Raw genomic sequence first — 110,428 nt, 5'->3', positions numbered from 1 at the left:
CGATGACGACGCCAAGTGTCTGAGCAGCAGGTGCAGAGTGCATGCCGATGAGCCCTCCACTCGCGAGGTGCGCGACCGTCACGCGGAAGTCGCCCGACCCTCCGCCGAGAGGAGACATCAGGGCACCGCGGCTGCCGAAGCTTGTCAACTCATGCTGGTCGAGCTCAAAGACGTTCATGCGGAATCACCTTCCTGCGGTTGGGCTCCCAACAATAAGTGCCGCTGGACTGCATCGCTCGACACGTGCACGACCGCAGACCGAAAGCCTGAGAGGATCGCACAGTGAGCGCCACCGTGACGATCCCGAGAGGGACCACCGTCATCGTCGACGGCAGCCACCACGATCTCGTCCCCGGCACCTGCCCCGTCCACGCCACCAACGCGGCCGGACAGCCGGTCCCGGCCGGCGATCGCCCGCACTTCCTCGAGGTCGATCTGCCGACCGCCGCCACGACCGGCATCGGCGTGATCCTCGTCCGCATCCCCGCGTACGAAGACGTGTTCCCTGTGCAGACCGTCGGCGGCACCGTGCGGTTCGCGATCAACAGCTCCGGGGCGCACTGACAGCGCGCGCCACGAGGCGCAGCGACCCACTACCCTCGCACCATGCCTCACGATCGTCCGCGCGCCTGGATCTTCGACGTCGACGGCACTCTTGCGCTCATCGGCGACCGCTCGCCGTACGACATGCGCAAGGTCTCGATCGACACCCCGAATCCTCCGGTCGTGCTCGCGGCCCAGGCCTTCGCCGCACACCCCGATGTCGACGAACTCATCGTCGTCTCCGGCCGCGACGAAACAGCACGGCGTGCGACCGAGGCGTGGCTGACCTTCAACGAGGTCCCCTTCGATCGACTGCTGCTGCGTCGCACGGGAGACACGCGACCGGATCACATCGTCAAGGCCGAGATCTACGACTCCCGCATCGCGCCTCGCTTCACCGTCATCGGAGTGGTCGACGACCGCCGCAGCGTGGTGAAGATGTGGCGATCTCGCGGACTGGTGTGCTTCCAGGTCGCCGAGGGCAACTTCTAATCTCATGGAGTACGAGTCGGTCGTCCCACAGCCGCCGCTCGACGGCCTGATCGACGACCTCTACTTCCTTGAGGGTGCACCGCCGTACCCTCGGCTGACGCTGCCGCCAATGCCGGGTTCGTTCCTCATCATCAACCTCGGTGACCCGTTCCATATCCGCGCGGGCGGCGAGATCGCGGCATCCGCGTTCACCGACGGCTGCGTCGTCAGTCCACCCACCCGCGCGCTGGAGTTCGGCTACCCGACCTGGACCCGTTCTATCGGCGTGCACTTCCAGGCCTGCGGGCTGGCGCCGTTCGTGCCGATGCCTGTGTCCGAGTTGTGCGACCGGCCGGCGACGTTGGCGCAGGTGTGGGGCCGGGGTACTGTCGAGCGGCTGCAGGAGGAGCTCGTCGCGGCGAGCGAGCCGGTCGCGATGTTGGCGATCCTCGAGAACGAACTCGTCCGACGGATGCACGAAGTCCCGGGTCTGGACATGGTGCGCCGTGCGAGCAGTGCCATCGTGGAGACCGGGGGAACCGTGGCCATCGGCGAACTGGCCTCGGATGCCGGTGTCAGCAGCACCCATCTCACGCAGAGATTCAGAGAGATCGTCGGCATCGCACCGAAGCGGTTCGCGCGCACGCGACGTCTTGCCGCCACTCTGCTCGCGATCGATTTCGCCGAACCGATCGACTGGGCGGATGTCGCCACCCGCGCCGGCTACTTCGACCAGGCGCATTTCGGCCACGAGTTCCGAGCCTTCACCGGACTCACCCCGACGCGGTATGTCGAAGTCCGACGGCGGTTCCTGCGCGAGCATCCGGATCATGCGCTCGACAACTGGTCTTTCCCGACCGATTGAATTCCTACAAGATTCGCCACGCGCGACGCGCTTAGCTTGAAGGCACCGCAGAGCAGAGGAGCACCCCATGGGCAAAGTCGTGATGTACGCATCGGTGTCGGTCGACGGATTCATCGCCGACGAGAGCGACCAGCCAGGGCCGCTGTTCGACTGGCTCGTCAACGGTGATGTACCGCTCGACGACAGCGGCATCCTGAAGGTGTCGCAGACGTCGTTCGACCATGTCCGTCCGTATTGGGACTCGATCGGGGCGACCATCGCGGGCCGTCACGTCTTCGATATGACCGATGGATGGGATGGCGTGCCCCCCGGCGGGGTGGACCATGTGGTCGTGGTGTCGCACCGGCCGGCACCCGAGGGCTGGGACACCGAGGCGCCGTTCCATTTCGTCGACGGCGTCGAGGCAGCAGTGGCGTTGGCGAGGGAACTGGCGGGGGACCGCGTCATCGAGGTCGCGGCCGGCGACGTCGGTGGGCAGGCGCTGGCCGCCGGACTCATCGACGAGGTTCGGATGGATGTCGTGCCGGTGGTGTTCGGGTCAGGCAAGCGATTCTTCGGAGCGGTCGAGGGGCAGCAGATGCTGGAGGATCCGGCCGAGGTGCTTCCGGGTGAGCGGGTGCTGCATCTGCGGTATCCGGTGAAGCGGTAGTCGGAAACGCGTTTCGTCGCCTCGCTGCACTCGTCGCTCAACGACCGGACGTCGCTCAACGAGCGGGCGCCGCTCAACGGCCGGGCGCCCGCATCGCTGCCCACTCCCGCAGCTGCGCGTCGATGATCTCGCGCATCCGCTCCCCGGAGAATGGATCGCCGTGACCCGGGTAGACGGTCTGGATCGGTAAGGCCCGCAACCGCTCGAGGCTGTTCGCGTACGCGCCGCGATCCGAGCCGTGCAGGTCGTCGAGCAGCACGTCGTCGTAGATGACGTCACCGCTGAACAGGGCACCGGTCTTCGCTTCGTAGAGCGCCAGCGAACCGGATGTGTGACCTGGCAGATGCAGAGCGGTCAGGATCCGGTCGCCGAGGTCGATGGTCTCGCCGTCGAGCAGGTCGCCGGTCGCCGGCGTGGGTCGCAAGCGGTGCACGAGCGGGTCGAAGTCCGGATGCGGACGAGCGGTCAGCAGCACCTCGGGCATGGCCTCGTCGCCGAGCGAGAGCCCGAGCTGGCTCGCGAGAAGCGGCCCGACGACCGTGTCGCCCACCGGGGAATCCGTTCTCTCGGCCGGATGCGCCAGGATCACGTCGAACTCGTGCGCGGATCCCATGTGGTCGAGGTGCGCGTGCGTGACGACGAGCACAGGATCACCCGCGAAGAGCTCCGGCACCTCTTCGCGCAGCGCGGCGACACCCAACCCGGTATCGACGACGAGATTCCTCGTCTCACCGCGGATCAACCAGATGTTCGCCCGCAGGAACTCGTGGACGTGCGGCTCATCGACCCGCACGATGCCGTCCGCGCACTCCCGCTTCCGGAACCACGGCCGGATGACCGCCAGCGACGAGGTCATGCGGCGACCTCCGCACTGCGTGGTTCTGCATCCGTCCTCGGCGACGCGAGGCTCGCACGGATGCGACGTCCTGCGAGAAGCGCATAGAGCCCACCCGCGACGAGCGAGCCCACGATCGGAGACAGGTCGGCGCCCCCGAGAGCGGCAGCGAGCGGGCCCATGTAGAACGTCGTGCTGACGAAGAGCGCGGTCGCCACGGCCCCCACGACCAGTGCGGTCAGTCCGGCGAGATTCCAACCGCGGCGGAACCAGTTCGATCCTCCGGGGCTCTCGTCCTCGAGCGAACGCCCGTCATACCGGTTGCGCCGGATGATGATGTCGACGACGTAGATCGCCATCGAGGGAGCGAGGATCACAAGGCTGACCTCGAGGAGGCCGCTGAGCGAGTCGAGGAAGTTCGAGACGAATAGCGCGTACAGGGTGATCCCCACCGCGATGACAGCGTCGAAGATCACCGTGACCGATCGGCGCCAGCGCACCCCGGCGGCCAGCAGCGCCAGGCCCGTGCTGTACGCGGTCAGAGAATTGTTGGCGACCGAGCCGACGATGACGATCACGAGGAAGATCGGGTAGAACCACGAGGGCAGGATGCTGGCCATCCCGGTCGTCGGATCGGACATGTCCACGACGGTCCCCGCCAGAACACCCAGGATGCCGATGGCGACGGCGGGCAGGAAACCTCCGAAGCCGGTCCAGAACGCGACGTGCGACGGGTTCGAGTCAGGCGGAAGGTAACGCGCGTAGTCCGCACCCACCTGCCACGACAACGGCGCCGATGCGATGAGCGTGAACCCGGCGAGAGCCACCGCCCACAACGGTGCGCCCTCGAGGGATCCGCCCGCCGGCTCGTAGCTGAAGTCGGCCCGGAGCAGGACGAAGAATGCCATGAGCGCGATGCCGATCAGGAGCACCCAGGTAATCCAGCGGCTGAACCGCAGGATCGTCGCGTGGCCGTAGACGCTGATGGTGAACGTGAGCAATGCGAGCCCGAGCACGAGTGCGCCCTGCACCCAGATCGGAGCCTGAGGCGCGAACCAGAGCACGAGCGCGAACCCGACCGTGGCCCCGACCGACAGGTTGATCGCCTCGTACAGCACGCCGACGAACCAGCCGCAGACCAGATTGAGCACGCGGTTTCCGCGGACCCCGAAGAACGCGCGACCGATCACCTCGCTGGGCACTCCGCTGCGCGGGCCGGTGATGGCGAGGAAGCCCACGCCGACGAAGAACAGGTTGCCCGCGATGACCACCGCGATCGCCTGCCAGACGTTCAACCCGAACAGCACCAGAAGTCCGCCGAGCACGAAGTACAGGTAGGTGACGTTGGACCCCGCCCAGACCGTGAACAGATCGCGAGGCGATCCGTGCCGCTCGACGAGCGGGATGGAGTTCGTGCCGTTCTGCTCGACGCGGCCCGGCGCTGCGCTCTGGGGTTCCAGGTCCATGCTGATCTCCTCGCTTTATTGGCCTCCATGCCAACAAGATGAGGACGACAGTACGCCCTGTTGGCCACTTGGTCAACAGTTAGGACTCTGCGGGGTCGAGTGCGCCCGACGGGAGTCCCAGCTCCCGCTCGGCGGTGCGCAGTACGAAGTCGAGCACGTCTTCGTAGTCGAGGTCTGATCCGGCGATGCCGGCGCGTACGGCAGCACTCGCCGAGAAACCGTCGACGAGGGCGAGGATGCGCATGGCCGAGTGAGGTCCGGCATCCGGGAAGATCCCCGCAGCCTTGCCCTGCGTGATGATCGCCCCGAGCTCGGCGATGTCGTGCTCCATCGCCCGCACCACGACCCGCTGCAGGGCCGGTCGTCGCGCGCTCTCGCGCCACGCGTCCAACCAGAGCAGCGCGATGGGGTCGTGATCATGCGAACCGAGCAGCGTCAGCATCGCGCGCAGCCGCTCGAGCGGCGAGTCGGGCAGCAGTGCGTTGGTCTGCTCGCGTTCGTTCGCGGCGGCATACTCGAAGGTCGCCGCCAGAAGCTCATCGACCGATCCGAAGTAATGGCTGACCAGGCCCTGGGCCACTCCGACCTCTGCGGCGACGCGGCGCGCGGTGATCGACGTCAGGCCTCCCTCGAGCGCAAGTTTCAACGAAGCCGCGAGGAGCTCGTCGCGTCGATCCGCTCTCGAGCGCCGAGTGAACGCGCCGCCGCGTGGTTCTCCAGCCATATCGAGAGGCTACCCGGCACTGCAGGCGTTTCGTCTCCTCGCTGCGCTCGTCGCTCAACGACCGGGGCTGCTCATCGACCGGAAGCCGCGATCCCCCGCAGCAGCACCGCCACCGTCGCCTCGACCCGCGCCTCGTCCAACGGCCGCCCGAGCAGTGCGGCATAGCTCGCCATGGCCACGAACTGGTCCGCGATGGCGGCGGCATCGGCATCCGCCCGCACGTCGCCGGCGGACACCGCCAGCGCCACTCGCGCCGCCACCCATTCGCGAATCGGCGCGGCCAGCTTCTCGTTCAGAGCGAGCCCCAGCTCGGGGTCGGACGCCGTGACCACGATCAGCGCCCGCGCGATCGCGACGCCGTCGGCATCCGCAAGCGAGGTGCTCATCGCCGAGAACCAGGCCCGCAAGTCGGCCGCGAGGTCGGCGGTGAACGGCACCGCGACGTCCGCCGCCGGCAACCCGCCCTCGAGCAGGGCCTCGCCGAGGATCGCGGATTTCGACGGCCACCACCGGTAGATGGTCTGCTTCGAGACGCCCGCGGCATCCGCCAGCCCCTCGATGGTCACGGCCTCGTACCCGTGGTCGGATAGCGCGGCGCGCATCGCGTCGAGCACCGACTGACGGGCTTTCTCACTGCGAGGACGAGGCACCATCCGAGCGTACTCAGGCGTACACTGAATCATAAGTAGACGCACCGTTGCGAAACCCGAACAAGGAGAACGAGCATGGCCCTCACCGCACACTCCACCATCGGCGAATGGCTCGACGACCCGACCGGCGGGCCGATCATCCGCAGCCTCTTCGAGAAGACGGGTGCCGACCCCTCGCTGCTCACTCCCGTGCTCGGCCTGCCGCTGCAGCAACTCGTCGCGATGAGCCAGGGCGCCATGCCGCAGTCCGTCGTCGACGACCTCGTGCGCGCGGCCAACGGCGGCGAGATCCCCGCGGACGACGACTCCGCCGGCTGGACCGAGAAGTCCACCTCCGGACGCTTCGCCGGCAAGACCGTGATCGTCACCGGCGCCGCATCGGGCATCGGAAAGGCCACCGCCTCCCGCATCGCCCGCGAAGGCGGACGCGTGATCGCCAGCGACATCGCCGCCGAGAAGCTCGACGCCCTGAAGGCGGAGCTGCCGGATGCCGACATCATCACGGTCCCCGGCGACCTCACCAAGCAGGAGGCGATCGACGCCGTGCTCGCCGCCGCGGGCGACCGCATCGACGCCCTCGCCAACGTCGCCGGTATCAACGACGACTTCTCCCCCGCCGCCGAGACGACGGATGCCGTGTGGGACCGCGTCATCGCGATCAACCTCACCGCGCCGTTCAAGCTGATGCGGGCGGTGCTCCCTCTGATGGAAGCCGCCGGTCGCGGTGCGATCCTCAACGTCTCGAGCGAGGCGGGCCTGCGCGGCAACGCCTCGGGCAACGCCTACACGGCGAGCAAGCACGGCATCATCGGCGTCACGAAGTCCGCGGCGTTCATGTACGGGCCGAAGGGCATCCGCGTGAACTCGGTCGCTCCGGGAGGCGTGGCCACCGGCATCCCGATGCCGCCGAACATGTCGGAGTACGGCTCGGGACGTCTGGGCCCGTTCCAGCAGGCGATCCCGTCCGTCGCGACGGCCGAGCACCTCGCCGCGTCGATCACGTTCCTGCTCTCGGACGACGCCGTGAACATCAACGGCGCCGTGCTCGCGAGCGACGGGGGATGGTCGGTTCAGTAGGCAGCCCTGCCGCGATGCTGGACCAGAAACGCTTCTCTTCCGACCCGGGGGGGGTGCGTTTCTGATCCAGCGCGACGCCGGCCCGTCAGGCAGGCCGACGGGTGAGCGTGATCTTGACGGATGCCTCAGCACTCGCCTCTGCGATGAAGAGCAGCTGGCCCTTCGCGCTCAGGGTGAGACCGACCTCGATCTGCGACACGCCCCACCCGGCGGAGTCGTCGTCGATCCCGTCACCGATCTCGGTGAGCTTCTGGATCGTCTCCTGCCAGTTCGCCTTGATCGCGTCGACGCTCGCATCGACGACACGACCACCCTGGCGGAGCGGGCCGGACAGCGTGTACCGGTCGATGTCTTCCCGGAACTCCACTGACGTATCCGGCAGCTCCGGCGCGAGGATCTGAACGGTCCAGTCGTCTTTCGCTTCGCTCATCGTCCACTCCTCGTTCGAGAACGTCATCAACCGCACGTCGACGCCCGGCTTGGGATCAAGCTATCCGTTCGAGCGCGCCGGATGAAGCGCAGGACACAAGGCGACGCCGGTTCTCAGCGACGCGCCCTGCGGACGGCATCCCCCATCGCCGAAACCGCCTCCTCCAACACCGGATGCGGCGTCGCGAACACGATGCGCACGAAGTCGGCATACTCGCGACCCAGCAGCCGTCCTTCGGTCAGCACGACCCCGGCCTGCTCGCGGAAGAACTCCGCCGGCGGACCGGGGATTCCGAGATCGGCCGTACCGATCCAGCCGATGTATGTCGCCTCGGGAATGCGGTACTCGGCGCCGGGGAGATGCTGCTGCACCAGACCGGCCAGTGCTTGCCGAGAACCATCCAGATATGCGATCACCTCATCCAGCCACGGCTTCCCCTCGCGATATGCCGCCGTCGAGGCGACCACCCCGAGCGTCGACGCACCGTGCTGCACGGCGAACCCGAACCGCTTGTACAGCTCCTGATCCGCATCGTTCGAGGTGATCAGCTGGGCGGTCTTGAGCCCCGCGATGTTCCAGGCCTTCGACGCGCTCGTCCCCGTGACGGTGTGCGCGGCGGTCGCCTCCGAGATCGACGCATACGGAACGAACGGTCGGCCGTCGAACCGCAACGGCGCATGGATCTCATCGGCGAAGACCCGGCCGCCGTGACGCTCCACGACCTCGGCGATCGCCTCGAGCTCCTCGCGACCGGCGATCGTGCCGGTCGGGTTCTGTGGGTTGCAGAGCACCAGCGTCCGCGCCCCCGCAGCGAAGGCGTCGTCGATCGCCTGCAGGTCGTGCTGCCAGCGCCCGTCGACCTCGACACCCGGAACCTCGATCACCGGATGCCCGATCCCCGGCAGATATGTCAGGAACGGCATGTACGCCGGAGTCGGCACGATCACGGGCGATCCCTCGGGCACGTACTCCCGAACCGCGACCCCGAGAGCAGCCATGACATCCGACACCGGATGCACCCGCTCCGGGTCGACGAACCACCCGTACTCGTGCTGCATCCAGTCCGCGGTCGCCACACCGAGATCGGCGGCGACCGGCGGCGACAGGTACCCGAGGTTCTCATCGACCACGGCCCGCTGCAGCGCCTCGGCGATCGGGGGCGCGAAGCCGAAGTCCATCTCCGCGACCCATGCTCCGATATGACCCGGATGCAGACTCCACTTACGACTGTGCGGACGATCGAGATGCACGCGCGAGCGGGCGTCGAACGGGTGCGGAGTGTGCGGCTCGGTCACAGCGGATGCCGATCAGGCGCAGCGGCCGCAACAGGAACGGCGGGCGGAACAGACGGTCACGGGAACTCCTTCGTGGGGGAGCCTCCAATCTAGAACGCCTCGCTGTACGCGCATATCGCGTGTCCGTCCGTGACGGCGTCGCACCGGCATCCGCCCTGGCCAGCGTCGTCCTCGCTGCCTAGGCTGGTCGGCATGGTTCGGATCGCCCCGGTACTCGTCGCTGATGACGCAGCCCTCTCTGCACTTAACCGGCTGCTCCCGCAGCTGTCGACAACGGCGACGCCTCTGACCATCGACGACCTGGCAGACATCATCGCGACGGACACCGCCCTGCTCCTCGCTCATGTCGACGACGTCGCGGTCGGCACCCTCTCGCTGATCTTCTATCGGACACCATCCGGTGTGCGCGCACGGATCGAGGATGTCGTCGTGGACGAAGCGACACGTGGTCACGGCGTCGGCAGAGAGCTCACTCGTGCGGCGATCGACCTTGCTCGTTCTCGCGGTGCCCGCAGCGTCGATCTGACATCGCGGCCGTCTCGGGTCGCCGCGAACGAGCTCTATCGGTCGGAAGGGTTCGAGCTGCGCGACTCGGCCTCCTACCGCTTCGCGTTCTAGAACCCCTGTCCACCCGATCGCCCCCTGCCTAGACTCGTCCGCATGCTCGCCATCGTCTCGATCGTCATCCGCGTGAACGACCTCGACGCGCAGACCCGGTTCTGGAAGGCCGCGCTCGACTACATCGAGCGCGACGCTCCCGAAGACGACTGGGTCGTGCTGAAGCCGCTCGGCGCCGATGCTCCCTGCATCGCGCTCGACGCGCAGCACTCCGACCGGGTGCTGCCGCCGCGCATCCACCTCGACATCTACGCCGAGGATCAGACCGCCGAGGTCGAGCGGCTCGCCGGACTCGGCGCGCGAGAGGTGCACTGGGACGGCCGGCCGGCCGACGCCGACTACGTGATCATGGAAGACCCCGAAGGCAACCGCTTCTGCATCGTCGACCGCCCGCACTGGCCGGGCTGGAAGCGCCACCCCGACCTCTGAGCCCTACAGTGGCCCGAGAACCCTGCCGGGATCGGCAGCCAACTCCAGCGTCTCGAGCACGGTCAGCAGCTGCCGCTCCTCGAAACGGAAGTGGCTCTCCATGATCGCCACGATGCCCTCGAGGTGCCGAGACAGCTCGTCGGGCGAGGCCGCGGCATCCACCGCCTCCTGCAATCCGCCGATCAGGTGCCCGATCATCGAGTGATCCTGCTCGAGCTTGCGCAGCGTCTCTCGCAGCTCCGGATGCTCCGCGGCGATCACCGGGAACAGCTCGCGGTCCTCGCCCTCGTGATGCCGCGTCAGCGCCGTGCAGAACCCATGGCAGAACAGCAGCAGATCACGAGTCGCCGATCCGCCCGGTGGTTCGCCCGACGCCAGCGCTTCCTGCGTGATCGACAGTGCTGTTCGCAGACGCCCGTGGACGCTCCGCAGTTCGTTGCTCCAGGCGACGAGCCTGGTCTTCTCGCCCTCAGTCACGTGAGGGCGAAGGGGTCGACGTGTTCATCGTCGTGCTCCTTCGGATCCCACGCCTCCATGTCTGACACAGCCTGCCACCGACACGCGACGCTCCCGAGAATTTAGCACGACGGAGAGCGGGTGCGGCCGTCGGCCCGGCGACCGCGCCCGGGGCAGGCGTTTCGTCTCGCTGGCGCTCGCTCAACGACCGGGGTGTGAGCATTACATATACTTATTAACCTCGCAATCCGTCTGAATTCCCGGGCTCCCCATGATCCACGTCCCCATTTATAGATATAAATAGACTTATTCCGGATTCCGTCCTACACTCGGTCACGTCGCCCAACGCAGGGCGGCGGAATTCCGACCGAGGAGCATCGTGGCTCAGACCCATTCGGCCTTCATCCGCTCTGTCGTGGAGCGCGTCCGCGAGCGCACCGACGAGGCCACCACCGCCATGTTCGAGCGCTGCTTCGAGAACACGCTCGGCACCACGCTCCGCGAGATGCCCGACGGCACGCTCTTCATGCTCACCGGTGACATCCCCGCGATGTGGCTGCGCGACTCGACCGCCCAGCTCGGCCCCTACCTGCACTTCGCGGTCGAGGACCAGACGATCTCCGACATGATCGCCGCGGTCTCTCGCCGGCAGATCGAGTACGTGCTGCTCGATCCCTATGCAAACGCCTTCAACGCCGAGGCGAACGGTGCCGGACACCAGGGCGACCTCACCGAGCAGTCGCCGTGGGTGTGGGAGCGAAAGTACGAGGTCGACTCGCTCTGCTACCCCGTGCAGCTCGCCCACGACCTCTGGACGCTGACCGGACGCACCGACCACCTCGGCGACTCCTTCGCCCGCGCCGCCCGCGCGATCATCGCCCTGTGGCGCACCGAGCAGCACCACGAGGAGCAGTCGACATATCGGTTCCAGCGTCTCGACGGCCCGACGACCGACACCCTGGTCCGAGATGGACTCGGCGGCGAGACCGCGCCGACCGGACTCACCTGGTCGGCCTTCCGCCCGAGCGACGACGCCTGCGAGTTCGGCTACAACGTCCCCGGCAACATGTTCGCGGCGGTCGAGCTGCAGCACATCGAGACGATCGCCCGCGAGGTGCTCGGCGATGACGACCTCGCGGCGAGCGCCCGCGAACTCCGCGACGACATCGCGCACGCGGTCGAGACCCACGCGGTCGTCTCCTCCCCCGCGGGCGACGACGTCTACGCCTACGAGGTCGACGGGCGCGGCGGCATCCTGCTCCTCGACGACGCGAACGTGCCCAGCCTGCTCTCGCTGCCGATGTTCGGCTGGTGCGGCGCCGATGACCCGCTCTACCTCGCCACCCGCGAGTTCATCCTCAGCACCGCGAATCCCACCTTCATCGCCGGCGCACTCCCGTCGGGGACCGACTCCAGCGGCCTTGGCAGCCCGCACACACCCGCCGGCCACGTCTGGCCCATCGGGCTGTGCATCGAGGCCCTCACCACCGAGGACCCCGCCGAGAAGGACCGCATCCGCCGTCTTCTGCTGGAGACGGATGCCGGAACCGGCTTGATGCACGAGTCGTTCCTCGTGACGGATCCCACCACCTTCACCCGCGAATGGTTCTCGTGGGCGAACGCGATGTTCTGCGAGCTCGTGCTCGACATCACCGGACTGCGAACGCTCACCCGCGTGCCCCTCACGGAAGCGCGCAGCGCATGAGCGTCCCGACGCTCGAGCGTCCGGCATCCGACATCGAACCGACCGCCGCCGCCGGAAAGCCGCCCCGCGCCCGGAAGTCGCGCAACCCGTCCGCGCGTCAGATGACCTGGAACGCCTGGCTGTTCCTGCTCGTGCCCGGCGTGCTGTTCGTCGTCTTCATGGCCCTGCCGATCGTCATGGCGCTCGTGATCAGCTTCACCGACTACGCGATCGTCGGAGACTTCGAGTGGCTCGGACTCGACAACTACTTCCAGATCGCGGTCGACCCGTTCTTCTGGATCGCGCTGCGCAACACCGCGTACTACACGATCCTCTACGTACCCGCCGGACTCATCGTCGCCCTCGGCTCCGCCCTGCTGCTGAATCGCCGTCACCGCGCGGTTCGGCTGTTCCGGACGCTCTTCTACATCCCCGTCGTCGCCTCGACCGTCGCGACGGCCACCATCTGGTTCTGGATGCTGAACCCGCAGAACGGCCTTCTCAACGTCGTGCTCGGGTGGTTCGGCATCGACGGACCCGCGTGGCTGTACGAGTCGCAGTGGGCGATGATCGCCATCGTCATGATGAGCGTCTGGGCCGGCTTCGGCGCCAACATGATCATCTTCCTCGGCGGACTCCAGGGCGTGCCGAACGACCTCTACGAAGCCGCCCGCCTCGATGGAGCGAACGCGTGGCAGCAGTTCCGCTACGTGACCCTGCCGTCGCTCACCCGCACGACGTTCCTCGTGTCGACGCTGCTCATCATCGGCGCGTTCCAGGTGTTCGACCAGGCCTACGTGCTGACCAAGGGCGGCCCGGGCAACTCGACCGTCACGATGGTCTACTACATCTACAACAAGGGCTTCGGCGCCCTCGAGATGGGCTACGCGTCGGCGCTGTCGTTCGTGCTGTTCCTCATCATCCTCGTGTTCTCCCTGCTCAATGCGCGGCTCACGAACAGGAGGAACGTCTGATGACGATTGCCCTGCCCACCCAGCGGAAGAAGACGACGAAGCAGAAGGTCGGCACCGCCGGCTGGTACATCGGCGTGGTGCTGATCAGCATCATCACGGTCGCCCCGCTCGTCTGGACCATCTCGACCTCGCTCAAGCCGGCGAGCGAGATCCTGTCGGGTGCACTCAACCTCATCCCGGCGAACCCGACGATCGAGAACTACCTGCGGGTGTTCGAGGAAGTGCCGTTCGGACGCTACTTCGTGAACTCCCTCGTGCTCGGCATCGGCGGCGCGGCGACGAACATCTTCTTCGGGGCCCTCGGCGGCTACGCCCTCGCGAAGCTGCGGTTCAAGGGTCGGGCGGCGGTGTTCGCGGTGTTCCTGTCGTCGCTCATGATCCCCGGCATCATCACGATGATCCCGTCGTTCCTCATCCTGCGCGGCATCCCGTTCGCGGGCGGCAACGACGTCTTCGGACAGGGCGGGCTCGGCCTGATCAACACCTACTGGGCCGTCATCATCCCGGGAGCCGCCGGAGCGTTCGCCGTCTTCTTCATGAAGCAGTTCTTCGAGACGCTGCCCGACGAGCTCGGCGAGGCCGCCCGCATCGACGGCGCGAGCGAGTTCCGCATCTTCGCGATCATCTACTTCCCGCTCGCGAAGGCCGGACTCGCCGTACTCGGCATCATCAGCTTCCAGGCCGGATGGAACAACTTCCTCTGGCCGCTGATCGTGCTCAACAGCCAGGACATGATGACCGTCCAGGTCGGGCTCGCCTCGTTCGTCAACAACTACGAGACCGCGTTCGGACCGCTCATGGCCGGCACCGTGATCGCGAGCCTGCCCGTCCTGCTCGTCTTCCTCTTCGCCCAGCGCTACATCATCGAGGGCGTCGCGCACGTCGGCTCGAAATGACTTTTCCCCTTTCACCCACCACCAAGGAGAGTTCGATGAAGAAACACCTGCGAGTACTGAGCGTCGTCGCCACCGCGGCGCTCGCCGTGACCGTGGCCGGATGCGCCTCCGGCGATTCCGGCGGCGGCGACGGAGACGGACCCGAGCCCGTCGTCATGTGGGGCTCGTGGTCGGGCGACCAGGTCGACCAGCTCGAGGAGCAGGCCGCCCGCTTCAACGAGTCGCAGGACGAGTACGAGGTCTCGTACGTGCCGCAGGAGCTCGTCGAGGAGAAGCTGCTCACCGCTCTCGCCGGCGGACAGGTTCCCGATGTCGTGCTGTGGGACAGGTACCAGACGTCGCTCTACGCTCCGAAGGGCGCCCTCGCTCCGATCGACGAATTCGTCGAGAAGGATGACATCGACACGAGCATGTTCTACGAGCCCGCGCTCGGTGAGATGACGGTCGACGACACGCTCTACGGCCTGCCGCTGCTGGTCGACAACCGCTCGCTGCTCTACAACAAGACCCTGCTGGCGGATGCCGGAGTCGAGGCGCCCACGAACTGGGACGAGCTCAAGACCGCCGCCGAGGCCCTCGCGGTCTCCGATGGCGGCAAGCTCAGCCAGGCGGGAATCGACCTCAGCGACCCGGGACTCTTCAACATGTATCTCGCCCAGGCGGGCGGGCAGCTGCTCAACGACGACCAGACCAAGACGGCGTACAACAGCCCCGAGGGCATCGAGGTCCTCGAGTTCTGGAAGAGCCTGCTCGACGCCGACGTCTACGAGCAGGGCTTCGGCGACACCGGAGACTCCTTCGCCGAGAGCAAGACGGCCATGAAGCTCGACGGTCCGTGGGCGCTCTCGACGCTCGACAAGGTCGACGGCCTCGAGTACGGCGTCGTGCCGCCGCCCGCCGGACCGAACGGCGACACCGGCGCCTACATGGGCGGCTTCGGGCTCGTCATCCCCGAGGGCGCGAAGAACGCCGAGGGTGCGTGGGAGTTCATGAAGTGGTGGACGACCGAGGCCGAGAACGGCGTCGCGTTCGGCGAGATCGCCGGATGGATCCCCGCGAACATCGAGGCCGCGAACGACCCGTACTTCACCGAGAACGAGCACTACTCCGCCTTCATCGAGACGATGAACTACGCGCAGGCCCGGCCGAACGTGAAGGGCTACTCCGACGTCGACGGCAAGGCGCTCGTTCCCGCACTCGAGCGGTTCCTGTCGGGCGAGATCTCGGCCGAGCAGGCGCTCAAGGAAGCCCAGGAGCAGGGCGACCAGATCCTCGAGCAGAACCGCTGACGCGGCATCCGCTCTTCAGGTCGCGAAAACGGCCGCCTGCCCCGGTTCCGGTCGCGAAATCGGCCGCATCTCAGGCCCGGATGCAGCCGTTTTCGCGACCGGAACGACTCGAACGTCGCCGTCGGCGACAGAAAAAGGAATCATGACCAGCACGACCGCTGAGACCTGGTCGGCCCACGCCGACATCGCCCAGCAGAGCCTCGACCACTTCTTCCGGGTGGGCGGCTCCCAGTACCTGGCGAACAGCCACCCGCACGACCGCGGCAACACCGAGGTGTTCAACTACTGGTGGCTCGCCCACGTGATCGACGCCCGCACCGACGCGTGGGAGCGCTCCGGCGACCCGGCGTGGCGTTCGCTCGCGATCGTCGCCCGCGACAACATCGTCGAGCGCAACGGCGGTCAGCTCTTCAACGACTACTTCGACGACATGCTGTGGTTCGCCCTGGCCCTCGAGCGCGTGCATGAGGCCACCGGAGAGCAGCAGTACCTCGACGAGGCCATCGCGATCTGGGACCACGTCATCGCCGAGGGGTGGAACGACACCCTCGGTTGGAGTCTCGCCTGGCGCAAGCAGCAGCTCGCCTACAAGAACACCCCGGCGAACGGTCCGCTCGTGATCCTCGGGGTGCGGCTGAGCCGGCACGACGACTCGCGCGACTACCTCGGGTGCGCGCGCACGGCCTTCGACTGGCTCACGGCGAACCTCGTCGGCGCGGACGGCTTCGTCGAGGACGGCGTGAACCGCGAGGGCGACGGCGCGGTCGACACCCAGTGGCGGTTCACGTACAACCAGGGCCTGTACGTGGGCGCGGCGGTCGAGCTGTTCGGCGCGACCGGTGACCGGTCGTACCTGGAGCGGGCGGTGCAGACGGCGGTGGCCGCGGTGCGTTCGCTGAGCGACGGCACCGTCTTCCCCGACGAGGGCGACGGCGGCGACGAGGGCCTCTTCAAGGGCGTGTACTACCGGTATCTCGGGGAACTGCTCGCGGTTCTCGCCGCGGAGGACTCGTTCGCGGACGAGCGTGCCGAGCTGGAGGCTTTCCTTCGGGCCGGGACGGATGCCCTGTGGGCGAACGGCCTCGTCGGCGGACGGCTGCGCCCGGGGAACGACTGGTCGAAGGGTCCGGTCGAGTGGATCCCGTACTCGACCATGGTCAGCGCGATCTTCGCGGTCGAGCAGCGGGCGCGGCTGGAAGCGCGGGATGCTGAGGCGGGGGATGCTGCGGCAGGGGATGCCGGGGCCGAGACGGTGGTGCCGGAGGGGGTGCCCGCGGCGGGGTGAGGGCCGTGCACAAGGATCCGCCCGTGGGCTTCGGCCTGCGGGCGGATCTCTGTGTCTGCGGTATCCGGGGTGGTGACGTTTTTCGGAGGACAGGACTTTTCTCGGAGGAATCCCCGTGAAACCCTCCGAGAAACGTCACAGTCTCAGGGATTCGTCGGGTTCTAGCCCCGCGGCACCGCCGACGAGGCGCCCACCACGAGCTCGACCGGCAGGACGACCTTCTCGATCGCGTGCGACGCGTCGATCTGACGGCGCACCGACTCGATCGCCTTGACGCCCAGCTCGTGCTGCGCCTGGCGGATGTGGGTGTACCGGAACATGCGGGTGTCGAAGAACGCGTCGGGGTGGTCGAAGCAGACGATCGAGATGTCGGTCGGCACGTCGAGCCCGAGCCGGTCGCACGCCTCGCGCAGCATCAGGGCGATGTTGTACTCCGCGGCGACGTAGCCGGTGATGTCGGGATGCTGCTCCACGAACTCGACGAGCCGGGCGATGTCGTCTTCGGCGGTCTCGGAGCTGCCGGGCACGGTGGAGCCGATGGTCCGCAGCTCGGCCCGGTTCTCGAGCGGAAGATGGTTCATGGCGTGGGCGTGGATGTAGCCGCTGCGCCGGTCGTCGCTCGATGACACGTGGCTGGTCGAGCTCACGAACCCGATCGTCTGGTGTCCGAGCTCCAGCAGGTGCTCGGTGGCGGCGCGACCGCCGGCGGCGTTGTCGGAGCAGACGGCCGACACCGGGATGCCGTCGAAGATGCGGTCGAGGATCACGACGGGGAACTTCTTCGCGACGAGCTCGAGCGCCGCAGGCGGGATGTACTCCGACGAGCTCGGCAGCAGGATGAGGCCGTCGACACCGGCATCCACCAGCGCCCGGATGCAGGCGTCCTCTTCGTCGAGGTCGCCACCGGAGCGCTTGATCGCGACATGCGTGCCGGCACCCGTCGCCGCGAGGATGCCCTCGATGATCTTGTTGCCGAACGTGTCGTCGAAGCTGGTCAGCACGCAGCCGATGAGGGTGGAGTCCCGGTGGGGCTCTGCGGTCACGCGCACCGTGGCCGTGGTCGGCGTGGCGCTCGTGACGACCGTGCCGATACGCGGCCGGCGCATGATCATCCCGTCGGTGCGCAGCAGCTCCAGCGCACGCTTGACGGTGATCGGGCTGACCTCGAACTGCTTCGACAGCTCGGCCTCCGACGGCAGCTTCTCGCCGACGGCGTACGTCCCCTGCGTGATCGACTCGCGCAACGATTCATAGACCCGCTTGTAGAGCACGCTGTCCCCTCGCCGTGAATAGTTATATTTAATCTACAGGGGCAGGCTTACAGCGACAAAGCCCCGAGCACAGCACGTCCGGAATCTCCGGTTTCGTGGCGGGAATCCGGCTGCGCGATCGAGCGTCGAAGCGGATGATCGTAGGAGAGGAAACCCTACGAAGGAGCGACATGCGCGCCATCACCGTCCAGGACAGAGAAGCAGGGGTCGGCGGACTCCGACTCGCCGAGCGCCCGTACCCGCACGCGGCCGAGAACGACGTCGTCGTGCGTGTGCACGCGGCCGGCTTCACACCCGGCGAACTCGACTGGCCCGCGACCTGGACAGATCGCGCCGGACGCGATCGCACCCCCAGCATCCCCGGCCACGAGGTCTCCGGCGTGGTCGTCGACCTCGGGTACGGCACGACGGGTCTCACGATCGGCCAGCGGGTGTTCGGCCTGACCGACTGGGCCCGCGACGGATCGCTCGCCGAGTTCGTCGCCGTCGAGGCGCGCAACCTCGCTCCGCTCCCCGCCGACATCACCTCGACGCGGCCAGCCTGCCCATCTCGGGCCTGACGGCCTGGCAGGGCCTGGTCGAGCACGGCGGAGTCCGCGCGGGCCAGACGGTCATGATCCACGGCGCGGCGGGCGGGGTCGGCGCTTTCGCGGTGCAGATCGCGAGGGATGCCGGTGCCGTCGTGATCGGGACCGGTCGGTCGCACCACCGCGACGACGTGCTCCGTCTCGGCGCGCACCGGTTCGTCGACCTCGAGTCCGAGTGGCGCGGCGACGAGAACCAGGCGGACCTGGTGTTCGACGTCCTCGGCGGCCAGGTGCTGACCGATTCGGTGGCGCTCGTCCGCCCCGGCGGCACCCTCGTGACGATCGCCGAGCCGCTCGCCGAAGCACCGTCCGGCGTGCGCGCCGTGTTCTTCGTCGTCGAGCCCGACCGGTATCAGCTGGCGGAGCTCGCCCGCCTCGTGCGCGACGGCCGTCTCACCCCGCAGATCGGCGGCGTCGTGTCACTGGAGGATGCCGCCACGGCCTTCACCCGCCGCGGGAACGGCAAGGGCAGGATGATCGTCGGAGTCGCGGAGGACGCGTAATTCCGAGTCAGAACCCGTGACGATTCGCGGAGACGATGACGAATCACGGACACATTCGTGGAAAAGTCTCCGCGATTCGTCACGACCTCCGTGATTCGTCACCGCGAACCGGGCGGTCTATCCGACGTCGTGCCCCTGCATCCGTCCCACCGCGACGCGCACCATCGCCGCGTTCGTCGAGGCCGGCATCCCGTCGGGCAGGGTCAGCACATCCTCGAGGCCGATCCGGGTGTCATGCCCGAGTTCGACGGCGAGGTCGAACGCGGGCCAGGCCGAACCCTCCTCGCCGTGCAGCAGGATCGGCATGCCCGGCTCCTCGAGCAGCACGTGCGCGATGAGGCCCTCGGCGTGGTCGCGCACGACCTCCGCCGCCTCGTCGGGCAGCTCGACCAGCACGCGCAGGCAGTCGCCCCGCACCGGGGAAACCCGCCAGACCTCGAGGCCGCCGGGATCCCAGATCCCCGCCTCGACGCCGATGCCCCGGCCCTGCAGCAGGGCGGCGACCGCGTCGGCTCCCGCCTCGTGCCAGTTCACCGAGGCGAAGTCCGGAAGCTCCGTCCACCCCGCGATCGCCGCGAGACGCTGTTCGACATCGGGCTCGGCCCAGGCCCCGGTCGTCACGCCGACCGGCACGTCGGGGCATGCGGCTCGCACCGCACGCAGCCATCGCGCGACGTCATCGCCGTCGAGGCTGTCCTTGCCCGCGGCATCCTTCGGGTGGACGTGGATCGCCTGCGCTCCGGCGGCGACAGACCTCGCCGCGTCCTCCGCGACGACGGCCGGATCGGCGACCAGCCACGGATGCTCCGCGATGTCCCTGGCGCCGTTGACGCACACCTGCAGCAGCACGTTCGTCACGCGCTTCGTCAGCTGCCGGAACCCGACTCCGCGCGTCGGCTTCCCGCCTCGAGCACGTCGCCGGCCGGAAGCTCCTGGTGCCCGCCGAACTGCAGCCGCATGGCCGACAGCACCTGGTTCGCGAAGTGGTCCTCACCGCGCGACGCGAAGCGTTCGAAGAGGGATGCCGCGAGCACGGGCACCGGAACGCCGACATCGACCGCGGCCTTCACCGTCCAGCGTCCCTCGCCCGAGTCGGAGACGCGGCCGGCCAGGCCGTCGAGTTTCGGGTTCTCGTTCAGGGCCGCGGCCGTGAGGTCGAGGAGCCACGACGAGACCACGGAGCCGCGGCGCCACAGCTCGGTGACCTTCGCGGTGTCGATCGGGAACTGGTAGAACTCCGGCTCTTCGAGCGGCGCGATCTCGGCGGAATGCTCAGCCTCGCGGATCCCGGCGTCCGCATTGTCGAGCAGGTTGAGGCCCTCGGCGAGCGCGGCCATGATGCCGTACTCGATGCCGTTGTGGACCATCTTGACGAAGTGACCGGCACCCGAGGGACCGCAGTGCAGGAAGCCCAGCTCCTCCGGCGCGAAATCCCCGGTGCGGCCCGGGGTCCGCTCGATCTCGCCGGCACCGGGAGCGATGGTGCGGAAGATCGGCTCGAGGCGCTGCACCGCGGCATCCGGTCCACCCACCATGAGGCAGTACCCGCGCTCGAGGCCGAAGACGCCGCCGCTCGTGCCCACATCGAGGTAGTCGATGCCCTTCTCGCGGAACACCGCTGCGCGGCGCACGTCGTCGCGGTAGTTCGAGTTGCCGCCGTCGATGAGCGCGTCGCCGGATTCGAGAGCCGCGGCGACCTCGTCGGCGACCTGTCCGGTGAGCGATGCGGGCACCATCATCCAGACGGCGCGCGGCACCTCGAGCTTCGACACCAGATCCAGGATGCTGTCCGCGCCCACGGCGCCCTCGGCGACCAGTGCCTGCACGGCATCCGCGTTCACGTCATAGACCACGCACTCGTGACCTGCGCGCATCAACCGGCGAACGATGTTCGCACCCATTCGTCCGAGTCCGACCATCGCCAGTTGCATTGCATTCCCTCCGGAAGTGTTCGCGACGATGCGCGTGATGCGCGCACCTGGGGCCGATGCTACGCCTCCGAGGTGTCTCGTTCCTCACTGGTACAGGTCGCGAGGGTGCGGTTCTTCGCCCGGCGCATCCGCGGACGGCCCCTCCTCCGATCGCACGGTGTGCTGCACCTGCCGTGCGACGGCAGCCCCGCGCCCGACCTTCACGGCTTCCGCCTCGCTCTCGAAGCCGTCGCCGAGCGTGTGCGATTCGCCTTCGATGCGGTTGAACCAGATGCCGTCGCGGTGGAATGTCTCGATGTCGCCTGCAGCCATGCGGGTGATCCCTTCCTGTCTGCGCCCCTTTCTAGGCGAGGCGGACGAGGAGGGAGGAGGCCCTTGACACGTCATGGCGGCGGCGGCGGGCGCCGGCGGCGACGTGACGCTCGAACCGTCCACACCTCCAGTATTCTGCGGGGCGCTGGTAACGTTCCCTTGGATCGCACGCAGGACCAGGCAGGCGGGACTGCGGCAGCACAGGGCGGAGGGCAGGGCATGGGCGAACGCACACGCCGCCCCACCGTCAAAGAGGTCGCACTGCGCGCCGGCGTCAGCCCCATGACCGTGTCGCGCACGCTCTCGGGCGGCCTCAACGTCAAGCCCGACGTGCAGCAGCGCGTGCTCGACGCCGTGGCCGAGCTCGGCTACCACCGCAACGAGAACGCGCGCAGCATCCGTCCGGGTCACAGCAGCGGACTCATCGGCGTCGCGATCACCAACATCGCCAACCCGTACTACAGCACCTTCGCGCTCGGCGTCGAGGAGGAGGCCGCGCTCACCGGCCGCCGCATCCTGCTCGGCAACACGTCGGAAGACGTCACGCGCGAAGCCGACCTCGTCGGCGACTTCCTCGGCCGGCGGGTCGACGGGCTGATCGTGGTGCCGGCCGGCTCGGCATCCGCTCATCTCGCGAGTTCGCAGAGCCAGGGCGTTCCCGTCGTTCTCGCCTCGCGCCGCATCGACGGACTCGAGGCCGACAGCGTGGTGCTCGACGACATCGACGGCGCCTTCCGCGGCACGACCGCCTTGATCGACCGCGGCCACACCCGCATCGGCTACCTCGGCAACACGCTCTCGATCTTCACCGGCGCCCGTCGTCACGCGGGGTACGTGCGGGCGCTCGAGGGGCGCGGCCTGACCGAGGACCCGCGCCTCGTCTCGGCGAACCAGCAGACCGTCGACCAGGCCCGCGAGGCCACGCGTGCCCTGCTGCGCGTCAAGAACCCGCCCACCGCGATCTTCTGCGCCAACAACCGCAACGCGATCGGCGCGCTCAAGGAGATCAGCCACCAGATCGGCACCGGGCTGCGCGCGGCCGCGGAGTTCCCCGAGCTGATGAGCTTCGACGACTTCGAGCTCGCCGAGCTCTCCCCCGTGCCCATCAGCGTGATCGACCACGACCCGCGCGAGCTCGGACGCACGGCCGCGCGGCTGCTGCTCGATCGGCTCGACGGCGGCGAGCGCGACGCCCCGGTGCGCGAGATCGAGCTGCCGGTCGCGTTGCGCGGCGTGCGCTGAGGCTCCAGCGCCGCTCAGCCGCCTGGTCGGCCCGTGCGGCGTGCGCCTCGGAAGGACTTGTGCACCTGCAGAGGATGGCGTCGCAGCATCCGTCCTCTGGAAGCGCGCATCCCCTCGCGAAGCGCCCGGAACCCGCGACGGGACTCGCCCCGAGAAGGGTGTTGACACTCGCGCGACCTCATTGATAACGTTACCAACATTCAACGAGGAGGACACCGATGGAGCTGTGCATCGATTTCGGGGGCACCGAGATCAAGCTCGCCGTCATCGACGATGCGCGCGTCCTCGCCTCGGGCAGGATCCCGGTTGAGGGCGGCGCGGCCGATCTGGCCGCCGCTGCCGTCGAAGCCCGTCGGCTTCTCGCCGAGACCGCCAGAGGAGCGGATGCCGTCGGCATCGCGGTCCCCGGAGTCGTCGATCCCGCCACCGGACGGATGCTGCACGCCAACGCCAAGTACGACTTCCTGCGCGACTTCGACCTGAACGGCTGGTCGCTCCGAGAGTTCGAACTCTCGGCCGTCGTCGAGAACGACGCCCGCGCCGCCCTCGTCGGCGAGACCTCGACCGGAAGCGCCGCCGGGGAGCGCGACGCCGTGCTCGTCACCCTCGGCACCGGCATCGGCACGGCCGCCTTGATCAACGGCATCCCGCTGCGCGGACGCACCGGGCACGCCGGCATCCTCGGCGGACACGTGACCATCGACATCGACGGGCCGGTGTGCCCGTGCGGGAACATCGGATGCGGCGAGGCCCTCGCGAGCAGCCGCACCCTCCGCGAAGCGGGCGACGTGAAGATGAGCGACATCTTCGCGAGCGACGCGCACGCCGACGTCCGGGACGGCTTCCTGCACGTGTGGGGCGCCGTCGTCACCACCCTCGTGCACTCCTACGATCCGGCGGTCGTGATCCTCTCGGGCGGCATCCTGCGCGCGGGAGCCGCGGTCCGCGAGCCGATCGAGACCTACGTCGGCGCGCACCTGTGGCCGTCGATGACGGCACCGCGCTTCGTCGTCCCGCCCGAGCCCGAGCTCGCCGTCGCCCGCGGCCTGAGCGTCCTGGCCCGCACGACTCCGTCCCCCGCCACTCACTCCCAGGAGGATCAGTGACCACCCCGATCAGCGACATGCACGAAGGGCACACCACCCGAGGTCGCTACGACACGCAGCCCACGATCGCCCTGCCCGAGGGCGAACGGATCCTCCGCGGCGCCGAGGGCTGGCTCGAGGCCGCCGAGGTCGCCGAGGTGCGCGCTCGCGCCACGGGCACCGCACCGGTGCTGATCGTCGACACGTATCCGGGCGTCGACATCCCCGCTCTCACCGCGAAGGTGCGCGCCGCCCTGCCGGACTGGACCGTCGTCGACGTCGAGACGGCCGCCCGCCCGGAGGCCGAGGTCGAGCAGCTGATCGCCCCGAACCTCACCGACGATCGCGTCTTCGGCGTGATGAGCCACTTCGCCCTCGCCGACTTCTACGACGCCGAGAGGCTCGAGGCTCTCGCCCGCGACATCACCACCGAGCCGACCGTCGTGATCGGCTGGGGCGCCGCCCTGCTCGAGCCGCTGCTCGACGGGCCCGCGGCATCCGTCCTGGTCGACATGGCGCGCTGGGAGATCCAGCTGCGCCAGCGCAAGGGCGCCACCAACTGGCGTGCCGCGAACCCCGGCGAAGACAACCTCCGCAAGTACAAGCGGGGCTTCTTCGTCGAGTGGCGTGTCGCCGACCGCCACAAGCGCGGCCTCTTCGACACCCTCGACTTCGTGCTCGACGGCAACGCCATCGCGCCCGCCGAACCGCACGCCGACTCTCCGGATGCCGGCATGATCTCGGGCACCGCGTTCCGCCAGACGCTGAAGGATGCCGCGACCCGGCCCCTGAGGGTCGTGCCGTTCTTCGACCCCGGCGTGTGGGGCGGCCAGTGGATGAAGAATCTCATCGGCCTCGACCCGTCGAAGGACAACTACGCCTGGTGCTTCGACTGCGTGCCCGAGGAGAACTCGCTCCTGCTCGAGGGCGACGGCGGGGTCATCGAGATCCCGGCGCTCGACCTCGTGTTCAGCCGCCCGGTCGACCTGCTCGGCGCGAAGACCTTCGCGCGGTTCGGGGCCGAGTTCCCGATCCGCTTCGACTTCCTCGACACGATGGATGGCGGCAACCTCAGCCTGCAGGTGCACCCGCTGACCGACTACATCCAGAACACGTTCGGCATGCATTACACCCAGGACGAGAGCTACTACATGCTCGACGTCGGCGATGACGCGGTCGTGTACCTCGGCACCAAGGAGGGCATCGACCGCTCCGAGATGCTGCAGGATCTGGCGACGGCGCAGGACGGCGAGCATCCGTTCCCCGCCGAGAAGTACGTGAACGCGTTCCCCGCGAAGAAGCACGACCACTTCGCGATCCCCGCCGGCACCGTGCACTGCTCGGGCGCGAACTCGATGGTGCTGGAGATCTCGGCGACGCCGTTCATCTTCACCTTCAAGCTCTGGGACTGGGGCCGCGTCGGCCTCGACGGCATCCCGCGTCCGGTGCACCTCGACCACGGCACGCGCAACATCCAGTGGGACCGCGACACCGCCTGGGTCACCGACAACCTCGTCGGCCAGGTCGAGACCATCGCCACCCACGACGACGTGACCGAGGAGAGCACCGGGCTGCACGAGCTCGAGTTCATCGAGGTGCGCCGCCACTGGTTCGCGCAGGGCGCCGACCACGACACCGATGGCACGGTCAACGTGCTCAACCTGGTCGAGGGCGACGAGGTGCGCGTGATCAGCCCGACCGGCGCTTTCGACCCGTTCATCGTCCACTACGCCGAGACGTTCATCGTGCCGGCCGCCGTGGGCGCATACCGGATCGAGCGCACCGAGTACTCGCGCAGCGCCCGCTTCGCGACCGTCAAGGCGTACGTGCGCGGCTCGCGCACGAGCGACAACTGAACAGCACACAGCAACCGAACGAACGAAGGAGTTCTGCATGAACGCGCGAAGCAAGATCGCCGCCAGCGTGGCCGGCCTGATCATCGGCGGGCTCGCTCTCGCCGGCTGCTCGGGAGGGGGAGGGGATGCCGGTTCCGGCGAGGTCACCGGCACCCTCGACTTCTACACCGACAAAGCGGCGTGGAAGCCTGACTTCGAGTCGCTCAACGACACGAGCGGCGAGGCGGCCGACATCACGCTGAAGACGACCGGCTATTCGGACGCCAACCAGTACGACGCCTTCATCAAGCAGTCGTTCCGCACGGCCAAGTCTCCCGGCCTCTTCACCTGGCACACCGGCGAATCGCTCAAGGAGCTCGTCGACGAGGGCCTGGTCGCCGAGACCACCGACATCTGGAAGAAGGCCGTCGACGAGGGCTGGGTGAGCGAGGACCTGCGCGACAGCTACACGTACGACGACAAGCAGTACTGCGTGCCGATGAACATCGCCTACTGGATCATGTTCTACAACAAGGCCGCCTTCGCCGACAACGGCGTCGAGGTCCCGACCACCTGGGATGAGCTGAACACCGCGGCCGAGACGCTCAAGGGCGCCGGAGTCACGCCGTACTACCAGACCAGCGTGCTGTTCACCTTCCAGTGGTTCGAGCACCTGGTCGCCTCGACCGACCCCGACCTCTACGAGGGCCTCACCACCGGCGAGGTGAAGTACACCGACCCCGAGATCGTCGACATCATGAACGTCTGGCGCGACGAGCACGAGGACGGCTGGTTCAGCGACGCGGGCAGCACGACCGACCCCGCGGTCGGCCTGAAGCAGGGCGACTACGCGATGATCAACTTCGGCACGTTCTTCGCGGGCAACCTCGCGGGCGCCGGGATGACCACCGACGACTACGGCATGTTCGCGATCCCCGCGGTGAACAGCGACCTCGAGACCACCCCGGTGGCCGTCGAATCGGGTCCGCTCTGCACCGCCGAGAACTCGAAGCAGCGCGACCTCGGTCTCGCCTACGCCGAGTGGTGGATGTCGCCCGACGCGCAGACCGCCTGGAACGATGCGCACGGCGACGTCGCGTTCAACCCGAAGGCCACGGTGTCCGACCCGGCACTGGCCGAGATCGGCGAGCAGATCGCGGGCGACGGATACTCGCTCTACGACCGGTTCTTCGAGGCCATGCCGACCGAGATCGTGACCACCGCGATCGAGCAGTTCGGTGCCTTCAACGCCAACCCCGGCGACCCGATGCCGTACCTCGAGAAGATCCAGGCCACGGCTGACAAGTACTGGGCAGAGCAGGAGTAGTCACGCCGATGGCGCACCAGAAGACGCCGTACCAGTGGTCCGCCCGGGGCTTCATCGCCCCGGGCGTGTTCCTGGTCGCGATCCTGCTCTACCTGCCGCTGCTGTGGACGGTGTTCCTCAGCTTCACGGAATACAACGGTCTGGGAAGCCCCGATTGGATCGGCCTCGACAACTACGTCGAGATGTTCACCGACGGCGACTTCGTCGGGTCCGCGCTGAACACCGTGCTGTGGGTCGTCGGCACGCTGATCATCCCGGTGGGCATCGGTCTCACGATCGCGCTCCTGACCTGGAACCTCCGCGGCGGCATCTGGCTGCGCCTTCCCTTCCTCATCCCCTACGCCCTGTCCGGCATCGGCGTGGGCGTGGTGTGGTCGTTCATCCTGTCGTCCGGCGGTGCGCTCGACCAGGCGCTCGCGGTGTTCGGCGTCGTCGATCCGCCGCGGTGGCTGCTGGATGCTCCGCTCAACACGATCGTCATGATCATCGCCTCGTCGTGGCAGGGCGTCGGCGTGAACGCGCTGCTGTTCACGATCGGCCTGCAGGCGATCCCGAAGGAGCCGCTCGAGGCCGCGCGCATCGACGGCGCCGGCGGCATCCGCCTCTTCACCAGCATCCTGTGGCCGATGCTGCGTCCGCTCACCGCGGTCGTCGTCGGCCTCTCGATCGTCGCGAGCCTGAAGACCTTCGACATCGTCTGGGGCATGACGAAGGGCGGCCCCGGCACCGTCTCGGAGACCCTCGCGCTGACCATGTACAAGGAGACCTTCGTGAACAGCGACTACGGTCTCGGTTCGGCGATCGCGGTGTTCCTCACCGTCATCACCCTCGTCGCCTCGGTCCTGTATCTGCGCCAGCAGCTCTCGCCGAAGAAGGAGATGTGAGCATGTCGAAAGCCATCAGGACGGCCGTCCTCGTCGTCCTCGGCCTCATCTGGCTGCTGCCCGCGTACCTCCTCGTCGTCAACGCGATGAAGGACCCGACGACGTTCACGTCGAAGGAGTCGTGGATCCCCACCGACTTCCACCTGTTCGAGAACTTCGCCGACGCCTTCACGCTGTCGGGCCTCGGCAACAGCATCCTCAGCACCCTGATCTACTCGATCGTCTCGCCGATCATCGCCGTGCTCGTGGGCGCGGCCGCCGGCTTCGCGATCGTCGCCCTGCGGCTGAAGCGCGGGTTCCTGTGGTTCGTCGTCATCTTCGGCGGCACGGTGTTCCCCCTGCAGATGGTGCTGCTGCCGCTGTTCGACGCCTACTCGCGCATCGGACTGTTCGACACCCGTGTCGGCATGGTGATCATCTACACCGTGATCTCGATCCCCTTCTCGGCGTTCGTGATGCGCAACTTCTTCACCGGGGTCGCGCACAACGTGTTCGAGGCGGCGGTGCTCGACGGCGCGACCACCTGGCGCATCTTCACGCGCCTGTACCTGCCGATGGCGTCGAGCGCGCTGGTCGCGATCTTCATCCTGCAGGCCACGTTCGTGTGGAACGACCTGCTGCTCGGCCTCACGCTCAGCCAGTCCGACGACATCCGCCCGATCATCACGACGCTGTCGGGCACGCAGAGCACCTACGGCGGCGCGCAGATGTCGGTCGTGCTCGCGGCGGCCGTGCTCGTCTCGCTGCCCACCGTGATCCTGTTCCTCTGCACCCAGCGGTTCTTCGCCAAGGGCCTCGCGCTCGGACAGTACTGACTCTCTCGCTCTGGAAGGCATCATGCATCCCCTCATCCCCACCGTCGATGACCTCGCCGCCGATGCGGTGACCCACCACTACGACGACATGATCGCGCCCACCGGCCTCACCAACATGTTCGGGACCGTGCGGGTCGACCACGACCTGACCGCGGTGAGCGCCGTGCAGTTCCCGCCGGTGTCGCAGGGGCTCACCCAGACCGCGGTGCTGTTCGTCGACGGGAGGCTGTTCGCGTCGTACGGCGTGCCCGTCACCCACGAATGGCGTGCCGACCGGGTGGTGCGTCGCGCGACCGTGGGCGACCTGGAGATCGAGAGCACCACGGTGTGCGTGCCGGGGAAGACCGCGGTGGCGATCGACATCGCCGTCCGCAACACCGGGACGTCGGATCGGGACGTGCGGCTCTCGCTGTCGGCAGCGGCGCGTGTCACACGCTCGAAGGAGTCCTGGCTCGACGCCGAGTCGCCGTCGGAGAGCGACACCGCGACCGTCGACGGCGAGCGCCTCGTGTTCTCGTCGGCGGATGCCGGGGCGTGGAGCGTGCAGGGGATGATCGGCGGCTCGGCGGTGCTGAGCGGAGTGGCATCGCTTCCCGAGGAGTTCGAGACCGGGATCGGCGGGAACGGCCGCGGCGGTGAACTGAGCGTCACGCTGGCAGTGCCGGCCGGTGGGACCGCACGGACCGCGTATGTGCAGGCCGTCGGGATCTCCTCCGACGACGCGACGCGCACCTACGACCTCGTGACCGGCGACGTGTCGGGTGCCGTCGCTGCGGCGGAGGAGTTCTGGAACCGTCAGCTGCGTGCCGCCTTCGACCCCGACGACGGCGAGTTCTCCGGGTCGCTGCCTGTCCTCGAGACGGCATCCGCGCCGTTGCGTCGCCTGTACTGGTGGGCGGTGCTCGGCGTGATCTGGTTCCGTCGCGACTTCGCCGGGAACGTGCTCGGCCGGTCCTACGACACCCTCATGCCGAACTACTGGGGCACGACCACGTTCATCTGGGACTACAGCCTCAGCTCGGTCAGCCACGCCCTGCTCGACCCGGCCGAGATGCGCAACCAGGTACGGCACTGGATCTCCCTCGACATCCACTCGCACTTCGGCACGTCGTCGCTCACCGGCGGCCCGGTCGGCCGCTGGTACTCGGTCAACGACTACGCGATGACGCGGCTCGTGCACGACTATGTGCGCTTCACCGGAGACACCGCGTTCCTCGACGAGATCGTCGGCGATCACACTGTCGCCGAATCGGTGCGGCAGTGGGCGCTGGCCTGGAAGAAGTTAAGCCGAGGCACCACCCTCGCGGACTACGGCGAGATCGACAACCTGCTCGAGTGCGTGAGCTCCTACACGCACGAGGTGGCGAGCCTGAACGCCGCGAACGTGTGGAGCATGCGCACGGTCGCATCGCTCGCCGAACTGCAGGGCGACGCGGATGCGGGCGCGGCACTGCGCGCCGAGGCCGATGCGCTGCTCCCCGCGGTCATCGAGCGCTACCTTCCCGGCCAGGGGATCTTCGCGGCGGGGCAGCCCGACGGCACGCTGCTGCCGGTGCGGCACTGCTACGACTTCAGCGTCGTCGGCACGACGATCGCCGACGACCTCGCCCCCGGCATCCGCGCCGAGATGGTCGACTTCTTCCAACGCGAACTGCAGACCGAGAACTGGATGCGGGCGCTCTCGCCGTGGGATCCCGACGCCAGCTACAGTCCGCGTCCCGACCACCAGTGGAACGGCGCCTACCCCGCCTGGCCCGCGGATGCCGGGCGGGCGCTGGCCGCCCTCGGCGCCCCGGAGGTGCTCACGAACTGGATCGAGGGCCTCTCCCGCACCGCCAATCAGGGCCCGATGGGGCAGGCGCACTTCGTCGAGGAGGCCGTGCCCGGTATCAACGGCGGCGCGCGCAAGGCCCCGCCGCAGCTGCCGTACATCATCGACTGGTCGTGCTCGTCGTCTGGTGCCTGGGTCGAGCTCGTGATCGAGGCGCTGTTCGGTGTCCACGTCGCGGCCGACGGTGAGATCCGCGCGGCCGGCTGCGTCGCGGCGATCGACCCCCACGCCCGCCTGCGCGGCCTGCGCGTCGGCGAGGGGATGTACGACATCGACGCATCCGGAAGGGTCTCCCCGACCCCCGGCCACTGAAGACGAGACGCCCGACACACGAACACGAAGGAGTGATCGACATGAGAAGAAGGACAATCACCGCAGGGCTGGGCGCCGCCGGAGTGGCTGCCGCCCTCCTCGCTGCCGCGCCGGCGACAGCATCCGTCCCCATGGGCGGCGGACACGGCGGCGGGCACGGCCCCGGACAATGCTCGCTCGTCGACAAGACGCTCACGGCGACGGCATCCGTCGATCAGGGCCTGACCGACACGTTCACCACCTACGGCAACACGGGCGGCGCGTGGACGGGCGGCGACAGCACCTACTCGCTGCCGCTCGGCACGGGGAAGACCGGTTGGTTCTTCTCGGACACGTTCCTCGGCACGGTCAACCCCGACGGATCGCGTCCGACCGACTCGCCGTTCGTGAACAACTCCGTGGTCGTGCAGGATCGCCGCGGTGGACTGACGACGATCACCGGCGGCACGCCCGAGGCTCCGGCCGGCATCATCCCGCCCGAGGCCGACGGCTCCTGGTACTGGATCGGCGACCCGACGCCCGCGAAGCACGGCGACGTGCAGGTGCCGCTGCTGCAGTTCGAGCGCACCGGCACGGGCAGCTTCGACTTCCAGTGGGTGGCGAACCGCCTCGCCACTCTCGACGGCGACACCCTCCAGCTCGAGTCCATCACCGATTCGCCCTCGGCGACCGGCATCAACTGGGGCTCGTGGACGCTCGAGGAAGGCCGCACGACCTACATCTACGGCGTCGCCGACCCGGGCGGCGTGCGCTCCGGATATGTCGCGAAGGCCGAGGGACGCGACGGGATCGCCGGTGCCTGGACGTTCTGGAACGGCTCCGGATGGTCGGCGGCGGAAGCGGATGCCGTGCCCGTCGTGCCGTACGTCGCGAACGAGTTCAGCGTCTCCGAATTCAAGGACGGCTATCTGCTGGTGACGCAGGACACCTCGGAGTTGTTCAGCACCCGCATCGTCGCGCGCACCTCGTGCTCGCCGACGGGTCCGTTCACCGACCCGGTCGAGCTGTACCGCACACCTGAGACGGGTGCCGCGGGCTCGTACGGCGATGCGGATGTCTTCACGTACAACGCCCACGAGCACCCGAATCTGCGTCAGGGCAACCGGATCGTGCTGTCGTACAACGTGAACACCTTCGACAACGTCGGCGATGTCTACGACGACGCGTCGATCTACCGTCCGCGGTTCATCGACGTGCAGCTGACGGTGGGGCGGTGACCGACGACCGCGCACGGTTGCACGGCCTGCTGGCCTCCGGCGCGCCCGTCACGTGGGTGCTGACGGGCGACTCGATCACGCACGGACTCATCCACACCCGCGGCGCCCGGAACCACGTCGACCACCTGCACGAGCTGATCCGCGGCGACCTGGGGCGCGTGCAAGACGCCGTGATCAACACGGCCGTCACGGGCTGGCGGGCCGATCTGATCCTGGGCGACTTCGAGCGTCGGGTGGGCGCCTGGCGGCCGGACGTCGTCACTCTCATGATCGGCACGAACGACTGCACGACCGAGTGGCTCGACCCTCCGATCGAGGTGGCGGCGTTCGCCGCGTCGATCGCGGACTTCGTGCGGCGCGTGCGAGCAGTCGGGGCGATCCCCGTGCTGCAGACCCCGCCGACCGTCGACCTGCTGCACGCGCCGGATCGAGCCCGGATCGGCGAGTTCGCGCAGGCGATCCGCGAGGTGGCCGAGCGGGAGGACGTGATCCTGGTCGATCAGCACGCGCGCTTCGAGGAGTTCTCGGTCGGGACCGGACCGGGGAACGAGCGGATGCCGTGGGGCCTGCTCGATGATGCCTTTCACCCGAGTGCCGCAGGTCACGCGCTGCTGGCACTCGGCCTGGCCGAGGGGCTGGGTCTCGACGCCCCCGGGTCCCGGGTGCTCACGGCTTTGGCCGCGCAGGTCGCGGTGGCGCGGCATCCGTCCTGGCCCCCGGCGTGATCACTCCATCACTCCCGTGAACCACCACCCCGCATGATCTACTCGGCGGGTGTGGCGCCGAGCTGCCGCCACATGCGCTCCAGCACATCGAGCTGGACCGGCGTGTAGACGTCGACGAGCACATCGATGACGGCCGCGGCCGATCGGCGCTGTCCGGGTGATGACATCGATTCGGGGTGCTCGAGTTCGACGTCGAGCATCGACGCCTGCTCGGCGAAGTGCGCGGCGATCCGCTCGCGGGTCGCCTCACTCGCATCGTCCGTGAGCGTGTCGAACTCGTGCGCGACCGCGTCGCGCGCCGACGCCTCCATGATCTGCTGCCAGTACTCCGCACTCTCCTCGCCGTAGAGCTGGGCGAGCACGGCGTACAGCGCACGATCCTGCGGAGAGATCTTGGCCGCGTTCGCCGCCGCTGACAGCCGCGGCGGCATGTCGGCCGGCACCAGCAGGCGTCGGAATTCGGCAAGCTCAGCCCGAGCCTTCTCGAGTCTCGCGATCGCCGCCCGGAGTTCGCCATCGGCCATGTCGAGTGCCGCTTCGTTCTCTTCCGGGGGCCCGTCGTTGATCGCGGCGATCTGTTTGAGCGCGAGGCCCAGCGCGCTGAGCCGACGGATCTGTACGAGCCGGACGAGGTGTTGGGTGCGGTAGACCTTGTACCCGTTGGCCAGCCGCTCCGGCTCGTCGAGCAGACCCTGCTCGTGATAGTGGCGCACCGCGCGCAGGCTCGTGCCACCGAGTTCCGCGAGTTCTCGCGTGCTCCAGGCCATGATCGCCGTCCCCTCCCGATGCAGCCGATTTGAGTATGCCGCGGCGGCACAGTGTCTGCTGGTCGCACACACTCTATGACGCATCGTTGCCGCTGGCGCGAGCCGGAAGGAAGACATGACCACCCCTCATTCACCGCGCAGGATTCCGTGGAACCGGGTCTGGCCCCCGGCCGCCCTGTTCGCCCTCATCCTGACGAACACGTGGAGCCTCTCGCAGACCGGACCCGTGGGCTTCGTCTTCGGCCTCGGACCCGCGGTTGTCCTCGGCATCCTCACCGGGGGCACCTTCCTGTGGCTCGACCGCTGGGAACGCGAACGACCCCCCTTGTTGTTCTCCGCCTTCGTCTGGGGCGCATCCTTCGCCGGACTCGGAGCGATCGTCCTCCAGGCGACGTTCGAGAATGTGGCGACCGCTCTCGCCGGACCGGCCTTCCAGAAGTGGGCCAGCGCGCTCATCGTGACGCCGATCACCGAAGAGGTGCTGAAGGGGCTGTTCCTGATCTGGCTGTTCCGCGTGCACCGCCACCGCATCCGCGGATTGCTGAACGGCATCGTGTTCGGAGGACTCGCCGGCGCGGGCTTCGCGTTCTCCGAGAACATCTACTACTTCGGAGAGGCCTTCGTGAAGTTCATGGCTGCTCCGACCGACCCCGAGGTGATGATCAACTTCATCGGCACCTTCGCCGTCCGCGGCTTCATGGCCCCGTTCCTGCATCCGTTCTGGGTCGCGCTCTTCGGACTCACCCTCGCACTCGCCACCCGTCGACCGCCCGGCGTCGCCCGCGTGCTCGTGGGCTCGTCTGGGCTCGTCGTCGCACTCGTCCTGCACGGTGTCTACGACTGGGCCGCCATCGTCGGAAGCACCTCCGACGGATTCGCGGTCTTCAAGTTCTTCGGTGTCGCGATCCTGCCGCTGATGATCGCGATGACCGTACTCGCGATCGTGCTGCGTCGCCGGGAAGGCCGGGCGATCGAACGCCGACTGCCGATGCTCGCCGACGAAGGACGGATCGCCCACGAAGAGGTATCGAGCCTGGACAGTCTGCGCCGACGTCGCCGATGGCGCGCCGATCTTCGTCGCTCTCGAGGCAGGGCGGCCGCGAAACTGCTCGGCCGCTACCAGGCCGAGGTCAGCGCTCTCGCGCTGATGCAGGAGCGGAACGATGATCCGAGCGACGTGGAGTCCCAGCGCAGCGAGCTCGAGATCGTCCGGCAGCGGATGCTGATCGCCGCAGAACGAGGAGTGTGACATGGCCACGTCGACACAGCCTCCCCGCCGCGGATCGATGGCCGCGATCCCCGCCGGCCTCGAGTACCAGCAGGTGCTCGCGGCGACGCGTCCGGCCTGGTGGCGCGGCGTCCTTGCCATCGTCCTGATCCTCATCGGCCTCTTCGGCATCGGGATCGTCCTGCAGACGATCGGGGCGATCGCGAACGATGCGCTCGGACTCCTGAAAGCCGGCGAGGTCGGCTTCACCCCCATCTCGCACCTGTCCGGGCTGGTAGGGGTCGCGCTCCTCATCCCGTGGAGCATGCTCGTGCAGCGCTGGGTCTTCGGAGTCTCGATGCGTTCGCTCTTCTCGGTCGTCGGCCGACTCCGCATGGATGTGCTCGGCCGCGCCCTGGTGATCCTCGCCCCGATCTACGCCGTGCTCCTCGTCTTCGTCACGCTCGACCGCGCGACGGGCACATGGTCGCGGGTCGACCTGCTGCTGATGGTCGCGATCACCATCGTGGTCGCGCCGCTGCAATCGGCCGCCGAGGAGTTCGGCTTCCGCGGCGTAGTCTTCCGCGCCGCGGCGACCTGGGGTCGAGGCCCGGTGATGCGTTTGATCATCGGAATCGTGGTGTCAGCCATCGCCTTCGCCGCGGTGCACGGCGCGGGGGATGTCTGGTTGATCCAGTACTACCTCGCGCTCGGGGTGAGCTGGGCCGTGATCACGTGGCGTACCGGCGGTCTCGAGGTCTCGATCGTCGCGCACGCCGTGAACAACACGATCGCGTTCATTTATCTCATCGTTCTGCACGATGACTTCGGTGCGAGCTTCGACCGATCGGCCGGCTCCACCGGCCCGGTCATGCTCCTGCCGACGGTCGTGACGCTGGCCGTGGGGGCCGTGGTGTGGATCGTCACTCGACGCCGTGGGCCTGCCCTGACGCCGGCAGCGGCGGTTGAAGGGCGACAGCCCTGATGATCGTCATCCGCCGTCCGTGGGAGATCATCAGGGCGAACGTCCGCACCTACGCGGCGGTGAACGTCGTGATCTACGGGTCGCTCTTCCTGGCGTTCGTCCTGGGGGCGGCCTTCCCCCGCCTTGCCGACGCGGGTCTCGGCGCGATGACGGCGTTCGCCTCGACGAGTCCGCTGGGCGGCCAGGTCGAAAGCGCTCCGGAGAGCAGCATCCCGGTGTTGGCGGGCGTCATCCTGATCTCGACGCTCGTGTTCGGTGCGCTGGGCATGGCGACCATCCCGTCGCTGCTGATCCCCTGCGCGGGTGTCATCGTGCACATCGCTTTCGCCTTCCTGCTCGGCCTGACCTACGCACCACAGGATGCCGACGGATGGGTGGTGTTCGGGGCCCATCTCCCGACCCTCCTGCTCGAGCTGCAGGGCTACATCCTCGTGCTGCTCGGGTCCGTGCTGCTCGCCCGGTACTGGCTTCACCCCCGCGCGCACGGCCTCGCGACCCGGCGGGCGGGATACATCCGCGGCCTCGTCGAGAGCGCATGGCTGTACGTGCCGGCTCTCGTCGTGCTGGTCGCGGGAGCGGTCTACGAGGCCATCGAGTTCCTGGTGATCCTGGCCTGATCGCGGCTGGGGCGTGCACGACTCCGCAAGAACATGCGCCGGAGGGTCCGAAACACCCTGATTCGGGCCGGATACGCAGTGCTTCTGCGGAGTTGTGCACGCCTTCGTCTGCTGCCCTTCGGTGCCCGGCGTGATCACTCCCGCGGGGCGGGCGCCTTCAGGAAGCTCGTGGCCCACGCCACGACGATCGCGATGACCGCGATGCCCATGCCGGTGAAGACCGCGAATCCAGGGCCGCTCCGGTCGAGCGCGAGACCCCCGGCGAACGATCCGAAGGCGATGCCGACGTTCACGGCGGATGCCGGCAGCGACGCGGCGAGCGGAGCCCCGGGACCGGCGAGGCTGACGACCCGGTGTTGGATCGACGGAGCCGTGCCCATGCCCAGCATCCCGATCCCGAGCACGGCGAGACCGGCGATCCAGGCATTCCCACCGAACGCGAGCAGGACGCTGAGCGAGAGCAGCACGCCGATCGCGCCGATGATCAGCATGCGCGAGGCGTTGGCGTCGGCGAAGCGCCCGCCGAGCGCGGAGCCGACCGTCGTCGAGACGCCGTAGACGAGCAGGTAGACGGTGACGAGCGGTCCGCTCAGGCCGGTCACCTCGTCGAGGAACGGCACCAGATAGGTGATGGCGGCGAGCATGCCCGCGAAGGTGAGGAAGCTCACGCTCAGCACCGCCAGCACTCGCGGGGCGAAGGCATGTCGCGCCTGGCCGAGGGCGCCGCTGCCGGCGTCGGTGGGCACCGACGGCAACACGAAGACGAGCAGCACCAGCACGATCGCCGCGACGATGACCACCGCGACGAATGATCCGCGCCAGCCGACGGCCTGACCGAGCAGCGTCCCCAGCGGAAGGCCGAGCGCGCTCGAGGTCGCGAAGCCGGAGATCACGACCGACATCGCACGCCCGGTGCGCTCGGGCGGCACGATCGACGTCGCCGTGACCATGGCCGCGGCGATGAACAGTCCCTGCGCGGCGCCGATGACGACGCGGGCCACGAGGAACACGGGGTAGTCGGCGACGAGCGCGGGCAGCAGGTTCGCGACCAGGAAGACGGATGCCGTGGCCAGCAGCACGTGCCGACGGTCCAAGCGCGTGGTCGCGAAGGTGAGCAGCGGCCCGCCGATCGCGAGGCCGAGCGCGTTCGCCGTCACGAGCGCGCCGGCCGCTGCGATCGACACGGACAGGTCGTCGGCGATGAGGTCGATCATCCCGACGACGAGCATCTCGGCGCAGCCCATCACGAAGGCTCCGGCGAACAGCACCGCCAGCACGGCGGTGGGGCGGACGCGGGTGCGGGTCATGGTGGTCATGGTCTCTCCTCCGTTATGTGCAACTCCAGAGTTGCACAAGGCAGAGGGTTATGCAACCCACAGATTGCACTAGCATACTCCGATGGCAGTCGTGGCGGGTGATCCGGCCACGGACTCACCACAACTGCCACGGGAGCGCCGCGCTCAGGCGGCCTGCACGTCGACGACCCAGGTCACGCCGAAGCGGTCGGTCAGCATGCCGAAGCCGGCGGACCAGGCCGAGGCCGCGAGCGGCTCGACGATCTCGGCACCCTCCGCGAGGCCGGTCCAGTATCCGGTGAGCTCGTCCAGCGACTCCGCCTGCAGCGACTGGAAGAACGTGCGATCCGTGATCGTCGTGCCGTTCTCGCGTCGGGTCGTGCCGGCGGTGGCGGCGGCATCTGACTCGTCCGTTCCGGGGATGTCGTACGCCATCAGACGGATGCCGGCGGGACTCGCGATCTGCCCGAAGACGACCTTGTCGGCGCCCGGGACGCCGGCGGGCATGCCGAAGTCGCCGTAGGTGGCGAGCGTGACCTCGCCGCCGAAGACGGACTGGTAGAAGGCGAGCGCCTGCCGAGCGGTGCCGCGGAAGTTGAGGTGCGTGGTCGTGGTGGTCATGCTGTTCTCCCTGATTCCTGACGGCTGGAAGCGCCGCCGGAATCAACGATCACAGGGGTAGAGGTCAGATTCGGTCCTCTACTTCCATCCGCGGAGGAACGCGATCACTTTCTCGTCGGGCATCTCGCAGGCGCGCAGGTGGTCGGCGGCCGTGGTGCGGTACACATTCGCGCTGACGAGGTCGGTGCCGCCCAACTCTTCGGCAGTGATCGTGATGACTCGCCCGCCGATGCGCGTGGTGCGAGACAGCCCGTACGGTCGTCCGTCATAGGTCACGCGCGTCCACCCTTCGGGCACGCGCTCGACCAGGGTCGACAGGCTCTCCGTCGGGGTTGTCCGGTCCATGATGTCCTCGGCGTTGACTAGGCTCGACCCCGGATCGGGTCCGGGAGGCTCACATGACAGCATCGTGCATCTCGCCTCGAATGGACCCGCCTGCCGGAGGGCGAGCATGACCGTGCCGTTCGAACTCTCCGATTCTCCGCGCGACGTCGAAGCGCTCCGCGACCGGGTGCGGCAGACGCGCTGGGCGCCCGATTGGCCGGTGGAAGACTGGCAGGCGGGCACGAGTGCGTCGGAGTTGCAACGCCTGGCCGCCTACTGGGCCGACGGTTTCGATTGGGAGGCGAGCGGGCGCAGCATCCGTGCTCTGCCCTGGGCGAGCGCCACGATCGACGGAACGCCCCTCAGCTATCTCCGCTTCGACGCCGAGCAGCCGGGCGGTCTGCCGATCGTTCTCACGAACGGCTGGCCCAGCTCCGCGCTCGAACTCGTCGACCTCGCCCGGCGCCTCGTCGCGACACCGCCCGACGGAGGCATCCCGGTGGTCGCGACCGTCATCGTCCCCGCACTTCCCGGATTCCCGTTCTCGCCGCAGCGGCCCACCGTGCAGGAGCACACGCACGAGCTGTGGCACCGCCTGATGACGGACGAGCTGGGATTCGCGCGCTACGCCGCGCACGGAGGCGACCTCGGCGCCGGCATCACCTCACGGCTCGCGGAAGCGCATCCCGAAGCGGTCGTCGGCGTGCACCTCCTCGCCGTCGCCGCACCGCAGGAGTTCGACGAGAAGACCGTCACCGCCGAGGAGCGGGCCTACCTCGACGACGTCGCATCCTGGACGGCGACGGAGGGGGCGTATCAGCACCAGCAGCAGACCCGGCCACTCACCCTCTCGCCCGCCCTCTCCGACTCTCCGGTCGGACTCCTGTCGTGGATCCTCGAGAAGCATCGCGCGTGGAGCGACTGCGGAGGTGACGTGTCGCGGAGGTTCTCCGACGGCTACCTCCTCACCCTCGCCTCGCTGTACTGGTTCACGAACTCGATATCCACGTCCTTCCGCCCGTACTGGGAGTACGCGACGGGACTGACCCCGCGGGTGAGCCGCGTCGAGGTGCCGACAGCGGTTGCGGTCTTCCCCGCCGACCTGACCCACCCCCCGCGGAGTTGGGCGGAACGCACGTACAACGTGGTGCGCTACTCGGTCATGCCGCGCGGCGGGCATTTCGCTGCGCACGAGGAGACGGAGCTGCTCGCCGCCGACATCGAGGCCTTCCTCCGCTCGCTCGCATAGAGGCCAGTTCCCGTCCTCTTCTCCGGGCACAATGGGGTCATGACCGGAAGCTCCGCCCGCATGCTCGCGCTGCTGTCGCTGCTGCAGACGCAGCGCGACTGGCCCGGCCAGGTGCTCGCCGAGCGACTGGAGGTGAGCCCGCGCACGGTGCGCCGCGACGTCGACCGCCTGCGCGAGCTCGGGTACCGGATCGGCGCGATCAAGGGACCGGATGGCGGCTACCGGCTCGCCGCGGGGTCGGAGCTTCCGCCGCTGCTGTTCGACGACGACCAGGCCGTCGCGATCGCGGTCGCGCTGCAGAGCGTGCCGTCGAGCGGCGTCGACCTCGAGGAAGCCGCGAGCCGCGCCCTCGCCACCGTGCGGCAGGTGATGCCGTCGCGGCTGCGGCACCGCGTGGACGGCATCCGCTTCTCGGGCACGGAGAACGCGACCAGGGTCGATCCGGCCGTGCTCGAGGCGGTGAGCGCTGCGGTACGGGAGAAGCGGATGCTGCGCTTCGACTACGGATCCGCCTCCGATCGGCCGGCCCGACGGACCGAGCCGCACGCGATCGTGGCGCGCGAGGGGAAGTGGTACTTGATCGCCTGGGATGTGGAGGCCGAGGACTGGCGCATCTTCCGGCTCGACCGACTGAGTCCCCGCATCCCGACCGGGCCGACGTTCACGCCGCGCGAGCTGCCGGCGAAGGATGCTGCCACCTATCTGGCCGCGCGATCGAAGGGCTCGGTGTCGGAGGACCGCTGGCCGTGCGTGGGAGAGGTGATCATCCGGATGCCGGCGCGCGAGGTCGCGCCCTTCATCGGCGACGGCGCGCTCGAGGAGATCGACGAGGACTCGTGCCGCATCACGGTGGGAGCCTGGTCGTGGGTCGGGGTGATCGCCTCGGTCGCGCGGTTCGATGCGCCGTTCGAGGTGGTGGGGCCGGAGGAGCTGCGGGCGGCAGCGGGGGTGTTGGCGGGGCGCTTCGCCGCGGCATCCGGCGCTCCCGTCGCAGAAGCGGCGGGTTGATCGCCGTCGCACCCGCCACAGCTGCCACGGGAACGACGTCCCGCCACCGCCGGTAGACTGAAAGGGCCCCGCCGGCCCCTTTCTTTGGAGTGCGCGTGACCACCGCCCCTGCACCTGTCCACAAGCACGTCCCCGACTCCGTCGACAACGCGATCGCGACGCCGGAGAAGGAGCAGCCGTACGGCGCCCTCGGCCTGAAGGACGACGAGTACGCGCGCATCAAGGAGATCCTCGGCCGCCGCCCCACCTCGGGCGAGCTGGCCATGTACTCCGTCATGTGGTCGGAGCACTGCTCCTACAAGTCGTCGAAGAACTACCTGCGCCGCTTCAGCCAGAAGGTCTCCGACGAGATGAAGGAACGCCTGATGGTCGGCATGGGCCAGAACGCGGGCGTCATCGACGTCGGCGAGGGCTGGGCCGTCACCTTCAAGGCCGAGTCGCACAACCACCCGTCGTTCATCGAGCCGTTCCAGGGCGCGGCCACCGGCGTCGGCGGCATCGTCCGCGACATCATCTCGATGGGCGCCCGCCCGGTCGCGGTCATGGACGCCCTGCGCTTCGGCGCGATCGACCACCCCGACACCGCCCGCGTCGTGCACGGCGTGACGAGCGGCATCAGCTTCTACGGAAACTGCCTGGGGCTTCCGAACATCGGCGGCGAGACCGTGTTCGACGCCGTCTACCAGGCGAACCCGCTGGTCAACGCGCTCGCGGTGGGCGTGCTGCGCCACGAAGACCTCAAGCTCGCGAATGCGACCGGCGTCGGCAACAAGGTCGTGCTCTTCGGTGCCCGCACCGGTGGCGACGGCATCGGCGGCGCGAGCATCCTGGCATCCGATTCCTTCGATTCCACCGGCCCGACCAAGCGCCCCGCGGTGCAGGTCGGCGACCCCTTCGCCGAGAAGGTGCTCATCGAGTGCTGCCTCGAGCTGTACCGCGGCGAGCTCGTCGAGGCGATCCAGGACCTCGGTGCCGCGGGCATCTCCTGCGCGACCAGCGAGCTCGCGGCCAACGGCAACAGCGGCATGAAGGTCTCGCTCGACAACGTGCTGCTGCGCGACCCCACGCTCACGGCCGAGGAGATCCTCATGTCGGAGTCGCAGGAGCGCATGATGGCCATCGTCGCGCCCGAGAAGCTCGACGCCTTCATGGACGTCGTGAACAAGTGGGAGGTCGAGACCTCCGTGCTCGGCGAGGTCACCGGCGACGGACGCCTCATCATCGACTGGCAGGGTGAGCGCATCGTCGACGTCGACCCCTCGACCGTCGCGGTCGACGGCCCGGTCTACGACCGCCCGGTCGCGTACCCGACGTGGATCGACGCACTCCAGGCGGATGCTGCGGAGAACCTGCCCCGCTCTTCGGAGCCCGACGTTCTGCGCGAGCAGTTCCTCGATCTGGTCGCATCGCCGAACCTGGCCGACACGAGCTGGATCACGAACCAGTACGACTACTACGTGCTCGGCAACACCGCACTGAGCTTCCCCGACGACGCCGGCATGATCCGCGTCGACGAGGAGTCCGGTCTCGGCTTCGCGATCTCGACCGATGCCAACGGCCGCTACAGCCAGCTCGACCCGTACGCCGGTGCGCAGATCGCCCTGGCCGAGGCGTACCGCAACGTCGCCGTCACGGGCGCCGTGCCGACCGCGATCACCGACTGCCTGAACTTCGGCTCGCCAGAGAACCCCGAGGTCATGTGGCAGTTCGGGCAGACGGTCGACGGCCTGGCCGACGGATGCTACGAACTGGGCACCCCGGTCACCGGCGGCAACGTCTCGTTCTACAACCAGACCGGCGACGTGCCGATCCACCCGACCCCCCTCGTGGGCGTGCTCGGCATCATCGACGACGTCTCGCGCCGCATCCCGTCGGGGTGGCAGGACATCGGTCAGAACATCTACCTGCTCGGCACCACCTCGACCGAGCTCTCGGGTTCGGCGTGGGCCGAGGTCGTGCACCAGCACCTCGGCGGACGCCCCCCTGTCGTGGACCTGGCAGGCGAGAAGCGCCTTGCCGGCCTGCTCTCGGCCGCCCGCGACGAGTGGCTGATCTCCTCGGCGCACGACCTCTCCGAGGGCGGCCTCGGCCAGGCCCTCGCCGAGGGCGTCTCCCGCTTCGGCGTCGGCGCCCGCGTGTGGCTGAACGAGATCATCGAACGCGACGGCGTCGACGCGGCATCCGCTCTGTTCTCGGAGTCGACCGGTCGCGTCATCGTGACCGTGCCGCGCGAGGACGACGTGAAGTTCCGCGGCCTGTGCGAGGGCCGCAACTATCCGGTCATCCGCATCGGCGTGACCGACAGCGAGCCGCAGCTCGAGGTGCAGGACGTCTTCACGGTGTCGGTCGCCGAGCTGCGCGAGCGCTCGAACGCCACGTTGCCGTCATACTTCGGACCCACCGTCACGGAGCCCGCGACTCCCGGTCGTTGAGCGACACTTCGACTCGCCAGGCTCGCTCAGTGCGGGTCTCCACGAGAGGAAACGCATGAGTGACCTGAGCAAGCCCGACGACGACTACGGCGACCTGGGCGAGCCCCGCAACCGCCGCATCCGGATCATCGCGTGGACGGTCATCATCGCGCTGATCCTCGGCGGCGGCGGCGCGACCCTGTTCACCCTCCTCCCCGGCTGAGGGTTCGCGCGGGGACGACACGAATCTCGCAGAACGACAGAGACTTCGCAGGAATCAGCTGAATTCCTGCGAAGTCTCTGTCGTTCTGCGGGGTTTTCTCACGCGCGACCCCTCCTCCACAGCACGCGCAAGAACAGACTTCCCCACAGCCCCTGAAAAACACCCCTCGAATGTGAGTACCCCCGCGCAGGATGCGATCACCACGAACAAAGGGGACGGCATGACCGACGCGAAACTCGATCTGATCGCCAAGCTGCTGGCGAAGGCCGAGAGCACCACACCGGAGGAGGCCGAGGCTCTCACCGAGCACGCCGAGCGCCTGATGGTGAAGTACGGCATCGAACAGGCGCGCATCGATGAGCGCCGCGGGCGCCTGGGGCAGGAGCGTGAGGAGATCGTCCAGGAACGCATCGTCTTCACGGGCACGTACGCTCGCGACTTGCGAGAGCTCGGCGCCAGCATCGCCCTGGCGCTCGACACGGTGTGCCCGCTGCACGCCGAAGGGGCGGGTTCCCTTCTGTACTTCGTCGGCCACGCGTCCGACGTGCAGCAGGCCCGCACGCTCACCGCGAGCCTCGAAGTCCAGGCGATGGTGGCGATGCGCGCGTGGTGGGCGCTCCATCGCGACGCCTACGGCCCGTTCACCGAGGGCGACCGGCGCCGTGCGCGCAGTGGCTTCATCCGCGGTTTCGCCGCCGGTGCCGCCGGTCGTATCCGCGACAGCCGACAGACGATCGTCGACGAGGCCGGCACCGGCACGGCGCTCGTGCTCGCTTCCCGCCGCGAGCGGGTGGAGGACGCGGTCGACCGGATGACGACGCGACGCGGGCGCGCCCGTCGCGGGGCGGATGCCGGGGCGTTCATGCACGGCCATCGCTCGGGCAGTCAGGCGCAGACCGGCTCTCGCGCCGCGGCCGTGGGCGGGGCTCCCCGGTGAACCGGGCCGGCGGAGCCGCGCGCAGAAGAGGAACCCCGGCCGTCGAGGGAACATGGCGACGCGACGCGCCCCATCCCAGCCTGAGGCGTCTCGCGGCCACACTTCTCGCTCGACGACCGGGGGTGGGATGGAGCGACCCTCCCCAGCGTCGCCGGCACGACGGTAACCCGCGCGTGGCGAATCCTCCATGGGGAGAACTGCCCACCTCCGCGAACATCCTCGGTTCTCTAGGCGAAGAGGAACCGGACGAGCTGCTCCAGCGATCCCGTCTCACCGGATCTCCGGCCGAGGGACTGCACGATGATGGCGCCCAGGATGGCGGCGCCGATCTGGTCGACCGGTGCATCCGCGGGCAGCTGACCGTCGCGGATGCCGGCGCGAAGGCGCTCGGACAGATGCTCTTCGACGCCGAGGCTCTCGGTGAGGTGCGTCCCGACACCGGCGTCCTCGGTGGCAGCGGAGACCAGAGAGCGCAGAAGCGCGCCGCCCTCCGGCGCATCGACCAACGACATGACCGTGCGCAGCCAGGCAGCGACATCGGCGACCAGATCGCCGGTGTCGGGCACCACGAGGTCCACGGGGATGAGGCGGCCCTCGGCGAGGCACTCGCCGATCAGCGCACCCCGAGAAGGCCACCAGCGGTAGATGGTCTGCTTGCCGACGCCGGCCTCTTTCGCGATGCCCTCGATCGTCAGGCGGTCGTATCCCTGGTTGTGGAACAGGCGTGCGGTCGCGTCGAGGATCGCCTCGCGGGCAGCGGTGCTGCGAACGGGTCCGCTCCGATGCTCGTTCACCCTCTCAGGATAGCCACAGTTCTCTAGACGAGACGTACCGTATGATCACTTCGACCGAGGGAGAACACATTGGCTTCGCTGCTGTACCGTCTGGGTTCGTTGGCCGCGCGCAGGGCCTGGACCGTGATCGTCTCGTGGATCCTGATCCTCGGGCTCGGCGTCGGCGCATTCTTCACTCTCGGCGGCACCCTGAGCAACAGCTTCGACATCCCCGGGACCGCGTCCGGAGCCGTGACCGACGAGCTCGCCGAGAAGCTTCCTGACACCGCCGGCGGCACGGGAACCGTGGTGTACCGCACCGAAGACGGCTCGGCTTTCACCGATGAGCAGAAGAAGGCCATCTCCGAACTCGCCGTCAGCGCCGAAGACCTCGACGGCGTGGCATCCGTGATCGACCCGTTCGACGCCCAGCAGCAGCAGGCCGATCAGGCGCAGGAACTCGCCGACGGCGAAGCGAAGATCACCGACGGTCGCACGCAGCTCGACGCCGGCCAGACGCAGCTCGACGAAGGGCGGGCACAGCTCGACGCGGGACTCGCCCAGCTCACCGCGGCTCGCACCCAGGCCGAGCAGGGCGGAGCCGGTGCCGAGCAGCTCGCCGCACTCGATGCACAGCTCGCCGCGCTGAACGCGCAGCTGGCCGAGCTCGAGGCGCAGCAGGCGACGATCGACTCCTCCCGGCTCGAGCTCGACGACAACAGCCGGCAGGTCGAACTCGGCTCCACGCTCCTCGACCTGGCCGACGGCATCGGGGTCGTCTCGGACGACGGCTCGACCGCGATCGTCAACGTCTCGTTCGTCGACCCGCGACTCGAGCTCTCCGAAGAGGTCAAGCAGGGTGCGATCGACCACTTCGCGTCCGAGCCCATCGACGGCCTCGAGGTCGACTTCGGCACCGACATCGCCCAGGGCGTGCCCGAGATCTTCGGCATCGGAGAGGCCGTCGGTCTCGCCTTCGCCGCGATCGTCCTCATCGTCATGCTCGGCTCGCTGATCGCGGCAGCCCTGCCGATCGTCACGGCGATCGTCGGCGTGGGGGTGGGCGTCACGGCATCCCTCGCATTCTCCGGCGTCGTCGACATGGCCTCGGTCACGCCCGTGCTCGGAGTGATGCTCGGGCTCGCCGTCGGCATCGACTACTCGCTGTTCATCGTCAACCGCCATCGAAAGCAGCTGCTCGCCGGGGTGCCGGTGCGGGAGTCGATCGGCCTGGCCACGGGCACCTCCGGCACGGCCGTCGTGTTCGCCGGAACCACGGTCATCGTCGCGCTGTTCGCCCTCAACGTGACCGGTGTGCCGTTCCTCGGCCTGATGGGAACCGTCGGCGCGGTCTGCGTCGCGGTCGCCGTCCTCGTGGCGATCACCCTCGCCCCTGCGATCCTCGGGCTCGTCGGCACACGTCTGCTGCGGCGCAAGACCCGCGCGACCATCGGTGCGGAGCACGCCGCCGGCAAGCCCGTGAAGCGGATGTCGACGCTCCGCGCCGTCGTCACGGCGCTCGTCAGCGTCGCCGCCCTCCTGATCATCGCGGTCCCCTCGATGTCGATGCGCCTCGGGCTGCCCGACGGTTCGAGCGAGCCGAGCGACTCCACCAGCTACCGCGCGTTCCAGTCCGTCGACGAGCAGTTCGGCGAGGGTGCGAACGGTCCGCTCCTCGTGACCGCGACCCTCGACGAGGCCATCAGCGACGACGACCTGCTGTCGACGCAGGCCACCGTCGCGCAGGCGATCGCCGATCAGGACGACGTCGTGGCGGTCGCGCCGATCGCGGCATCCGACGACAACACGCTCCTCGCATTCCAGGTGCTCCCCGCGGAAGGACCCAACAGCGCATCCACCGAGCGGCTCGTGCAGGACCTCCGCTCGATGCCCGCGATCGGCGACGGGATCGTGGTGGGCGTCGCCGGCCAGGCGGCGACCAACATCGACATCTCCGAGGCCCTGGCCGGGGTCCTGCCCCTCTACCTGACCGTCGTGGTCGGCCTGTCGCTGCTGATCATGATCGTCGTGTTCCGCTCGCTGCTGGTGCCGCTGATCGCCACCGGAGGGTTCGTCCTCTCCCTGTTCGCGACGTACGGCCTGATCGTCGCGGTGTTCCAGTTCGGCTGGGGCGCCGACCTCATCGGGCTGCACAGTACCGGGCCCATCCTGAGCTTCCTGCCGGTGATCCTCGTCGGCATCCTGTTCGGGCTGGCGATGGACTATCAGCTGTTCCTCGCGTCCGGGATGCGCGAGGCGTACGTGCACGGCGCCTCGGCGAGGGATGCCGTCGCGCAGGGCTTCCGCGCCGGGCGCTCGGTCGTCATCGCCGCCGCGCTCATCATGGTCTCGGTCTTCGGCGGGTTCATCTTCTCGGAGTCGACGATCATCCGCTCGATCGGCTTCGGGCTGGCGTTCGGCGTACTGCTCGACGCGTTCGTGGTGCGGATGCTGCTGATGCCGGCGCTCATGCACCTGCTCGGACGCTCGGCCTGGTGGCTGCCCCGCTGGCTCGACCGCCTCCTGCCGAACGTCGACATGGAGGGTGCTGCGCTCGAGCGCGATCACCCGGGCATGCAGGCCGTCGCGATCCCGACCGGCGACACCCCTGCCGGCCACACGCCGGCCGGCCACGTCCCGTCCGGCCACGCGCCTGGCGACGAGGCGCCGTCGGCTTCGGATGCCGCACCCGGAGACCGCCCGCTGCTGCGCCGAGACCTCAAGCACTGAGGCAGGCGGGCTCCGGCGCAGGCCTGTCGGCGCCCCTGCCTAGAGTGGGCGAATGACCACCGACCTGCGCTCCCTCTTGGAAGAGCTGCGCACGCAGGCGACGGCACGCGTCGCATCCACCTCTGCGGCGCTGGCAGAGCTCACGCACGACCGCGAGGGCTCGAACGACGACGACGAGCACGACCCCGAAGGCGTCACCCTGTCGTCGGAGTGGTCGCGGCTGACCGGTCTCGCCGATGCCGCGGCATCCGAACTCGGGCAGGTCGACGACGCATTGGTGCGAATGGATGCCGGCACCTACGGCGTCTGCGCGAACTGCGGTCGACCCATCCCCTCGGAGCGCCTCGAGGTGCGTCCGTTCGCCGTGCACTGCGTCGCCTGCGCGGAGAAGCTCGGACGCTGACGCTCGGTCGTGGATGGCCTGTCGATAAACGCGGGCGGCGTACCCTGGTGGCGAGAATCGGAGGCATCATGACCATCCAACCGCGAGACGTCCGCCGCGACGAAGACATCGAGGGGTATCTGCTCGGCTCTCCGGTGAGCATCATGCGCGAGTACATCACGACCCCCGGCAGAGGGCCTCGACTGCACCGGCATCCGTACGCCGAGACCTTCGTGATCCATCACGGCCGGGCGCTGTTCACCGTCGGCGACGAGCAGGTCATCGGCGTCGGGGGTCAGATCCTCGTCGTGCCCTCACTCGTCTCGCACCGCTTCGAGGTGCTCGACGGCGGCACGTACGAAGCCACGCACGTGCACGCGAGCGACCGCTTCATCACCGAGTGGCTCGAGGAGGATCGGCCTCACCCGACGTCGGGTTAGGCGAGTAGCATCCCCTCCATGACCATCAGACTGGAGAACGTCGGCATCGCCGTCCGTGACCTCGAAGCGACCATCTCGTTCTTCTCCGACCTCGGTCTCACCGTTCTCGGACGCGACGAGGTCAGCGGTGAGTGGGCCGACACGGCGGTCGGGCTCGATGGCAACCACGCGAAGATCGCCGTGCTGCAGACGCCCGACGGACAGGGGCAGATCGAGCTCTTCGAGTACATCCATCCCGACGCGATCGAGACCGAGCCGACGCTGCCGAACGAGATCGGCATGCACCGCATCGCCTTCGCGGTCGACGACATCGACGAGTCTCTCGCGATCGCCGCGCGGCACGGTTGCCATCCGCTCCGCGGTGTCGCGAACTATCAGGACGTCTACAAGCTCACGTACCTCCGCGGGCCCAGCGGCATCCTCGTGATGTTCGCGCAAGACCTCACGAAGAGCTGACACCGCCGAGCCTGAGCCGCGGTCGGGCTTCCTGAGCCGCGGCCGGAACTTCGCAGAACAGCACGAACTTCGCAGACGTACCCCGGAATTCCTGCGAAGTTCGCGTCGTTCTGCGAAGTTCGCGCGGGACTCTCCTCGACTCCCGCGCGCGATCACACCCCCGAGACGGCCTCCGCGATCGCGGCACCGAGCTCGACCGTCGTGGCCGTGCCGCCGAGGTCGGGGGTGAAGGGCGCAGCATCCGCTCCCCGCGCGAGCACCGACTCGATCGCGGCGAGCACGGCGGCACCGGCATCCGCGTGCCCGAGGTGGTCGAGCATCATGGCGCCGCACCAGATCTGTCCGATCGGGTTCGCGATGCCGCGGCCGGCGATGTCGGGCGCCGAGCCGTGCACGGGCTCGAACAGACTCGGGAAGTCGCCCTCCGGGTTGATGTTGGCGCTCGGGGCGATGCCGATCGTGCCGGTGCAGGCGGGACCGAGATCGGACAGGATGTCGCCGAACAGGTTGCTCGCCACGACCACGTCGAACCAGTCGGGGTGCAGCACGAAGTTCGCGGTGAGGATGTCGATGTGGAACTGGTCGCGCCGCACGTCGGGGTAGTCGGCACCGACCGCGGCGACGCGCTCGTCCCAGTAGGGCATCGAGATCGAGATGCCGTTGCTCTTGGTCGCCGAGGTGAGGTGCTTCGCCTCGCGGCGCTGGGCCAGGTCGTAGGCGTACCGCAGCACCCGGTCGACGCCGGTGCGGGTCATCACGGTCTCCTGCAGCACGAACTCGCGGTCGGTGCCCTCGAACATGCGGCCGCCGATCGAGGAGTACTCTCCCTCGGTGTTCTCGCGCACGACCCAGAAGTCGATGTCTCCCGGTGACCGTCCGGCGAGCGGCGACACCACACCGGGCATGAGCCTGACCGGCCGCAGGTTCACGTACTGGTCGAACGCGCGCCGGAACTGGATCAGGCTCCCCCACAGGCTCACGTGATCCGGTACGACCTCGGGCCAGCCGACCGCACCGAAGTAGATCGCGTCGAACCCGCGCAGCGTCTCGAACCAGTCGTCGGGCAGCATCTGCCCGTGCTCTTGCCAGTACTTCGCGCTGGCGAAATCGAACTCGGTGAATTCGAGGGCGATGTCGAAACGGGATGCCGCGGCCTTCAGCACACGGAGCCCCTCGGGCATGACCTCGGTGCCGATGCCGTCGCCGGCGATCACGGCGATGCGGTGGGTGGTTGTCATGGGGTTCCTTCCGGTTGCGGGTCGTTCCGGTCGCAGTTTCTGCCGGCGCACGATGCTCCGGTCGCAGTTCGTGCCGGTTGTCTCGCGTTCGAGCGGCAGGAAGTGCGACCGGAACGCGGGTGGCGGACGCGGCGCGGCGAGCTAGAGCACGTCGAGCTCGTCGGGGTGGTGGCAGGCGACGCGGTGGGTGCCGCCGTGGTCGATCAGGGCGGGAACCTCCTCGGCGCACACCTCGGTGGCCTTCCAGCAGCGGGTGCGGAAACGGCATCCGCTCGGCGGCGAGACGGGACTCGGCACGTCGCCGGTCAGCACGATCCGCTCCCGCGCCCGCTCGGCACGCGGGTCGGGCACCGGGATCGCCGACAGCAGCGCCTGCGTGTACGGATGCCGAGGCCGCTCGTACAGTTCGTCGACGGGGCCTTCCTCCACGAGCTTGCCGAGGTACATGACCCCGACGCGGTCGCTGAGGTGCCGCACCACCGAGAGGTCGTGCGCGATGAACAGATACGTGAGACCGAGGTCGCGCTGCAGGTCGTCGAGCAGGTTCAGCACTCCGGCCTGCACGCTCACGTCGAGGGCACTGACCGGCTCGTCGAGCACGATCACCTCGGGCTCCACGGCGAGCGCCCGCGCGATACCGAGTCGCTGCCGCTGTCCGCCGGAGAACTCGTGCGGGAACCGATCGGCGTGTGCGGGGTTCAGCCCGACCTGCGTCAACAGCTCCTCGACCCTGCGCTCGTGCTGACCCCGGTGCAGCCCGTGGATCACGAGCGGTTCGGTGAGGGTCGCCCGCACGGACTTGCGCGGGTTGAGCGAGGCGTACGGATCCTGGAACACAAACTGCACGCGACGCCGCAGCGACCGCAGCCGCGAGCCCTCGATACTCGTGACGTCGTCGTCGCCGAGCCGGATCGAGCCGCCGTCGCTGGACTGCAGGCGGGCGACGCTGCGCCCGAGAGACGACTTGCCGCAGCCGCTCTCCCCGACGAGGCCGAACGTGTGGCCGCCCTCGATCGAGAGGCTGACATCGGAGACCGCCTGCACCACATCGCGCGTGCGGCCGAACAGGCCACCGCCGACCTTGTACTCCTTGACGAGGTTCTGCACGGTCAATCCGGTGCTCATGACACCACCTCCTTCTGCCATTCGCCGACCCGCACGCACGCCGCGGTGTGCCCGGAGCTCACCACGACGGGCGGCGGCACGACCGCGTCGCACAGCCCGGCGACCGCGTGCGCGCAGCGCGGAGCGAAGCGGCATCCGTCGGGCCAGGCCGTCGCCACCGGCGGCTGACCCGCGATCTGGTACAGCCGCTCGTCGCGCGAGGCCCGCCGGTCGATCCGCGGCAGCGACGCCAGCAGCCCTGCCGTGTACGGGTGCGCGGTCTCGTAGAAGAGCGGATCGACGTCGGCCGTCTCGACCAGCCCGCCCGCGTACATGACCAGGACCCGGTCGGCGGTGCCGGCGACGACGCCGAGGTCGTGGGTGATGAGCAGCACGGTCGTGCCGGTGCGGCGCTGCACCTCGCGCAGCACCTCGAGCACCTGCGCCTGCACGGTCACATCGAGCGCGGTGGTCGGCTCGTCGGCGATCAGCAGGTCGGGCTCGTTGGCGATGCTCATCGCGATCATCACGCGCTGCCGCATGCCTCCGGAGAACTCGTGCGGGTAGCGGTCGACCCGCAATTCGGGCGAGGGGATGCCGACGATGTCGAGCAGCTCGATCGCCCGCGCCCGGCGCTCGGCCGTGGTGGTATCGGGCCGGTGCACGCGCACGGCCTCGACCAGCTGCTCGCCGACCCGCATGACCGGGTTGAGGGCGGTGAGCGCGTCCTGGAACACGACGGCGATGTCCTTGCCGCGGATCTCGCGCAGCGCGGCATCCGACATCCCCACCAGCTCCTGGCCACGGAACCGGATCGACCCCGTCACCACCGCCTTCTTCGGCAGAAGCCCCATGATCGCCATCGCGGTCATCGACTTGCCGGATCCCGACTCCCCGACGATCCCGACCGTCTCGCCCTCTCCGAGCACGAAGGACACGCCTTCGATGGCACGGGCGAGCCCGGCATCCGTCGGGAAGCTGACCGACAGATCCTCGACCTCGAGCAGCACCTCGCCGCCCACGGTGTTCCGGGCGCTCACAGGTTCTTCCCCTGCGGGTCGAGCGCATCGCGCAGTCCGTCGCCGATGAAGTTCACGCACAGCACCGTCACGAGGATGAACAGGCCGGGGAAGTACAGCAGGTACACCTGCGGGGTGCCGACGTAGCCCGCCGCCTGGCTGAGCATCGAGCCCCAGCTGGTCTGCGGCGGCTGCACGCCGAACCCGAGGAAGCTCAGCGTCGACTCCGCGATGATCGAGGATGCCACGGCGAGACTCATCGCGACCACGATCACTCCGGCGAGGTTCGGCAGCAGGTGCGAGACGACGATCCGGAACCCGGATGCTCCGATGCCCCGTGCCGCGTCGATGAAGTCCTTCTCCCGCAGCGACAGCACCTGCGAGCGCACGACGCGGGCGATGTAGGTCCACCCGAGGGCGGTGAGGGCCAGCACGATCGTGGTGGGCGACGGTCCGAGTCCCTGCAGGATGACGGCCAGCAGCGCGATCGCGGGAACGATGAGGAACAGGTCGGTGATGCGCATGATGAGCTCGCCGATCCATCCGCCGACGTAGCCCGAGATCGCCCCGAGCGCGGTGCCGACGACGGTGGCGAGCAGGGCGACGGCGAGGCCGATCGCGAGCGAGATCTGCCCGGAGAAGAGGATCTCGCTGAGGTAGTCGCGGCCGAGCTCGTCGGTGCCGAGCCAGTGGGCTCCCGATGGCGGGGTGGGCCCGGTGAGCAGGTCCTGCTGGCCCTGCGGATACGGTGCGATCCAGCCGGCGCCGAAGCATGCGATCAGCAGGATCACCAGCACGATCAGACTCACCACGCCCAGTCGGTGCCGCAGGAACCCCTTCAGGAGCTGCCTGGTCGGAGCCTTCTGCGGATCCTGCTCGGCGAGCAGCTCCTCGCTCCCCGCGATTCCGGCGCCGCTCATGACAGTCTCACTCTCGGATCGAGCACCGCGTAGGCGATGTCGGCGATCAGGTTGCAGATCACGACCGCGACGGCGACCACGATCATCCAGGGCAGCAGCACGAACACGTCTCCGGCGACCAGCGACTGCAGGAACAGGCGTCCCATGCCGGGGATGGCGAAGATCTGCTCGGTGACCACGAGCCCGCCGATGAGGATCGCGGCGTCGAGCGCGACGACCGTGACGAACGGGGCGAGCGAGTTGCGCACCGCATGCCGCCAGATGACCTGGCGCCGCGGCACGCCCTTCGCGCGGGCGGTGCGCACGTAGTCGCTCGACAGCGCGTCGAGCATCGCGGCGCGTCCGAAGCGGCTCCACGAGGCGACGAGCGCGATCATGAGGGCGGCCACGGGCAGGATCAGATGACGGATGTAGTCGAGCACGCCGGTCTGGCCCGGGGAGTTCAGCCCGATGAAGAACAGCGGAGGCTCGCTGAGCCCGAACGCCTCCTTCGGCCAGACGGCGAAGGTCTGGATCAGGATGAGGCCGAACCAGAACGCCGGCATCGCGATGCCGAGGTACGAGGCCCCGGTGAGCAGGTTGTCGCCGAGCGAGTACTGCCGCACGGCCGAGTAGACGCTGATTCCGCCGGCGATGAGGATCGCGATGAGCAGCCCCCAGAACGCCAGCTGGAGCGTGGGCCACAGCGCCTCCCCGATCAACGGGAGCACCGGGGTGCCGGTGCGCGTGCTCGTGCCCCAGTCGCCGACGATCATCGACCGCAGCCAGAGGAAGTACTGCTCGGGGATCGAGCGATCGAGCCCCAGCCGCTCGACCTCGCGGGCGAGCGCCGTCGGGTCCTGGGCCAGGCGGAGCTTCGCGAGCGGATCGAACGTCGCCCGCACCGCCCAGAAGAGCACGAAGGAGGCGATGAGGATCACCGGGATCGAGTACAGCACCCGTCGTGTGATGAACGTGATCATGTCGTCGCCTCCTTCCTCTCCGAATACGCGGTCGTGCGGATCGCGGGGTCAGCCCGCGAGGCCCCACTCGGCGAGGTTCCAGAACGGGCCCTCGATCGGGTTGATCTGCAGCGGGCCGCCGACCTTCTCGCTCCACAGCAGCACGTTCGGCACGGCGTCAAGCGGCAGGGACGGCACGTTCTCGGCGATCAGCGCGTCGCCCTCCTTCGAGGCGGCGATCCGGGCATCCGCGTCGATCTCGCTGTCGACCTGGGTGAGCAGGTCATCGAGTCCGGGGATGTCGGCGCGGTAGAAGTTGATGCCGGAGAATCCGTTCGCGTCGCTCGGGATGTTCGTCGACGCGAACGTCGCGCTGAGCGTGGGGTCCGGGAACGTGTCGACGAGCGCCCAGATGCCGGCCTGGAAGTCGCCCTCCGGCGCGATCGTGCCGAACAGGTCGGCCGGGGTCACCTGATCGATCGTCATCTCGAACCCTGCATCCGCCAGCTGCGACTGCAGCACCTGCACCGTGAGGTCGCGGCGCTTGTTGCCGGCGAGGGTCTTGATCGAGAACGTCGCCGTCTCGCCACCCTTGGACCAGACGTCATCGCCGTTCTTCTTCCAGCCGTCGCCCTCCATCAGCTCGTCCACCTTGTCGAGGTCGAGCGTGTACTGCGAGAAGTCGTCCGACGCGAACGGCGCGACCATGGGCGAGTTGAAGCTCTGCTGCGCCTTGTCGACGCCGAGGCTGCCGAAGAGACGCTTCACGATGGCGTCGCGGTCGATCGAGTAGGCGAGCGCCTGACGCACGGCGACCGAGTCGAAGGGAGCTGCGGAGTTGTTCAGCCAGATCGCCTCGAGGTTGCCGCTGCGAGCGTCGACCTGCGACTTGATGCCGGGGAGTCCGGCCTCGATCTGGGTGAGCGCGTCGAGCTGCGGGGTCGGGGCGAGCACGCTGACCTGTCCGCTCTTGAGCGCCTGGAACGCGGCCGTGGTGTCGGGGAGGAAGAGGAAGGTCACCTTGTCGAGGTGCGGCTTCTCGCCCCAGTAGTTCTCGTTCGGCACGAGCGTGACCGACGTGCCGCGGGTCCACTTCTCGATCTTCCACGGTCCCCCGCTGAAGTCGTAGCCGTCGGCCATCATCGCGCCGCGGTCCTGGCCCTCGAGGATGTGCGCGGGCATGATGCCGTAGACGCTGAACAGCGTGCGCCATCCGGCGTAGGCGGAGTCGAGCGTGACGACCGCCTTCTTCGGGTCACTGACGTCGACGGCCGTGATCCGGTCGTAGCCGGTCTTGTCGAAGATGTCGTCGCCGTCGCGGATCTGCAGCGCGGTGTACTCGAAGTCGGCCGAGGTGATGGGCTCACCGTCGGACCACACGGCCTCCGGGTTGATGTCGTAGGTGACGGTCTGCGTGCCGTCATCGGCGACCTCGGCGATCGGCTCGCCCGTGACGAGATCCGACGGCACCGGCACCCACTCGTCGTCGACGAGACGGGTCTCGAACACGGCCGGCATGGTCGGGATCTGCATGACGTAGGTGCCCCAGATCGAGCCGCCGCACGTGGCGATCCAGTCGGCGCAGTCGGGCTCCTGCTCGGCGCCGATGACGAGCTCGCCGCCGTCGACGACGGCGACCTCCTCGTTCGTCTCCGCCGGGGTGGGCGTCGAGGTGCAGGCGGCGAGCGAGCCGATGAGCGCGGCGACGGTCAGAGCCGCGAGGACGCCACGACGGGAAGGTCGGGAAGAGGGTACAGCGGTGCGAAGCAATGATTTCGACATGGACGGATCTCCAGTGAGCGTGCGACGAAGGAACAGTGCAGAAGTGCTGTGGTGCGGGTGGTGGTCTGACTCTAGAGCTGACCGGAAAAGATAGCAAGCCTTTTAGTCAATGTTCCTGACTAGGGGCGAGGCCGGTGCCGTCCCAGCGCTCTCCGGCGAGGGTCCGGCGCGCCATCTCCTGCATGCGGTGCTGGCTGATCGCGGCCCCTTCGAGGCCCGTGGGCTCGTGCCCGCCCTCGAAGATGTCGAGCACGATGTCGCCGCCCCGGGCGCGCAGCCGGTCGACGTAGCCCTGCACCCCCACGACGGGTGTGCGGGTGTCGATCGAGCCCTGATTGATCCACACGGATGCCGTGACATCGTCGAGGTACGTGATCGCCGAGAAGCGGGAGACGAGCTCGGGCGGCACCCACGAGCTCCACACCGTGCGCACCGCGGGGTTCATGGCCTCGATGGTCACCGACCAGTCGGCGACCGCGACGTGAGCGAGCCCCCCGGCGAACAGCTCCGGGAGCCGACCTACGCTCAGCAGCGTCATGTGCCCGCCGTACGAGGCACCGGTGACGAACGTGGATGCCGGATCGGCGAGCCCCTGCCCGCGGAGCCAGCCGATCGCCGCGGCGACGTCTTCGATCTCGCGGTCGCCGCCCACGTTCCAGAAGCCCTCGCGGAACGCCCGCCCGAAGGTCACCGAGCCTCGGTAGTTCAGGGATGCGTACGCGTAGCCGGCCTCGAGCCATGCCTGGGCGGAGGGGTCGTAGCGGTCGACCGTCACGAGCATCGGCCCGCCGTGGATCTCGAGGATCGTGCCGAGCGGCTCCCGATCGGCAGGCCGCGCCGACCACAGCTGCACCGGCGTGCCGTCGGCGCTCGTGACGAGGGTCGAAGTGAGCGGCTGTCCCTTCGGCACGGATGCCGGCGCGATCAGAGTCGTCTCGGTGCCGTCGGCCACGACCTCTGTGACGCGCAGCGGGACCGCCCAGCTCGAGCGCATCGCCCGGACGGCGCCGCTCGGCGCGTAGTACGAGGTCCAGTAGTACGGATGCAGGTTCGCGATGTCGGGCTCGGCGAAGCTGCCGCCGTCGAGCACGGTGCGCACCGCGGCATCCGCGTCGTCGATCTCGATGAGCCGATGGAGGCCGGCGTCGACGTGCAGTGCGAGGATGCGACCGCTCGGGGCGTGCCAGTCGAGGGCGAGCACCTCTCCGGCGAGCTCCGGAAGGTCGAAGTCGCGGCGCTCGCCCGTGCGAGGATGCCAGATCGCCGGACGCGAGAAGCCGCTCCGCTCGGTGTTGAGGAGCAGTCGCTCGTCGCCGGCGACGGAGGAGAAGCGCACGCCGCGGACGGGCCCGTCCGGAAGGTCGTCGAGTGTGGCGACGGTCGCACCGGTCGCGGCATCCACCACGGTCAGCAGTGGACGACGGATGCCGGGATTGTGATCGGTCGTGTCGATCGACACGACCGAGGCATCGGAGGAAGGAAGGCCGAACCAGGCCTCGACCGGGTTCGAGTAGACGATCTTCGGCTCGCCCCAGGGTGCGGCGGGAATCGTGAGGACGTGGAACCCCTCCTCGTCGACGATCGTGGCGACGAGAGTGGAGCCGTCGAAGGACATCGCGAGCCCGCGCAGCACGTAGGGCTCACGTCCGGGAGTGAGCTCGACGCGCTCGGAGCCGTCGGGGGAGATGGCGACGAGGGCGCCCACCTCAGAGCCGCCGCCATCGTCGAGGTCGACGATCCAGCGGCCGTCTGGCGTGATGATCGCGCCCGTGCTGACGTCGAACGGCAGCAGCTCACCCGGGGCGTCCGGCGCACGCCAGACGCGTCCGCGCGCACCCTCGACATGGTTCTCGATCACGAGGGCGAGGTCGGCGGAACCCGCCGCCGGGCGCACGGTCATGAGGTACGGAACGGTGAAGCGCTCGTCGAGGGCCTTCATCGTCGAGTCTTCCGGGGTGTGCAGCATCCTTGCTTCTCCTCGTCATCGCCAGTGTCGTTGACTATAGCATTGGCTAGCCTCTGGCGACCAGGTCCCGCGTCATTGTCGACGGGCATGACAGGAGCCGTGACGACGGTGGGGTACCGTGAGTCTGCGTGATCGACGCACGGTAGGACAGCGAAACGGAGCAACTCGATGGCGACTCGGAAAGCCGCAGGTCAGGCGAAGGCGCCGGCCCGTCAGACCGGCACCCCCGCACGCCCTCGCCGCGCACGCGACTCACTCAGCCGCGACATCATCGTCGCCGCCGCCGATCGCGTCGTCGAGCGCGAGGGACTCGATCGTCTGACGTTCCAGGCGATCGGCGAGGAACTCGGTGCACACCCGACCTCGATCTACCGGCACTTCCGCGACAAAGAGGAGCTGCTGCTCGCGCTCATCGACTCGCTGCGCCATCGCTCGTACAGCGGCGGCATGGTCGCGACCGACGACTGGCTCGCCGACCTGCGCTCGCAAGCCCACCTGATCCATGACCACTACATGCGCTACCCGGAGTTCGCACTGCAGATGGCGCTGCGTCGTCCGACCGACTTCGGGTCGATGGAGTACTCGATCGGGGCCCTGCGCCGCGGCGGCTACGACCGCGAGCAGGCCGCCCTGTACGCCCGAGCGCTGGGGCAGTTGATCCGTTCAGCGTCCAGCATCCAGGCGGCTCTCTCCGCACTTCCGAGCGAGGTGCAGGACGCCGACGAGCTCACCTGGCAGATGGATCAGCGACGCCTCGATCCTGCCGAGTACCCCGAGATCGCATGGGTCGGCGAGGCCCTGCCGGGCATCCGCGACCCGCGCGCCTGGGAGACCGCGCTCGACCTGCTGCTGGAGAGCATCGAGCGTCACGCGCCCGGCGCCTGACTCACCGGGTGAGCTCGTCGAGCATGCCGGCCAGCAGTTCGATCCGCTCCATCATCGAATCGACAGACACCCACTCGTGATCGGCGTGCGCCCCCGCGCCGCGCGGTCCCAGGCCGTCGAGCGTGCGGGCTCCGACCGCGGCAGTGAAGTTGCCGTCCGAGGCTCCCCCGGCGGAGACCGCTTCGATCGCCGGATGCTGAAGGCGCGCGGCCGCGCGACGGGCGCACTCGAGCAGCTCGGCGGAGACGCGCTCCTCCATCGGGGGGCGGTTGATCCCGCCGGTGACGTCGACGGTCACGCCCTCGGTGTGGGCGCCCAGCCCCTGCATCCGCTCGTCGACGCGTTCGAGCTCGCCGAGCGTCCAGGCGCGCACGTCGACGCGCACCTCCGCGTGCTCGGGGATGACGTTGGTCACGGTCCCCGCCTGCGCGACCGTCGGACTCACGGTCGTGCCGGCCTCGTCGTCTGCGAGGTCGGGCAGAGCCAGCACGTGATGGGCGAGCTCGGCCAGCGCGCTCCGACCCTTCCACGGTTCGAGCCCGGCGTGCGCCGCGCGGCCCGTGAAGGCGATGCGGTAGATGCTGCCGCCGCGGCGGGCGATCTTGAGCGCCCCGTCGAGGCTGGGCTCGAGCACCAGCACGTTGCCGGTGCGCCGGGCCTCTCTCTCGATGAGCGCGCGCGACGTCAGCGAACCGGTCTCCTCATCGCTGGTGAGCAGCACGGCGACCTCTCCGGGTCGCGCGATGCGTTCGAGCGCATCCGCGATGATCACGACGCCGGCCTTCATGTCGAAGACGCCGGGGCCGGTCGCGCGGTCCTCGTCGAGCCGGAATGGGCGGTCGGCCGTCGTCCCCTTCGGGAACACCGTGTCGAGATGCCCGAGCAGCAGCACCTTCGGCGCATCGCCTCCGCGCCAGAGCAGGTGCCGGACTCCGTCGACGACCTCGACGACACCGGGCTCTCCGATCACCGGGTCGAGCCACGAGCGCACCACGGCCTGCGCGGCTGCGAGGCCCTCGGCATCTCCGGTCGGCGTCTCGATCGACACGAGCTCGTCGAGCCGCGCGACAGCACGATCCCGCGCGTTCATGCCGCGACCCCGATCGCGAGGAAGGACTGCAGAGCGGATGCCGTCGCCAGCGGCGCCTCTTCGGCCAGGTAGTGATCGGCGTCGATCGCTGCGCCGGTGACCCCCGGCGCGTACTGCTCCCACACCGCCGGCACGTCGAAGTTGCGGCCGACGTAGCTGTGCGACCCCCAGAGCGCGAGGGTGGGGCAGCCGACCACGCGTCCCGCGTCTCGGTCGGCGCGGTCATGATCGAGGTCGACCGTCGCCGCGGCCCTGTAGTCGGCGCCCGAGGCGTGCACGGTGTCGCTGTCGAAGCAGCGCAGGTAGTCGTCGAACGCGTCGGGCAGCGCCTCTCCGTCGTGACGACGGCCGGTGAAGCGGCTGCGCAGCCAGGTCTCGCGGTCGCCGTCGATGAGGGTCTCGGGCAAGCCGTCGGTGCGGGCCAGGAAGAACCAGTGGAAGTACGCCGTCGCCATCTCCCGATCGACGTTCTCGAACATGTGCAGGGTGGGCACGATGTCGAGCACGGCCAGCCTCGTCACGGCATCCGGATGATCCAGCGCCATGCGATGCCCGACGCGTCCGCCCCGGTCGTGTCCGACCACGGCGAAGCGCTCGAAGCCGAGCTCCCTCATCAGGGCGACCTGGTCGCGCGCCATGTCGCGCTTGGCGTAGTGATCGCCGCGCGGCTTGGCCGAGTCGCCGTAGCCGCGCAGGTCCGCCGCGACCACGCTGTGATCGCTCGCGAGAGCCTCGGCCACATCGCGCCACATCGCCTTCGTCTCGGGGTAGCCGTGCAGCAGCAGCACAGGGTCGCCGTCGCCGCGCACTTCGGCGGCGATCCTTGTCCCGTCGCAGTCGATCATGAGCGATCGCTGCTCGTGCGAAGAGGTCATCATTGCCCGTCTCTCGATCTCGGAACCGTAAGTCAGTCACGTTGACTATAGCAATGACAATCCCCGTGTGACCAGAGCGCCGACAGGACGACGGATCACCAGCCGCGCAGGCGCTCCCAATGATCGCCTACCGCGATCGCCCCCTCGACGTCCGTCCCGCCCTCGATCACGTGGTACCCGTCGTGCTGCGACGCGGTCGCGCAGGCGTGGTTCGGAAGGATGCGCAGCCGCGCGCCCACGGGCAGGTCGGGAACCTCCGCTCCATCCCGTGCGCCGATGATGCCGTGCTCCTGGCTCACGCCCGTCACCAGCAATCCCTCGCGCATCCGCCCGTCGAGGTCGGCCACCAGGCCGTATCCCTGGTCACGCTCCTGCACGGCGGTCCCGCGATCACGCGACAGCGCCATCCATCCGCCATCCGTCATCAGGTCGCCCGAGGGCGTGCGCCCGATGATCGTCACCACGACCGACAGCGCGATGTCGTCGACGTCGCACACACCGATGCCGGCCATGACGAGATCGAAGAAGACGTAGTTGCCGGCGCGAACCTCGGTCACCCCGGAGAGATCGTCGGCGGCGTGAGCGGTGGGCGTCGATCCGAAGCTCACCGTCGCCACGTCGTGCCCGGCCGCGCGCAGGCGGTCGGCGGCATGCACGGCGACGTCGCGCTCGTGATGCGCGGCATCCCTCCGCGCCTCCGGCGTCGCCGCGAAGTACGACTCCCCCGCGTGCGTCAGCACGCCGCCGAGGTCGCCGCCGCGCGCGAGCTCAGCACCGATCTCGAGCAGAGCCGCGCCGTCGGCATCCACCCCGCCGCGGTGCCCGTCGCAATCGACCTCGATCAGCGCCGGGATCGTCACGCCTGCGCGGGTCGATGCCTCGGTCACGGCTCGCGCCTGCGCGAGCGTGTCGAGCAGCACCTGCATCACCACACCGCGTCGCGCGAGTTCCACGACCCGGGGCAGCTTGTGCGGATCGATGCCGACGGCGTAGAGGATGTCGTGGTACCCGGCGTCGGCGAAGGCCTCGGCTTCGTGCAGTGTCGAGACCGTGATGGGCCCGGTCGCCCCGTCGAGCATCAGCCGAGCGACGGGAACGCTCTTGGCGGTCTTGACGTGCGGGCGCAGGAGCACTCCCTGGCCGGCCAGCCTCGCGGTCAGCCGCTGCGCATTGCGTCGCGCCTTCTCGATGTCGAGCACCGCGAACGGCGTCGACGGGTCGGCGAGCGTCGGGGCTGCGTCGGTCATCGGTCTTCCTCTCTCGGCCCGCGGGCCTCTCTCGACTCGACGATCGCGGCGACGGCGGTCGCCTGCACCTCGAGCGCGGATCCGTAGTGCAGGCCGGCGACCTGCGCCACCGCCCTCGCGGGTCGGTGGTCGCCGAGCCATCGGCGGTAGAGCGCGTCGAAGGTGGGCCAGTCGGCGATGTCGGTCACCGACACCGTCACCGAGATCAGGTCCTCCCGACGCGCCTGGGCCGCACGCAGACACGCGTCGACATTCGCGAGTACCTGGCGCGCCTGCGCCTCGAACGGCTCGGATGCGAGCGTGTCGCCGCTCGGCGTGATCGGCAGCTGGCCCGAGAGGAAGAGTAGGCCGCCGTGCCGGGCGACATGCGAATAGTGGCCTGCCGGCGGCATCAGCTCGGGGCTGTCGATCAGCGCGATCGACGGCGACTCTGCTGCGGTCATGACTTGCCCTCGCTGTTCGCGTAGTTGTACACCGTCGCGCGCGAGACGCCCAGCTCATCGGCGATGATGCGGCCCGCGTTGTGCGAGGCGAAGTACTCGGCCTCGCGCAGCTGCCGCACCAGCTCGCGCTTCACGTCGCGCGGCAGGCCGCGAGGCGTGGATCCCCGCTCGGCCGCGAACTCGGTGATGGCCGCGCGCAGCGCGATGCCGTTGCGGTCGAGCAGGGTCTCGAGGCGCTGCGTCGGCGGCCGGAAGTCCTCGGTCGCGACCAGGCGCGACAGCGTGTGCGAGAGCGGGGCGAGCACCGAGACGTCGACGTTGAGGCACAGCGCCGCGATGAAGTCGCCTTCCTGATTGCGGATGCCGATCGAGGTGCTCTTCGCCGCCCGCCCGTCGGGGAACTGGTTGGCGTAGTTCTGCACGACATCGGGATAGTCGGGGTCCTGGATGCGTCGCAGGCCCAGTTCCGTCGCCGAGTCGCCGACCTCCCGGCCGGAGAGGTTGTTCTCGATCGCTCGGATCGCGTGGTCGGGGTCGCGCAGGTCGTGCAGGACCACCTCGCACATACCGGGGAACATTCGACCGAGCGCCTCGGCGACCTTGACGAGCTCGGTGACGAGGTGCTCGTCGACATCGCTGTCGCTGCGCGCGTCGGCATCCGCTCGAGAATCGACCGCATCTGTCATCGTGGACCTCCGGGAGTTGTCTTGGACCCAATAGTCTGAGTTTAGACAGTATGGTATAGCTAGATCCAGACCTCTCCGACATCTGAATGAACGGACCCGCCATGTCTCCGCGATACGACGCCGTCGTCTTCGATCTGCTGACCGCACTGGTCGACTCCTGGACGCTGTGGGACGGCGTCGCCGGCAGCGAAGAGGAAGGACGCCGGTGGCGCGGGCGCTACCTGCAGCTGACCTACGGCGCCGACCGGTACCGGCCCTACGAAGACCTCGTCGCCGAGGCCGCCGCCCTCGAGGGCGTCTCCCCGAAGAAGGTCGAAGACCTCGTCACCCGATGGGACTCCCTGCAGGGATGGCCCGAGGCCGCCGGTGTGCTCGCTCAGCTCGACGGGAAGGTGAGGACCGCCGTCGTCACCAACTGCTCGGAAGAACTCGGACCGCGCGCCGCGAACTCGCTCCACCACGGGTTCGACGTGTTCGTGACCTCGGAGCGCGCCGGCTTCTACAAGCCGCGCCCCGAGCCGTACCGCCTCGCCCTCGCCGAACTCGGGACCGACCCCGCGCGGACGCTGTTCGTCGCCGGCTCGAAGTTCGACATCCCGGGTGCGGGGGGAGTGGGGATGCCGGTGTGGTGGCACAACCGCATCGGCATGGATCGCGGCGATCTGCCGGAGCCGCTGGCCGAGCGACCCACCCTTGACTCCCTGCCGGGTGACGTGCTCGGCTGAGGCAGCGGTCGCCTCAGAGCGCGCCGAAGGCGACGATCGCGCAGATCGTCCCGACACCGAGCAGCACGGGCGCCCCGAGGATGCCGCACCAGAAGCTGCGCGCCGCCACCTTGTCGGACACGAGCGCAGCGACTACCGCGGCCGCGGTCACCAGCACGCCCGCGACGGCGAAGATCGGCTGCGCGAACACCCACGCGAGCGGCAGGAAATGGATGCCGACGACGGCGAGCACCAGCGGAGCGATGAGGTCCTGCCGCTTGCGCTTCGTCGCCCAAATCGCCAGCACGACGATCGCGACCACCTCGAGCCAGAAGATCGCGATGTACCAGGCGAACGCCGGTCCGCCGATGACGATCGCGGTCGGCGAGGTCCAGTTGCGGATCGCCGCCGGGATGCTGATCCCGGCGAGCGCCGCGCCCCCGAGGCTCAGCACACCGAGCACGACCCGCCAGATCCAGTGCTTCGGCGGCCGCTCCTGGCCCCACCCCGCCCATACGAAGGAGGCCACCCCGAAGATCGCGCCGGTCATCAGCAGGTCGCGCGGGAACTCGGTGATGATCATGCGCCCCAGGGTATCCGTGCCGGTCGTTCCGCCCCCGGCGGCCGGGCACGAAACGCGCAGAACAGCAGGAGCTTCGGATGCCGGGGCTCACGCCCCCGCGACCCTCGCCCGGTAGTCGCGGGGGCTCTCCCCGCGCTCGCGGCGGAACGCGGCGCTGAGGGCGAACGGGGTGCTGTATCCGACGGCATCCGCGATCGAGGCGAGCGTGCGCGACGGGTCTCGCAACAGGTCGGCGGCCATCTTCAGGCGCCACTCGGTGAGGTACGTCATCGGCGGCTGCCCCACGAGCTCGGCGAAACGGCGTGCGAAGGTCGCCCGCGAGACGTTCACGGCCTCGGCCAGGGTGGCGAGGGTCCACGCGCGGGCAGGGTCGGTCTGGAGCAGTCGCAGCGCGGGCCCGACGACGGAGTCGGCCTGGGCGCGGGACCATCCGTTCTGGTGCTCCGGATCGGCGAACCACGAGCGGATCGCGCCGATCAGCAGCAGGTCGAGCAGCCGATCGAGCACGACCTCCTGTCCGGGGAGATCGCGCGAGATCTCGTCGGACAGCACGCGGACGAGCGAGGAGCTCGCACCGTCCGACGGCACGAGCGCCACCGGCGGCAGCATCCGGAGCAGGGTGTCGCTCACCTCGCCGCGCACCTGGTACGTGCCCGTCAGCATCACGGTCGAGCCCCCGGCGTCGTTCCCCCAGGTGCGCACGCCGACCTCCGTGAGGTAGTGCCAGTCGACCCCGGGGCGGAGCGTGGGGTTCTGCGCCGCGTCGATCACGACATCCACCGGGCTCCGCGGGTCGTCGGCGACGGTGTAGCGGTGGCCCGGTCCGCGCAGCAGCACCATGTCGCCGGGGGCGACCTCGACCGCGTCGCCGTCGTCGGGCACGATCCATGCCTGCCCCTGCGTGAGGACCAGGAGGGTGAGGGGCGCGTCATCCTCGATGCGCATCGCCCAGGGCGGTGAGAGCACCGAACGCAGGATGAACGCTCCGGCGGCGCGAGAACGATCGAGGAGCGCGGTCATGCTGTCCATACCCGAGAATCTAGACGATCACGTATGTTCCCGCGCATTCTGAAGATTCCACGTCTCACCGCCGAGCGCTTCACTGGAGCCATGAACATCGCAGATCTCGTCGCCTCCGGAGCGCTCATCGCCGTCGTCGCCACCGCCGTGGTGAGCGGAGTGTTCTTCGCGTTCTCCTCCTTCGTGATGCCGGCGCTCGCACGGCAGGCATCCCGCGACGGCATCGCCGCGATGCAGTCGATCAATGTCACGGCCGTGCGGCCGGCGTTCATGAGCCTGCTGTTCGGCACGGCGGCGCTCACGGCGGCCGTCGGCATCGCGGGCCTCGGCGATCCACGCCTCGTGATCGGCGCCGCCCTGTACCTGGTCGGCGTCATCGGCGTCACGATCGCCGCGCACGTGCCGCGCAACAACGCCCTGGCCGGAGTCGACCGCGACGCCCCGCACGCGGATGCCGTCTGGCGCCGCTACCTGACGGGGTGGGGCCGGTGGAACCACGTGCGGTGGATCGCGGGGGCAGCGAGCTCCGCGGCTTTCCTCACCGCGGTCGTGGGGTGAGGGCCTCGACCACGGCGAGCAGCGGCGCCATGTCGTAAGCCGAGGTGTTCACGCGCAGCGTCGTGCCGGTCGAGGACTTCACGACCAGCATCCGCCGCCGGCCCTTGCCGCTCGTGCGGTGCGAGACGATGTCGCGGTAGCGGATCACCCGCTCCGCCCCGAAGACTGTCCGGAAGGCGACCGCATCGACCCCGGGCGCCACGTACCAGTTGCGATACACCAGCAGCGTCACCAGACCCGCGGCCACCAGCACGACCGACGCGATGCGGAACGGCACCGGGTCGCGCATGTCGCCGCTGCCGAATCCGAGCACCGACGCGAAGAGTCCCAGGCCGACCAGCGCCGCGGCCGTGATCGCGACATATCGCGGCAGCCGGATGCGCGCATCCCGGGCCTTCGCCTGACTCGGCCGCGCGAACAGCGAGCGCACGAACACCACCACGACCACCAGCGCCACCGCGAGAAGGACGATCTTCAGCACGAAGGCGGGGATCATCCTCCGACGGTACCAAGCCCACCGCGGCATCGCGCACCGCTCCGCTCGTGGTTCGATAAGAGGGACCATTCGTCGCGCGAAGTCACCGACGCGCCGCATTCAAGGAGCATCCGATGACCACCGACCGGCCGATCGTCGTCATGGGGGTCAGCGGTGTGGGCAAGACGACCATCGGCCAGGAGCTCGCCCGCCGGCGCGGCACCGCGTTCATCGATGCCGACGACCTCCACAACGCGGCGAACATCGCGAAGATGAGCGCGGGCATCCCGCTCGTCGACGCCGATCGCTGGCCGTGGCTCGATCTCGTCGGCGAGGCCCTCCTCGCCGAGCCGGGCGTCGTCGTCGCCTGCTCGGCCCTGCGGCGGATCTACCGCGACCGGCTGCGCGCGACGGCACCCGAGACTCTGTTCGTGCACCTCGCCGCGGCGCCCGCGCGGGTGGCCGCACAGGCCGAGGCGCGCGAGGGCCATTTCATGCCGCCGGCACTGCTGCGGTCGCAGATCGCCACGCTCGAACCGCTGGAGCCCGACGAGCTCGGCATCACCGTGATCGTGGATGCTGCGCCCGACGCGCTCGTGGACCGGATCCTCGCCCTTCTGGCAGGTGAGCCGGAGCGTTCCGAGAAGTAGGCTGAACCCATCATGCAAGAGTTCTGGCAATGGGCGGGCAACTTCTGGTGGCTCATCTTCCCGATCATGGGGATGGCCGGCGGTGCCGCGAAGGCGTGGGAGCGCAACTCGAGGCGCCGTCATGAGCGCCGCCTCGAGACCTTGAGGATGAAGGCCCAGCTGAAGACCGCCGAGATCGAGGCGCGGGCACTCACCCAGCAGGGCCGGCGCCGCGGCCCGTCGATCGTCGACACCACGGCATCCGTCGCTCCGAACGACCTGCTCGTGCGGCTGTTCGCCGAGCACGACGAAGTCACCGCACGCTGGCTCGACTACGAACTCGATGTCGCGAAGCTCATCGCGTTCCCGGCGATGAGCGACGGACGCCAGCCGCTGACCGCCGCGTTCCTGCGGGCCAAGAAGACGGCGGATGCTCTGCGCCCGGCATCCGCCGAGGCCAAGGTCAGCGAGCACCAGGTCGCCGAGTACCTGCAGGCCGTGGGCGACTACGCCGTCGCGTTCGAGATCGCCGAGAAGGACGCCCGGCGCCTGCGCGACTCGACCTTCACCGAGCCCGAGCGCAAGCGCCTCGACCGCGCGCAGCAGCTGCTCAAGGTCGCGGTCGACGAGTCGGCCACGCAGGCCGAGCGGAACGTCGCGTACAAGCGGGTGCGCGAAGAGCTCGACGGACTCATCCTGCTCTCCGACGACGCGGTCACCGTGCTCGAGAAGCAGGTCGCGCGCGAGATCGCGGCGGCACCCGCCCCCGCGACCGAGCCGGCCCCCGCGCCGGAACCCGAGCGGATGCCGGAACCCGAGCGGATGCCGATCGCCGAGCCGCTGCGCCCCGCCCCTCCGCAGCGCGAGGGCGCGTGACCCCCGAGAGCACGACCGGTCGTCGCAAGACGATCGTCATCACCGGAGCCTCCGACGGGATCGGCGCCGCTGCCGCCCGTCAGCTCGCGGCATCCGGCAATCGTCTGATCCTCGTCGGCCGATCGCCGGAGAAGACCGCGGCCGTCGCGAACGAGACGGGCGCCGAGTTCTTCACCGCTGACTTCGCCCGGCTCGACGATGTGCGCGAGCTCGCCGCGAAGCTCGCCGACGCCGTAGGCGACGACGGCATCGACGTGCTGGCGAACAATGCCGGTGGCATCTTCGGAGACCAGACGCCGACCGTCGACGGCTTCGAGAAGACGATCCAGGTCAATCACCTCGCACCGTTCCTGTTGACCAACCTGCTGTTGCCGCAGCTGCGGCAGGCGGATGCCGCGATCATCAACACCTCGAGCGTCGGGCATCGCCTCTTCGGGCACATCGACGTCGACGACCTCGACAACCGCCGCAAGTTCAGCGCCAACAAGGCGTACGGCGACGCGAAGCTGGCGAACGTCCTGTTCACGAAGAGCCTGCACGCGAAGTTCCATCCGGAGGGTCTGAGCGCGGTCGCGTTCCATCCCGGGGTCGTGCGCACGAACTTCGCGGCCGGTTCGTCGAGCGTCATGCGCCTGATCTATCGCACCCCGCTGCGGCGCCTGCTGACGATCAGCACCGACAAGGGCGGCGAGACGCTGCGATGGTTCATCGAGGGCACCCCCGACGAGACCTGGTTCTCGGGTGCCTACTACGACGAGCGCGTGCTGAGCACCCGGGTGAATCCGCAGGTCGACGACGAGGCTCTCGCCGAGGCGCTGTGGCAGAAGAGCGCGGAGCTCACCGGTATCGACGTCTGACCCCCAGCATCCATCCACGGAGGGAACACCATGCTCATCGACCTCACCGGCAAGACCGCGCTCGTGACCGGCTCGACCCAGGGCATCGGACGGGCGATCGCCACGGCACTGGCGGATGCCGGAGCCCGCGTCGCCGTCAACGGACGCAGCGCCGACACCGTGGCATCCGTCATCTCCGAACTGCAGGCCGAGCGGTCTGAGCGCGACCTCGTCCCGGCGCCCGGCGACGTCACCGATCCGACCGGTGCGGATGCCGTGCTCGCCGCAACCGGCGACGTCGACATCCTCGTCAACAACCTGGGCATCTTCGGCGCGACGCCCGCCCTCGACATCACCGACGAGGAATGGCGCCGCTACTTCGACGTGAACGTGCTCGCGGCGGTGCGCCTGATCCGCGCGACGCTGCCCGGCATGAAGGAGCGCGGCTGGGGTCGGGTGCTCAACATCGCGAGCGACTCGGCGGTCGTGATCCCGGCCGAGATGATCCACTACGGCATGTCGAAGACCGCGCTCCTGGCCGTCTCGCGCGGGTTCGCGAAGGATGCCGCCGGCACCGGCGTGACCGTCAACTCGGTGCTCGCCGGCCCGACCCACACCGGCGGCGTCGAGGACTTCGTCTACGAGCTGGTCGACAGGGCGCTGCCGTGGGACGAGGCGCAGCGCGAGTTCATGAAGCTGCACCGGCCGCAGTCGCTGCTGCAGCGGCTCATCGAGCCCGAGGAGATCGCGAACATGGTCGCGTACCTGTCCTCGCCGCTCGCCTCGGCGACGACCGGGGCCGCGGTGCGCGTCGACGGCGGCTACATCGACTCGATCGTGCCGTAGCCGCTCAGGGAGCCGAGTGACCCGACTGCTGGTTCAACCAGTCGAGGATTGTCGGGTCGTCCGCCGGCGTCGCGCTCCCTGCCATCACTTCGGCGAGTGGCCGATAGGCGCCCGCGCGATCCGCGACGTGCACGCCGTCCGAGCGCCCTCGCTCCATTCCGAAGCGGACGCTGCACGCTCCGCGGTCGAGCAGGAGCTGCCAGACGTCCATCTGCATCGGGCCGTCGAGCCGGCGCACCGACCATCCGGCTTCGAGCATTCGGCCCGCCAGCCGAGCAGCGTCAGCATCCCGCGCCGACAATCGCTCGAGGAAGTCTGCGATCTCAGGGCTGCTCACGCTGGTCAGGGTACCGCGCCCGGGGGCGAGCTTCGCGGCCGTCGCCGAGGAACGCGGAGAGGAAGCGCGGAGAGAAGGGGAGTAACATGGCCCCTCGGGTCGCGTGACCCTCGAGAGTCCGAAAGGCGGTGATGGCGATGTCCGGTGATAGTTACGACGCCGCCACCGCTGCGTCGAGACTCCCTGCGCTTTCGCGTTGAGCATCCGCTCCACGAAATCGCACGTCCTTCCGCAGCGTCGGCGGCGTCTCCCGCCCTCTGACTGATCTGCGCACGGAGCCTTCTGCTCTCGTGCGCCTGCGAGAACGGATGCGCATCATGGCGCTCATCGACAACGGCGTGTACGTCCACGGACGTCGCGTGGAGACCCCGAAGAACCTGGACGAGACCTACCGGATGATGGATGCCGCGGGCGGCACCGCCTGGATCGGCCTGTACCGTCCGAGTCCGGAGGAGCTCACATCGGTGGCGCGCGAGTTCGACCTGCATCCGCTCGCCGTCGAAGACGCCCTCTCGGGCCACCAGCGTTCCAAGGTGGAGCGCTACGGCGACACGCTGTTCGCCGTGCTGCGCCCCGCCCGCTACCGCGACAAGGAGGAGTCGATCGAGTTCGGCGAGCTGCACCTGTTCGTCGGTCCCGACTTCGTCGTCACGATCCGGCACGCGGAGTCTCCCGACCTCGCGGCCGTGCGCCGGCGGATGGAGGCGAACCCCGACCTGCTCGCGATGGGACCGGAGGCCGTGCTCTACGCGATCCTCGACGAGGTCGTCGACGGGTATGAGCCGATCGTCGCGGGTCTGCTGAACGACATCGACGAGATCGAGGACCAGCTCTTCGGCGACAGCGACGACGACGCGCTCTCCCGGCGTATCTACGAGCTCTCGCGGGAGGTCATCAACTTCCAGCGGGCGGTGCACCCCCTGAGCGGAATGCTGGAATGGCTGCGTCGCGGCTCGGAGAAGTACCGGATCGACGAAGAGCTGCAGCGGTCGCTGCGCGACGTGCTCGACCACGTGATCCGGGTGAACGAGCGGGTCGACTCGTTCCGCGCGATCCTCGAGAACGCGCTGACCGTGCACTCCGCGCTCGTCGCCCGCCGCCAGACGGATGCCGGCCTGGCGCAGAACGACGAGATCAAGAAGATCTCCTCGTGGGCGGCGATCATCTTCGCTCCCACGCTCGTCGGCACGGTCTACGGCATGAACTTCGAGGTCATGCCCGAGCTGCACTGGGCCTTCGGCTACCCGATGGCGATCGGCGCGATGGCGGCGTTCGCGGTCGCCCTCTACGGGGTGTTCAAGTACAAGCGCTGGCTCTGACGGGCGGGGGCCGGTACAGATGTCGGGCGACATGCCAGATGTCGGACCATACGGGACAATCGGTCCGACATCTGGCGTGTCGTCCTGCGGGTGCACCTGCGGATGCCCGGTGAGCGGATGCCGGGATGCGGATGCCGGATGAGGCGGATGCTGTGGCTCAGCGCGCCGCGTCATCGAGGGCGTCGCGATCCCTGACCTCGATGTTGGCGACCTCGAGCTCGTCGTCGAGCTGTACCAGGATGCGGGAGTCGGGGAACTGCTTCGGGGCGTCGAAGGCGAGCAGCACGGCATCCGCGAAGACGACGACCGAGGTGGCCTCCAGATCGTCGCGCAGGTCGATCTGCTCGACCACGGGCTCGTCGTCGACCGCCTCGTCGATGTCGTCGGCGATCTCATCGATCACGGCCCGCCAGCGGGACTCCCCGATCGAGAGGATGCGGGTGATCGTGGCGACGAGCGCGTCCTCATCGAGCGCGTCGTCGTCTTCGAGCTCGGGGTCGACGTTGACGGTGACGACCGTGCCGGCGGCGTCGATGCTCGCCCGCCCGTAGATCAATCCGTTCTCGGCGACCGGTTCATCGAGGAGTCCGCTGTCGACGATGCGAGCGAGGAGGGCGTCGAGCAGGGGCTGGGTCATGAGTCCAGTCTTTCGCATCCGGCCGCGTCGCGGGTGGCCGATAGGCTCGACGCGTGCCGAACGCCGAACCCTCCGCATCCGCATCCGCCGCCTCCGATCTGCTCCGCCTCGCCGGCGCACTCACCGGCGCCGAACCACTGAACTGGGTGATCACGGGCGACTCGATCACCCACGGCCTCGTGCACACCCAGGGCGCTCGCAGCTACCCCGAGCACCTGCACGAGCTGATCCGCGGTGAGCTGGGGCGCACCCGCGACATCGTCATCAACTCGGCGATCAGCGGGCATCGGATCACCGACATCCTCGGCGATTGGGAGCGACGCGTCGCATCATGGCATCCGGATGTGGTGACTCTCATGATCGGCACCAACGACTCGGCGACGGGCGACGGCCGGGTGCACGTGGAACCTGACGAGTATGCCGAATCGCTGCGGGAGTTCGTGCGTCGCGTCCGTGCGCTCGGGGCCATTCCTGTGCTGCAGACGCCGCCGTCGGTCGACGTCGTGCACGCACCGGAGCGGTCTCGCCTCGGCGAGTTCGCCGACGCCGTCCGCGCGGTCGCGGCGAGCGAAGACGTGATCCTCGTCGACCAGCTCGCCCGCTTCACCGAGCTCGGCAACGGCGGAGTTCCCTGGGGCCTGATGGGCGACGCCTTCCACCCGAACGCCGCCGGCCATGCCGCCCTCGGCCTCGAACTCGCGAACGCGCTCGGCATCCATCCCCCGGGATCACGCACCCTCACCGTGCTGGCGGCGCACGTCGCGACGGGCCGACTGAACCCGTAGATCTGGACAGCTCGGCGAGACGGGCGCATGCTGAACCCATGACCGCATTCCAGACCACCCACGCGTTCAGCGGATTCAGCGTCGACTCGATCGACGCGGCCCGCTCCTTCTACGGCGAGACCCTCGGCATGGACGTCTCCGACAACGCCATGGGCTTCCTCCAGATCGCCCTGTCCGACGGCGGGACGATCTTCATCTATTCCAAGCCCGACCACACGCCGGCGAGCTACACGATCCTGAACTTCCCGGTCGACGACGTCGAGGCAGCGGTCGATGAGCTCAACGCGAAGGGTGTCGTGACCAAGATCTACTCCGACCCCGACATGGGCACCGACGAGAAGGGCATCTCGCACGGCGAACCCGACAAGGGCCCGGACATCGCCTGGTTCAAGGACCCCGCCGGCAACGTGCTCGCGGTTCTCGCCGGCTGACGGCTGACGGCTGACGGCTGCCCCGCGGGATCACCGGCCTCGCGGGAAGCCGATCGCGCGCAGCTCGGGAGCCAACTGCTCCCACTGCCACTGCCGTTCGGCAGCTCTCGCCGCGTCGCCGCGATGGAGGCCGACCGCCTTCGCCGCGTAGGTCGCGGCGTGCGGGGAGTGGTCGAACATGTGGGCCACCGCGACCGCCTGACCCGCGGCGCGTGCTGCGGCGACCGCTGCCGGCGCATCCGCCGCATCCCGTGCGGCGGCGTGCGCGGCGAACGCGGCGGTGCGGCATTCCGTCATCGGGATCTCGCCGCGCATCCACGCGCGCAGGGCTGCGATCGCGGCGCGCGGCCTGTCGTCGCCGGGTCGCAGCTCTTCGAAGACGGGCAGGGAGCGATCGGCGCAGGCGACCGCCCACTCCGCGATGGCGTGATGGACGGGCAATTCGGGGTTCGCCCACTTCTGCTTCTGATCGTCGCTCACCCGACGATCGTGTCAGCAACCTCGGACGCTCGCCGGAACACGCCCGTCGGAGCAGTGGACTACAGGCGCGCGGCCAGCCACTCGGTCTGACGCAGCCACTGCACGGTCTGCCCGCCCTCGTGCCCGTTGAACTCGTAGACCTCGATCTCGGCATCCGAAGAGCCGCAGAGGTTGAACGCCGCGAAGACGCTGGAGGGCAGCACGATGGGGTCCATCAGCGCCACGGAGAACAGCACGGGGGCCGCGATCCGCCGGGCGAAGTTCACGCCGTCGAAGTACGAGAGCGTTTCGAAGGTCTCGTCGACGCGCCCACGATGCACCGACAGGTAGCGGCCGATCTCGACGAACGGGTTGTCGGGGGTGAGCGGCACCGAGCGGCGGAAGTGGCACAGGAACGGAACGTCGGGCATCACGGCGGAGACGGCCGGATGCAGCGCCGCGGCCGCCAGGCTGATCCCACCGCCCTGGCTGCCGCCGGTCACACTGATGCGGTCGCCGTCGACGGCATCCAGTTGACGCACGGAGTCGATCAGCAGGACGGCGTCGGTGAAGACGCGGCGGTAGTAGTACGTGTCCGGATGCCGGATGCCGCGGGTCATGAAGCCCGGGGTCGCGCCGTCGGAGCCGTGCGGGTCGGGGGTGTCGCCGCCCGATCCCCAGCCGCCACCCTGACCGCGGGTGTCCATCAGGACGTGAACATACCCCGCGGCCGCCCACTGGAGCCGTTCGCCCGGCAGGCCGCGCCCGCCGCCGTACCCGATGTACTCCACCACCGTCGGAAGCGGTCCGTCGACCCGGGGACGGGTGATCCAGGCGCGGATCGGCTCGCCGCCGAACCCGCTGAAGGTCAGATCCTCGACGATCAGCTGCGTGATCGGGGTGGCGGCCGGCTCGACCTTCGGCGGTGCGGCGAGCGCCCGCGATTCGGCGAGTGTCCGCGCCCAGAAGTCATCGAAATCCGCGGGCTCCGCCACGTCGGGCCGGAAGGAGCGGAGCTGGTCGAGGGGGAGATCGGTGAGAGCCATCCGCGTCAGGCTAGCCGAAGGGGCTCTCCGGGTGCACCGTCCATCGTGATGATGGCGCGGCCGGAGACGCGGCCGGCGGCGAGGGTGTCGAACGCCTCCTGCGCGGACTCGAGCGAGAATCGTCGGGTCACCAGACCCTGCAGATCGACACCGCCCTCCGCCGCCAGCGCCACGACCTTCGGCAGCTCCTCGCGCGTCCGCGCCCCGAAGGATCCGACGATGCTCTGTCCGCGCCGCACCAGGGTGGTGATCGGCACCGCGGCCGTCGCGGCGCCCGCCGCGATCCCCACGGCGACCATTCGCCCGCCCTCGGCGAGCGCGGCGATGGCGAGTTCGAACGTCTCCGGACGGCCGAGCGCCTCGAACGCCACATCGACACCACCGGGCACGACGGCTCGAATCGCGGCGAGGGCGTCCTGCGTGGTCGAATTCACGACCACGTCAGCGCCGAGCGCGCGAGCCGCGTCGAGTTTGTCGTCGTCGACGTCGACCGCGATGATGGGTGATGCTCCCAGGCCGGATGCGACCTGGATGATGCTCGAGCCCACGCCTCCGACAGCGACCACGACGACGGAATCGCCGCTCGTGAGACCGCCTCGAGCCGTCGCCCCGAATGCGGTGAAGACCGCGCATCCGAGGATCGCGGCCTCCTGCAGCGGCACTTCCGGCGGCAGGACCGCGACGGCCGACACGGGCACAACGGCATACTCCGCGAGACCGGACATCGAATACATCGAGATGCGCTCTCCGGTGCCGCGACGCAACCGGGACGTGCCGTCCAGGAGGTTTCCGTGGACCCGGTTCTGCTCGAAGAAGACGGGGCAGAGGTCATCGCGTCCGCGCAGGCACTGGCGACACGATCCACACGGCATGATGAACGCCCCGACGACCGGCATCCCGACCTCGATGCCACTGTCGCCGAGATCGTCTCCGAGCTCCACGACGACTCCGCTGACCTCGTGCCCGAGAACCGCAGGCGCCGGGAACGGCACCTCGCCCTTCAGGAGATGCAGGTCGGTGTGGCAGACACCGCAGGCGGCGACCTTGATCAGCACCTCACCCGCCCGGGGTCTCGGCACCGGGACGTCTTCGACGACGAGTGGGGATCCGACGCCGTCCCAGATGGCGGCGCGCATCGAGGCGGGGAGGGCGGCGGATCGCGCCGCGGGGTTCTCGTACATGGTGCTTCCTTTCGTCACGGCCTTCGTCACGGAGCGATGAGCAGGAGGATGCCGCGGACCAGGACCGTTCCCGCACCGACGAGCGCCAGCGCGACCAGCAGACCTCGGGCGACCTGCGGAGTGACGACGCGGGTGAGCACTTCTCCGATCGCCATGCCGACGAGGCACGCGGCCGCGACGCCCAGCCACATCCACGGTTCGAGATTCGGAATTCCCCCGGGAGACAGCCAGAGCTTGGCGGCGAGCGACATGCTGCCGATCGTCACGAAAACGGGCTGCATCGTCGCGGCGAACGAGCGATGGTCCCATCTCGTCAGCACTCCGTAAATGCCAAGCGGTGGTCCGCCGACTCCGGCGGTCACGTTCATCGCGCCGCTGAGAGCACCCGCAGCGATGAGGGGAGGCACGTGGTCCGGCGACAGGCGCGATCGAACGAGCAGCGAGGAGACCAGGCCCGTGATGATGAGGGCTCCGACCAGGATGTCGAGCCAGGCGACCGGCAGCACCAGCAGCAGCAGGGCGCCGGGGATCACTCCGATGATCGCGGACGCGGCGAGGATCCCCCAACGGCGCCAGTCGACGAGAGCGAACGATCGCACAGTGAGGGCGACGGCGACGACCACACCGCACACGTTGACGAGGAAGACACCGCTGATCGGGTTCAACAGCAGCACGAAGAAGGGCGAGGCGACCAGCGCGAATCCCAGACCGGTGATGCGCTGCATGCCCGCCCCCACGACCATGATCGCGAGGAGGATGGCGAAGGTCGTCAGCTCCATGCGACGTAGCGCGTTTCCTGGAACTCCTCCATACCGACGGAGGAACCCTCACGCCCGATGCCGGAGAGCTTGGTGCCCCCCATGGGAGCGAACGCCACCGACGGGACGGCGTCGTTGATGCCGAGGATGCCGACGTCGAGGCGTTCCGCGAGCGACCAGCTGCGCGCCGAGTCGCGGGTCCACGCGTAGGCGGCGAGACCCATCGGAGTGTCGTTCGCGAGGGCGATGGCCTCATCGTCGGTGCGGAAGGACCAGACACCGGCCACCGGCCCGAAGATCTCCTCGCCGAAGATGCGCGCATCGGTCGGCGCATCGGCGATGAGGGTCGGTCGGACGAACGAGCCCTCTGCGGGCACGTCTTCGCGTTCGGTCACCCGTCGGCCGCCACGATCGATCGCATCCTCCACGAACCCCGTGATCTCGGCCGCACGGGCAGCCGAGATGACAGGTCCCATGTCGGGGATCTCCGAGCCGTCGCGCGAGACGCCCAGACCGTGTCCGAGGCTGAGCGCGTCGAACCGCTGCGCGAGCCGCTCGGTGAACTCCGCGGCGATCTCCTCGTGCACGAGGAACCTGTTGGCGCCCACGCACGACTGCCCTGAGTTGCGGAGCCGTGCGATGACCGCGCCCTCGAGCACGGCATCGAGATCGGCATCCGGGAAGACGAGGAAGGGAGCGTTCCCGCCGAGCTCGAGGAGCGGTCGGACGATTCCCTCGGATGCCTGCGCCATGACGCTGCGGCCGACCGCGGTCGAGCCGGTGAAGCTCGCCACCCGCACGGCGGGGTGCGCGATCAGGGCGGAGGTGACCGCCCGAGCGGGACCGTGCACGAGGTTGAGCACCCCTGCCGGAACGCCGGCGTCGTGCAGGGCCTGCACGAAGCCGGTCGCGGCCAGAGGAGCCTGCTCGGACACGCGCGCGACGACCGTGCATCCCGCGGCGAGCATCGGGGCGAGCTTGCGCGCCTGGATCGACACGGGGAAGTTCCACGGTGTGAGAGAGAGGGCCACCCCGGCCGGGCGCTGCAGCGTCAGGTGGCGACGGCCTTCGCGTTCGCCGTCCATGATGGCTCCGCCGCCGCGGCGCGCCTCCTCGGCGAACCATCGCAGGTATTCGCCGGAGAACGCCAGCTCTCCCTGCGCCTCGGGCAGTCGCTTGCCCGCCTCTCGAGCGAGGGTCTCGGAAAGCTCGTCGGACCGTTCGGCGAGCAGGTCTGCGGCATCGCGCAGCACGTCCGCACGGTAGCGCGGCGTGGTCGCCGACCAGGACTCGAAAGCATCCGCCGCAGCATCCGCGGCGCGCTGCGCCTCTGCCACCCCGGCCCACGCCACCTGGCCGACGACGGTCCCGTCGGCAGGGTCGGTCACCTCGCGGAACTCGTCCGCGGACTCCCAACGGCCGGCGATGAGAGACAGTGCCTCGGAGTTCATGATCATCCCTTGCTCGCGCCTGCGGTGATTCCAGCGACGAAGTAGCGCTGAAGGAAGATGTACGCCACGACGACCGGCATCGACGCGATGATGACGCCGGCGAACATGGCGGGATAGTTCGTCTGGAACTCACCCTGGAAGCCCAGCAGAGCGAGCGGGAGCGTCTCGTAGGCCGCGTCCTGGACGAAGAGCAGCGGGAACAGCAGGTCGTTCCAGATGATCACGAACAGGAAGATGGCGGTCGCCGCGATCGACGGCGTCGACAGCGGGAGCACGATCGACCAGTACGTGCGCCAGGGTCCGGAGCCGTCGATCGAGCTCGCCTCGTACAGCTCGCGCGGGAGCGTCTTCATGAACCCGCCGAGGATGAACACCGTGATCGGCAGCGAGTGCACGACCTCGATCAGGATGAGCCCGACGAGCGAGTTGAGCAGCCCCATCGACGCGAACATCACGTACAGCGGCACCATGATCGCCTGCGCCGGGATCGACATCCCGAGCACGAGCACGCCGAAGATCAACCAGCCGCGCCAGCCGGGGATCCGGGCGACCGCGTAGGCGGCGAGGCTCCCGATGAACAGGGCGAGCAGCAGCGAGACCGCTGTGACGATCACGCTGTTGACGAAGGGCGTTCCCAGGTCGGCCGTTCCGAAAAGGGTCTCGTAGTTGGCGAGCGACGGAGCCGACGGCGGCGCGAACGGCGCGGAGAACAGCTCCTGACTGGACTTGAAGCTGCCGAAGATCACGACCGTCAGCGGGACGATGATGAGGATCGAGTAGACGAGGAGGATGCCCCATCGGGAGACTTTGGCGATCATGGTTCCCTCAGCTCTGAGCCTGGGTGAACTTCAGCACTCGGCGCTGCAGGATCACGACGGCGCCGATGAGCGCCATGAAGATGATCGATTCGGCAGCGGCGTAGCCGTACTGGAAGTTCGCGAAAGAGGTGTAGATGCGGGTCGAGAGGATGTCGAGCGCCGTCTGCGGCGGGTTGCCCACCATGCCCAGCACGAGGTCGAACGCCTTGAACGCCTGGATGGTGGTGTAGGCCACCACGATCGTCATCGCCGGGGCCACGAGGGGCCACGTGATCGACTTGAACTGCTGCCAGCGGCTCGCGCCATCCACTTCGGCCGCCTCGTAGAGTTCGCGCGGGATGTTCTGCAGCCCCGCGATGAAGACGACCATCATCTGCCCCGAATGGAACCAGACCTGGGTGACGGCCAGCCAGATGATCGCGGTGTTCGCGTCACCCAGATAGCTGCCCTCGAGCCCTCCCAGTCCCACGGCTCGGAGGGCGCTGTTCGCAAGTCCGAAGCTGGGGTCGTAGACGAACTTCCAGATGAATCCGACCGACACCGACGACAGGATCGTCGGGAAGAAGAACAGCGCACGCAGCAGCACGGAACCACGGGAGTTCCGCACGAGCAGCAGCGCGAGCACCAGGGAGAACATCGTCTGGAAGATGACGACGATCAGGAGGAACTGGAGGTTGTTACCCAGCGCGTTCGCGAAGAGGCTGTCCTGGGTGAAGGCACGGACGAAGTTGTCGACGCCGACGTAGTCGAACGTCGCCGAGTAGCCGTCCCAGTTCGTGACCGCGTATTGGAACGACTGCGCCAGCGGCAGCAGGAAGAAGAAGGTGATCAGCGCGAGCGCCGGGAGGGGGAACAGGAAGAGTCTCCAGTCCACCCTCATCGGACTGCGCCTGCGAGTATTGCCAGCCATCAGCTCTGCTGCTGGTCGATGATCTGCTGCGCCGCTTCGGCGGCCTGCTCTGGCGACGTACCTGCGGCGACCTTCACGCACGACTCCCACACCGCGTTAGCCATGTCCAGGTTGGTGAACTGGTAACGGGGGGCGAGCGCGATCTTCTTGTCGAGGAAAGCAGCAGCCTTCGCGAGGTCGGGGTTGGTGTACTCGACGCCCGCGACCGTGACGAACTGCGCCGTCTCGTTCGCGTAGTACTGCGCGGACTCCTTGCGGCTGAGGAACTCGACCCAGGCGAGGGCAGCGGGCTGCACCTTGCTGGCGGCGTTGACGCCGAGCATGAAGGTGGCGTTGTAGACGCCCTCCCACTTTCCCTTGCCCTTCGGCGCGGGGTTGGGGAAGATCATGTCCATGTCGAACGTGCTGCCGAGGCCGCGCACGGTCGCCAGGCTGTAGGAACCCGTCGCAAGCATGGCCGCCTGACCGCTCGCGAACAGCTGCTGCGACGACTCGTAGCTCGTTCCGGTGAAGTTCGTCTGGAAGAACGGCGCGAGCTGCTGGTACTTCTTCAGCACCTTGAGGAACCAGTCGTCGGTGACCTTGAGCTTGCCGGCCTGCACTTGCGTGAACATGTCGTCCGAGGGCGCGTCGTAGAGCACGAGGCTGTTGACCAGCTGCGCTGCGTTGCCCTGATCGCCACCCGGCCAGGAGATCGGTGTGACACCGGACGACTTCAGCTTGTCGCAGGCGTCCAGGAAGGAGTCCCAGTCGGCCGGGGCGACATCGGCCTTGGCCTTGTCGAAGAGATCCACGTTCGCGACGGGCATCAGGAGGACCGTCTGATACGGGATCGCCAGCTGCTTGCCGTCGGCCACGCCCGCCTCGATGAGCTCGGGGGTGTACGACTTCGGCGCCTTGGTCGCAGACAGGTCGGTGAGCACCTCGGCATCGACGAAGCTGGCGAACTGGGCGCCGCGGAAGCTGGTGAGGGCATCGCCGCTCGCACCGTTCCGCACGCGCTGGAGCGCCTGGCGGGAGTAGTCGTTCGAAGCCGTGATGTCTTGCACGACGGTGACGTCGGCGTATTCCTTCCGGAATCGCTTGATCAGTTCGTCGAAGGCGTTCTGATCCTCACCACGCCAGTGTGCGAAGGAGACTTCGCCGGTGGCTTTTCCGGATGCCGGAGGCGTGGGGCCGGCTGCCGGACCTGCCGCTCCGCCGCCGGGGCGGGTTCCGGGGGCCGCACAGGATGCGAGCAGCATTCCTGCTCCGGCGATTCCCGCCAGTTGCAGGATGTTGCGCCGGGTCATGCCGTTCTCGGGCTGGACCGTCATGTTCTGTTCCTCTCTCGTCGTTGAGCTGACACACCGTGGGGCCGTGGTCGAGTGATCGTAACACCAGATTCTCACCTGTGGCAAGAGGTCTGACCACTGACCTCAAAACACATGCCGACGACGGTGATCACACCGCCGGCGCCTCCGGGGATTCGAGCGCGTTCGCCCGCAACGCCGTGCGGTAGGCAGCGCGGATGTGACGACGTGCGGCGGCACGCGCGCCCGCCTCGTCACCCGTCTTGAGTGCGTGCAGGATCGCTTCGTGATCGTGACGCGACTTCTCGAGTCGCCCCTCGACCTGGATGGTCGTACGCATACCCTCGCGGATGAGATCGTTGAGCACACCCAGCGTCTGATCGAGGAACGGGTTGTCCGCCGCCGCGGCGATGCGCATGTGGAACTCGACATCCAGGTCCTGGAGCGTCGACCAGTCCTTCACAGGCTCGGCAGCCTTCGCGTTCAGCGCACGCAGCGCGTCCTCGACAGCGCCGAGCGCCTCTTCGTCGCCGATCTTCGCCGCCCAGCCGGCGGCCGGGACCTCGAGCGCCTCGCGCATGTCGAAGAGGTGGTTGACCGTCAGGATGGCCTCATCCAGCCCCTTGCGCAGACCCTCGTAGAGCGGTGGACGCTGGATGAACACGCCCTGGCCGCGCCGGACATCGAGGTAACCCCGGGCCTCAAGGAACTTGACGCCCTCCCGCACGGACGGCCGCGAGACGCCCAGCAGTTCGGCGAGCTCGCGTTCCGAGGGCAGCCGATCCTCCGGCTTGAGGGCCTCGGTCTCGATGAATCTCAGGATCTCGTCGGCCACTCGCTCCGGCACACTCGAACGATCACCGACGGCTCGCCAGCTCACCATGCTCGTATCTCCCCTCCCGCATCACGCGGCAACATCGCCGTCGGCGCAATGATGCTCATCCTATTGGCCGGTCCACCGTGTTCCATGGAGGGAGCAAGGGCCATGTCGACCAGGAAATCCTCGCCGTGCGGGTCCCCGCCGCCGCCTGCGCGCAGGGCGCTGAACTCGTCGGGATCCCACTCGAGGCGGAATGCGCCGATGCGCCATCGGCCATCGCCGCCGGCGGGCACCGATGCGCCGAACGCGCCCCAGGGGATGCCGAAGACGGCGTCCCAGCCGCAGACGTTCCGTTGCGCATCGCGCCGGATCCGCGCATCGGTCACCCACCCCGCGCAACTCCACGAGTCGTCGAAGACCTGCACGGGCCCGCCCGGGTCATGCACGCGGAGGTCTCGGACGGTACCGATGGGGCTCACCTGGAACTCGTACAGGCACGGGTCTCCCGGCGGGCGCAGGTAGACCTCGACGGCGCCCTCCTGCCACACCTTGTCCTTGTACCGCGTCATCGTGACCCGGATCTCCGCGGCCTCCGCCGTGAATCGCACCCAGAGGAATCCGTCCGTCGATGCGGCCTGCACGAGCGTCGACATCCGCGGGGCAGCACCCGTCTCGGCATCCACCAGCGACCGGCCGGGAAGAGCCGCCCAACGCGGATCATCCCATCCGCTCGGCGTGCTGTCCCACAGGGGAACGGCGAGCGCCGCACCCGCAGATGTCTTCTCGCTCACGCGCCCGCGGCTGCCTTCTCCTCGACGAGCGTCTCGCGCCAGTCCACATCGGCGAACTCCGCACGGGTCACCATGCGGTTCTCCGCGACGGCGATCTGCGACGCATAGCAGGTGAGCATGTTCTCGAGGCCCGTGCGCCAGTTCGTGTACGGCTCCACACCGTCGAGCACCATGGCGCTGAAGGCGTCGTGCATCTCGTAGTAGCCGTAGTGGTGCTGGTCGGCCAGAGGGCTCGTGGTCGGGATCACCGTCCGGGTGCCGTCGTCGGTCTCGACGTCGAACTTCTCGAACGTCCCACGGATCGTGCCGCGGTCGCCGACGAGCAGGAAGTCGTCGGAGTGCGTCAGGGAACGCCGGAAATAGGTGAACGTGTGCGCCGCCCGGAAGCCCGGGAAGTCGATGATCAGCACGCCGTTGTCCTCGAACTCGAAGTCATCGGGGAAGGTCTCGCGACCGCCGAAGCCCGCGATCGCCTGCCACGGGAGCTCCCCGCTGAGACGGTAGATCATGTCGAGCCAGTGCACACCCTCCTTGATCATCGAGCCATCGACCTCGGCGTACTTCTTGCGGTGAACCGGTCGCCACGGGCCGCGGTGGTAGTCGAACCGGATCTGGCGCGGCGTCCCGATCTCACCCGAGGCGATGATCTCGCGGATCGCCGTCGCGAAGCCGCTGTAGCTGAGCTGGAAGCCCAGCATGTAGTGGTTCGGGTTCTGTCGAGCGGCCTCGGAGATCGCGAAGGCCTCGTCCATCGTGCGGGCCATCGGCTTCGTCGACAGGACGTACTTGCGCGCCTCGAGAGCCTTGATCGCGAACGGGGCGTGCAGCACATCCGGCAGGACGAGCACGACGGCATCGATGTCGTCACGCGCCAGCACGGCGTCGAAGTCGGAGAGATACTCGACGTCGCCGAATCCGGGGGCGTTGCGCGAGGCCTTCACCCAGTCCTTGTGGTGCTGGAACACGGCGGCGCTCGCATCGACCTCGTCGATGTTCTCCTCACCGGTGAGCCAGTGCCACGGGCGAGGGTTCGTGTCGCAGACGGCGACGAGGGTGTAGCGCGGGTGGTGCAGGACGGTATAGACGTCCTCCAGGCCTTGGACGAGTCCGACGATCGCGACGCGGACGGTAGTGCTCGACATGATTTCCCTTTCGGTGGGTTTTGAGGAGGTACGGATCAGGGTTCGAGGGCCGAAGCGGTCTGCGTCTGCGGATCGCTGCGCGGAAGGATGCTGCGCCCGCCGTCGCAGCGGATGATCTCGCCGACGATGAAGCTCGCGCTCGGCGACGCGAGGAACGCGATCACGGCCGCAACCTCCTCAGGCGCTCCGAAGCGGTCGAGGAGACTGGTGCCGGGCGGCGCCGTGTCGGGAGACACCCAGGCCGCGATCGCGCCCGGCTCGACGGCGTTGACGCGGATCCCGCGAGCGGCGTAGTCGATGGCCATCGAACGGGTCAGCGTGGCGACCGCTGCCTTGGACGCGGCGTAGGCCGCCCAGCCGGCGATCGGTCGCTCGCGCTGCAGGGCCGTGAGATTGATGATGGCGCCGCCTCGCGGCATCCGCTCGACAGCTTGACGAGTGCAGCGGACGACGCCGAGGACGTTGACCTGCAGCACGTCGTCCCACTGGTCGTCGGTCAGCTCGCCGACCTCGCCCCGATGGTCGTATCGCGCCGCGTTGTTGACCAGCACGTCGAGTCCGCCCCACGCCTCGTCGATGGACGAGAAGGCATGCTCCACCGCGGCGGCGTCGGCCAGGTCCACGGGAACGGCGAGATGGCCCTCGCCATGAAGCGACGCGAGCACCTCGCGCACTCGGTCTGCGTCTCGGTCGAGCACCGCGACCTGATGGCCATCCGCGGCGAACCGCCGTGCGGTGGCGCGGCCGATGCCGGCTCCTGCTCCGGTGATGACGATGCGATCAGGCATTCCGGCTCCCGTCGTGACGTACAGAGAACGTGCGGTTGAGATGAGCCTCGGTCAGGAGATCGGTCACGCGGTGCCGCGCATCGCCCTGAGTCACCTCGGCCGTGCCGGTGCAGAGCCACCAGTAGAGCATCGTCTGCCCTTCCGCGAGGAAGTCCCACGTGTAGTAGGCGCGGGCCTTCGCCTGCAGCGCGAGCTCGATCGATCCCGCTCCCTCCGGGAGCTCGATGGCGACATCCCACGCCTGCGCGACGAGCATGTTCGTCTGGGGATCGAGCCACGTCCGCGTGGTGCGGACCGACAGACCATCGCCGGTCACGTCCCACGTCTGCTCGCCCACGGTCACCTGCGCCCAGGCAGAGCCGAGCGAGGGTCGCGCGAGCAGGGCGACGCTCAGTCCCTCACCCGAGGCGGTGTACCAGCACACGCCCCCGCCGGTGAGCAGACGCACCGGATCGTGCGTGCGCCCGAGATGGATGTGCCGCTCGTGCACGGCGTGCGCATCGCGGATCGATACGCTCCTGCCCGGCAGGATGAGCTCGCCGGACGCGCGTCCCGATGCGATCCACCAGCGGTTCGCCCGGGCGTCGAGGCTCTCCGCCGGATCGGTGAACCACATGGGCTCGGCATCGAGGTCGATGCGGATGTCGGCCTCGACGCCCGCGTGGGATCCCGCGATGCCGAAGGTCGGTGGCGCCGCCAGATACGTACGGTGCGGTGTCGTCCACTCGACGGCGCCCGGCGTCGATGCGACGGTGACCTCGGACCAGTCGTAGTGATCGCGCTCATCCCAGCCGATCGCGATGAAGTCGTTGTCGTGCAGCTCGGGCGGGGCATCCGCCGGCGCCGCGACGAAGAGCGTCTGGTCGAGACCGAAGTTCCCAGGACGATAGGACCCGCCCTCGAGTCCACGGATGAGGTACGGCGAGCTCCAGAAGAGGTAGTCGGTGTCGGCGTCGCGGCCGCGGATGCTCCAGCCGTTGTTCTCCCAGAGCTGCTTCTCCTCGCCGACACGGTCCCGGTGATCGAGGTACTCCGATGCCGGGAAGCTGCTGTCCTCGATCACGCGACGCCTCCGTCCGCATACGGGTGCGTGTTCGAGCCGACCCGCAGCTGCGCGAGATGCGCGCTCACCGCGTCGGCGAGCGTCAGCGGTGAGGCATCGGGCCAGCGCCCGAGCCGAGCGTGCACATCGGCGCAGACGCGGGCCAGCCGGTCGGGTGCATCGGACTCGATGACCGCGTCCGCTGCCGAGACCGCGGTTCCGATCGCGTCCACCGCCTCCGCGCTCGCCGCGAGGAAAGCGTCCACGGAGGCGCCGGTGAGCCGCGCCTCGTGCGCGGCATCCATCGTCTCGAGGTCGAGCGTGCGCAGCAGGTCGACCGTCGAGCGATAGGCGAGCACATCGATATAGTGCGGCGGCAGAAGGCACCCCTCACCGTCGATCACTCCCCACCCCATGACGGCATCGCCGAGGAAAGCGTGCCTGCGGGCGTCCGAGACCACGACGACATGCCCGCCCGAATGACCGGGCGCGGGCAGCACGCGCCAGTGCTCGCCGTCACCCAGGTCGATGCGCGCAGCGCCCGTGAGCCGAACGTCGACGGCGACAGCCTCGCCGGCACGCGAGCGCAGCTGCGCCACCCGATCGTCATCGAGCACGACGCCCTCGTCGCGAAAGCGGTCGTATCGCTCTGCGACCAGCACGTCGAGATCCTCCATCAGCCGCGCGTCGAGCGCGTGCGCCATCGTCACCAGCTGCGGAACTGCTTCTCGCAGTTCCGTGATGCCGCCGAAGTGGTCGACGTCGCCGTGGGTGATGACGGCGATGTTCCGCGCGGGCGGCGTCAGACCGCGGGTGGCGAGTGCGGGAAGGATGGCATCGCGGGGCGTCCCGGCGATGCCGGCGTCGATCCACAGCCAGGCGTCCGATCCGCAGACGATCGCGGTGCGCACGGGCTTCACGCGGCCGATGCGCCCCTCGACCATGATGATCTCGGCGGGCATCAGGAGTCCCGCCGATACCGTTCGAGCAGCTCGAGATCGACGTCCACTCCGAGGCCGGGACCGTCGGGGAGGTGGATACCGCCGCCCTCGCGGCGCGGGCTCTCGACGAGCAGGTCCGACTCGTTCAGGTCGTACGCGAGCGCGCAGGGGAATTCGAGCTCCGGAAGCGCCGCAGCGACCTGCAGATGCGCGGCCTCGGAGATCCCGAGGGGCACCCGCTCACCGAGAGTCATGCGCGCGCCGAACGAGCGCGCGATCGCCGCTATCTCCATGACCGGCGCGATGCCGCCGCATTTGCCGATGTAGGCGTGGAGCACATCGGCGCCCCGACCCGACAGCAGCACCCGGGCTTCGGGCGATGACACGAAGCCCTCGTCGGAGATGATCGGCACCGCTGACTCCTGCACGACGCGCGCGTTGGACTCGACGTCCCAGAACGCGCACGGCTGCTCGACGGCCTCGAGTCCGTAGGGGGTGTAGCGGCCGATCGCGGCCACCGCCTCGGGCGCGGCCCACGCCTGGTTCGCATCCAGCCGGATCCGGATGCCGTCGTCGACGACCTCGCGAATGGCGCGGAGACGCGCTTCGTCGGCACGGGGGTCGGCGCCGACCCGCACCTTGAGCAGTTCATACCCGGCGGCGACGTAGTGCTGGGCGAGCTCGGCGGACTGCTCCGGGCTTCCCACACCGACGTTCTTGACGGTGGGGATGCGCTCACGACGGATCCCGCCGATGAGCTGCGCGACCGAGAGGCCGAGGTGCTTTCCCTGCAGGTCGAAGAAGGCCATCTCGATCGCCGCGCGGAGGGGATTCCAATGCCAGAGCCGCTCCACCGCCAGCATCTCCTGCTGATCGATCGCGCGGTGCAGCCCCTCGATGTCGAAGATGTCGCGGCCGACGACGACCCCGTCGAGCTGATCCTCGACGACCCGGTGCATCGAGCGCACCCGGGTGACGCACTCCCCCCACCCGTAGCTGCCGTCGCGTGTCGTCACCCGCACCAGCGAGAACCACGAGGACTGATCGGAGTTCCCACGCTGCAGCGCGAAGACGCCGCGGCGCGGCACTCGGACGGGGAAGACCTCGATGCTCTCGACGAGGACGGCTCCGTGCGGCATCAGCTCTCCTCCTTCGTGACGCCCCCGGAGAGGGCGCTGAGATCCGGGACGTCGAGTTTGATCAGGGCGGTCTCGAGTTCGCGCAGCTCATCGGTCGACAGCCCGGTCAGCGGTGCGGCGAGCGTCGGGGTGCAGATCCCCTGCAGAGCCAGTGCGCCCTTCGCGCCGGCCGGGAAGGGTCCGCGTCGCAGCGCGAGGATCAGCTTCGTGAGAGCCGCCTGCGCGTGGCGCGCTGTCGACAGGTCTCCCGTGCGGATGGCGTCGACGAGGCGGACGACCCGACCCGGTGCGACCGAGGATGCGAGGGTGATCCCTCCGGCCGCGCCGAGCAGAATGCTGGGCAGGATGAGCGAGTCGGTGCCCACGTAGGTGAACCACGGGCGATCCGTCGTGTCGCCGATCGCGATCACCTGCTGCAGATACTCGAGATCGCGGTTCGAGTCCTTGACTCCGGCCAGCGCGCCGGATGCCGCGAGGTGCGCGACCGTGGCCGGCTCGAGGCGCACACCGGTGAAGGCGGGGATGTGATAGCCGAGCACGGGTGTGCTCGCGACGCCGGCGATGTCCTCATAGAGCGCGATGACGCCGCGCTGGTCGAGCACTCCGTAGGAGGGTGGTGCCACCAGCACGGCGGCGATCGGAAGAGCGCAGACGCGCTCGACGTCGGCCCGGGTGTGGTGCAGGTCGGTGGCGGCCACGCCGACGATGACGGGCACGCGGCCGCCGACGGCGTCGAGGCCGACTTCGACCGTGCGCTCGCGCACGGCGGTGCCGACGGAGGCCACCTCCCCGGACGATCCGAGCACGAGAACGCCGTCGACACCGCTTCCGACAGCTCGGTCGATGAGGGCGCGGAGGGCCGGCTCGTCGAGTTCTCGATCGACGGTGAGGGGCGTGGGCAACGCGGGAATCACGCCGTTCGGCAGGGTGGACGGGTTGGCTGAGGTGGGGGTCGACAGTGACACGTGGCCGATGCTAGCATCACCATCACACGTTGGCAAGAGGTCAGACCACTGACCAGCTGATTGATGGACCGAAGGAGTTTCTGGTGGCAGCGACGCGCGCGATCCTCTCGATCGATGCGGGAACGACGGGCACACGCGCGGCGTGGGTCGGAGAGGACGGTGTCGTCCGCGACGTCTGCTACCGCCGACTCACTCTGAGCGCCGGATCGTGGGGCGTGATCGAGCAGGATGCGGCGTCGATCCTCACCCATACGATCGACGCCGCCCGTGCGGCGATCGCTGCAGCACGCCAGGCCGGTGTCGAGATCGAAGCGCTCGCCCTCTCCACTCAGCGTGCGACGGCGGTCCTGTGGGACGACCGGACCGGCGAGCCCCTCGCCCCCGCGGTGAGCTGGCAGGACACGCGATTCGCGCAGCGGCTGAACACCTTCGCCGAGGAATGGGACAGCCGACTGCGCGCCTCCGTCGGGCGCGGCGTCGGCATCCGCTCCCCCTTCCTCTGGGCCGCCGATCTGCTCGCGCGGGATGCGGCGGTCGCACAGGTCCACGCCATGGGCGCGCTGCGACTCGGCACGATCGAGACCTGGCTCCTGAACCGACTGTCACTCGACGGCACGCACGTCGCGACCGCGTCGATGGCGGCAGCGACCGGCGGATACCGCCTCGCCGAGCATGCCTACGAGACCAACTGGATCGAGGCCCTCGGCTGCCCGCTCGACATCCTCCCCGCGCTGCGCGAAGACGTCTCCCACCTCGCGACCACCTCACCCGTCGTCCTGGGCATCTCCGTGCCGATCCTCGCGGCGCTCGGCGACCAGCTCGCCGGGGGCGTCGGTCTGGGAGCGATCCGGCGCGGCCAGGTGCTCTGCGTGCACGGCACCGGAAGCTTCGTCGACGTCCTGGTCGGCAGCGAACCACCGGCGGCGCCCACCGGACCCGTGACCTCGATCGTCACCGCGCGCCGCGACGGGGTGTCGTCCTTCGCGCTCGAATCGTTCACGGCGAACACCGGATCCGCGCTGGAATGGCTCTGCCGGGGCATCGGCCTCTTCGACGCTCCCGCCGACATCTCGCGCATCGCCCAGCAGGCCGCCGGCCCCTCCGACTCGTGGTTCGTCCCGAGCCTCACGGGCCTGCGCACGCCCGAGGATGCCGACGCGCGCGGCTCTTTCACCGGACTGAGTCTCGGGACGACCCGGGAAGACCTCGCGCGCGCTGTGCTCGAAGGCATCGCGCACTCCGTGGCGACCACGGTCGAGCAGACCGCCGCCGCGGCGAGGACCGACGTGGACCAGGTGATCGTGGGCGGCGGGCTCTCGGCGAGCGATCTGTTCCTGCAGCTGCAGGCCGACACCACGGGGATCCCGATCCTGCGGCCCCCCGGCGCGAAAGCCGCATCTCTGCGCGGCGCGGCGTTCCTCGCCGGCTCCGGCCTCCTCTGGGAAGACCTCGAGGCCGCCGTCGCGACGATTCCCGCGGCCGATGTCTTCGCCCCGTCGACACCGCCTGTCGAGCGCGCCGCGCGACGACGCCGATGGAACCACGTGATCGAAGCCGAACTGATGCTGGCGAACAGCCGCCGCACGATGAGAGAGGAACAGCAGTGAACCTGCTCCCGATGAGAAGACCGGACGCGCTCAAGGCCGCCATGGCCGCGGCCCCCCAGCCATCCCGCAGATCCGAGGCGATCGCGCGACTACAGGGCGAGGAATTCGACATGGTGATCGTGGGCGGCGGGATCACCGGCTCCTACGCCGCTCTCGACGCCGCACTGCGCGGGTACCGCGTCGCCCTGCTCGAGAAGGACGACTTCGCGTCGGGCACGTCATCGAAGTCGTCGAAGATGATCCACGGCGGCCTGCGCTACATCGAGCAGGGGAACCTTCCGCTCGTGCGCCACTCCCTCCTCGAGCGGCAGCGCCTGCGCAAGAACGCGGCGCACCTCGTGCAACGGCTGCCCTTCCTCTTTCCGGTGCTGTCGAGCGACGGCGTCTTCGATCCTCGCCTGGCGAAGGGATTCGAGGCGCTGCTGTGGAGCTACGACCTCGCCGGCGGCTGGCGCGAGGGCGTGCTGCATCAGAAACTCACCCCGCAGGAGGTGCTCTCGCATTGCCCGACGTTCCGCGACGGTGCGCTCAGAGGTGGACTGATGTACTACGACGCCCGGGCGGATGACGCGCGCCTCACCCTGACCGTCGCGCGCACGGCCGCGTTCCACGGCGCGGTCGTCCTGAACGGCGCGAAGGTGACGGAGGTCGTCCGCACCGGACGGAAGGTCGCGGGCGTGGGCGTCGAGGTGGACGGCGCCGACCTCCGCGTCCGTGCCCGGACGGTCGTCGTCGCGACCGGCTCGTGGCTGCGCGAGTGGACGGGCGCAGCAACCGAGGTGGAGACGCCGAACATCCGACCCGCCAAGGGCGTGCATATCGTCGTGCCATGGCTGAAGATCCGTAACGACTGCACCGTCACGATCCCGGTGCCCGGGCGCGCCCGACGGGCGACGATCACCCGTTGGGGCGACACCGCCTACATCGGGACGACCGATGAGGACTACACCGGCGATCTGGACGATGTGCACTGCACTCGCGAGGAACGCGACTTCCTGCTCGAAGGTGCCGCCACGGCGCTCGACACCGACCTCGAGCCCGACGACGTCCTCGGCAGCATCGCCGGCACGCGACCGCTTGTCGCGCCTCCGGGAGGCAAGACCGTGGAGGTGAAGCGCAACCATGAGATCCGGGTGGACCCCGACGGCCTCGTCACTGTCGTGGGAGGCAAGCTCACCACGGCCCGCCACATGGCGGAGCAGACGATCGATGCAGCGCAGCGGGTGCTCGGCACCTCGCGGCGGTGCCGGACGAAGGATGCGCCCCTCCTCGGAGCCGCCGGCTACGACCCGCAGTCGATCGTCGCGACCGGAGGGCTGGCGGCGCACTTCGGCGAACGCTATGGCACGCAGGCGGGCGTCGTGTCGACGCTCCTCGCATCCGACCCCGACCTGCAGCAGCCACTCATCGACGGTCTGCCGTATCGCGCGGGAGAGGTCGTCTTCTCGGCACGCTACGAGTTCGCCCGGTCGATCGACGACGTGTTGTCCCGCCGCACGCGCGCGCGGCTCGCCGCACGAGACGCCTCGGGAGCGGCCGCCCGTCGCGTCGGCGAGTTGCTGCAGGGCGAGCTCGGCTTCGACGATGCCGAGCTCGAACGCCAGATCGACCACTACCTCACCACCATCGCCCGCGAGCGCGACGTCCTCACCGGCGCCGCGGAAGGAGCACACCAATGATCAGCAGAGAAGCCATCGTCCGGGGATACAACCGCGGCAACTACACCGTGGGCGCGCCGACTGCGCCGCACTGGGGCGGCCGCACCGTGGCCCCCGCATCCGAGACGAGCACGGGCCTTCAGACCGATGTCGTGCACGTGCCCGCCGAGACGCTCGAGCAGCTGGCGGCGACCTCGGACGAGATCGTGGCGGCGCGTGACGAGATCATCGCGGGGACGCGCGACTGGTGGGCGCGATCGATGATCGCCGAGACGTCCGGCGAACCGGCGACCCCGGAGGCCGTGATCGTGCGCGTGTCGACGGTCGAGCAGGTGCAGGGTGTGCTGCGCATCGCATCCGCGGCGTCGATCCCGGTCACCGTGTCCGCAGGGCGGAGCAACGTCACCGGCGCTGCCCTTCCGCTGCGCGGAGGCATCGTGCTGGACGTGTGCGGACTCGACCGCTTCATCGGCTTCGACGATTCCAGCCAGATCGTCGAGGTGGAAGCCGGGATGTTCGGCGACCTGTTCGAGACGCGCATCCAGGAGGAGTTCGGGATGACCACGGGCCACTGGCCCTCGTCGTTCGCCATCAGCACCGTCGGCGGATGGGTCGCGTGCCGCGGAGCCGGTCAGCTGTCGACCCGCTACGGGAAGATCGAGGACATGGTCTTCGGCCTCGACGTCGTGCTCGCCGACGGCACCCTGATCACCGTGGGCGACGCGGGCCGCGCTGCAGTCGGGCCCGATCTGATGCAGCTCTTCGTCGGCTCCGAGGGAACGCTCGGCGTCATCGTGCGCGTACGGCTGAAGCTGCACCGCCTGCCCGACTACGGCGCGGCCGTCGCCTACGGGTTCCGCACGTTCGCGGAGGGTCTCGACGCCTGCCGTCGCATCCTGCAGGCCGGTGCGACTCCCGCGGCACTGCGACTGTACGACGAACTCGAGAGCGGCGTGCAGTTCGGGCACGCCGATCTGAACGTGCTCCTCATCGCCGACGAGGGCCCCCGCGGTCTGGTCGATGCGGGCCTCGACATCGCCCGGCGGGAGTGTCGAGAGATAGGCGGCGCCGTGCTGGACGGTGACGCGATCTTCGAGCGCTGGCTCGACACGCGGTATCTGACCGGGAAGAGCTCGGAGGGATTCACACCCGGTCCGGGCTTCGTCTCGGACACGCTCGAGATGATCGCCCGGTGGCGCGACCTCCCGGCCATCTACGACGAGGTTGTCGCCGCCCTCTCCGCGGTGCCGGGCACTCTCGCGGGTTCTGCGCACCAGTCACACGCTTACGTCGACAGTGCGTGCCTCTACTTCTCGCTGCGCGGTGATGTCGAGCCCGAACGACGAGCAGACTGGTACCGTCGGGCCTGGGATGCCGCGAATGCGGTGCTCCTCCGGTACGGCGCCACTCTCAGCCACCACCACGGCATCGGCCTCCTCCGTGGCGACTACATGCGCGACTCGCTCGGAGCGGGTTACTCCGTGCTGGAGCAGGTCAAACGCACGCTGGACCCGCAGAACATCCTCAACCCCGGAAAGCTGGGCCTGCCGCTATGACCGACGAGCTCCTCGTCATCGCCCGCTACGTCGCGCTGCCCGGCGAGGAGGCCACTGTTCGCTCTCTCCTCGTCGAGCTGGCCGCCGCGAGCAGGCGGGAGGAGGGCAACATCTCGTACGAGGTGACCCAGGACATCATGGAACCGGAGCGGTTCGTGATCGTCGAGGTGTACACGGACGACGCGGCGTTCGCCGCCCATCGCGAATCCGAGCACTTCCAGCATGTGGGTTTCGGGCAGATCATCCCGCGACTCGCATCCCGGGTCGTGCAGAAGATCTCCGGCGCTGCCCGCGTGTAGCGGTCCGTTCGCGCCTGGCTCACGCGGCACTGCCCGCGTTCGAGTCAGGCGCGAACCGCGTGCGGCAGGGCCGTGGACTCCCCTCGGGTGAGCCGCTGTCCTCGACGGTGCACGATCTCGGCCTGCACGGCGATCATGATCGCCACGACCAACAGGATCTGCGCGAAGCTCGATCCGGTCTGGATGCCGGACAGCTGCGCGAACACCGTGATCGCGATCTTCGTGATGATCATCGCGATGAAGAGCGACACGGTCAGCCACGTTCCCTGACGAAGCACGTCGCCGTTCTCGTCGGTCCACACCCGCGTGAGCAACCCTCGGGCCACTCCCACCACGGCGCTCAGAGCGATGCCGATCGCCAGGACGACCCAGCCGCCGGAGTCTCCCGGGAGCACCCAGCCGCTCACGCCCAGACTGACCAGGCCGACCCCACCGTAGATGAGCGCCATCTTGAAGCGCCCCGCACCGCCTGCCGGGCCGACGCGGGTCTGCCGATAGATCGCGTAGGAGACCATCGCTGCGAGGAAGACGAGCTGAATGAGATTCATGATTTCTCCAAGTTAAGATACGAACATGTTTCTTAAATGAGAACATGACTTGATAGGATACGCAAGTGGATCTTATTTCCGAGCCGAATAAGGCAAGCCGTCGCCGTGGCGATGAACTCGAGGCGGCCCTGCTGTCCGCGGCGTGGGACCAGCTGATGGAAGCCGGCTACGGCGGCTTCACCTTCGACGCGATCGCCGAACGCGCGCACACGAGCAAGCCCGTGCTGTATCGGCGGTGGCCGACCCGATCCGCACTCCTCGCTGCCACCCTGGGCAGGCGGGGAGCGGCCGACGCGCTCCGCGCCCCGGAGACCGGCAGCGTCCGCACCGACCTGATAGCGGTGCTCGAACAGGCGAACGAGCGACCGGAGCGCTTCCTCGTGATGTTCAGCGTCATCGCAGGGGGCTTCGCCGAAGAGGGTCTGCGCCCGGAGGACATCCGCGACCAGTTCCTCGCGCAGACACCGTCGACCGTGGGGAGGATCCTCGACGAAGCGCGGCACAGAGGAGAGATCCCGGATGCGCCGATCGCCGCCTCGGTGCGCGACGTGCTGTTCGATCTGTTCCGTATGCGGCTGTTCCTGGCATCCTCTCCTCTTCCACGCAGAGATCTCATCTCGCTCGTCGACGACATCTACCTGCCGCTCATCACCGCCTGACGCACGCTTTCGCCGCTCGGCGCTCGACCCGCTCGTCCGAACTTCGCAGAACGACACGAACCTCGCAGAGATCCCGGGGATTCCTGCGAGGTTCGTGCTGCTCTGCGAGCGCGCGCGAACTTTCTCGAAAAAGTTCAGTATTCGGTGTTGCTAAGTACCGGTACTCAGTGTTACTTTGTACCGGTACCCAGCAACACTGAGTACCGAGACAAGAGAGAGGAGGACCTGATGGGCAAGCAGATGACCGAGATGCTCAAGGGCACTCTGGAGGGCATCGTTCTGGCCCTCCTGGCCGAGCAACCGGCTTACGGGTACGAGATCACCGCGCGCGTGCGCGACCACGGGTTCACCGACATCGCCGAGGGCACGATCTACGCACTGCTCGTGCGCATCGAGCAGAAGAGCCTCGTCGACGTCGAGAAGGTCCCGAGCGAGAAGGGCCCGCCGCGCAAGGTGTACAGCCTGAACGCCGCGGGCACGCAGGAACTCGAGGACTTCTGGAACACCTGGAGCTTCCTCAAGAAGCACATCGAAAAGCTGAACACGAACAACACCGACAACAAGGAGAACTGATCATGGCCGCGAAGTGGATCGAAGCCCTCACCGGATCGCTCGAAGAGAAGCGACAGTACAAGCAGGCTCAGGCCCGCATCAACGCGCTCCCCGAGCCGTACCGCGAGGTCGCGAAGGCACAGCAGCGCTACAACATGTACTACGGCGGCGTCACCGACGGCGACGTCATCGTGCAGATGTTCCTCGACATCGCCGACCTGTGGGAGCGCGCCGCGATCGACGGCACCCCGGTCGCCGCGATCGTGGGCGATGACCCCGTCGAGTTCGCCGAGAACTACGCGGCGGCGTACGGCGGTCGCCAGTGGATCGACAAGGAGCGCACCCGCCTCATCAAGGCGTTCGACGACGCGAAGAAGAAGGAGAACGAATCATGAGCAACGCAGCCATCAGCGTGAAGGGACTGAAGAAGTCCTTCAAGGACCTGCATGTCCTGCGCGGCGTCGACTTCGAGGTGCAGAAGGGCAGCATCTTCGCCCTCCTCGGGTCGAACGGCGCCGGCAAGACCACCGTGGTGCGCATCCTCTCCACCCTGCTGAAGGCGGATGCCGGAACGGCGACCGTGCAGGGCGTGGATGTCGCGACCAACCCGCTCGGCGTCCGCGAGAAGATCAGCCTCACCGGGCAGTTCGCCGCGGTCGACGAGATCCTCTCCGGTCGCGAGAACCTCGTGCTCGTCGCGAAGCTGCGGCACCTCCCCGACGCGGGAAAGGTCGCCGACGACCTGCTCGCGACGTTCCGTCTCACGGATGCCGGTGCCCGCAAGGTCGGCACCTACTCGGGCGGCATGCGCCGCCGGCTCGACATCGCGATGAGCCTGGTCGGACACCCCGAGGTCATCTACCTCGATGAGCCGACCACGGGCCTCGACCCCGAAGCCCGCATCGAGGTGTGGGACGTCATCAAGGAGCTCGCGAACACCGGCACCACGGTGCTGCTCACCACGCAGTACCTCGACGAGGCGGAGCAGCTGGCCGACCGCATCGCGATCCTGCACGAGGGCCGCATCATCGCCAACGGCACCCTCGCCGAACTGAAGAAGCTGCTCCCGGCCGCCAAGGTCGAGTACGTCGAGAAGCAGCCCACCCTCGAGGAGATCTTCCTCACCCTCATCGGCCCGTCTTCCACGAAGGAGAACGCAGCATGACCACGCACTTCGCCGCCGACACGGCGACGCTCACCGGCCGCTCCATGCGGCACATCTTCCGCAGTCCCGACACGATCATCACGACCGCGGTCACCCCGATCGCCCTGATGCTGCTGTTCGTGTACGTCTTCGGCGGCGCACTCCGTCAGAGCACCGGCGCCGAGAACTACGTGAACTACCTGCTTCCCGGCATCCTGCTCATCGCCATCGCATCCGGCATCGCCTACACGGCGTTCCGGCTGTTCACCGACATGCAGAGCGGCATCTTCGAGCGGTTCCACTCCATGCCGATCGCCCGATCGAGCGTGCTGTGGGCTCACGTGCTGACCTCCCTCACCGCGAACGCGATCACCCTCGCGATCATCTTCGGCGTCGGATTCCTGATGGGCTTCCGCACCGGGGCAAGTGTCGGGGCATGGCTCGCCGTGATCGGCATCCTGATGCTGTTCACGCTGGCCCTCACCTGGCTGGCCATCATCGCCGGTCTGAACGCCAAGACGGTCGACGGCGCGAGCGCCTTCTCGTACCCGCTGATCTTCCTGCCGTTCATCAGCTCGGCCTTCGTGCCCACCGACACGATGCCCGGTCCGGTGCAGTGGTTCGCCGACAACCAGCCGGTCACCTCGATCGTCAACACCATCCAGGCGCTGTTCGCCGAGAAGCCCGTCGGCAACGACATCTGGGTCGCTCTCGCCTGGTGCGTCGGCATCCTCGTGGTCGCCTACGTGTTCGCGATCATCTCCTACCGGAAGAAGGTCAGTTGATCTCTTCGAGCGGGACGGGACGCTCCGTCCGGGGTTCACACCCCGGCCGGGGCGTTTCGCTGCGCTCGGCGCATGCGATGATGCCGCGGGCTGGGGATGACTTCTCGGCGTTGGGAGGAGCCTCCGACCCCGGTAGTTCCTCCCGACCCCGAGATCTCCTCCCGACGCGGTGCCCCTCCCGACGCGACGCCCCCCTCACACCGTGCGGAGGGCGGTCGTCGGCGACAGCCGTGCGGCGCTGACCGCGGGATACAGCCCCGCGATCACGCCGACCACGAGGGCCACGAGCGGCCCCCCGACCAGCACGACCACGGGTATCGTCGCCGCCTGTCCCTGGATCGCGGCGTACAGGACGACGCCGAGCGCCCCGCACAGCACCCCGGCGATGCCGCCCAGGCCGCCGAGCACGATCGCCTCGGCCACGAACTGCCCCGCGATCTGCCCCGATCTCGCACCCAGCGCCCGCCGGAGTCCGATCTCGCCACGACGCTCCAGCACCGCGACGACCATCGTGTTGGCGATGCCGATCCCTCCGACCAGCAGCGCGATCGCCGCGAGTCCGACCGCGAGGCCGGACAGCGAGTCGTCTGCGGTCTCCCTGGCTCCGGCGAGATCGCCGAGTCCGGTCACCTGCACATACGGAGAGCTGGGGTTGGCGGCCCGGGCGATCGCATCGCGCACCTTCTCACCGATGCCGCCGTCGGCCATGCGCACGTAGATCGCGGCGATGGTGTCGTCGCCTTCCGCCGACACGTGCTCCGCCGCCCAGCGGTCGCCGAGGAACGCACTCGCGTCGATCGATTCGGCGAGCCCGGCCGAATCGAGGATGCCGATCACGGTGTACCACTGCTCTCCGATCCACACCCGCACGCCCGGCTCCGTGATGCCCATCCGCGCGGCGGCCGCCGATCCGAGCACGGTCACCGGCAGCGAGCGATCGGTCTCGTCGAACCAGCGACCCTTGTCGACCGAGCCCTCGACCGAGGCCAGGAAGTCCGGGGTCGCCGCGTACGCGGTCAGTCCGTTGCCCTGGCTCTTCGGCATGAGGTCGTTGCGGTACACCCCGGTGTCGTCGGGCACCTTCTCGAGCACCCCGAACTGCTCGACGCCGGCGACGCGGCCGATCATCTCCGCCGCCGTCTCGGGCAGCGCGACCGGTTTGTTGTCGGGGCCGTAGCCGGGCTGCACCACGACCATGTTGGCGCCGAGCGCGTCGAGCTTCGCCAGCAGTTCAGCCTGGTTCGAGGCGGCGATGCCGGTGATGGCGGTGAGCGCCGCGATGCCGACCGCGACCCCCAGCGCCGAGAGCGCCGTGCGCATCTTGCGACTGCGTGGCCCGATGAGTGCGGTGCGGATGCTGTCGGCGACACTGAGCCGCGGCATCCGCTCTCCTCGGCGCCTCATGCCGCCACCTCTTCCCGCTCGCGCGCGCCCGTGTCGCTCACGATGCGGCCGTCATGGATGCTGACCTGCCGCTCCGTGCGGGCCGCGATGCTCGCATCGTGGGTGATGATCACCACGGCTGTCCCCGATCCGGCGATCGAGGTGAGCAGTTCGAGGATCCGCTCCCCGGTCGTCGAATCGAGCGCCCCGGTCGGCTCGTCGGCGAACAGCACCGACGGCTCGCCGACGATCGCCCGCGCGATCGCGACGCGCTGCTGCTCTCCACCCGAGAGCTGCCCCGGCCGATGCTTCATCCGAGGGCCGAGGCCGACGCGCTCCAGCGCGGCCGCCGCACGCACGGCGCGCTCGGCAGCCGGAACTCCCGAGTACAGCAGCCCGAGCGCGACGTTCTCGACCGCGCTGAGCGCCGGCAGCAGGAAGAACTGCTGGAACACGAACCCGATGCGGCGAGCGCGGAGAGCCGCGCGTTCGCGTTCGGCGAGGAGCGCGGCATCCGTCCCGTCGATGAGCACCGTGCCGCTCGTCGGATCGTCGAGGGTCCCCATGATCGAGAGCATGGTGCTCTTGCCCGACCCGGATGCTCCGACGACCGCCACGAGCTCGCCGCTCTCGATCGCGAGACTCATGCCGTGCAGCACCCGCAGCGGCGGACTGCCGGGATACTCCTTCACCACGTCGACGAGCTCGACCACGGTTCCGGGGTTCACTGGGCCACCACCACGGCGTCGCCCGCGGCGAGCTTCCCGCCGACGATCTGCACCCGGGTGTCGGCGATGAGGCCGACCTCGACCGCGACGCGCTCGACCTTGCCGCCCTTGCGCAGCACGTCGACCGCATAGCCGCCGTCGGTCGTGGCGACGAGAGCGGTGACGGGCACCACGAGGGCGTCCTTCACCTCCGAGGTCGCGAAGACGACCTTCACCGCGCGCAGCCCGATGCCCTCGGCGACCGCGGGGTCGGCGAACTCGATGTTCGCGGTGGGAGGGGTGGTCTCGCCCTCCTTCTCCGTGGGCTGACCGCCGGGATCGACGGCGGTGACCGTGGCCGGCACCGCCGTGCCGTCGGGGAGGACGACGGTGACGGCGGTGCCCGGAAGGATCTCGCGCGCCTGCCCGTCCGTGAGCTTCGCGACCACCCGCAGGGCGGTGCTCGTGTAGGTCAGCGGGCTCGCGCCGGCGGAGTCGCCCAGCTGCGCCTTGACCGATTCGACGCGCACGGATGCCGCGGTGATGGCGACGACGTCGCCCAGTTTCACGACGCCGTCCTTCGTCACGCCGAGAGCCTTCTGCCATGCCTTGACGTTGGCCTCGGTGACCGCGGTGAACTCGTCGTCGATCGTCATGTCCTTGCCGAAGCCGAGATCGGCGAGCGCCTGTTCCAGCTGCCGCACATCGGGGCCGTTCTCGACCCCGATGCCCAGGTCGCGCCAGAACGGCCGGTCGCCGCGCATCGCGATCACGGGCTTGCCGTCGACCTCGTAGATGGCCTGCCCCACACCGATGAGGTCCCCGGCGGCCGGCAGGCGCGTGATCGTCCCGCCGCGCCCGGGGAGGGCGATGGACGCCCCGTAGCTGAGGCTGCCGTTGATGCGCAGGTCCGAGGTGAGCGTCGTGAGTTCCGCCTCGGCGGTGACGGGCTTCTTGCTGTCGTCGGGCGCTTCGGCGACCGAGCTCCACGGCTGCAGCACGGCCAGCGTCACCGCCGCCGCGACGAGCAGCACACCGACCGGCACGAGGACCCGCGCCGCCCGGCGGCTCATTCGTCGCCCCCGGAAGGGATCGTGGTCGCCGCCATCATGCCGCCCTCGAAGTACTCGCCGAGCACGGCGTAGAAGTCGAAGTCGACCGCTTCCACGCTGTCGGGGGTGAACATCGGCGGCATGTCGCCGACGGTGTCCTTGCACGCCTCGAACAGCGTGCGCGCCTCGTCTTCGGTGATACCCACGGGCAGCTCGAGCATGCCGTCGGCGTCGGGGTCGCCGAAGTCGGTGAAGCCGTTCTCCCGCGCGCAGGAGGCGAAGGCCAGGGCCGTCTCGATCATCTCCTCCGCCGAGAGCATCTTCGTCTCCGAACCATCGGCCGCCGAGATGTCGGGCTCCGGCTGCTCGAACTCGGGGACCTCCTCCTCGCACTTCTCCCAGGCGGCGCGCTGGCCGCCCTCCTCGGGGTAGCCGGCTGCCTCGGTCGATGCGAGCCAGGTGCCGTCCTCGTCGGAGAAGACCATCATCATCGGCAGCGACTCGCCGTCACCGGCGCCGTCGAGCGACCCGGCGTCGGCGCTCATCGTGCCCGTCTGACCTTCGCCGGGAGCATCCGGCATGAGCAGGCCCACCTGCCCGCCCTCGACGATCTTCGCGGTCTGCCCCTCACCCGTGAGGCAGGTCACGAAACGCGTCGCGGCGGCATCGTTCCCGCCGTCCTTCGCTTTGTCGTCCGCGGACGGCGCGGAGCAGGCGGCGAGCGCGACCACGGCCAGGATCGCCGGGATCACCGCCACGGAACGGCGGATCTTCACATCGAACATGACATTCCCTTTCTTCCGGTCGCAGGTCGTCCGCGACTCTGCAGTCAGTTCTATGGAGGCGGTGGTTTGCTGTCGGTATGACGGCGCCTAACCGGAAACTAACCTCGGACCGCGCATCCTCGGATGCAGGAGGTGCCATGCGTCTGCTGCTGGTCGAGGACGAGGCTGATCTGGCCGACACGCTGGCCGACGGCCTGCGTCGAGAGGGATATCTCGTGGATGTCGCGCGCGACGGATCGAGCGCGCTCACCGCGGCCGCATCGGCCGACGTCGACGTGATCGTGCTCGACCGCGACCTGCCGGTGCTCAGCGGCGATGCGGTCTGCCGCACGCTCGTCGCGCAGGAGTATCCGGCCCGCATCCTCATGCTCACGGCGGCCGGCACGCTCGGCGACCGGGTGGCGGGGCTCGACCTCGGCGCCGACGACTACCTCGCCAAGCCGTTCGCGTACGTCGAGCTGCTCGCGCGCATCCGTGCTCTCGGCCGACGCGGGGGTTCGGGTCGGCAGCAGGCGGTGCTGGAGTTCGCCGGCATCCGACTCGACACGGCGCGACGCGTCGCGGAGCGGAACGGCACGCCGATGCGCCTCACGCTGAAAGAGTTCGGGGTGCTCGAGACCCTGCTCGCGGCGGAGGGCGGCTACGTGAGCGCGGACGACCTGCTCGACGAGGTGTGGGATGAGCCGCTGGAGCGCACGCGCGGCGTGGTCAAGATCGTGGTGCACACGCTGCGCCGCAAACTCGGGGAGCCCGCGGTGATCCAATCCGCGGCCGGCCACGGCTATCGGATGGGGACGACATGAGACGACTGAGCTTCCACACGCGGCTCGTGATCATCATCGCGGGCGCGTTCATCGCGGTCGGCGCCGCGCTGCTCACGGTGCAGTACCTGGTCGTGCAGCAGCTCTTCGCCTCGGCGCTCTCGGTGACTGCGGCGAGCTGCGTGCCGGTCTCCGGAGTCGCGAGCCTCACCGAGGGGACGAGCGCGATCGACGGCTCGGACTTCACCGAGGTCTCACCCCTCACCGACGACAGCCTCGCGTACGGGACCGCGAGCACCGGCTGCGCCTTCGTGGCCGATTCCGCCGACTTCCAGCTGGCCACGCCCATGGAGACGGTGTCGGTGGATGCCGTCGGCGGCGCCGTGCTGCAGCAGTCGACCTTCCTCGCCGACGAGGTCGGCGGCGGTCTGCTGCTGTGGTCGGTCGTGGTCCTCGTGGCGTTCACCGGCGTCGCCGCCGCCATCGCGTTCTGGCTCGCGAGACGATCGCTCGGGCGCATCGGCGAGGTCACCGCCACCGCGCGCGACATCTCCGAGCGCGACCTCGGGCGCCGCCTCGCCCTGCCCGGCCCTGACGACGAGATCAAAGAGCTGGGCGACACGATCGACGGCATGCTCGACCGCCTGCAGTCGGCCTTCGCCGCCCAGGACCGCTTCGTCGCCAACGCCTCGCACGAGCTGCGCACCCCGCTCACGACCACCCGCACCGCGCTGGAGATCCCGCTGGAGCAGGGCAGCGTGCCCGACGACCTGCAGCCGAACATGCAGAGGGCGCTGCGGGCGACGGAGCAGAGCGAGCGACTGATCACGGCTCTCCTCACCCTCGCCCGCTCGCGCACCGGCCTCGAGCACGTGGAACCCGTGGCGCTCGACGAGGTCATCGCCGAGGAACTCGAGGAACTCGATCGGCAGGACGTGGCCGTGCACGCCCGCGTCGAAGAGGTCGCCATCGACGGCGACGGGATGCTGGCGGCCCGGGCCGTGCGCAACCTGCTCGAGAACGGCATCCGTCACAACGTTCCCGGCGGGGAGCTGTGGGTGCGATGCCGACGCGAGGGCGACCATGCCGTCATCGAGGTGGAGAACACGGGCGCACGGATCAGGGCGGAGACCCTGGCCCTTCTCACCGAGCCGTTCTATCGCGGTGACGCGAGCCGCACCTCGGCCGGCCCCGACGGCACCGGCCTGGGCCTCGCGATCGTGCAGAGCATCGCGACGAGCCACGGCGGCGAGCTGCGCCTGACCGCGCGGAGGGGCGGCGGGCTGGTGGCGGTGCTGCGGCTTCCGGTGCGGGAAGGGAGCCCGAAGACACCTCCTGCGATGTAGGCGTCGTCACCCTCCGGGCTGACGACGGGGAACGCGTCCGCGGCGAGAGTGGAAGCATGAGAAATGCCTTCCTCCCTCGGCTCGCCGCCGCCGGACTCCTCGTGACCGTCGGCCTCGCGGCATCCGGCTGCAGCGTCGTCGATGCCGTGGTCTACAAGCAGAAGTCCGCGGAGTACGCGGATGCCGCCGCCTTCGAGTCCGACGGCGACCTCGATGCCCCGTGGCTCGCGGCAGACGGCACGGCGATCCGGGTCACGCAGTCGACGCAGGCGGACGATGCGACCGTCGCCGTCGTCAGCGATGAGGAGCTTCCCGCTGATCAGTGCGTCGAGGTGCCGCGACAGTCGGCCCCGGCGTATGCGCTCGACGACACGATCGACGTCTACGCCGTCGACACGGTGTTCGCGTGCGGCGCATGGAGTGTCGCGAAGACGCCCGACGGGTGGCTCGGCTGGACACCCAACCACCCCGACGAGGCGGCGCAGAGCCCGGTCGGCTGACTTCCGGTCGCAGTTGCGGCCGGTTGCGCGCGTTCCGGTCGCAGTTCCTGCCGCCCGAACGATCGGAAGGCGGCGTCAACTGCGACCGGAACACCGTCCCGACCGGATGCCGCGGGTCAGCTGCTGACGACCCAGTCGAACTGGTCGCCGTTCTCCTCGAGCCAGGCGTCGACGGCTTCGGCCTCGCGGCCCTCGCCGTACTCGTTCACGACGAGGTCCTCCAGCGAGCCGTACTGCTCGTCATCCAACACGATCTTCGAGATGAGCTCGGCGGCCTCGGGGAACTCCTCGGCGAAGCCCTTCGTACCGAGGAAGTGCAGGCCCTCGGCCTCGCCCATCGCGCCCTTCGGGTCTTCGAGGTCCTTCACGGGGAAGGCGTCGTTGGCCCAGAACGGACGCCACAGCGTGACCGCGATGTCTTCCTTCTTCTCGGTCGCGGACTTCAGCTCGGTGAGCATCGCCGCGGTCGAAGAGGTCACGAGCTCGTACTGGCTGTCGAGTCCGTACGTCGGCAGCATCTTCTGCGTCTGGGCGGTGAGGCCGGCACCGGGCTCGATGCCGTAGATCTTGCCGTCGAGGTCGGCATTCGCCAGGTCGTCGATCGTCTCGAGGTCGGAGTACTCCGGCACGGCGATGGTCAGCCGTGCGTTGTCGTAGTACGTGCCGAGGTCTTCGATCGACTCGCCGTAGGTCGCCATGTACTCGGCATGCGTGACCTCGGGCCACGCCGACGGGAACAGGTCGACATCGCCCTGCGCGAGCCCCGTGTACAGCGGCCCCGCCTCGGTCAGCGTCTTCAGTTCGACGTCGTAGCCGATCTTCTCGAGCTGATCCTGCAGCAGGTACGCGGTGCTGAGGCCGTCGGTCCACGACGGGAGGAACCCGAGCGTGATCGTGCCCTTGTCCCCTCCGCCGCCGGTGCTGCCACCGCCGCCGAGCTCGATGGTGCCGCCTGCTCCGTCGCTTGCGCATCCGGAGAGGGCGAGGGCTCCTGCGGCGCCGATGGCCGCGATGGTCATGATCCTGCGCTTACGCATTCTGGAGCTCCTTCTCTTCGACGGTCGTCTCGACGACCGGGGCGGATGCCGCAGCGGCAGCAGTCGCCTGGCGCTGCGCGCCGCGTCGGCGGATGACCGCCAGCAGGGATGCCGGGTTCTGGCCCAGCGTGCCGAGCGCGGCGGTGACGCGGTCGAGGAAGACCGCGATCAGCACGACGCCGAGTCCGGCCTCCACGCCCTTGGCGATGTTGACGGTCGAGATCGCCTCGACGACCATCTTCCCGAGGCCGTCGGCGCCCGCCATCCCGGCGATGACCGCCATGGAGAGCGCGAGCATGATGACCTGGTTGATGCCGGCCAGGATCGTCGGCATCGCGAGCGGAAGCTGGATGCCGCGCAGGATCTGCCCCGGCTTCGCGCCGAAGGCCTGGCCGGCCTCGACGGTCTCGGAGTCGACCCCGCGGATGCCGAGCTCGGTCAGTCGCACACCCGGAGGCAGCGCGAAGATGACCGTCGCGACGAGTCCGGGAACCACGCCGATGCTGAAGAACACGATCGCCGGGATCAGGTACACGAACGCCGGCATGGTCTGCATGAAGTCGAGCACGGGCTTCAGCACCGCGCGAACCGTGGAGTTGCGCGCCGACCAGATGCCGAGCGGCACGGCGATCAGCACCGCGACGAGTGCGGCGACCAGCACGAGGCCGAGCGTCTGCATCGCGGGCACCCACAGGCCCATCGCGACGATCAGCGTGAACGAGACCACCGTTCCGAGCGCCAACTGCCAGGAGCGCACGAACCAGGCGATGAGCGCGGCGAGCGCGATCACGACGAAGAAGTACGGCAGCAGGAGCAGCGAGGTGAGTCCGTCGACGAGGAACGTCACCACGAACGAGACGACGTCGAGGAGGCCGTCGAGATTGACCTTGACCCAGTCGACGCCGGCTTCCACCCAGCTGCCGAGGGGAATGCGGAAACCATCCATCAGCGCACCTCCTCGATCACGTCGGCTCCTGAGCCCGTCGAAGGGCCGGGATCCGTCCATCCGTCGTCGAGCACGGCATCGATCTCGGCCTGCGGCATGGGCATCAGCGGCAGGATGATCTCCTCCGTGGCGCCGGGTCCGGGGCCGAGGGCTGCGAGCAGCGTCACACGCGGGATCACACCGGTCAGGCGGCCATCGGCATCCACAACGGCGAGCGGCAGCGGCGACTCGACGGCGGGGACGAACAGGTTCATCAGCACGTCGTCCTCGCGCACGCTCTGCAGCACCGGCTTGAGCACCGAGTCGAGCGTCGTCGCGCCGGAGCGCACGAGCTTCACGGCATCCCGGTCGGTGACGACGCCGAGCAGCTGGCGGTCGCGGCCGACGACGTAGGTCGCCGACATGTAGGCATCCCGCATCTGGCGGAGCGCCGTCCGCGGGCCGGCGGTGTGCGGCACGACGGGGCGCGGGCGCTCCATGACGTTCGCGGCGGTCAGCACGCGGGCGCGGTCGACGTCCTGCACGAACTGCTCGACGTAGTCGTTGGCCGGATCCATGAGGATGTCCTCGGGCGTGCCGATCTGCACGATGCGGCCGTCGCGCATCACGGCGATGCGGTCGCCGAGGAACATGGCCTCGTTCAGGTCGTGCGTGATGAACACGATCGTCTTCTGCAGCTTCTCCTGCAGTTCGAGCAGCTGCTCCTGCATCTCGCGGCGGATGAGGGGGTCGAGCGCGCTGAACGCCTCGTCCATGAGCAGGATGTCGCTGTCGGCGGCGAGCGCGCGGGCGATGCCGACGCGCTGCTGCATGCCGCCGGAGAGTTCGGACGGCATCTTCTCACCCTGGCCCTCGAGGCCGACCAGCGAGAGGATCTCCTCGGCCTTGGCCAGGCGCGCGGTCTTGTCGACGCCCTTCAGCTCGAGCGGGTAGGCGACGTTCGCGGCGACCGTGCGGTGCGGCAGCAGGGCGAAGTGCTGGAACACCATCGAGATGCGGTCGCGGCGGATCTCGCGCAGCTGCGTGTTCGGGATGCCGGTGATCGGATCGCCGTTGACGGTGACCGAGCCGGAGGACGCGTCGTGCAGGCCGTTGAGCATGCGGATGATGGTGGACTTGCCCGATCCGGACAGGCCCATGATCACGAAGATCTCGCCGCGGTTGACGGTGAAGCTGGCGTCGATGACGGCGGCCATTCCCGCGTCGGCGACGTCGGTACGGCTCTCACCGGCCTTCAGCCGACGGACGGCCTGGCTCGGATTCTTCCCGAACACTTTGAACAGATTGCGCGCTTCAAGAGCGATTTCGGACACGTTTCCCCCGCGGCTCAGCATGGGTGGCTGGGCCTGCTTCGGTTACGCCCGGGTGATCCTCACGAGGCCGTTCGACATGACTGCTGTGGCGGCGCGGGCAGCGGATTTCGGATCCGCCGCAGAGAGCATCGACCGTACGTCCACGCCTCTTCGCAGCACAGCTCATCGAAAGAAGGACGTGGTCGCGGACTGGTCTTTCGGGCCGTCAGGCCCACAGACCAACGTAACGAAATGGCTGATCAGGGGCAAATCCGCAATCCCGAACGCGCCCGGGTTTTCCCCGCTGACCGGGGGATTGGTCATATGTTCAGTTGCGGATGCTGCGCTCGGTCAGTGACGGATGCTGCGCGTCACGGTGAACTTGGATGTGCGATGCAGCTGCTCGGTCGGGCCGATGATCCGGGTGAGTTCGGCCCGGTATCCGAGCGAGGAGTTGAAGACCGTGAAGAGCTCGCCGCCGGGACGGAGGAGGCGTGCAGCGGCTTCGAAGAGACGGGTCGCCGCCCCGGCGTGGATGCTGTTGCCGAGGTGGAACGGCGGGTTCAGGAGCACCACATCGGCACTCGCGTCCGGGAGCTCGGAGCCGGCGTCGTCGTGCGTGACCGTGACACGGTCGTCGACGCCGTTCGCCGCGACCGTCGCCCGAGCGGATGCCGCGGCTGCCGCCGATCTGTCGGTCGCGATGACCCGATCCTCGGGGTGCGCGAGCGCCCACGACACGGCGAGCGCGCCGGTGCCGCAGCCGAGGTCGATCACATCCGCGGGCCCCGGAGCTTCGGGTCCCTGAGCTTGTCGAAGGGCCGCCAGCCCGAGCACCTCGAGCAGCGTTCGCGTCCCGATGTCGAGCCGCGCCCCGGCGAAGGCCCCACCGTGCGCGACGAGGATCAACCCGTCGTGCGCGGCTGTCACCGGATACGGCCGCGCGGCCGGCACGGGAAGAGGCTCCGATGCCACCACCAACCGGGACTTCCGCTCCGCGCGCTCGGCCTGCACGTGCGCGAAACTCCGCCCGAGCACTTCGTTCTGCCCGAGGGTCATGTGCTTCACGCGACCGCCGGCGACGAGCACCGCGTCGGGCGCGGCCCAGCGGGCGACGGCATCCGCGATCTCCTCCAGCTCGGCGAGAGATTTCGGCAGCTGCAGCAGCACGAGCCGGGCGCCCGCGAGCAGCTCGGCGTCGAGCTCGTGCGATGCGAAACCCCCGAGTCCCAGCTCCTCCGCATTGCGTCGCAGCGCGCGCCGCCCGGTCGCCAGGTCCTGATGCACGCGGATGCCGTGGCGCCCGGCATCCGTCAGCGCCAGGGTGACCGCGCCGTATTCGTCGCCGATCACGGCGATCTCGTGGCCCGGAACGTCCAGCGCGAGTGCCCGCTCGACGAGGAGGGTGTCGGTGACGTCGTGGGCCTGGAGGTTGTCGGCCTCGACATCGGGCCAGCGGCGCAGGCGACTGTAGGGGAACTCCGGCACCAACCCACTGTACGCGGCGGCCGTAAGGATTCCGCATGCGTTTTTTCGCAGTATTCACAAAATCGTGAAACGGGCGTAGCGTCCCCGCCATGACCACAGTCATCGATACCCAGAGCCTGACCAAGCACTACGGTCACGTGCACGCCCTCGACGGCCTCGACCTCACCGTCGAGCAGGGGCAGGTGCACGGCTTCCTCGGTCCGAACGGCGCGGGGAAGTCGACGACGATCCGCATCCTCCTGGGGCTCGCGCGACGCACCGGCGGCACGGCGACGGTGTTCGGCGAGGACCCGTGGAACCGCGCCGTCGACCTGCACCGCCGCATCGCGTACGTGCCGGGTGACGTCAGCGTCTGGCCCACACTGTCGGGCGGCGAAGCCGTCGATCTGCTGGCGCGGCTGCGCGGGGCGCACACGAAGGATGCCGCCTACCAGCACGAGAAGACGCGGCTCATGGATGCGTTCCAGTTCGACCCGCGCAAGAAGGGCCGCGCGTACTCGAAGGGCAATCGGCAGAAGGTCGCCCTCATCGCGGCGTTCGCGGTGCCGGCCGACCTCTACATCCTCGACGAGCCGACCAGCGGGCTGGACCCGCTGATGGCGGTGATCTTCCAGCGCGAGGTCGCCCGCGCCCACGCGAACGGCGCGACGGTGCTGCTGTCGAGCCACATCATGAGCGAGGTCGAGCAGCTCTGCGACCGGGTGTCGATCATCCGTGCGGGTCGGATCGTGGAGAGCGGCACCCTCGCCGAGCTGCGGCACCTCACCCGCAGCGACGTGTCGTTCACGGCATCCGGCGTCTCCCTCGACCAGATCGAGCGCATCCCCGACGTGCACGACGCGACGGATCATGGTGATCGCTTCCGTCTCGCCGTCGACAGCGATCGGACCGCCGCGGTACTCCCGGCTCTGGCGGCCCTCGGCATCAGCGATCTGCGCGTCGCCCCGCCGTCGCTCGAGGAGCTGTTCCTGCGCCACTACGGCGACGACCTCGCGACCCTCGAAGCCGCGGAGGACGGCAACCCCGATGACTCCGCGAAGCCGCAGACCCGGCGCGGCCGTCGCGCGAAGGAGCAGGCGTGATGTCGACCTTCACCGTGCTGCTGCGGCAGCGCATCCGGCGCGACTGGCTGCAGCTGACGCTGTGGATCCTCGGTACCGCGGCGATGGCGGGCGCGGGATATGCCGGCGTCTCGCAGTCGTACTCGACACTCGAGGATCGGCAGAACATCCTGGCCGCGGCGCTCGCGAACCCGGTGATCCTGATGTTCCGCGGGCTGCCGTCGGGCACCTCGGAGGGTGCGTTCATCGCCTTCGAGATCCTGCCGTGGCTCGCGCTGCTCGCGGCCCTCATGAGCACGTTCCTCGCTGTGCGGCACACCCGCGGAGATGAGGAGGCCGGACGCTCCGAACTCGTCTGGGCCACCCCGGCCGGACGGCGACTGCCGACGATCGTGACGATCGTGCACGGCATCCTCGCCAACGTGGTTCTCGCGGTACTGACCGCGCTCGCACTCCTCGCCAGCGGACTGCCTGCAGCGGGATCCGTGCTGTCCGGAGCGGCCGCCGGCGCCACCGGCATCGCGTTCCTCGGCATCGGGCTGCTGGCCG

Annotated in this window: 118 protein-coding genes (2 of these 118 only partly in view); 59 read left to right on the top strand and 59 right to left on the bottom strand. The window is 68.8% G+C overall.

All coding sequences use genetic code 11. From position 1 onward, the window contains the following. On the bottom strand, nucleotides 1–178 hold the 5' portion of the coding sequence (locus LC452_RS08025) for a cupin domain-containing protein (protein WP_223623971.1). It extends 137 nt beyond the left edge of the window; the window shows 178 of its 315 coding nt (coding positions 1–178); it begins with the start codon at nucleotides 176–178; its stop codon lies beyond the left edge, outside the window. A gap of 104 nt (nucleotides 179–282) precedes the next feature. On the opposite strand from LC452_RS08025, the gene LC452_RS08020 reads away from it, so the two are divergent. The 4 genes from LC452_RS08020 (at nucleotide 283) to LC452_RS08005 (ending at nucleotide 2,528) form a co-directional block, all read left to right on the top strand. After that, a complete protein-coding gene (locus LC452_RS08020) occupies nucleotides 283–564 on the top strand; it encodes a hypothetical protein (protein ID WP_223623968.1) in 282 nt (93 codons plus the stop codon). Between the two features lie 42 nt (nucleotides 565–606). After that, complete coding sequence (locus tag LC452_RS08015) at nucleotides 607–1,035, top strand: polynucleotide kinase (RefSeq protein ID WP_223623967.1); 429 nt, start codon at nucleotides 607–609, stop codon at nucleotides 1,033–1,035. Nucleotides 1,036–1,039: 4 nt separating this feature from the next. Continuing rightward, nucleotides 1,040–1,879: an AraC family transcriptional regulator gene (locus LC452_RS08010; protein WP_223623965.1), complete on the top strand. Its 840-nt coding sequence runs from the start codon at nucleotides 1,040–1,042 to the stop codon at nucleotides 1,877–1,879. 67 nt (nucleotides 1,880–1,946) lie between these two features. After that, entirely contained in the window at nucleotides 1,947–2,528 is a 582-nt protein-coding gene (locus tag LC452_RS08005; protein WP_223623963.1) for a dihydrofolate reductase family protein, read from the top strand. A gap of 73 nt (nucleotides 2,529–2,601) precedes the next feature. On the opposite strand, the gene LC452_RS08000 is transcribed toward LC452_RS08005, so the two are convergent. From LC452_RS08000 to LC452_RS07985, 4 genes are all read right to left on the bottom strand, one after another. Further along, nucleotides 2,602–3,384, bottom strand: coding sequence for an MBL fold metallo-hydrolase (locus tag LC452_RS08000; protein ID WP_223623961.1), 783 nt, complete (start codon nucleotides 3,382–3,384; stop codon nucleotides 2,602–2,604). Continuing rightward, nucleotides 3,381–4,829, bottom strand: a complete 1,449-nt coding sequence (locus LC452_RS07995; protein ID WP_223623959.1) for a cytosine permease — start codon at nucleotides 4,827–4,829, stop codon at nucleotides 3,381–3,383. Before LC452_RS07995 ends, LC452_RS08000 begins: the two co-directional genes overlap by 4 nt. A gap of 79 nt (nucleotides 4,830–4,908) precedes the next feature. Next, complete coding sequence (locus LC452_RS07990) at nucleotides 4,909–5,553, bottom strand: TetR/AcrR family transcriptional regulator (RefSeq protein WP_223623957.1); 645 nt, start codon at nucleotides 5,551–5,553, stop codon at nucleotides 4,909–4,911. 71 nt (nucleotides 5,554–5,624) lie between these two features. Then, the gene (locus LC452_RS07985) at nucleotides 5,625–6,203 is read right to left on the bottom strand and encodes a TetR/AcrR family transcriptional regulator (protein WP_223623955.1); all 579 of its coding nucleotides are present in this window, start codon (nucleotides 6,201–6,203) and stop codon (nucleotides 5,625–5,627) included. A gap of 75 nt (nucleotides 6,204–6,278) precedes the next feature. Here LC452_RS07985 and LC452_RS07980 point away from each other — a divergent pair, with 75 nt between their 5' ends. Continuing rightward, nucleotides 6,279–7,280, top strand: coding sequence for an SDR family NAD(P)-dependent oxidoreductase (locus tag LC452_RS07980; RefSeq protein ID WP_223623953.1), 1,002 nt, complete (start codon nucleotides 6,279–6,281; stop codon nucleotides 7,278–7,280). An 85-nt stretch (nucleotides 7,281–7,365) separates the two neighbouring features. Here LC452_RS07980 and LC452_RS07975 read toward each other — a convergent pair whose 3' ends face one another. Both LC452_RS07975 and LC452_RS07970 read right to left on the bottom strand, forming a co-directional pair. Continuing rightward, complete coding sequence (locus tag LC452_RS07975) at nucleotides 7,366–7,710, bottom strand: hypothetical protein (protein ID WP_223623951.1); 345 nt, start codon at nucleotides 7,708–7,710, stop codon at nucleotides 7,366–7,368. Nucleotides 7,711–7,823: 113 nt separating this feature from the next. Beyond that, nucleotides 7,824–9,005, bottom strand: coding sequence for a MalY/PatB family protein (locus LC452_RS07970; protein ID WP_223623949.1), 1,182 nt, complete (start codon nucleotides 9,003–9,005; stop codon nucleotides 7,824–7,826). Between the two features lie 192 nt (nucleotides 9,006–9,197). On the opposite strand from LC452_RS07970, the gene LC452_RS07965 reads away from it, so the two are divergent. Together LC452_RS07965 and LC452_RS07960 are read left to right on the top strand one after the other, a co-directional pair. Continuing rightward, the gene (locus LC452_RS07965; protein WP_223623947.1) at nucleotides 9,198–9,623 is read left to right on the top strand and encodes a GNAT family N-acetyltransferase; all 426 of its coding nucleotides are present in this window, start codon (nucleotides 9,198–9,200) and stop codon (nucleotides 9,621–9,623) included. Nucleotides 9,624–9,665: 42 nt separating this feature from the next. Then, nucleotides 9,666–10,052, top strand: coding sequence for a VOC family protein (locus tag LC452_RS07960; RefSeq protein ID WP_223623946.1), 387 nt, complete (start codon nucleotides 9,666–9,668; stop codon nucleotides 10,050–10,052). A 3-nt stretch (nucleotides 10,053–10,055) separates the two neighbouring features. Here LC452_RS07960 and LC452_RS07955 read toward each other — a convergent pair whose 3' ends face one another. Next, on the bottom strand, nucleotides 10,056–10,529 hold the full coding sequence (locus LC452_RS07955) for a hemerythrin domain-containing protein (RefSeq protein ID WP_223623944.1): 474 nt from the start codon (nucleotides 10,527–10,529) through the stop codon (nucleotides 10,056–10,058). A gap of 358 nt (nucleotides 10,530–10,887) precedes the next feature. On the opposite strand from LC452_RS07955, the gene LC452_RS07950 reads away from it, so the two are divergent. The 5 genes from LC452_RS07950 (at nucleotide 10,888) to LC452_RS07930 (ending at nucleotide 16,636) form a co-directional block, all read left to right on the top strand. Further along, nucleotides 10,888–12,213 (top strand): glycoside hydrolase family 125 protein, encoded by a 1,326-nt coding sequence (locus LC452_RS07950; RefSeq protein ID WP_223623942.1) that lies wholly within the window; start codon nucleotides 10,888–10,890, stop codon nucleotides 12,211–12,213. After that, complete coding sequence (locus LC452_RS07945; protein ID WP_223623940.1) at nucleotides 12,210–13,166, top strand: carbohydrate ABC transporter permease; 957 nt, start codon at nucleotides 12,210–12,212, stop codon at nucleotides 13,164–13,166. The genes LC452_RS07950 and LC452_RS07945 overlap by 4 nt, the downstream gene beginning before the upstream one ends. After that, nucleotides 13,166–14,062, top strand: a complete 897-nt coding sequence (locus tag LC452_RS07940) for a carbohydrate ABC transporter permease (RefSeq protein WP_223623938.1) — start codon at nucleotides 13,166–13,168, stop codon at nucleotides 14,060–14,062. Before LC452_RS07945 ends, LC452_RS07940 begins: the two co-directional genes overlap by 1 nt. Before the next feature lie 35 nt (nucleotides 14,063–14,097). Then, on the top strand, nucleotides 14,098–15,351 hold the full coding sequence (locus LC452_RS07935; protein WP_223623936.1) for an ABC transporter substrate-binding protein: 1,254 nt from the start codon (nucleotides 14,098–14,100) through the stop codon (nucleotides 15,349–15,351). A 142-nt stretch (nucleotides 15,352–15,493) separates the two neighbouring features. Continuing rightward, entirely contained in the window at nucleotides 15,494–16,636 is a 1,143-nt protein-coding gene (locus LC452_RS07930) for a glycoside hydrolase family 76 protein (RefSeq protein WP_223623934.1), read from the top strand. A 161-nt stretch (nucleotides 16,637–16,797) separates the two neighbouring features. Here the strand turns inward: LC452_RS07930 and LC452_RS07925 are convergent, their stop codons facing one another. Next, entirely contained in the window at nucleotides 16,798–17,907 is a 1,110-nt protein-coding gene (locus LC452_RS07925; RefSeq protein WP_223623932.1) for a GntR family transcriptional regulator, read from the bottom strand. Nucleotides 17,908–18,077: 170 nt separating this feature from the next. Between LC452_RS07925 and LC452_RS07920 the strand changes: the two genes are divergently transcribed. Further along, nucleotides 18,078–18,467, top strand: a complete 390-nt coding sequence (locus LC452_RS07920; RefSeq protein WP_223623930.1) for an alcohol dehydrogenase catalytic domain-containing protein — start codon at nucleotides 18,078–18,080, stop codon at nucleotides 18,465–18,467. 53 nt (nucleotides 18,468–18,520) lie between these two features. After that, complete coding sequence (locus tag LC452_RS07915; RefSeq protein WP_223623928.1) at nucleotides 18,521–18,997, top strand: zinc-binding dehydrogenase; 477 nt, start codon at nucleotides 18,521–18,523, stop codon at nucleotides 18,995–18,997. A 117-nt stretch (nucleotides 18,998–19,114) separates the two neighbouring features. Here the strand turns inward: LC452_RS07915 and LC452_RS07910 are convergent, their stop codons facing one another. From LC452_RS07910 to LC452_RS07900, 3 genes are all read right to left on the bottom strand, one after another. Beyond that, entirely contained in the window at nucleotides 19,115–19,855 is a 741-nt protein-coding gene (locus tag LC452_RS07910; RefSeq protein WP_223623926.1) for a 3-keto-5-aminohexanoate cleavage protein, read from the bottom strand. Nucleotides 19,856–19,863: 8 nt separating this feature from the next. Continuing rightward, nucleotides 19,864–20,928, bottom strand: coding sequence for a phosphogluconate dehydrogenase (NAD(+)-dependent, decarboxylating) (gene gnd / locus LC452_RS07905; RefSeq protein WP_223623924.1), 1,065 nt, complete (start codon nucleotides 20,926–20,928; stop codon nucleotides 19,864–19,866). A gap of 84 nt (nucleotides 20,929–21,012) precedes the next feature. Then, nucleotides 21,013–21,240: a hypothetical protein gene (locus LC452_RS07900; protein WP_223623922.1), complete on the bottom strand. Its 228-nt coding sequence runs from the start codon at nucleotides 21,238–21,240 to the stop codon at nucleotides 21,013–21,015. 219 nt (nucleotides 21,241–21,459) lie between these two features. Between LC452_RS07900 and LC452_RS07895 the strand changes: the two genes are divergently transcribed. From LC452_RS07895 to LC452_RS07855, 9 genes are all read left to right on the top strand, one after another. Beyond that, nucleotides 21,460–22,482, top strand: a complete 1,023-nt coding sequence (locus LC452_RS07895) for a LacI family DNA-binding transcriptional regulator (protein ID WP_223623921.1) — start codon at nucleotides 21,460–21,462, stop codon at nucleotides 22,480–22,482. Between the two features lie 218 nt (nucleotides 22,483–22,700). Beyond that, nucleotides 22,701–23,588 (top strand): ROK family protein, encoded by an 888-nt coding sequence (locus tag LC452_RS07890; protein ID WP_223623919.1) that lies wholly within the window; start codon nucleotides 22,701–22,703, stop codon nucleotides 23,586–23,588. Continuing rightward, nucleotides 23,585–25,423, top strand: a complete 1,839-nt coding sequence (locus LC452_RS07885) for a class I mannose-6-phosphate isomerase (protein ID WP_223623917.1) — start codon at nucleotides 23,585–23,587, stop codon at nucleotides 25,421–25,423. The genes LC452_RS07890 and LC452_RS07885 overlap by 4 nt, the downstream gene beginning before the upstream one ends. 37 nt (nucleotides 25,424–25,460) lie before the next feature. Next, nucleotides 25,461–26,729, top strand: a complete 1,269-nt coding sequence (locus tag LC452_RS07880) for an ABC transporter substrate-binding protein (protein WP_223623915.1) — start codon at nucleotides 25,461–25,463, stop codon at nucleotides 26,727–26,729. A gap of 8 nt (nucleotides 26,730–26,737) precedes the next feature. Beyond that, complete coding sequence (locus tag LC452_RS07875; protein WP_223623913.1) at nucleotides 26,738–27,613, top strand: carbohydrate ABC transporter permease; 876 nt, start codon at nucleotides 26,738–26,740, stop codon at nucleotides 27,611–27,613. Between the two features lie 2 nt (nucleotides 27,614–27,615). Then, on the top strand, nucleotides 27,616–28,428 hold the full coding sequence (locus LC452_RS07870; protein WP_223623912.1) for a carbohydrate ABC transporter permease: 813 nt from the start codon (nucleotides 27,616–27,618) through the stop codon (nucleotides 28,426–28,428). A gap of 22 nt (nucleotides 28,429–28,450) precedes the next feature. Continuing rightward, complete coding sequence (locus LC452_RS07865; protein WP_223623910.1) at nucleotides 28,451–30,571, top strand: hypothetical protein; 2,121 nt, start codon at nucleotides 28,451–28,453, stop codon at nucleotides 30,569–30,571. Nucleotides 30,572–30,612: 41 nt separating this feature from the next. Beyond that, a complete protein-coding gene (locus LC452_RS07860) occupies nucleotides 30,613–31,788 on the top strand; it encodes a DUF4185 domain-containing protein (protein WP_223623908.1) in 1,176 nt (391 codons plus the stop codon). Continuing rightward, nucleotides 31,785–32,513 carry an SGNH/GDSL hydrolase family protein gene (locus tag LC452_RS07855; RefSeq protein ID WP_223623906.1) on the top strand — a complete coding sequence of 243 codons (729 nt, stop codon included), beginning with the start codon at nucleotides 31,785–31,787 and terminating at the stop codon, nucleotides 32,511–32,513. The genes LC452_RS07860 and LC452_RS07855 overlap by 4 nt, the downstream gene beginning before the upstream one ends. A gap of 38 nt (nucleotides 32,514–32,551) precedes the next feature. Here the strand turns inward: LC452_RS07855 and LC452_RS07850 are convergent, their stop codons facing one another. Continuing rightward, nucleotides 32,552–33,280, bottom strand: a complete 729-nt coding sequence (locus tag LC452_RS07850; protein WP_223623904.1) for a MerR family transcriptional regulator — start codon at nucleotides 33,278–33,280, stop codon at nucleotides 32,552–32,554. Between the two features lie 115 nt (nucleotides 33,281–33,395). Between LC452_RS07850 and LC452_RS07845 the strand changes: the two genes are divergently transcribed. From LC452_RS07845 to LC452_RS07835, 3 genes are read left to right on the top strand one after another with little or no spacing between them, the layout of a single operon-like run. Beyond that, nucleotides 33,396–34,529 carry a PrsW family intramembrane metalloprotease gene (locus LC452_RS07845; protein WP_223623902.1) on the top strand — a complete coding sequence of 378 codons (1,134 nt, stop codon included), beginning with the start codon at nucleotides 33,396–33,398 and terminating at the stop codon, nucleotides 34,527–34,529. Nucleotide 34,530: 1 nt separating this feature from the next. Continuing rightward, the gene (locus LC452_RS07840; protein ID WP_223623900.1) at nucleotides 34,531–35,472 is read left to right on the top strand and encodes a CPBP family intramembrane glutamic endopeptidase; all 942 of its coding nucleotides are present in this window, start codon (nucleotides 34,531–34,533) and stop codon (nucleotides 35,470–35,472) included. Then, nucleotides 35,472–36,089, top strand: a complete 618-nt coding sequence (locus LC452_RS07835) for a hypothetical protein (RefSeq protein ID WP_223623899.1) — start codon at nucleotides 35,472–35,474, stop codon at nucleotides 36,087–36,089. Before LC452_RS07840 ends, LC452_RS07835 begins: the two co-directional genes overlap by 1 nt. A gap of 134 nt (nucleotides 36,090–36,223) precedes the next feature. Here the strand turns inward: LC452_RS07835 and LC452_RS07830 are convergent, their stop codons facing one another. The 3 genes from LC452_RS07830 to LC452_RS07820 all read right to left on the bottom strand — a co-directional run bounded on the left by LC452_RS07830 (nucleotide 36,224) and on the right by LC452_RS07820 (nucleotide 38,350). Further along, complete coding sequence (locus LC452_RS07830) at nucleotides 36,224–37,405, bottom strand: MFS transporter (RefSeq protein ID WP_223623897.1); 1,182 nt, start codon at nucleotides 37,403–37,405, stop codon at nucleotides 36,224–36,226. 144 nt (nucleotides 37,406–37,549) lie between these two features. Beyond that, a complete protein-coding gene (locus LC452_RS07825; protein WP_223623895.1) occupies nucleotides 37,550–38,005 on the bottom strand; it encodes a VOC family protein in 456 nt (151 codons plus the stop codon). Nucleotides 38,006–38,083: 78 nt separating this feature from the next. Beyond that, a complete protein-coding gene (locus LC452_RS07820; RefSeq protein ID WP_223623893.1) occupies nucleotides 38,084–38,350 on the bottom strand; it encodes a peptide methionine sulfoxide reductase in 267 nt (88 codons plus the stop codon). Nucleotides 38,351–38,456: 106 nt separating this feature from the next. Between LC452_RS07820 and LC452_RS07815 the strand changes: the two genes are divergently transcribed. The 5 genes from LC452_RS07815 (at nucleotide 38,457) to LC452_RS07795 (ending at nucleotide 44,157) form a co-directional block, all read left to right on the top strand. Continuing rightward, nucleotides 38,457–39,578, top strand: a complete 1,122-nt coding sequence (locus LC452_RS07815) for an epoxide hydrolase family protein (RefSeq protein WP_223623891.1) — start codon at nucleotides 38,457–38,459, stop codon at nucleotides 39,576–39,578. A gap of 39 nt (nucleotides 39,579–39,617) precedes the next feature. Beyond that, nucleotides 39,618–40,586 (top strand): YafY family protein, encoded by a 969-nt coding sequence (locus tag LC452_RS07810; RefSeq protein ID WP_223623889.1) that lies wholly within the window; start codon nucleotides 39,618–39,620, stop codon nucleotides 40,584–40,586. Between the two features lie 95 nt (nucleotides 40,587–40,681). Next, on the top strand, nucleotides 40,682–43,018 hold the full coding sequence (purL, locus tag LC452_RS07805; protein ID WP_223623887.1) for a phosphoribosylformylglycinamidine synthase subunit PurL: 2,337 nt from the start codon (nucleotides 40,682–40,684) through the stop codon (nucleotides 43,016–43,018). A gap of 55 nt (nucleotides 43,019–43,073) precedes the next feature. Further along, complete coding sequence (locus tag LC452_RS07800) at nucleotides 43,074–43,220, top strand: hypothetical protein (RefSeq protein ID WP_223623885.1); 147 nt, start codon at nucleotides 43,074–43,076, stop codon at nucleotides 43,218–43,220. Between the two features lie 220 nt (nucleotides 43,221–43,440). Further along, complete coding sequence (locus LC452_RS07795; RefSeq protein ID WP_223623883.1) at nucleotides 43,441–44,157, top strand: DUF2786 domain-containing protein; 717 nt, start codon at nucleotides 43,441–43,443, stop codon at nucleotides 44,155–44,157. Between the two features lie 227 nt (nucleotides 44,158–44,384). Here the strand turns inward: LC452_RS07795 and LC452_RS07790 are convergent, their stop codons facing one another. Further along, entirely contained in the window at nucleotides 44,385–44,951 is a 567-nt protein-coding gene (locus LC452_RS07790) for a TetR/AcrR family transcriptional regulator (protein ID WP_223623881.1), read from the bottom strand. A gap of 69 nt (nucleotides 44,952–45,020) precedes the next feature. Between LC452_RS07790 and LC452_RS07785 the strand changes: the two genes are divergently transcribed. The 4 genes from LC452_RS07785 (at nucleotide 45,021) to LC452_RS07770 (ending at nucleotide 48,938) form a co-directional block, all read left to right on the top strand. Continuing rightward, nucleotides 45,021–47,660 (top strand): MMPL family transporter, encoded by a 2,640-nt coding sequence (locus LC452_RS07785; protein ID WP_223623880.1) that lies wholly within the window; start codon nucleotides 45,021–45,023, stop codon nucleotides 47,658–47,660. A gap of 52 nt (nucleotides 47,661–47,712) precedes the next feature. Then, nucleotides 47,713–48,063: a TraR/DksA C4-type zinc finger protein gene (locus LC452_RS07780; RefSeq protein WP_223623878.1), complete on the top strand. Its 351-nt coding sequence runs from the start codon at nucleotides 47,713–47,715 to the stop codon at nucleotides 48,061–48,063. A gap of 68 nt (nucleotides 48,064–48,131) precedes the next feature. Then, nucleotides 48,132–48,482, top strand: a complete 351-nt coding sequence (locus LC452_RS07775; protein ID WP_223623876.1) for a cupin domain-containing protein — start codon at nucleotides 48,132–48,134, stop codon at nucleotides 48,480–48,482. 18 nt (nucleotides 48,483–48,500) lie between these two features. Next, nucleotides 48,501–48,938: a VOC family protein gene (locus LC452_RS07770; protein WP_223623874.1), complete on the top strand. Its 438-nt coding sequence runs from the start codon at nucleotides 48,501–48,503 to the stop codon at nucleotides 48,936–48,938. 152 nt (nucleotides 48,939–49,090) lie between these two features. On the opposite strand, the gene LC452_RS07765 is transcribed toward LC452_RS07770, so the two are convergent. The 7 genes from LC452_RS07765 to LC452_RS07735 all read right to left on the bottom strand — a co-directional run bounded on the left by LC452_RS07765 (nucleotide 49,091) and on the right by LC452_RS07735 (nucleotide 57,908). Then, on the bottom strand, nucleotides 49,091–50,176 hold the full coding sequence (locus tag LC452_RS07765) for a tartrate dehydrogenase (RefSeq protein ID WP_223623873.1): 1,086 nt from the start codon (nucleotides 50,174–50,176) through the stop codon (nucleotides 49,091–49,093). A gap of 141 nt (nucleotides 50,177–50,317) precedes the next feature. Beyond that, on the bottom strand, nucleotides 50,318–51,301 hold the full coding sequence (locus tag LC452_RS07760; protein WP_223623871.1) for an ABC transporter ATP-binding protein: 984 nt from the start codon (nucleotides 51,299–51,301) through the stop codon (nucleotides 50,318–50,320). Continuing rightward, nucleotides 51,298–52,320 (bottom strand): ABC transporter ATP-binding protein, encoded by a 1,023-nt coding sequence (locus LC452_RS07755; RefSeq protein ID WP_223623870.1) that lies wholly within the window; start codon nucleotides 52,318–52,320, stop codon nucleotides 51,298–51,300. The genes LC452_RS07760 and LC452_RS07755 overlap by 4 nt, the downstream gene beginning before the upstream one ends. After that, the gene (locus tag LC452_RS07750) at nucleotides 52,317–53,219 is read right to left on the bottom strand and encodes an ABC transporter permease (protein ID WP_223623867.1); all 903 of its coding nucleotides are present in this window, start codon (nucleotides 53,217–53,219) and stop codon (nucleotides 52,317–52,319) included. The genes LC452_RS07755 and LC452_RS07750 overlap by 4 nt, the downstream gene beginning before the upstream one ends. Beyond that, nucleotides 53,216–54,181, bottom strand: coding sequence for an ABC transporter permease (locus LC452_RS07745; protein ID WP_223623865.1), 966 nt, complete (start codon nucleotides 54,179–54,181; stop codon nucleotides 53,216–53,218). The genes LC452_RS07750 and LC452_RS07745 overlap by 4 nt, the downstream gene beginning before the upstream one ends. A gap of 48 nt (nucleotides 54,182–54,229) precedes the next feature. Beyond that, nucleotides 54,230–55,942, bottom strand: a complete 1,713-nt coding sequence (locus LC452_RS07740) for an ABC transporter family substrate-binding protein (protein ID WP_223623863.1) — start codon at nucleotides 55,940–55,942, stop codon at nucleotides 54,230–54,232. A 106-nt stretch (nucleotides 55,943–56,048) separates the two neighbouring features. Beyond that, nucleotides 56,049–57,908 carry a S9 family peptidase gene (locus LC452_RS07735; RefSeq protein ID WP_223623861.1) on the bottom strand — a complete coding sequence of 620 codons (1,860 nt, stop codon included), beginning with the start codon at nucleotides 57,906–57,908 and terminating at the stop codon, nucleotides 56,049–56,051. Nucleotides 57,909–58,076: 168 nt separating this feature from the next. Here LC452_RS07735 and LC452_RS07730 point away from each other — a divergent pair, with 168 nt between their 5' ends. After that, nucleotides 58,077–58,793 carry a TetR/AcrR family transcriptional regulator gene (locus LC452_RS07730; protein WP_223623859.1) on the top strand — a complete coding sequence of 239 codons (717 nt, stop codon included), beginning with the start codon at nucleotides 58,077–58,079 and terminating at the stop codon, nucleotides 58,791–58,793. Between the two features lies 1 nt (nucleotide 58,794). Here LC452_RS07730 and LC452_RS07725 read toward each other — a convergent pair whose 3' ends face one another. The 5 genes from LC452_RS07725 to LC452_RS07705 form a co-directional block, all read right to left on the bottom strand. Further along, nucleotides 58,795–59,883, bottom strand: a complete 1,089-nt coding sequence (locus tag LC452_RS07725; RefSeq protein ID WP_223623857.1) for a M20 family metallopeptidase — start codon at nucleotides 59,881–59,883, stop codon at nucleotides 58,795–58,797. Next, nucleotides 59,880–60,761 carry an alpha/beta fold hydrolase gene (locus LC452_RS07720; RefSeq protein WP_223623855.1) on the bottom strand — a complete coding sequence of 294 codons (882 nt, stop codon included), beginning with the start codon at nucleotides 60,759–60,761 and terminating at the stop codon, nucleotides 59,880–59,882. The genes LC452_RS07725 and LC452_RS07720 overlap by 4 nt, the downstream gene beginning before the upstream one ends. Nucleotides 60,762–60,853: 92 nt before the next feature. Continuing rightward, the gene (locus tag LC452_RS07715) at nucleotides 60,854–62,005 is read right to left on the bottom strand and encodes an alanine racemase (RefSeq protein WP_223623853.1); all 1,152 of its coding nucleotides are present in this window, start codon (nucleotides 62,003–62,005) and stop codon (nucleotides 60,854–60,856) included. Further along, on the bottom strand, nucleotides 62,002–62,448 hold the full coding sequence (locus LC452_RS07710; RefSeq protein ID WP_223623851.1) for a RidA family protein: 447 nt from the start codon (nucleotides 62,446–62,448) through the stop codon (nucleotides 62,002–62,004). The genes LC452_RS07715 and LC452_RS07710 overlap by 4 nt, the downstream gene beginning before the upstream one ends. Beyond that, entirely contained in the window at nucleotides 62,445–63,134 is a 690-nt protein-coding gene (locus LC452_RS07705; RefSeq protein ID WP_223623850.1) for a transcriptional regulator, read from the bottom strand. Before LC452_RS07705 ends, LC452_RS07710 begins: the two co-directional genes overlap by 4 nt. Before the next feature lie 101 nt (nucleotides 63,135–63,235). Here LC452_RS07705 and LC452_RS07700 point away from each other — a divergent pair, with 101 nt between their 5' ends. Then, nucleotides 63,236–63,859 (top strand): HAD family hydrolase, encoded by a 624-nt coding sequence (locus LC452_RS07700; RefSeq protein WP_223623848.1) that lies wholly within the window; start codon nucleotides 63,236–63,238, stop codon nucleotides 63,857–63,859. Nucleotides 63,860–63,872: 13 nt separating this feature from the next. Here the strand turns inward: LC452_RS07700 and LC452_RS07695 are convergent, their stop codons facing one another. Further along, nucleotides 63,873–64,421: a hypothetical protein gene (locus LC452_RS07695; protein ID WP_223623846.1), complete on the bottom strand. Its 549-nt coding sequence runs from the start codon at nucleotides 64,419–64,421 to the stop codon at nucleotides 63,873–63,875. 87 nt (nucleotides 64,422–64,508) lie between these two features. Then, a complete protein-coding gene (locus LC452_RS07690; RefSeq protein ID WP_223623844.1) occupies nucleotides 64,509–65,450 on the bottom strand; it encodes an AraC family transcriptional regulator in 942 nt (313 codons plus the stop codon). An 81-nt stretch (nucleotides 65,451–65,531) separates the two neighbouring features. Between LC452_RS07690 and LC452_RS07685 the strand changes: the two genes are divergently transcribed. After that, a complete protein-coding gene (locus tag LC452_RS07685; RefSeq protein WP_223623843.1) occupies nucleotides 65,532–65,999 on the top strand; it encodes a DUF1772 domain-containing protein in 468 nt (155 codons plus the stop codon). On the opposite strand, the gene LC452_RS07680 is transcribed toward LC452_RS07685, so the two are convergent. Continuing rightward, nucleotides 65,980–66,495, bottom strand: coding sequence for a hypothetical protein (locus LC452_RS07680; protein ID WP_223623841.1), 516 nt, complete (start codon nucleotides 66,493–66,495; stop codon nucleotides 65,980–65,982). The genes LC452_RS07685 and LC452_RS07680 overlap by 20 nt on opposite strands. Before the next feature lie 113 nt (nucleotides 66,496–66,608). Between LC452_RS07680 and LC452_RS07675 the strand changes: the two genes are divergently transcribed. From LC452_RS07675 to LC452_RS07660, 4 genes are read left to right on the top strand one after another with little or no spacing between them, the layout of a single operon-like run. Continuing rightward, on the top strand, nucleotides 66,609–67,124 hold the full coding sequence (locus LC452_RS07675) for a gluconokinase (protein WP_223623839.1): 516 nt from the start codon (nucleotides 66,609–66,611) through the stop codon (nucleotides 67,122–67,124). A gap of 12 nt (nucleotides 67,125–67,136) precedes the next feature. Then, the gene (locus LC452_RS07670) at nucleotides 67,137–67,979 is read left to right on the top strand and encodes a hypothetical protein (protein ID WP_223623837.1); all 843 of its coding nucleotides are present in this window, start codon (nucleotides 67,137–67,139) and stop codon (nucleotides 67,977–67,979) included. After that, nucleotides 67,976–68,836, top strand: coding sequence for an SDR family NAD(P)-dependent oxidoreductase (locus tag LC452_RS07665; protein ID WP_223623835.1), 861 nt, complete (start codon nucleotides 67,976–67,978; stop codon nucleotides 68,834–68,836). The genes LC452_RS07670 and LC452_RS07665 overlap by 4 nt, the downstream gene beginning before the upstream one ends. A 30-nt stretch (nucleotides 68,837–68,866) precedes the next feature. Next, nucleotides 68,867–69,661, top strand: coding sequence for an SDR family NAD(P)-dependent oxidoreductase (locus LC452_RS07660; protein WP_223623833.1), 795 nt, complete (start codon nucleotides 68,867–68,869; stop codon nucleotides 69,659–69,661). 4 nt (nucleotides 69,662–69,665) lie between these two features. On the opposite strand, the gene LC452_RS07655 is transcribed toward LC452_RS07660, so the two are convergent. Continuing rightward, nucleotides 69,666–69,998, bottom strand: a complete 333-nt coding sequence (locus LC452_RS07655) for a hypothetical protein (RefSeq protein WP_223623831.1) — start codon at nucleotides 69,996–69,998, stop codon at nucleotides 69,666–69,668. Nucleotides 69,999–70,315: 317 nt separating this feature from the next. On the opposite strand from LC452_RS07655, the gene LC452_RS07650 reads away from it, so the two are divergent. After that, nucleotides 70,316–71,317 (top strand): magnesium and cobalt transport protein CorA, encoded by a 1,002-nt coding sequence (locus LC452_RS07650; RefSeq protein WP_223623830.1) that lies wholly within the window; start codon nucleotides 70,316–70,318, stop codon nucleotides 71,315–71,317. 157 nt (nucleotides 71,318–71,474) lie between these two features. On the opposite strand, the gene LC452_RS07645 is transcribed toward LC452_RS07650, so the two are convergent. Further along, nucleotides 71,475–71,954, bottom strand: a complete 480-nt coding sequence (locus LC452_RS07645; protein ID WP_223623816.1) for a cytochrome C5 — start codon at nucleotides 71,952–71,954, stop codon at nucleotides 71,475–71,477. A gap of 53 nt (nucleotides 71,955–72,007) precedes the next feature. Here LC452_RS07645 and LC452_RS07640 point away from each other — a divergent pair, with 53 nt between their 5' ends. Further along, on the top strand, nucleotides 72,008–72,739 hold the full coding sequence (locus LC452_RS07640; protein ID WP_223623814.1) for an SGNH/GDSL hydrolase family protein: 732 nt from the start codon (nucleotides 72,008–72,010) through the stop codon (nucleotides 72,737–72,739). A 38-nt stretch (nucleotides 72,740–72,777) separates the two neighbouring features. Continuing rightward, a complete protein-coding gene (locus LC452_RS07635; protein WP_223623812.1) occupies nucleotides 72,778–73,170 on the top strand; it encodes a VOC family protein in 393 nt (130 codons plus the stop codon). 30 nt (nucleotides 73,171–73,200) lie between these two features. On the opposite strand, the gene LC452_RS07630 is transcribed toward LC452_RS07635, so the two are convergent. From LC452_RS07630 to LC452_RS07555, 16 genes are all read right to left on the bottom strand, one after another. Next, nucleotides 73,201–73,650: a putative immunity protein gene (locus LC452_RS07630; RefSeq protein ID WP_223623810.1), complete on the bottom strand. Its 450-nt coding sequence runs from the start codon at nucleotides 73,648–73,650 to the stop codon at nucleotides 73,201–73,203. Nucleotides 73,651–73,709: 59 nt separating this feature from the next. Beyond that, complete coding sequence (locus tag LC452_RS07625) at nucleotides 73,710–74,675, bottom strand: acetylxylan esterase (RefSeq protein WP_223623808.1); 966 nt, start codon at nucleotides 74,673–74,675, stop codon at nucleotides 73,710–73,712. A 5-nt stretch (nucleotides 74,676–74,680) separates the two neighbouring features. Then, nucleotides 74,681–75,856, bottom strand: a complete 1,176-nt coding sequence (locus LC452_RS07620) for a zinc-binding dehydrogenase (protein WP_223623806.1) — start codon at nucleotides 75,854–75,856, stop codon at nucleotides 74,681–74,683. A gap of 26 nt (nucleotides 75,857–75,882) precedes the next feature. After that, on the bottom strand, nucleotides 75,883–76,635 hold the full coding sequence (locus LC452_RS07615; protein WP_223623804.1) for a sulfite exporter TauE/SafE family protein: 753 nt from the start codon (nucleotides 76,633–76,635) through the stop codon (nucleotides 75,883–75,885). Next, nucleotides 76,626–78,065 (bottom strand): NAD-dependent succinate-semialdehyde dehydrogenase, encoded by a 1,440-nt coding sequence (locus LC452_RS07610; RefSeq protein WP_223623802.1) that lies wholly within the window; start codon nucleotides 78,063–78,065, stop codon nucleotides 76,626–76,628. Before LC452_RS07610 ends, LC452_RS07615 begins: the two co-directional genes overlap by 10 nt. A 2-nt stretch (nucleotides 78,066–78,067) precedes the next feature. After that, nucleotides 78,068–78,883, bottom strand: a complete 816-nt coding sequence (locus LC452_RS07605; RefSeq protein WP_223623800.1) for a carbohydrate ABC transporter permease — start codon at nucleotides 78,881–78,883, stop codon at nucleotides 78,068–78,070. Nucleotides 78,884–78,890: 7 nt separating this feature from the next. Beyond that, nucleotides 78,891–79,763 carry a carbohydrate ABC transporter permease gene (locus tag LC452_RS07600; protein ID WP_374197762.1) on the bottom strand — a complete coding sequence of 291 codons (873 nt, stop codon included), beginning with the start codon at nucleotides 79,761–79,763 and terminating at the stop codon, nucleotides 78,891–78,893. 29 nt (nucleotides 79,764–79,792) lie between these two features. Then, a complete protein-coding gene (locus tag LC452_RS07595) occupies nucleotides 79,793–81,109 on the bottom strand; it encodes an ABC transporter substrate-binding protein (RefSeq protein ID WP_223623796.1) in 1,317 nt (438 codons plus the stop codon). Between the two features lie 127 nt (nucleotides 81,110–81,236). Beyond that, nucleotides 81,237–81,932, bottom strand: coding sequence for a FadR/GntR family transcriptional regulator (locus tag LC452_RS07590; protein ID WP_223623794.1), 696 nt, complete (start codon nucleotides 81,930–81,932; stop codon nucleotides 81,237–81,239). A gap of 29 nt (nucleotides 81,933–81,961) precedes the next feature. Beyond that, on the bottom strand, nucleotides 81,962–82,696 hold the full coding sequence (locus LC452_RS07585) for a carbohydrate-binding family 9-like protein (RefSeq protein WP_223623793.1): 735 nt from the start codon (nucleotides 82,694–82,696) through the stop codon (nucleotides 81,962–81,964). Continuing rightward, the gene (locus LC452_RS07580) at nucleotides 82,693–83,838 is read right to left on the bottom strand and encodes a Gfo/Idh/MocA family protein (protein WP_223623791.1); all 1,146 of its coding nucleotides are present in this window, start codon (nucleotides 83,836–83,838) and stop codon (nucleotides 82,693–82,695) included. Before LC452_RS07580 ends, LC452_RS07585 begins: the two co-directional genes overlap by 4 nt. 35 nt (nucleotides 83,839–83,873) lie before the next feature. Next, nucleotides 83,874–84,626, bottom strand: coding sequence for an SDR family NAD(P)-dependent oxidoreductase (locus LC452_RS07575; protein ID WP_223623789.1), 753 nt, complete (start codon nucleotides 84,624–84,626; stop codon nucleotides 83,874–83,876). Then, nucleotides 84,619–85,689: a hypothetical protein gene (locus LC452_RS07570; protein WP_223623787.1), complete on the bottom strand. Its 1,071-nt coding sequence runs from the start codon at nucleotides 85,687–85,689 to the stop codon at nucleotides 84,619–84,621. The genes LC452_RS07575 and LC452_RS07570 overlap by 8 nt, the downstream gene beginning before the upstream one ends. Beyond that, the gene (locus tag LC452_RS07565) at nucleotides 85,686–86,630 is read right to left on the bottom strand and encodes an MBL fold metallo-hydrolase (protein ID WP_223623785.1); all 945 of its coding nucleotides are present in this window, start codon (nucleotides 86,628–86,630) and stop codon (nucleotides 85,686–85,688) included. The genes LC452_RS07570 and LC452_RS07565 overlap by 4 nt, the downstream gene beginning before the upstream one ends. Continuing rightward, nucleotides 86,630–87,748: a mandelate racemase/muconate lactonizing enzyme family protein gene (locus LC452_RS07560; protein ID WP_223623783.1), complete on the bottom strand. Its 1,119-nt coding sequence runs from the start codon at nucleotides 87,746–87,748 to the stop codon at nucleotides 86,630–86,632. The genes LC452_RS07565 and LC452_RS07560 overlap by 1 nt, the downstream gene beginning before the upstream one ends. Beyond that, nucleotides 87,748–88,713, bottom strand: coding sequence for a dihydrodipicolinate synthase family protein (locus tag LC452_RS07555; protein WP_223623781.1), 966 nt, complete (start codon nucleotides 88,711–88,713; stop codon nucleotides 87,748–87,750). Before LC452_RS07555 ends, LC452_RS07560 begins: the two co-directional genes overlap by 1 nt. Nucleotides 88,714–88,796: 83 nt before the next feature. On the opposite strand from LC452_RS07555, the gene LC452_RS07550 reads away from it, so the two are divergent. The 4 genes from LC452_RS07550 (at nucleotide 88,797) to LC452_RS07535 (ending at nucleotide 93,833) form a co-directional block, all read left to right on the top strand. Next, nucleotides 88,797–90,320: an FGGY-family carbohydrate kinase gene (locus LC452_RS07550; RefSeq protein WP_223623778.1), complete on the top strand. Its 1,524-nt coding sequence runs from the start codon at nucleotides 88,797–88,799 to the stop codon at nucleotides 90,318–90,320. Between the two features lie 110 nt (nucleotides 90,321–90,430). Further along, complete coding sequence (locus LC452_RS07545) at nucleotides 90,431–91,999, top strand: glycerol-3-phosphate dehydrogenase/oxidase (protein ID WP_263293793.1); 1,569 nt, start codon at nucleotides 90,431–90,433, stop codon at nucleotides 91,997–91,999. After that, nucleotides 91,996–93,534: an FAD-binding oxidoreductase gene (locus LC452_RS07540; RefSeq protein WP_223623776.1), complete on the top strand. Its 1,539-nt coding sequence runs from the start codon at nucleotides 91,996–91,998 to the stop codon at nucleotides 93,532–93,534. The genes LC452_RS07545 and LC452_RS07540 overlap by 4 nt, the downstream gene beginning before the upstream one ends. Then, nucleotides 93,531–93,833, top strand: a complete 303-nt coding sequence (locus LC452_RS07535; RefSeq protein WP_223623774.1) for a putative quinol monooxygenase — start codon at nucleotides 93,531–93,533, stop codon at nucleotides 93,831–93,833. The genes LC452_RS07540 and LC452_RS07535 overlap by 4 nt, the downstream gene beginning before the upstream one ends. A gap of 44 nt (nucleotides 93,834–93,877) precedes the next feature. Here LC452_RS07535 and LC452_RS07530 read toward each other — a convergent pair whose 3' ends face one another. Then, a complete protein-coding gene (locus tag LC452_RS07530) occupies nucleotides 93,878–94,381 on the bottom strand; it encodes a hypothetical protein (RefSeq protein WP_223623772.1) in 504 nt (167 codons plus the stop codon). A gap of 65 nt (nucleotides 94,382–94,446) precedes the next feature. On the opposite strand from LC452_RS07530, the gene LC452_RS07525 reads away from it, so the two are divergent. From LC452_RS07525 to LC452_RS07505, 5 genes are all read left to right on the top strand, one after another. Continuing rightward, a complete protein-coding gene (locus LC452_RS07525) occupies nucleotides 94,447–95,040 on the top strand; it encodes a TetR/AcrR family transcriptional regulator (protein ID WP_223623770.1) in 594 nt (197 codons plus the stop codon). 228 nt (nucleotides 95,041–95,268) lie between these two features. Then, entirely contained in the window at nucleotides 95,269–95,613 is a 345-nt protein-coding gene (locus LC452_RS07520; RefSeq protein WP_223623768.1) for a PadR family transcriptional regulator, read from the top strand. Nucleotides 95,614–95,615: 2 nt separating this feature from the next. Further along, nucleotides 95,616–95,987, top strand: coding sequence for a DUF1048 domain-containing protein (locus LC452_RS07515; RefSeq protein WP_223623766.1), 372 nt, complete (start codon nucleotides 95,616–95,618; stop codon nucleotides 95,985–95,987). Next, entirely contained in the window at nucleotides 95,984–96,757 is a 774-nt protein-coding gene (locus LC452_RS07510; protein ID WP_223623765.1) for an ABC transporter ATP-binding protein, read from the top strand. The genes LC452_RS07515 and LC452_RS07510 overlap by 4 nt, the downstream gene beginning before the upstream one ends. After that, nucleotides 96,754–97,521, top strand: a complete 768-nt coding sequence (locus tag LC452_RS07505) for an ABC transporter permease (protein WP_223623763.1) — start codon at nucleotides 96,754–96,756, stop codon at nucleotides 97,519–97,521. Before LC452_RS07510 ends, LC452_RS07505 begins: the two co-directional genes overlap by 4 nt. A 195-nt stretch (nucleotides 97,522–97,716) precedes the next feature. On the opposite strand, the gene LC452_RS07500 is transcribed toward LC452_RS07505, so the two are convergent. From LC452_RS07500 to LC452_RS07485, 4 genes are read right to left on the bottom strand one after another with little or no spacing between them, the layout of a single operon-like run. Next, entirely contained in the window at nucleotides 97,717–98,904 is a 1,188-nt protein-coding gene (locus LC452_RS07500) for an ABC transporter permease (RefSeq protein ID WP_223623761.1), read from the bottom strand. Nucleotides 98,905–98,921: 17 nt separating this feature from the next. After that, the gene (locus LC452_RS07495; RefSeq protein WP_308116467.1) at nucleotides 98,922–99,632 is read right to left on the bottom strand and encodes an ABC transporter ATP-binding protein; all 711 of its coding nucleotides are present in this window, start codon (nucleotides 99,630–99,632) and stop codon (nucleotides 98,922–98,924) included. After that, the gene (locus LC452_RS07490; protein ID WP_223623759.1) at nucleotides 99,629–100,684 is read right to left on the bottom strand and encodes a peptidoglycan-binding protein; all 1,056 of its coding nucleotides are present in this window, start codon (nucleotides 100,682–100,684) and stop codon (nucleotides 99,629–99,631) included. Before LC452_RS07490 ends, LC452_RS07495 begins: the two co-directional genes overlap by 4 nt. Further along, nucleotides 100,681–101,448, bottom strand: a complete 768-nt coding sequence (locus LC452_RS07485) for a hypothetical protein (RefSeq protein WP_223623757.1) — start codon at nucleotides 101,446–101,448, stop codon at nucleotides 100,681–100,683. The genes LC452_RS07490 and LC452_RS07485 overlap by 4 nt, the downstream gene beginning before the upstream one ends. A gap of 137 nt (nucleotides 101,449–101,585) precedes the next feature. Here LC452_RS07485 and LC452_RS07480 point away from each other — a divergent pair, with 137 nt between their 5' ends. Genes LC452_RS07480 through LC452_RS07470 form a run of 3 tightly spaced genes read left to right on the top strand, consistent with a single transcriptional unit; the run spans nucleotide 101,586 to nucleotide 104,055 of the window. Continuing rightward, nucleotides 101,586–102,251 (top strand): response regulator transcription factor, encoded by a 666-nt coding sequence (locus LC452_RS07480; RefSeq protein ID WP_223623755.1) that lies wholly within the window; start codon nucleotides 101,586–101,588, stop codon nucleotides 102,249–102,251. Further along, on the top strand, nucleotides 102,248–103,555 hold the full coding sequence (locus LC452_RS07475) for a HAMP domain-containing sensor histidine kinase (RefSeq protein ID WP_223623753.1): 1,308 nt from the start codon (nucleotides 102,248–102,250) through the stop codon (nucleotides 103,553–103,555). The genes LC452_RS07480 and LC452_RS07475 overlap by 4 nt, the downstream gene beginning before the upstream one ends. Before the next feature lie 56 nt (nucleotides 103,556–103,611). Next, a complete protein-coding gene (locus tag LC452_RS07470; RefSeq protein ID WP_223623751.1) occupies nucleotides 103,612–104,055 on the top strand; it encodes a hypothetical protein in 444 nt (147 codons plus the stop codon). 116 nt (nucleotides 104,056–104,171) lie between these two features. Here the strand turns inward: LC452_RS07470 and LC452_RS07465 are convergent, their stop codons facing one another. The 4 genes from LC452_RS07465 to LC452_RS07450 form a co-directional block, all read right to left on the bottom strand. Then, nucleotides 104,172–105,092 carry a glycine betaine ABC transporter substrate-binding protein gene (locus tag LC452_RS07465; RefSeq protein ID WP_223623749.1) on the bottom strand — a complete coding sequence of 307 codons (921 nt, stop codon included), beginning with the start codon at nucleotides 105,090–105,092 and terminating at the stop codon, nucleotides 104,172–104,174. Continuing rightward, on the bottom strand, nucleotides 105,085–106,038 hold the full coding sequence (locus tag LC452_RS07460) for a proline/glycine betaine ABC transporter permease (protein ID WP_223623747.1): 954 nt from the start codon (nucleotides 106,036–106,038) through the stop codon (nucleotides 105,085–105,087). The genes LC452_RS07465 and LC452_RS07460 overlap by 8 nt, the downstream gene beginning before the upstream one ends. After that, a complete protein-coding gene (locus LC452_RS07455; protein WP_223623745.1) occupies nucleotides 106,038–107,372 on the bottom strand; it encodes a glycine betaine/L-proline ABC transporter ATP-binding protein in 1,335 nt (444 codons plus the stop codon). The genes LC452_RS07460 and LC452_RS07455 overlap by 1 nt, the downstream gene beginning before the upstream one ends. A 309-nt stretch (nucleotides 107,373–107,681) precedes the next feature. Further along, complete coding sequence (locus LC452_RS07450) at nucleotides 107,682–108,818, bottom strand: class I SAM-dependent methyltransferase (protein ID WP_223623743.1); 1,137 nt, start codon at nucleotides 108,816–108,818, stop codon at nucleotides 107,682–107,684. 89 nt (nucleotides 108,819–108,907) lie between these two features. Between LC452_RS07450 and LC452_RS07445 the strand changes: the two genes are divergently transcribed. Together LC452_RS07445 and LC452_RS07440 are read left to right on the top strand one after the other, a co-directional pair. Beyond that, nucleotides 108,908–109,900, top strand: a complete 993-nt coding sequence (locus LC452_RS07445) for an ABC transporter ATP-binding protein (RefSeq protein ID WP_223623741.1) — start codon at nucleotides 108,908–108,910, stop codon at nucleotides 109,898–109,900. Further along, nucleotides 109,900–110,428, top strand: partial view of an ABC transporter permease gene (locus LC452_RS07440; RefSeq protein ID WP_223623739.1) — the 5' portion only. Its footprint extends 1,094 nt past the window's final position; only the first 529 of its 1,623 coding nucleotides appear in the window; it begins with the start codon at nucleotides 109,900–109,902; its stop codon lies off the right edge, out of view. The genes LC452_RS07445 and LC452_RS07440 overlap by 1 nt, the downstream gene beginning before the upstream one ends.

The sequence above is a fragment of the Microbacterium sp. EST19A genome (assembly GCF_019969685.1).
GTDB lineage: Bacteria > Actinomycetota > Actinomycetes > Actinomycetales > Microbacteriaceae > Microbacterium.
This window is presented reverse-complemented; position numbering and strand designations above follow the sequence as displayed.

Excerpts from the sequence above, each read along its gene's own strand:
- LC452_RS07815 (WP_223623891.1), top strand. The coding sequence starts at position 38,457 with ATGACCGTGCCGTTCGAACTCTCCGATTCTCCGCGCGACGTCGAAGCG.
- LC452_RS07825 (WP_223623895.1), bottom strand. The coding sequence starts at position 38,005 with ATGACCACCACGACCACGCACCTCAACTTCCGCGGCACCGCTCGGCAG.
- LC452_RS07730 (WP_223623859.1), top strand. The coding sequence starts at position 58,077 with ATGGCGACTCGGAAAGCCGCAGGTCAGGCGAAGGCGCCGGCCCGTCAG.
- LC452_RS07775 (WP_223623876.1), top strand. The coding sequence starts at position 48,132 with ATGACCATCCAACCGCGAGACGTCCGCCGCGACGAAGACATCGAGGGG.
- LC452_RS07930 (WP_223623934.1), top strand. The coding sequence starts at position 15,494 with ATGACCAGCACGACCGCTGAGACCTGGTCGGCCCACGCCGACATCGCC.
- LC452_RS07700 (WP_223623848.1), top strand. The coding sequence starts at position 63,236 with ATGTCTCCGCGATACGACGCCGTCGTCTTCGATCTGCTGACCGCACTG.
- LC452_RS07600 (WP_374197762.1), bottom strand. The coding sequence starts at position 79,763 with ATGAGGGTGGACTGGAGACTCTTCCTGTTCCCCCTCCCGGCGCTCGCG.
- LC452_RS07800 (WP_223623885.1), top strand. The coding sequence starts at position 43,074 with ATGAGTGACCTGAGCAAGCCCGACGACGACTACGGCGACCTGGGCGAG.
- LC452_RS07760 (WP_223623871.1), bottom strand. The coding sequence starts at position 51,301 with ATGAGCACCGGATTGACCGTGCAGAACCTCGTCAAGGAGTACAAGGTC.
- LC452_RS07810 (WP_223623889.1), top strand. The coding sequence starts at position 39,618 with ATGACCGGAAGCTCCGCCCGCATGCTCGCGCTGCTGTCGCTGCTGCAG.
- LC452_RS07875 (WP_223623913.1), top strand. The coding sequence starts at position 26,738 with ATGGCGCACCAGAAGACGCCGTACCAGTGGTCCGCCCGGGGCTTCATC.
- LC452_RS07795 (WP_223623883.1), top strand. The coding sequence starts at position 43,441 with ATGACCGACGCGAAACTCGATCTGATCGCCAAGCTGCTGGCGAAGGCC.
- LC452_RS07605 (WP_223623800.1), bottom strand. The coding sequence starts at position 78,883 with ATGATCGCCAAAGTCTCCCGATGGGGCATCCTCCTCGTCTACTCGATC.
- LC452_RS07720 (WP_223623855.1), bottom strand. The coding sequence starts at position 60,761 with ATGATGACCTCTTCGCACGAGCAGCGATCGCTCATGATCGACTGCGAC.
- LC452_RS07965 (WP_223623947.1), top strand. The coding sequence starts at position 9,198 with ATGGTTCGGATCGCCCCGGTACTCGTCGCTGATGACGCAGCCCTCTCT.
- LC452_RS07975 (WP_223623951.1), bottom strand. The coding sequence starts at position 7,710 with ATGAGCGAAGCGAAAGACGACTGGACCGTTCAGATCCTCGCGCCGGAG.
- LC452_RS08015 (WP_223623967.1), top strand. The coding sequence starts at position 607 with ATGCCTCACGATCGTCCGCGCGCCTGGATCTTCGACGTCGACGGCACT.
- LC452_RS07485 (WP_223623757.1), bottom strand. The coding sequence starts at position 101,448 with ATGTTCGATGTGAAGATCCGCCGTTCCGTGGCGGTGATCCCGGCGATC.
- LC452_RS07535 (WP_223623774.1), top strand. The coding sequence starts at position 93,531 with ATGACCGACGAGCTCCTCGTCATCGCCCGCTACGTCGCGCTGCCCGGC.
- LC452_RS07610 (WP_223623802.1), bottom strand. The coding sequence starts at position 78,065 with ATGAACTCCGAGGCACTGTCTCTCATCGCCGGCCGTTGGGAGTCCGCG.
- LC452_RS07565 (WP_223623785.1), bottom strand. The coding sequence starts at position 86,630 with ATGCCCGCCGAGATCATCATGGTCGAGGGGCGCATCGGCCGCGTGAAG.
- LC452_RS07615 (WP_223623804.1), bottom strand. The coding sequence starts at position 76,635 with ATGGAGCTGACGACCTTCGCCATCCTCCTCGCGATCATGGTCGTGGGG.
- LC452_RS07740 (WP_223623863.1), bottom strand. The coding sequence starts at position 55,942 with ATGTCGAAATCATTGCTTCGCACCGCTGTACCCTCTTCCCGACCTTCC.
- LC452_RS07865 (WP_223623910.1), top strand. The coding sequence starts at position 28,451 with ATGCATCCCCTCATCCCCACCGTCGATGACCTCGCCGCCGATGCGGTG.
- LC452_RS07735 (WP_223623861.1), bottom strand. The coding sequence starts at position 57,908 with ATGCTGCACACCCCGGAAGACTCGACGATGAAGGCCCTCGACGAGCGC.
- LC452_RS08010 (WP_223623965.1), top strand. The coding sequence starts at position 1,040 with ATGGAGTACGAGTCGGTCGTCCCACAGCCGCCGCTCGACGGCCTGATC.
- LC452_RS07675 (WP_223623839.1), top strand. The coding sequence starts at position 66,609 with ATGACCACCGACCGGCCGATCGTCGTCATGGGGGTCAGCGGTGTGGGC.
- LC452_RS07545 (WP_263293793.1), top strand. The coding sequence starts at position 90,431 with ATGGTGATCGTGGGCGGCGGGATCACCGGCTCCTACGCCGCTCTCGAC.
- LC452_RS07500 (WP_223623761.1), bottom strand. The coding sequence starts at position 98,904 with ATGCCGCGGCTCAGTGTCGCCGACAGCATCCGCACCGCACTCATCGGG.
- LC452_RS07915 (WP_223623928.1), top strand. The coding sequence starts at position 18,521 with ATGATCCACGGCGCGGCGGGCGGGGTCGGCGCTTTCGCGGTGCAGATC.
- LC452_RS07460 (WP_223623747.1), bottom strand. The coding sequence starts at position 106,038 with ATGGATGGTTTCCGCATTCCCCTCGGCAGCTGGGTGGAAGCCGGCGTC.
- LC452_RS07770 (WP_223623874.1), top strand. The coding sequence starts at position 48,501 with ATGACCATCAGACTGGAGAACGTCGGCATCGCCGTCCGTGACCTCGAA.
- LC452_RS07510 (WP_223623765.1), top strand. The coding sequence starts at position 95,984 with ATGAGCAACGCAGCCATCAGCGTGAAGGGACTGAAGAAGTCCTTCAAG.
- LC452_RS07470 (WP_223623751.1), top strand. The coding sequence starts at position 103,612 with ATGAGAAATGCCTTCCTCCCTCGGCTCGCCGCCGCCGGACTCCTCGTG.
- LC452_RS07520 (WP_223623768.1), top strand. The coding sequence starts at position 95,269 with ATGGGCAAGCAGATGACCGAGATGCTCAAGGGCACTCTGGAGGGCATC.
- LC452_RS07670 (WP_223623837.1), top strand. The coding sequence starts at position 67,137 with ATGCAAGAGTTCTGGCAATGGGCGGGCAACTTCTGGTGGCTCATCTTC.
- LC452_RS07870 (WP_223623912.1), top strand. The coding sequence starts at position 27,616 with ATGTCGAAAGCCATCAGGACGGCCGTCCTCGTCGTCCTCGGCCTCATC.
- LC452_RS07995 (WP_223623959.1), bottom strand. The coding sequence starts at position 4,829 with ATGGACCTGGAACCCCAGAGCGCAGCGCCGGGCCGCGTCGAGCAGAAC.
- LC452_RS07725 (WP_223623857.1), bottom strand. The coding sequence starts at position 59,883 with ATGAACGCGCGGGATCGTGCTGTCGCGCGGCTCGACGAGCTCGTGTCG.
- LC452_RS07845 (WP_223623902.1), top strand. The coding sequence starts at position 33,396 with ATGACCACCCCTCATTCACCGCGCAGGATTCCGTGGAACCGGGTCTGG.
- LC452_RS07710 (WP_223623851.1), bottom strand. The coding sequence starts at position 62,448 with ATGACCGCAGCAGAGTCGCCGTCGATCGCGCTGATCGACAGCCCCGAG.
- LC452_RS07445 (WP_223623741.1), top strand. The coding sequence starts at position 108,908 with ATGACCACAGTCATCGATACCCAGAGCCTGACCAAGCACTACGGTCAC.
- LC452_RS07745 (WP_223623865.1), bottom strand. The coding sequence starts at position 54,181 with ATGATCACGTTCATCACACGACGGGTGCTGTACTCGATCCCGGTGATC.
- LC452_RS07940 (WP_223623938.1), top strand. The coding sequence starts at position 13,166 with ATGACGATTGCCCTGCCCACCCAGCGGAAGAAGACGACGAAGCAGAAG.
- LC452_RS07840 (WP_223623900.1), top strand. The coding sequence starts at position 34,531 with ATGGCCACGTCGACACAGCCTCCCCGCCGCGGATCGATGGCCGCGATC.
- LC452_RS07620 (WP_223623806.1), bottom strand. The coding sequence starts at position 75,856 with ATGTACGAGAACCCCGCGGCGCGATCCGCCGCCCTCCCCGCCTCGATG.
- LC452_RS07580 (WP_223623791.1), bottom strand. The coding sequence starts at position 83,838 with ATGTCGAGCACTACCGTCCGCGTCGCGATCGTCGGACTCGTCCAAGGC.
- LC452_RS07830 (WP_223623897.1), bottom strand. The coding sequence starts at position 37,405 with ATGACCACCATGACCCGCACCCGCGTCCGCCCCACCGCCGTGCTGGCG.
- LC452_RS07575 (WP_223623789.1), bottom strand. The coding sequence starts at position 84,626 with ATGCCTGATCGCATCGTCATCACCGGAGCAGGAGCCGGCATCGGCCGC.
- LC452_RS07645 (WP_223623816.1), bottom strand. The coding sequence starts at position 71,954 with ATGACCCAGCCCCTGCTCGACGCCCTCCTCGCTCGCATCGTCGACAGC.
- LC452_RS07715 (WP_223623853.1), bottom strand. The coding sequence starts at position 62,005 with ATGACCGACGCAGCCCCGACGCTCGCCGACCCGTCGACGCCGTTCGCG.
- LC452_RS07780 (WP_223623878.1), top strand. The coding sequence starts at position 47,713 with ATGACCACCGACCTGCGCTCCCTCTTGGAAGAGCTGCGCACGCAGGCG.
- gnd (WP_223623924.1), bottom strand. The coding sequence starts at position 20,928 with ATGCAACTGGCGATGGTCGGACTCGGACGAATGGGTGCGAACATCGTT.
- LC452_RS07945 (WP_223623940.1), top strand. The coding sequence starts at position 12,210 with ATGAGCGTCCCGACGCTCGAGCGTCCGGCATCCGACATCGAACCGACC.
- LC452_RS07860 (WP_223623908.1), top strand. The coding sequence starts at position 30,613 with ATGAGAAGAAGGACAATCACCGCAGGGCTGGGCGCCGCCGGAGTGGCT.
- LC452_RS07895 (WP_223623921.1), top strand. The coding sequence starts at position 21,460 with ATGGGCGAACGCACACGCCGCCCCACCGTCAAAGAGGTCGCACTGCGC.
- LC452_RS07750 (WP_223623867.1), bottom strand. The coding sequence starts at position 53,219 with ATGAGCGGCGCCGGAATCGCGGGGAGCGAGGAGCTGCTCGCCGAGCAG.
- LC452_RS07650 (WP_223623830.1), top strand. The coding sequence starts at position 70,316 with ATGGCGCTCATCGACAACGGCGTGTACGTCCACGGACGTCGCGTGGAG.
- LC452_RS07475 (WP_223623753.1), top strand. The coding sequence starts at position 102,248 with ATGAGACGACTGAGCTTCCACACGCGGCTCGTGATCATCATCGCGGGC.
- LC452_RS07530 (WP_223623772.1), bottom strand. The coding sequence starts at position 94,381 with ATGAATCTCATTCAGCTCGTCTTCCTCGCAGCGATGGTCTCCTACGCG.
- LC452_RS07480 (WP_223623755.1), top strand. The coding sequence starts at position 101,586 with ATGCGTCTGCTGCTGGTCGAGGACGAGGCTGATCTGGCCGACACGCTG.
- LC452_RS07820 (WP_223623893.1), bottom strand. The coding sequence starts at position 38,350 with ATGGACCGGACAACCCCGACGGAGAGCCTGTCGACCCTGGTCGAGCGC.
- LC452_RS07625 (WP_223623808.1), bottom strand. The coding sequence starts at position 74,675 with ATGGCTCTCACCGATCTCCCCCTCGACCAGCTCCGCTCCTTCCGGCCC.
- LC452_RS08000 (WP_223623961.1), bottom strand. The coding sequence starts at position 3,384 with ATGACCTCGTCGCTGGCGGTCATCCGGCCGTGGTTCCGGAAGCGGGAG.
- LC452_RS07850 (WP_223623904.1), bottom strand. The coding sequence starts at position 33,280 with ATGGCCTGGAGCACGCGAGAACTCGCGGAACTCGGTGGCACGAGCCTG.
- LC452_RS07660 (WP_223623833.1), top strand. The coding sequence starts at position 68,867 with ATGCTCATCGACCTCACCGGCAAGACCGCGCTCGTGACCGGCTCGACC.
- LC452_RS07685 (WP_223623843.1), top strand. The coding sequence starts at position 65,532 with ATGAACATCGCAGATCTCGTCGCCTCCGGAGCGCTCATCGCCGTCGTC.
- LC452_RS07690 (WP_223623844.1), bottom strand. The coding sequence starts at position 65,450 with ATGGACAGCATGACCGCGCTCCTCGATCGTTCTCGCGCCGCCGGAGCG.
- LC452_RS08005 (WP_223623963.1), top strand. The coding sequence starts at position 1,947 with ATGGGCAAAGTCGTGATGTACGCATCGGTGTCGGTCGACGGATTCATC.
- LC452_RS07595 (WP_223623796.1), bottom strand. The coding sequence starts at position 81,109 with ATGACGGTCCAGCCCGAGAACGGCATGACCCGGCGCAACATCCTGCAA.
- LC452_RS07980 (WP_223623953.1), top strand. The coding sequence starts at position 6,279 with ATGGCCCTCACCGCACACTCCACCATCGGCGAATGGCTCGACGACCCG.
- LC452_RS07515 (WP_223623766.1), top strand. The coding sequence starts at position 95,616 with ATGGCCGCGAAGTGGATCGAAGCCCTCACCGGATCGCTCGAAGAGAAG.
- LC452_RS07900 (WP_223623922.1), bottom strand. The coding sequence starts at position 21,240 with ATGGCTGCAGGCGACATCGAGACATTCCACCGCGACGGCATCTGGTTC.
- LC452_RS07680 (WP_223623841.1), bottom strand. The coding sequence starts at position 66,495 with ATGATCCCCGCCTTCGTGCTGAAGATCGTCCTTCTCGCGGTGGCGCTG.
- LC452_RS07960 (WP_223623946.1), top strand. The coding sequence starts at position 9,666 with ATGCTCGCCATCGTCTCGATCGTCATCCGCGTGAACGACCTCGACGCG.
- LC452_RS07705 (WP_223623850.1), bottom strand. The coding sequence starts at position 63,134 with ATGACAGATGCGGTCGATTCTCGAGCGGATGCCGACGCGCGCAGCGAC.
- LC452_RS07765 (WP_223623873.1), bottom strand. The coding sequence starts at position 50,176 with ATGACAACCACCCACCGCATCGCCGTGATCGCCGGCGACGGCATCGGC.
- LC452_RS07990 (WP_223623957.1), bottom strand. The coding sequence starts at position 5,553 with ATGGCTGGAGAACCACGCGGCGGCGCGTTCACTCGGCGCTCGAGAGCG.
- LC452_RS07560 (WP_223623783.1), bottom strand. The coding sequence starts at position 87,748 with ATGCCGCACGGAGCCGTCCTCGTCGAGAGCATCGAGGTCTTCCCCGTC.
- LC452_RS07455 (WP_223623745.1), bottom strand. The coding sequence starts at position 107,372 with ATGCTGAGCCGCGGGGGAAACGTGTCCGAAATCGCTCTTGAAGCGCGC.
- LC452_RS07935 (WP_223623936.1), top strand. The coding sequence starts at position 14,098 with ATGAAGAAACACCTGCGAGTACTGAGCGTCGTCGCCACCGCGGCGCTC.
- LC452_RS07920 (WP_223623930.1), top strand. The coding sequence starts at position 18,078 with ATGCGCGCCATCACCGTCCAGGACAGAGAAGCAGGGGTCGGCGGACTC.
- LC452_RS07890 (WP_223623919.1), top strand. The coding sequence starts at position 22,701 with ATGGAGCTGTGCATCGATTTCGGGGGCACCGAGATCAAGCTCGCCGTC.
- LC452_RS07505 (WP_223623763.1), top strand. The coding sequence starts at position 96,754 with ATGACCACGCACTTCGCCGCCGACACGGCGACGCTCACCGGCCGCTCC.
- LC452_RS07540 (WP_223623776.1), top strand. The coding sequence starts at position 91,996 with ATGATCAGCAGAGAAGCCATCGTCCGGGGATACAACCGCGGCAACTAC.
- LC452_RS07635 (WP_223623812.1), top strand. The coding sequence starts at position 72,778 with ATGACCGCATTCCAGACCACCCACGCGTTCAGCGGATTCAGCGTCGAC.
- LC452_RS07465 (WP_223623749.1), bottom strand. The coding sequence starts at position 105,092 with ATGCGTAAGCGCAGGATCATGACCATCGCGGCCATCGGCGCCGCAGGA.
- LC452_RS07695 (WP_223623846.1), bottom strand. The coding sequence starts at position 64,421 with ATGATCATCACCGAGTTCCCGCGCGACCTGCTGATGACCGGCGCGATC.
- LC452_RS07835 (WP_223623899.1), top strand. The coding sequence starts at position 35,472 with ATGATCGTCATCCGCCGTCCGTGGGAGATCATCAGGGCGAACGTCCGC.
- LC452_RS07880 (WP_223623915.1), top strand. The coding sequence starts at position 25,461 with ATGAACGCGCGAAGCAAGATCGCCGCCAGCGTGGCCGGCCTGATCATC.
- LC452_RS07490 (WP_223623759.1), bottom strand. The coding sequence starts at position 100,684 with ATGAGCCGCCGGGCGGCGCGGGTCCTCGTGCCGGTCGGTGTGCTGCTC.